General features: G+C 58.9%; 105 protein-coding genes, 1 tRNA gene and 1 riboswitch (2 of these 107 only partly in view). Of the genes, 67 read left to right on the top strand and 39 right to left on the bottom strand.

Annotation, left to right across the window (positions count from 1 at the left end; genetic code table 11):
• The 12 genes from zapE to AC1DUP_RS19070 form a co-directional block, all read left to right on the top strand.
• Positions 1-629, top strand: partial view of a cell division protein ZapE gene (gene zapE / locus AC1DUP_RS19125; protein WP_113308274.1) — the 3' portion only. The gene continues 535 nt to the left of window position 1, outside the view; 629 of the gene's 1,164 nt are visible here — the last part of the coding sequence; its start codon lies off the left edge, out of view; its stop codon occupies positions 627-629.
• A gap of 173 nt (positions 630-802) precedes the next feature.
• A complete protein-coding gene (gene mdh / locus AC1DUP_RS19120) occupies positions 803-1,765 on the top strand; it encodes a malate dehydrogenase (protein ID WP_113299168.1) in 963 nt (320 codons plus the stop codon).
• Between the two features lie 36 nt (positions 1,766-1,801).
• Positions 1,802-2,995 (top strand): ADP-forming succinate--CoA ligase subunit beta, encoded by a 1,194-nt coding sequence (sucC, locus tag AC1DUP_RS19115; RefSeq protein WP_477833796.1) that lies wholly within the window; start codon positions 1,802-1,804, stop codon positions 2,993-2,995.
• 19 nt (positions 2,996-3,014) lie between these two features.
• Positions 3,015-3,917, top strand: a complete 903-nt coding sequence (gene sucD, locus AC1DUP_RS19110) for a succinate--CoA ligase subunit alpha (protein ID WP_003543511.1) — start codon at positions 3,015-3,017, stop codon at positions 3,915-3,917.
• A gap of 167 nt (positions 3,918-4,084) precedes the next feature.
• Positions 4,085-7,069 carry a 2-oxoglutarate dehydrogenase E1 component gene (locus AC1DUP_RS19105; RefSeq protein WP_113299186.1) on the top strand — a complete coding sequence of 995 codons (2,985 nt, stop codon included), beginning with the start codon at positions 4,085-4,087 and terminating at the stop codon, positions 7,067-7,069.
• 18 nt (positions 7,070-7,087) lie between these two features.
• Positions 7,088-7,405 carry a YciI family protein gene (locus AC1DUP_RS19100; RefSeq protein ID WP_115036153.1) on the top strand — a complete coding sequence of 106 codons (318 nt, stop codon included), beginning with the start codon at positions 7,088-7,090 and terminating at the stop codon, positions 7,403-7,405.
• 31 nt (positions 7,406-7,436) lie between these two features.
• Entirely contained in the window at positions 7,437-8,681 is a 1,245-nt protein-coding gene (gene odhB / locus AC1DUP_RS19095; RefSeq protein WP_115036154.1) for a 2-oxoglutarate dehydrogenase complex dihydrolipoyllysine-residue succinyltransferase, read from the top strand.
• 15 nt (positions 8,682-8,696) lie between these two features.
• Positions 8,697-9,440 (top strand): DUF4241 domain-containing protein, encoded by a 744-nt coding sequence (locus AC1DUP_RS19090; protein ID WP_477833792.1) that lies wholly within the window; start codon positions 8,697-8,699, stop codon positions 9,438-9,440.
• A gap of 14 nt (positions 9,441-9,454) precedes the next feature.
• A complete protein-coding gene (locus AC1DUP_RS19085) occupies positions 9,455-9,961 on the top strand; it encodes a hypothetical protein (RefSeq protein ID WP_477833790.1) in 507 nt (168 codons plus the stop codon).
• The gene (locus tag AC1DUP_RS19080) at positions 9,958-10,710 is read left to right on the top strand and encodes an SDR family oxidoreductase (RefSeq protein ID WP_477833788.1); all 753 of its coding nucleotides are present in this window, start codon (positions 9,958-9,960) and stop codon (positions 10,708-10,710) included. Before AC1DUP_RS19085 ends, AC1DUP_RS19080 begins: the two co-directional genes overlap by 4 nt.
• Before the next feature lie 24 nt (positions 10,711-10,734).
• Positions 10,735-12,138: a dihydrolipoyl dehydrogenase gene (lpdA, locus tag AC1DUP_RS19075; protein WP_477833786.1), complete on the top strand. Its 1,404-nt coding sequence runs from the start codon at positions 10,735-10,737 to the stop codon at positions 12,136-12,138.
• A 102-nt stretch (positions 12,139-12,240) separates the two neighbouring features.
• Positions 12,241-12,741 carry a cytochrome b gene (locus AC1DUP_RS19070; RefSeq protein ID WP_477833784.1) on the top strand — a complete coding sequence of 167 codons (501 nt, stop codon included), beginning with the start codon at positions 12,241-12,243 and terminating at the stop codon, positions 12,739-12,741.
• Positions 12,742-12,754: 13 nt separating this feature from the next.
• Here the strand turns inward: AC1DUP_RS19070 and AC1DUP_RS19065 are convergent, their stop codons facing one another.
• A complete protein-coding gene (locus tag AC1DUP_RS19065) occupies positions 12,755-13,831 on the bottom strand; it encodes a TraB/GumN family protein (RefSeq protein WP_477833782.1) in 1,077 nt (358 codons plus the stop codon).
• 87 nt (positions 13,832-13,918) lie between these two features.
• A complete protein-coding gene (locus AC1DUP_RS19060; RefSeq protein ID WP_477833780.1) occupies positions 13,919-14,854 on the bottom strand; it encodes a tyrosine recombinase XerC in 936 nt (311 codons plus the stop codon).
• Positions 14,855-14,997: 143 nt separating this feature from the next.
• On the opposite strand from AC1DUP_RS19060, the gene AC1DUP_RS19055 reads away from it, so the two are divergent.
• The 10 genes from AC1DUP_RS19055 (at position 14,998) to AC1DUP_RS19010 (ending at position 25,224) form a co-directional block, all read left to right on the top strand.
• Complete coding sequence (locus AC1DUP_RS19055) at positions 14,998-15,942, top strand: GNAT family N-acetyltransferase (RefSeq protein ID WP_477833778.1); 945 nt, start codon at positions 14,998-15,000, stop codon at positions 15,940-15,942.
• A 25-nt stretch (positions 15,943-15,967) separates the two neighbouring features.
• Complete coding sequence (locus AC1DUP_RS19050; RefSeq protein WP_477833776.1) at positions 15,968-17,116, top strand: AAA family ATPase; 1,149 nt, start codon at positions 15,968-15,970, stop codon at positions 17,114-17,116.
• Positions 17,117-17,170: 54 nt separating this feature from the next.
• Positions 17,171-19,387, top strand: coding sequence for a primosomal protein N' (locus AC1DUP_RS19045; RefSeq protein WP_477833774.1), 2,217 nt, complete (start codon positions 17,171-17,173; stop codon positions 19,385-19,387).
• 78 nt (positions 19,388-19,465) lie between these two features.
• On the top strand, positions 19,466-19,855 hold the full coding sequence (locus AC1DUP_RS19040; RefSeq protein WP_477833772.1) for an AGROH133_08824 family phage infection protein: 390 nt from the start codon (positions 19,466-19,468) through the stop codon (positions 19,853-19,855).
• Positions 19,856-20,109: 254 nt separating this feature from the next.
• Entirely contained in the window at positions 20,110-20,676 is a 567-nt protein-coding gene (locus tag AC1DUP_RS19035) for a F0F1 ATP synthase subunit delta (protein ID WP_113299153.1), read from the top strand.
• Positions 20,676-22,205 (top strand): F0F1 ATP synthase subunit alpha, encoded by a 1,530-nt coding sequence (atpA, locus tag AC1DUP_RS19030; RefSeq protein WP_113299152.1) that lies wholly within the window; start codon positions 20,676-20,678, stop codon positions 22,203-22,205. The genes AC1DUP_RS19035 and atpA overlap by 1 nt, the downstream gene beginning before the upstream one ends.
• A 28-nt stretch (positions 22,206-22,233) precedes the next feature.
• Positions 22,234-23,118, top strand: a complete 885-nt coding sequence (locus AC1DUP_RS19025; protein WP_113299151.1) for a F0F1 ATP synthase subunit gamma — start codon at positions 22,234-22,236, stop codon at positions 23,116-23,118.
• Between the two features lie 23 nt (positions 23,119-23,141).
• Positions 23,142-24,578, top strand: a complete 1,437-nt coding sequence (atpD, locus tag AC1DUP_RS19020) for a F0F1 ATP synthase subunit beta (RefSeq protein WP_113299150.1) — start codon at positions 23,142-23,144, stop codon at positions 24,576-24,578.
• Positions 24,578-24,817, top strand: coding sequence for a hypothetical protein (locus AC1DUP_RS19015; protein ID WP_113299149.1), 240 nt, complete (start codon positions 24,578-24,580; stop codon positions 24,815-24,817). The genes atpD and AC1DUP_RS19015 overlap by 1 nt, the downstream gene beginning before the upstream one ends.
• Entirely contained in the window at positions 24,817-25,224 is a 408-nt protein-coding gene (locus tag AC1DUP_RS19010) for a F0F1 ATP synthase subunit epsilon (protein ID WP_113299148.1), read from the top strand. Before AC1DUP_RS19015 ends, AC1DUP_RS19010 begins: the two co-directional genes overlap by 1 nt.
• A 276-nt stretch (positions 25,225-25,500) precedes the next feature.
• Here the strand turns inward: AC1DUP_RS19010 and AC1DUP_RS19005 are convergent, their stop codons facing one another.
• From AC1DUP_RS19005 to AC1DUP_RS18975, 7 genes are all read right to left on the bottom strand, one after another.
• Positions 25,501-26,238, bottom strand: coding sequence for a sugar transferase (locus AC1DUP_RS19005; protein ID WP_115036161.1), 738 nt, complete (start codon positions 26,236-26,238; stop codon positions 25,501-25,503).
• A 165-nt stretch (positions 26,239-26,403) separates the two neighbouring features.
• Positions 26,404-27,615: an acyltransferase family protein gene (locus AC1DUP_RS19000; RefSeq protein ID WP_477833768.1), complete on the bottom strand. Its 1,212-nt coding sequence runs from the start codon at positions 27,613-27,615 to the stop codon at positions 26,404-26,406.
• A 64-nt stretch (positions 27,616-27,679) separates the two neighbouring features.
• Positions 27,680-28,687, bottom strand: coding sequence for an ABC transporter substrate-binding protein (locus AC1DUP_RS18995; protein WP_477833952.1), 1,008 nt, complete (start codon positions 28,685-28,687; stop codon positions 27,680-27,682).
• 7 nt (positions 28,688-28,694) lie between these two features.
• Positions 28,695-29,441 (bottom strand): ABC transporter ATP-binding protein, encoded by a 747-nt coding sequence (locus AC1DUP_RS18990; RefSeq protein WP_477833950.1) that lies wholly within the window; start codon positions 29,439-29,441, stop codon positions 28,695-28,697.
• Positions 29,442-29,446: 5 nt separating this feature from the next.
• Positions 29,447-30,238 (bottom strand): ABC transporter permease, encoded by a 792-nt coding sequence (locus AC1DUP_RS18985; RefSeq protein WP_477833766.1) that lies wholly within the window; start codon positions 30,236-30,238, stop codon positions 29,447-29,449.
• A 14-nt stretch (positions 30,239-30,252) separates the two neighbouring features.
• A complete protein-coding gene (locus tag AC1DUP_RS18980) occupies positions 30,253-30,861 on the bottom strand; it encodes a YkoF family thiamine/hydroxymethylpyrimidine-binding protein (protein ID WP_477833764.1) in 609 nt (202 codons plus the stop codon).
• A riboswitch (TPP riboswitch) is annotated at positions 30,852-30,965 on the bottom strand. It overlaps the preceding gene by 10 nt.
• Before the next feature lie 189 nt (positions 30,966-31,154).
• Positions 31,155-31,730 (bottom strand): NADPH-dependent FMN reductase, encoded by a 576-nt coding sequence (locus tag AC1DUP_RS18975; protein WP_477833762.1) that lies wholly within the window; start codon positions 31,728-31,730, stop codon positions 31,155-31,157.
• Positions 31,731-31,811: 81 nt separating this feature from the next.
• On the opposite strand from AC1DUP_RS18975, the gene soxR reads away from it, so the two are divergent.
• The 10 genes from soxR to AC1DUP_RS18925 all read left to right on the top strand — a co-directional run bounded on the left by soxR (position 31,812) and on the right by AC1DUP_RS18925 (position 42,409).
• Positions 31,812-32,276 (top strand): redox-sensitive transcriptional activator SoxR, encoded by a 465-nt coding sequence (gene soxR / locus AC1DUP_RS18970; RefSeq protein WP_113299141.1) that lies wholly within the window; start codon positions 31,812-31,814, stop codon positions 32,274-32,276.
• An 89-nt stretch (positions 32,277-32,365) separates the two neighbouring features.
• On the top strand, positions 32,366-33,136 hold the full coding sequence (locus AC1DUP_RS18965) for an SDR family oxidoreductase (protein WP_113299140.1): 771 nt from the start codon (positions 32,366-32,368) through the stop codon (positions 33,134-33,136).
• A 101-nt stretch (positions 33,137-33,237) separates the two neighbouring features.
• A complete protein-coding gene (locus AC1DUP_RS18960) occupies positions 33,238-33,579 on the top strand; it encodes an ArsR/SmtB family transcription factor (protein ID WP_477833759.1) in 342 nt (113 codons plus the stop codon).
• A gap of 73 nt (positions 33,580-33,652) precedes the next feature.
• Positions 33,653-34,546 carry a LysR family transcriptional regulator gene (locus AC1DUP_RS18955; RefSeq protein WP_113299138.1) on the top strand — a complete coding sequence of 298 codons (894 nt, stop codon included), beginning with the start codon at positions 33,653-33,655 and terminating at the stop codon, positions 34,544-34,546.
• Between the two features lie 134 nt (positions 34,547-34,680).
• Positions 34,681-35,160: a formate dehydrogenase subunit gamma gene (locus AC1DUP_RS18950; RefSeq protein WP_113507532.1), complete on the top strand. Its 480-nt coding sequence runs from the start codon at positions 34,681-34,683 to the stop codon at positions 35,158-35,160.
• On the top strand, positions 35,157-36,713 hold the full coding sequence (locus AC1DUP_RS18945; protein WP_477833757.1) for a formate dehydrogenase beta subunit: 1,557 nt from the start codon (positions 35,157-35,159) through the stop codon (positions 36,711-36,713). The genes AC1DUP_RS18950 and AC1DUP_RS18945 overlap by 4 nt, the downstream gene beginning before the upstream one ends.
• 3 nt (positions 36,714-36,716) lie before the next feature.
• Positions 36,717-39,596: a formate dehydrogenase subunit alpha gene (gene fdhF / locus AC1DUP_RS18940; protein WP_477833755.1), complete on the top strand. Its 2,880-nt coding sequence runs from the start codon at positions 36,717-36,719 to the stop codon at positions 39,594-39,596.
• A complete protein-coding gene (fdhD, locus tag AC1DUP_RS18935; protein ID WP_477833753.1) occupies positions 39,596-40,423 on the top strand; it encodes a formate dehydrogenase accessory sulfurtransferase FdhD in 828 nt (275 codons plus the stop codon). Before fdhF ends, fdhD begins: the two co-directional genes overlap by 1 nt.
• Positions 40,413-40,658: a formate dehydrogenase subunit delta gene (locus AC1DUP_RS18930; protein WP_113299133.1), complete on the top strand. Its 246-nt coding sequence runs from the start codon at positions 40,413-40,415 to the stop codon at positions 40,656-40,658. Before fdhD ends, AC1DUP_RS18930 begins: the two co-directional genes overlap by 11 nt.
• 92 nt (positions 40,659-40,750) lie before the next feature.
• On the top strand, positions 40,751-42,409 hold the full coding sequence (locus AC1DUP_RS18925; protein ID WP_477833750.1) for an OFA family MFS transporter: 1,659 nt from the start codon (positions 40,751-40,753) through the stop codon (positions 42,407-42,409).
• Between the two features lie 237 nt (positions 42,410-42,646).
• On the opposite strand, the gene AC1DUP_RS18920 is transcribed toward AC1DUP_RS18925, so the two are convergent.
• The 5 genes from AC1DUP_RS18920 to rocF form a co-directional block, all read right to left on the bottom strand.
• The gene (locus tag AC1DUP_RS18920) at positions 42,647-44,404 is read right to left on the bottom strand and encodes a methyl-accepting chemotaxis protein (RefSeq protein WP_477833748.1); all 1,758 of its coding nucleotides are present in this window, start codon (positions 44,402-44,404) and stop codon (positions 42,647-42,649) included.
• Positions 44,405-44,718: 314 nt separating this feature from the next.
• A complete protein-coding gene (locus tag AC1DUP_RS18915; RefSeq protein WP_113299130.1) occupies positions 44,719-45,195 on the bottom strand; it encodes a chemotaxis protein CheW in 477 nt (158 codons plus the stop codon).
• Positions 45,195-46,985, bottom strand: a complete 1,791-nt coding sequence (locus tag AC1DUP_RS18910; RefSeq protein WP_477833746.1) for a methyl-accepting chemotaxis protein — start codon at positions 46,983-46,985, stop codon at positions 45,195-45,197. Before AC1DUP_RS18910 ends, AC1DUP_RS18915 begins: the two co-directional genes overlap by 1 nt.
• Positions 46,986-47,339: 354 nt before the next feature.
• Positions 47,340-48,539 carry an ornithine--oxo-acid transaminase gene (gene rocD / locus AC1DUP_RS18905; protein WP_477833744.1) on the bottom strand — a complete coding sequence of 400 codons (1,200 nt, stop codon included), beginning with the start codon at positions 48,537-48,539 and terminating at the stop codon, positions 47,340-47,342.
• 13 nt (positions 48,540-48,552) lie between these two features.
• Complete coding sequence (rocF, locus tag AC1DUP_RS18900; RefSeq protein WP_477833742.1) at positions 48,553-49,488, bottom strand: arginase; 936 nt, start codon at positions 49,486-49,488, stop codon at positions 48,553-48,555.
• Positions 49,489-49,619: 131 nt separating this feature from the next.
• On the opposite strand from rocF, the gene AC1DUP_RS18895 reads away from it, so the two are divergent.
• A complete protein-coding gene (locus tag AC1DUP_RS18895; RefSeq protein ID WP_113308243.1) occupies positions 49,620-50,048 on the top strand; it encodes an Lrp/AsnC family transcriptional regulator in 429 nt (142 codons plus the stop codon).
• Between the two features lie 7 nt (positions 50,049-50,055).
• Here AC1DUP_RS18895 and AC1DUP_RS18890 read toward each other — a convergent pair whose 3' ends face one another.
• The 3 genes from AC1DUP_RS18890 to AC1DUP_RS18880 form a co-directional block, all read right to left on the bottom strand.
• Positions 50,056-56,163 carry a translocation/assembly module TamB domain-containing protein gene (locus AC1DUP_RS18890; RefSeq protein WP_477833948.1) on the bottom strand — a complete coding sequence of 2,036 codons (6,108 nt, stop codon included), beginning with the start codon at positions 56,161-56,163 and terminating at the stop codon, positions 50,056-50,058.
• A 78-nt stretch (positions 56,164-56,241) separates the two neighbouring features.
• On the bottom strand, positions 56,242-58,167 hold the full coding sequence (locus AC1DUP_RS18885) for an autotransporter assembly complex protein TamA (protein ID WP_477833739.1): 1,926 nt from the start codon (positions 58,165-58,167) through the stop codon (positions 56,242-56,244).
• A 173-nt stretch (positions 58,168-58,340) separates the two neighbouring features.
• Positions 58,341-58,595: a YMGG-like glycine zipper-containing protein gene (locus tag AC1DUP_RS18880; RefSeq protein WP_007822262.1), complete on the bottom strand. Its 255-nt coding sequence runs from the start codon at positions 58,593-58,595 to the stop codon at positions 58,341-58,343.
• A 333-nt stretch (positions 58,596-58,928) separates the two neighbouring features.
• Here AC1DUP_RS18880 and hemA point away from each other — a divergent pair, with 333 nt between their 5' ends.
• Entirely contained in the window at positions 58,929-60,143 is a 1,215-nt protein-coding gene (hemA, locus tag AC1DUP_RS18875) for a 5-aminolevulinate synthase (RefSeq protein WP_113299123.1), read from the top strand.
• A 36-nt stretch (positions 60,144-60,179) separates the two neighbouring features.
• Here the strand turns inward: hemA and dxr are convergent, their stop codons facing one another.
• Positions 60,180-61,352: a 1-deoxy-D-xylulose-5-phosphate reductoisomerase gene (dxr, locus tag AC1DUP_RS18870; protein ID WP_477833737.1), complete on the bottom strand. Its 1,173-nt coding sequence runs from the start codon at positions 61,350-61,352 to the stop codon at positions 60,180-60,182.
• A gap of 378 nt (positions 61,353-61,730) precedes the next feature.
• Between dxr and AC1DUP_RS18865 the strand changes: the two genes are divergently transcribed.
• The 3 genes from AC1DUP_RS18865 to AC1DUP_RS18855 all read left to right on the top strand — a co-directional run bounded on the left by AC1DUP_RS18865 (position 61,731) and on the right by AC1DUP_RS18855 (position 63,616).
• Positions 61,731-62,378 (top strand): hypothetical protein, encoded by a 648-nt coding sequence (locus tag AC1DUP_RS18865; protein ID WP_477833735.1) that lies wholly within the window; start codon positions 61,731-61,733, stop codon positions 62,376-62,378.
• A 56-nt stretch (positions 62,379-62,434) separates the two neighbouring features.
• Positions 62,435-62,701, top strand: a complete 267-nt coding sequence (locus AC1DUP_RS18860) for a BON domain-containing protein (RefSeq protein WP_113299120.1) — start codon at positions 62,435-62,437, stop codon at positions 62,699-62,701.
• Between the two features lie 129 nt (positions 62,702-62,830).
• Complete coding sequence (locus AC1DUP_RS18855) at positions 62,831-63,616, top strand: class I SAM-dependent methyltransferase (RefSeq protein WP_477833733.1); 786 nt, start codon at positions 62,831-62,833, stop codon at positions 63,614-63,616.
• Here AC1DUP_RS18855 and AC1DUP_RS18850 read toward each other — a convergent pair whose 3' ends face one another.
• Both AC1DUP_RS18850 and AC1DUP_RS18845 read right to left on the bottom strand, forming a co-directional pair.
• A complete protein-coding gene (locus tag AC1DUP_RS18850; RefSeq protein ID WP_477833731.1) occupies positions 63,617-63,778 on the bottom strand; it encodes a hypothetical protein in 162 nt (53 codons plus the stop codon).
• Between the two features lie 105 nt (positions 63,779-63,883).
• A complete protein-coding gene (locus AC1DUP_RS18845) occupies positions 63,884-64,132 on the bottom strand; it encodes a hypothetical protein (RefSeq protein WP_113507545.1) in 249 nt (82 codons plus the stop codon).
• A gap of 144 nt (positions 64,133-64,276) precedes the next feature.
• Here AC1DUP_RS18845 and AC1DUP_RS18840 point away from each other — a divergent pair, with 144 nt between their 5' ends.
• Positions 64,277-64,786 carry a DUF2937 family protein gene (locus AC1DUP_RS18840; protein ID WP_113507546.1) on the top strand — a complete coding sequence of 170 codons (510 nt, stop codon included), beginning with the start codon at positions 64,277-64,279 and terminating at the stop codon, positions 64,784-64,786.
• A gap of 317 nt (positions 64,787-65,103) precedes the next feature.
• On the opposite strand, the gene AC1DUP_RS18835 is transcribed toward AC1DUP_RS18840, so the two are convergent.
• Positions 65,104-65,580 carry a hypothetical protein gene (locus AC1DUP_RS18835; protein ID WP_477833728.1) on the bottom strand — a complete coding sequence of 159 codons (477 nt, stop codon included), beginning with the start codon at positions 65,578-65,580 and terminating at the stop codon, positions 65,104-65,106.
• A 923-nt stretch (positions 65,581-66,503) separates the two neighbouring features.
• On the opposite strand from AC1DUP_RS18835, the gene AC1DUP_RS18830 reads away from it, so the two are divergent.
• From AC1DUP_RS18830 to AC1DUP_RS18820, 3 genes are read left to right on the top strand one after another with little or no spacing between them, the layout of a single operon-like run.
• The gene (locus tag AC1DUP_RS18830) at positions 66,504-68,030 is read left to right on the top strand and encodes a hypothetical protein (protein WP_477833726.1); all 1,527 of its coding nucleotides are present in this window, start codon (positions 66,504-66,506) and stop codon (positions 68,028-68,030) included.
• On the top strand, positions 68,027-71,026 hold the full coding sequence (locus tag AC1DUP_RS18825) for a VPA1269 family protein (RefSeq protein ID WP_477833724.1): 3,000 nt from the start codon (positions 68,027-68,029) through the stop codon (positions 71,024-71,026). Before AC1DUP_RS18830 ends, AC1DUP_RS18825 begins: the two co-directional genes overlap by 4 nt.
• Positions 71,027-71,710, top strand: a complete 684-nt coding sequence (locus AC1DUP_RS18820) for a hypothetical protein (RefSeq protein ID WP_477833722.1) — start codon at positions 71,027-71,029, stop codon at positions 71,708-71,710.
• Positions 71,711-71,753: 43 nt separating this feature from the next.
• On the opposite strand, the gene AC1DUP_RS18815 is transcribed toward AC1DUP_RS18820, so the two are convergent.
• Positions 71,754-71,838 (bottom strand) — tRNA-Ser (locus AC1DUP_RS18815).
• Positions 71,839-72,115: 277 nt separating this feature from the next.
• Between AC1DUP_RS18815 and AC1DUP_RS18810 the strand changes: the two genes are divergently transcribed.
• The 7 genes from AC1DUP_RS18810 to AC1DUP_RS18780 all read left to right on the top strand — a co-directional run bounded on the left by AC1DUP_RS18810 (position 72,116) and on the right by AC1DUP_RS18780 (position 81,008).
• Positions 72,116-72,676: a hypothetical protein gene (locus tag AC1DUP_RS18810; RefSeq protein WP_477833720.1), complete on the top strand. Its 561-nt coding sequence runs from the start codon at positions 72,116-72,118 to the stop codon at positions 72,674-72,676.
• A 493-nt stretch (positions 72,677-73,169) separates the two neighbouring features.
• Entirely contained in the window at positions 73,170-74,519 is a 1,350-nt protein-coding gene (locus AC1DUP_RS18805) for an SIR2 family NAD-dependent protein deacylase (protein WP_477833718.1), read from the top strand.
• A gap of 226 nt (positions 74,520-74,745) precedes the next feature.
• The gene (locus AC1DUP_RS18800; RefSeq protein ID WP_477833716.1) at positions 74,746-76,143 is read left to right on the top strand and encodes a metallophosphoesterase; all 1,398 of its coding nucleotides are present in this window, start codon (positions 74,746-74,748) and stop codon (positions 76,141-76,143) included.
• Complete coding sequence (locus tag AC1DUP_RS18795; RefSeq protein ID WP_477833714.1) at positions 76,143-77,213, top strand: GTPase-associated system all-helical protein GASH; 1,071 nt, start codon at positions 76,143-76,145, stop codon at positions 77,211-77,213. The genes AC1DUP_RS18800 and AC1DUP_RS18795 overlap by 1 nt, the downstream gene beginning before the upstream one ends.
• A complete protein-coding gene (locus AC1DUP_RS18790; RefSeq protein WP_477833712.1) occupies positions 77,213-78,184 on the top strand; it encodes a TRAFAC clade GTPase domain-containing protein in 972 nt (323 codons plus the stop codon). Before AC1DUP_RS18795 ends, AC1DUP_RS18790 begins: the two co-directional genes overlap by 1 nt.
• Before the next feature lie 2 nt (positions 78,185-78,186).
• Complete coding sequence (locus tag AC1DUP_RS18785; RefSeq protein ID WP_477833710.1) at positions 78,187-79,083, top strand: TRAFAC clade GTPase domain-containing protein; 897 nt, start codon at positions 78,187-78,189, stop codon at positions 79,081-79,083.
• Positions 79,080-81,008: a GAP1-N1 domain-containing protein gene (locus tag AC1DUP_RS18780; RefSeq protein WP_477833708.1), complete on the top strand. Its 1,929-nt coding sequence runs from the start codon at positions 79,080-79,082 to the stop codon at positions 81,006-81,008. The genes AC1DUP_RS18785 and AC1DUP_RS18780 overlap by 4 nt, the downstream gene beginning before the upstream one ends.
• 106 nt (positions 81,009-81,114) lie before the next feature.
• On the opposite strand, the gene AC1DUP_RS18775 is transcribed toward AC1DUP_RS18780, so the two are convergent.
• Positions 81,115-83,121, bottom strand: coding sequence for an AAA family ATPase (locus AC1DUP_RS18775; RefSeq protein ID WP_477833706.1), 2,007 nt, complete (start codon positions 83,119-83,121; stop codon positions 81,115-81,117).
• Between the two features lie 19 nt (positions 83,122-83,140).
• Positions 83,141-83,449, bottom strand: a complete 309-nt coding sequence (locus AC1DUP_RS18770) for a hypothetical protein (protein ID WP_477833704.1) — start codon at positions 83,447-83,449, stop codon at positions 83,141-83,143.
• A gap of 152 nt (positions 83,450-83,601) precedes the next feature.
• Here AC1DUP_RS18770 and AC1DUP_RS18765 point away from each other — a divergent pair, with 152 nt between their 5' ends.
• A complete protein-coding gene (locus tag AC1DUP_RS18765) occupies positions 83,602-84,102 on the top strand; it encodes a helix-turn-helix transcriptional regulator (RefSeq protein ID WP_477833702.1) in 501 nt (166 codons plus the stop codon).
• Between the two features lie 268 nt (positions 84,103-84,370).
• Here AC1DUP_RS18765 and AC1DUP_RS18760 read toward each other — a convergent pair whose 3' ends face one another.
• The gene (locus AC1DUP_RS18760) at positions 84,371-85,534 is read right to left on the bottom strand and encodes a M20 aminoacylase family protein (RefSeq protein ID WP_113299116.1); all 1,164 of its coding nucleotides are present in this window, start codon (positions 85,532-85,534) and stop codon (positions 84,371-84,373) included.
• A 153-nt stretch (positions 85,535-85,687) separates the two neighbouring features.
• On the opposite strand from AC1DUP_RS18760, the gene AC1DUP_RS18755 reads away from it, so the two are divergent.
• Together AC1DUP_RS18755 and AC1DUP_RS18750 are read left to right on the top strand one after the other, a co-directional pair.
• Positions 85,688-86,821, top strand: a complete 1,134-nt coding sequence (locus tag AC1DUP_RS18755; RefSeq protein ID WP_113299115.1) for a D-alanyl-D-alanine carboxypeptidase family protein — start codon at positions 85,688-85,690, stop codon at positions 86,819-86,821.
• A 9-nt stretch (positions 86,822-86,830) separates the two neighbouring features.
• On the top strand, positions 86,831-87,970 hold the full coding sequence (locus AC1DUP_RS18750; protein ID WP_115036182.1) for a CobW family GTP-binding protein: 1,140 nt from the start codon (positions 86,831-86,833) through the stop codon (positions 87,968-87,970).
• A 404-nt stretch (positions 87,971-88,374) separates the two neighbouring features.
• On the opposite strand, the gene AC1DUP_RS18745 is transcribed toward AC1DUP_RS18750, so the two are convergent.
• The 5 genes from AC1DUP_RS18745 to AC1DUP_RS18725 form a co-directional block, all read right to left on the bottom strand.
• A complete protein-coding gene (locus AC1DUP_RS18745) occupies positions 88,375-88,599 on the bottom strand; it encodes a sulfurtransferase TusA family protein (protein ID WP_113299113.1) in 225 nt (74 codons plus the stop codon).
• A 5-nt stretch (positions 88,600-88,604) separates the two neighbouring features.
• Positions 88,605-89,831 (bottom strand): L,D-transpeptidase family protein, encoded by a 1,227-nt coding sequence (locus tag AC1DUP_RS18740; protein WP_477833698.1) that lies wholly within the window; start codon positions 89,829-89,831, stop codon positions 88,605-88,607.
• A 194-nt stretch (positions 89,832-90,025) separates the two neighbouring features.
• Positions 90,026-90,979: an acetyl-CoA carboxylase carboxyltransferase subunit alpha gene (locus AC1DUP_RS18735; RefSeq protein ID WP_113299111.1), complete on the bottom strand. Its 954-nt coding sequence runs from the start codon at positions 90,977-90,979 to the stop codon at positions 90,026-90,028.
• A gap of 62 nt (positions 90,980-91,041) precedes the next feature.
• Positions 91,042-91,995 (bottom strand): site-specific tyrosine recombinase XerD, encoded by a 954-nt coding sequence (xerD, locus tag AC1DUP_RS18730; RefSeq protein ID WP_477833696.1) that lies wholly within the window; start codon positions 91,993-91,995, stop codon positions 91,042-91,044.
• A 4-nt stretch (positions 91,996-91,999) separates the two neighbouring features.
• Entirely contained in the window at positions 92,000-92,176 is a 177-nt protein-coding gene (locus tag AC1DUP_RS18725) for a hypothetical protein (RefSeq protein ID WP_477833694.1), read from the bottom strand.
• 148 nt (positions 92,177-92,324) lie between these two features.
• On the opposite strand from AC1DUP_RS18725, the gene AC1DUP_RS18720 reads away from it, so the two are divergent.
• The 4 genes from AC1DUP_RS18720 to AC1DUP_RS18705 are packed head-to-tail and all read left to right on the top strand — an operon-like array spanning position 92,325 to position 95,892.
• Positions 92,325-92,915: a shikimate kinase gene (locus AC1DUP_RS18720; protein ID WP_113299109.1), complete on the top strand. Its 591-nt coding sequence runs from the start codon at positions 92,325-92,327 to the stop codon at positions 92,913-92,915.
• Positions 92,912-94,042, top strand: a complete 1,131-nt coding sequence (aroB, locus tag AC1DUP_RS18715) for a 3-dehydroquinate synthase (RefSeq protein ID WP_477833692.1) — start codon at positions 92,912-92,914, stop codon at positions 94,040-94,042. The genes AC1DUP_RS18720 and aroB overlap by 4 nt, the downstream gene beginning before the upstream one ends.
• Positions 94,042-95,352 carry an HlyC/CorC family transporter gene (locus tag AC1DUP_RS18710; protein ID WP_477833690.1) on the top strand — a complete coding sequence of 437 codons (1,311 nt, stop codon included), beginning with the start codon at positions 94,042-94,044 and terminating at the stop codon, positions 95,350-95,352. Before aroB ends, AC1DUP_RS18710 begins: the two co-directional genes overlap by 1 nt.
• A gap of 60 nt (positions 95,353-95,412) precedes the next feature.
• Positions 95,413-95,892 (top strand): DUF2938 domain-containing protein, encoded by a 480-nt coding sequence (locus AC1DUP_RS18705; protein WP_477833688.1) that lies wholly within the window; start codon positions 95,413-95,415, stop codon positions 95,890-95,892.
• 54 nt (positions 95,893-95,946) lie between these two features.
• On the opposite strand, the gene AC1DUP_RS18700 is transcribed toward AC1DUP_RS18705, so the two are convergent.
• On the bottom strand, positions 95,947-96,228 hold the full coding sequence (locus tag AC1DUP_RS18700) for a BolA family protein (RefSeq protein ID WP_113299184.1): 282 nt from the start codon (positions 96,226-96,228) through the stop codon (positions 95,947-95,949).
• A gap of 105 nt (positions 96,229-96,333) precedes the next feature.
• Here AC1DUP_RS18700 and AC1DUP_RS18695 point away from each other — a divergent pair, with 105 nt between their 5' ends.
• The 5 genes from AC1DUP_RS18695 (at position 96,334) to AC1DUP_RS18675 (ending at position 101,829) form a co-directional block, all read left to right on the top strand.
• Positions 96,334-96,954: a J domain-containing protein gene (locus AC1DUP_RS18695; RefSeq protein WP_113299105.1), complete on the top strand. Its 621-nt coding sequence runs from the start codon at positions 96,334-96,336 to the stop codon at positions 96,952-96,954.
• A 305-nt stretch (positions 96,955-97,259) separates the two neighbouring features.
• The gene (gene cobS, locus AC1DUP_RS18690) at positions 97,260-98,252 is read left to right on the top strand and encodes a cobaltochelatase subunit CobS (protein ID WP_113299183.1); all 993 of its coding nucleotides are present in this window, start codon (positions 97,260-97,262) and stop codon (positions 98,250-98,252) included.
• A gap of 12 nt (positions 98,253-98,264) precedes the next feature.
• On the top strand, positions 98,265-100,166 hold the full coding sequence (gene cobT, locus AC1DUP_RS18685) for a cobaltochelatase subunit CobT (RefSeq protein WP_477833685.1): 1,902 nt from the start codon (positions 98,265-98,267) through the stop codon (positions 100,164-100,166).
• Between the two features lie 24 nt (positions 100,167-100,190).
• Positions 100,191-101,189 carry an esterase-like activity of phytase family protein gene (locus AC1DUP_RS18680; RefSeq protein ID WP_113299103.1) on the top strand — a complete coding sequence of 333 codons (999 nt, stop codon included), beginning with the start codon at positions 100,191-100,193 and terminating at the stop codon, positions 101,187-101,189.
• A 76-nt stretch (positions 101,190-101,265) separates the two neighbouring features.
• Positions 101,266-101,829, top strand: a complete 564-nt coding sequence (locus tag AC1DUP_RS18675) for an ATP-binding protein (RefSeq protein WP_477833946.1) — start codon at positions 101,266-101,268, stop codon at positions 101,827-101,829.
• Between the two features lie 250 nt (positions 101,830-102,079).
• On the opposite strand, the gene AC1DUP_RS18670 is transcribed toward AC1DUP_RS18675, so the two are convergent.
• Entirely contained in the window at positions 102,080-102,715 is a 636-nt protein-coding gene (locus tag AC1DUP_RS18670; RefSeq protein ID WP_477833682.1) for a VUT family protein, read from the bottom strand.
• Positions 102,716-102,865: 150 nt separating this feature from the next.
• On the bottom strand, positions 102,866-103,168 hold the full coding sequence (gene rpmB, locus AC1DUP_RS18665) for a 50S ribosomal protein L28 (protein ID WP_113299100.1): 303 nt from the start codon (positions 103,166-103,168) through the stop codon (positions 102,866-102,868).
• Between the two features lie 241 nt (positions 103,169-103,409).
• Here rpmB and AC1DUP_RS18660 point away from each other — a divergent pair, with 241 nt between their 5' ends.
• Positions 103,410-104,189 carry a DUF3108 domain-containing protein gene (locus AC1DUP_RS18660; RefSeq protein ID WP_113308223.1) on the top strand — a complete coding sequence of 260 codons (780 nt, stop codon included), beginning with the start codon at positions 103,410-103,412 and terminating at the stop codon, positions 104,187-104,189.
• A gap of 33 nt (positions 104,190-104,222) precedes the next feature.
• Positions 104,223-105,116 (top strand): aromatic amino acid exporter YddG, encoded by an 894-nt coding sequence (yddG, locus tag AC1DUP_RS18655; protein ID WP_113299098.1) that lies wholly within the window; start codon positions 104,223-104,225, stop codon positions 105,114-105,116.
• On the opposite strand, the gene AC1DUP_RS18650 is transcribed toward yddG, so the two are convergent.
• Together AC1DUP_RS18650 and gloB are read right to left on the bottom strand one after the other, a co-directional pair.
• Entirely contained in the window at positions 105,113-105,550 is a 438-nt protein-coding gene (locus AC1DUP_RS18650; RefSeq protein ID WP_477833679.1) for a cupin domain-containing protein, read from the bottom strand. The two genes, yddG and AC1DUP_RS18650, sit on opposite strands and share 4 nt — an antisense overlap.
• Positions 105,551-105,553: 3 nt before the next feature.
• Complete coding sequence (gene gloB / locus AC1DUP_RS18645) at positions 105,554-106,324, bottom strand: hydroxyacylglutathione hydrolase (protein WP_113299096.1); 771 nt, start codon at positions 106,322-106,324, stop codon at positions 105,554-105,556.
• A 54-nt stretch (positions 106,325-106,378) separates the two neighbouring features.
• On the opposite strand from gloB, the gene AC1DUP_RS18640 reads away from it, so the two are divergent.
• From AC1DUP_RS18640 to AC1DUP_RS18625, 4 genes are all read left to right on the top strand, one after another.
• Positions 106,379-107,155 (top strand): class I SAM-dependent methyltransferase, encoded by a 777-nt coding sequence (locus AC1DUP_RS18640; RefSeq protein ID WP_113299095.1) that lies wholly within the window; start codon positions 106,379-106,381, stop codon positions 107,153-107,155.
• Positions 107,156-107,242: 87 nt separating this feature from the next.
• Positions 107,243-108,352 (top strand): histidinol-phosphate transaminase, encoded by a 1,110-nt coding sequence (gene hisC / locus AC1DUP_RS18635; RefSeq protein ID WP_477833676.1) that lies wholly within the window; start codon positions 107,243-107,245, stop codon positions 108,350-108,352.
• Positions 108,349-109,275 (top strand): prephenate/arogenate dehydrogenase family protein, encoded by a 927-nt coding sequence (locus AC1DUP_RS18630; RefSeq protein WP_477833674.1) that lies wholly within the window; start codon positions 108,349-108,351, stop codon positions 109,273-109,275. The genes hisC and AC1DUP_RS18630 overlap by 4 nt, the downstream gene beginning before the upstream one ends.
• Entirely contained in the window at positions 109,232-109,699 is a 468-nt protein-coding gene (locus tag AC1DUP_RS18625) for a GNAT family N-acetyltransferase (protein WP_477833672.1), read from the top strand. The genes AC1DUP_RS18630 and AC1DUP_RS18625 overlap by 44 nt, the downstream gene beginning before the upstream one ends.
• Here the strand turns inward: AC1DUP_RS18625 and AC1DUP_RS18620 are convergent.
• Positions 109,696-110,712 carry a DUF2125 domain-containing protein gene (locus AC1DUP_RS18620; RefSeq protein ID WP_113299091.1) on the bottom strand — a complete coding sequence of 339 codons (1,017 nt, stop codon included), beginning with the start codon at positions 110,710-110,712 and terminating at the stop codon, positions 109,696-109,698. The genes AC1DUP_RS18625 and AC1DUP_RS18620 overlap by 4 nt on opposite strands.
• A gap of 50 nt (positions 110,713-110,762) precedes the next feature.
• Here AC1DUP_RS18620 and AC1DUP_RS18615 point away from each other — a divergent pair, with 50 nt between their 5' ends.
• Complete coding sequence (locus AC1DUP_RS18615; protein ID WP_113308216.1) at positions 110,763-111,296, top strand: gamma-glutamylcyclotransferase; 534 nt, start codon at positions 110,763-110,765, stop codon at positions 111,294-111,296.
• Here AC1DUP_RS18615 and AC1DUP_RS18610 read toward each other — a convergent pair.
• The 3 genes from AC1DUP_RS18610 to AC1DUP_RS18600 form a co-directional block, all read right to left on the bottom strand.
• Positions 111,293-112,090, bottom strand: a complete 798-nt coding sequence (locus AC1DUP_RS18610; RefSeq protein ID WP_113308215.1) for a lysophospholipid acyltransferase family protein — start codon at positions 112,088-112,090, stop codon at positions 111,293-111,295. The two genes, AC1DUP_RS18615 and AC1DUP_RS18610, sit on opposite strands and share 4 nt — an antisense overlap.
• 89 nt (positions 112,091-112,179) lie before the next feature.
• Positions 112,180-112,893, bottom strand: a complete 714-nt coding sequence (locus AC1DUP_RS18605; protein ID WP_477833668.1) for a YdcF family protein — start codon at positions 112,891-112,893, stop codon at positions 112,180-112,182.
• A gap of 67 nt (positions 112,894-112,960) precedes the next feature.
• Positions 112,961-113,782, bottom strand: partial view of a cell division protein FtsX gene (locus AC1DUP_RS18600; protein WP_477833666.1) — the 3' portion only. Its footprint extends 204 nt past the window's final position; only the last 822 of its 1,026 coding nucleotides appear in the window; the start codon falls outside the window, past its right edge; its stop codon occupies positions 112,961-112,963.

Here is a 113,782-nt window from a genome sequence, read left to right as displayed (position 1 = left end):
CGACGTCGAATGTCGAGCCGGACAATCTTTACAAGGACGGTCTCAACCGCGGGCTCTTCCTTCCCTTCGTTGCTCTCCTCAAAAAGCATGTCGAGGTCGTAACTCTCGATTCGCCAACTGATTATCGGATGGAGAAGCTGAACAGCCAGCCGGTCTATCTCATCCCGATTGATGAGCGTACCGACATGGCGATGGATGCGTCGTGGACGCAGGCGCTGCACGGCCGCAAGGCGCAGCCTATGGAAATTCCCATGAAGGGGCGAACGATCCATGTGCCGCTCGCCATCGACCGCATGGCGCGCTTCTCTTTCGCCGATCTCTGCGACAGGCCGCTGGGTGCGGTCGATTTCCTGGCCATCGCCGAGCGCTTCGATACGGTCTTCATCGATCACGTTCCGTTGCTCGGCCCCGAAAAACGGAACCAGATCAAGCGCTTCATCATTTTGATCGATACGCTCTACGATCATGGCACCCGCCTCTACGCTTCCGCTGCCGCCATGCCCGAGGATCTGCTCGTTGAGAGACGAGGCACCGAAGGCTTCGAATTCGACCGGACGGCATCGCGCCTTTTCGAGATGAGAAGCGCGGAATATCTCGCAGCGCATCACGAGAAACGCGCCGCCGAGTAACACTTTGGTGACAATTTATCTTACGTTTACGTAAGAATTTTAATATCTAAACGATTGAAATTGCTGCACCAAAAATAATGCATTGCCATTTTTTGGCTTTAGGTCTATGCGATTGCGACATTGGGCGATGCCCGCGCGTCGCCCGACGAATTTGATCGCAAAGGAAAAGCGAAATGGCGCGTAACAAGATCGCACTTATCGGTTCTGGCATGATTGGTGGCACGCTGGCGCATCTCGCCGGCCTGAAGGAACTGGGCGACATCGTCCTCTTCGACATTGCCGATGGCATTCCCCAGGGCAAGGGTCTCGACATCGCACAGTCCTCCCCCGTCGAAGGCTTCGATGCCAATCTGACTGGCGCCAGCGACTATTCCGCGATCGAAGGCGCCGACGTCTGCATCGTCACCGCCGGCGTTCCGCGCAAGCCGGGCATGAGCCGCGACGACCTTCTCGGCATCAACCTCAAGGTCATGGAGCAGGTCGGCGCCGGCATCAAGAAATATGCCCCGAACGCTTTCGTGATCTGCATCACCAACCCGCTCGACGCCATGGTCTGGGCTCTGCAGAAGTTCTCGGGCCTGCCGGCCAACAAGGTCGTCGGCATGGCCGGCGTTCTCGACTCCTCGCGCTTCCGTCTCTTCCTCGCCAAGGAATTCAACGTTTCCGTTCAGGACGTCACGGCTTTCGTTCTCGGTGGTCACGGCGACACGATGGTGCCGCTCGCTCGTTATTCGACCGTTGGCGGCATTCCGCTGACCGATCTCGTCACCATGGGCTGGGTCACCAAGGAACGCCTCGAAGAAATCATCCAGCGCACCCGTGACGGCGGCGCCGAAATCGTCGGCCTCCTGAAGACCGGTTCTGCCTACTACGCTCCGGCCGCTTCGGCGATCGAAATGGCTGAATCCTACCTCAAGGACAAGAAGCGCGTTCTGCCCTGCGCTGCCTATCTCTCCGGCCAGTATGGCGTGAAGGACATGTATGTCGGCGTGCCCACCGTCATCGGTGCTGGCGGCATCGAGCGCATCATCGAGATCGATCTCAACAAGGCCGAGAAGGAAGCCTTCGACAAGTCCGTCGGCGCCGTTGCCGGTCTCTGCGAAGCCTGCATCAACATCGCGCCTTCCCTCAAGTAATTGGTGCGCTGAAGCAATCGAAATAGGGACAAACCCATGAACATTCATGAATATCAGGCCAAGGCTCTGCTGAAGGGCTATGGCGCGCCGGTCGCGGAGGGCGTGGCTATCCTCAAGGTTGAGGAAGCCGAGGCTGCCGCCAAGTCGCTTCCCGGCCCGCTTTATGTCGTCAAGAGCCAGATCCATGCCGGCGGCCGCGGCAAGGGCAAATTCAAGGAGCTCGGCCCCGATTCCAAGGGCGGCGTTCGTCTCGCCAAGTCGATCGACGAAGTCGTTGCGCATGCCAAGGAAATGCTCGGCAACACGCTGGTGACCGCACAGACCGGCGAAGCCGGCAAGCAGGTTAACCGCCTCTATATCGAAGACGGTGCCGACATCGCTCGCGAGCTCTATTGCTCGCTGCTGGTCGACCGTTCGGTCGGTCGTGTGGCTTTCGTGGTTTCCACCGAAGGCGGCATGGACATTGAAGCTGTCGCCCACGATACGCCTGAGAAGATCCATACGATCGCCATCGATCCGAAAGCCGGCGTGACGGCTGCCGACGTTGCCGCGATCTCCAAGGCACTGCAGCTCGACGGCGCTGCCGCCGAAGACGCCAAGACGCTTTTCCCGGCGCTCTACAAGGCTTTCGGTGAAAAGGACATGGCTCTCCTCGAGGTCAATCCACTGATCGTCATGAAGGATGGCCACCTGCGCGTCCTTGACGCCAAGATGTCTTTCGATGGCAACGCTCTTTTCCGTCACGATGACGTCAAGACGCTTCGCGACGAGACGGAAGAAGATGCCAAGGAAATCGAGGCCTCCAAGTGGGACCTCGCCTATGTGGCGCTCGACGGCAACATCGGCTGCATGGTCAACGGTGCCGGTCTCGCCATGGCGACGATGGACATCATCAAGCTTTACGGCAAGGAGCCGGCAAACTTCTGCGACGTCGGCGGCGGTGCCGGCAAGGAGAAGGTTGCTGCAGCCTTCAAGATCATCACCGCTGACCCCAAGGTCGAAGGCATTCTCGTCAACATCTTCGGCGGCATCATGAAGTGCGATGTCATTGCCGAGGGCGTCATTGCCGCGGTCAAGGAAGTCGGTCTCAAGGTTCCGCTCGTCGTGCGCCTTGAAGGCACCAATGTCGAGCTCGGCAAGAAGATCCTGAACGAGTCGGGTCTGGCCATTACGGCGGCTGACGACCTGGACGATGCGGCCAAGAAGATCGTCGCGGCGATCAACGGCTAATTTTGAAGGATCTGAAAGAATGTCTATTCTCGTCAATAAAGACACCAAGATCCTCGTTCAGGGTCTGACCGGCAAGACCGGCACGTTCCACACCGAACAGGCGCTTGCTTACTACGGCACGCAGATGGTCGGCGGTATCCACCCGAAGAAGGGTGGAGAAACCTGGACCGGCTCGAAGGGCGAAAGCCTGCCGATCTTCGCAACCGTTGCCGAAGGCAAGGAAAAGACCGGCGCCGACGCGTCCGTCATCTATGTTCCGCCGGCAGGTGCAGCTGATGCGATCATCGAAGCGATCGACGCCGAGATCCCGTTCATCACCTGCATTACTGAAGGTATCCCAGTCCTGGACATGGTGCGCGTCAAGGCTCGCCTCGAGCGCTCCAAGTCGCGCCTGCTCGGACCGAACTGCCCGGGCATCATGACGCCGGAAGAATGCAAGATCGGCATCATGCCGGGCTCGATCTTCCGCAAGGGTTCGGTCGGGATCGTTTCCCGTTCGGGCACGCTGACCTACGAAGCCGTTTTCCAGACCTCCAATGAAGGTCTCGGCCAGACGACTGCTGTCGGTATCGGCGGCGACCCGGTCAAGGGCACCGAGTTCATCGACGTGCTCGAAATGTTCCTGGCCGACGAAGCCACGACCTCGATCATCATGATCGGCGAAATCGGCGGCGCGGCTGAAGAAGACGCAGCCCAGTTCCTCAAGGACGAAGCCAAGAAGGGCCGCAAGAAGCCGATGGCCGGCTTCATCGCGGGCCGCACGGCGCCGAAGGGCCGCACCATGGGCCATGCCGGTGCTGTGGTTTCCGGCGGCAAGGGCGACGCCGAATCGAAGATCGCGGCGATGGAATCGGCTGGCATCAAGGTGTCGCCGTCTCCGGCCCGCCTCGGCAAGACGCTGGTTGAAGTCCTCAAGGGCTAAGCCAACTTACATACCCGGACGGAAGAAGGCATTCCGGCTTCCGTCCGGCTCTCCATTTGCGAATACGGATGCGCCGCGGACAGGCGGCAATCGAAATGCGGCGGCCGGCGATGAAGCCGGCAAATTCATCTAAGTCAGGAGGCGGGCGGAAGCGTCCGCGTAACACCATGGCACGGCAAGAAGCCAACGAGCAATTTCAGATCACCTCGTTTCTGGATGGCGCCAACGCTGCCTATATCGAGCAGCTCTACGCCCGTTATGAAGACGATCCCAACTCGGTCGACGATCAGTGGCGGTCCTTCTTCAAGGCGCTGGAAGAGGATCCTGCTGATGTGAAGAAGGCGGCCAAGGGGGCTTCCTGGCGCAAGAAGAACTGGCCGCTTCAGGCAAGCGGCGATCTCGTCTCGGCGCTCGACGGTGACTGGGGCATCGTCGAAAAGGTCATCGAGACCAAGGTAAAGGCGAAGGCCGAAGCCGCTGGTCAGCCGGCAGGCGCAGCCGACGTGCTGCAGGCGACGCGCGATTCCGTCCGCGCCATCATGATGATCCGTGCCTATCGCATGCGCGGCCACCTGCACGCCAAGCTCGATCCGCTCGGCATCGCCGCTCCGGTCGAAGACTATCACGAGCTTTCGCCCGAGAATTACGGCTTCACGGCTGCCGACTACGATCGCAAGATCTTCATCGACAACGTGCTCGGCCTTGAATATGCGACCCTGCGCGAGATGATCGAGATCCTCGAGCGCACCTATTGCTCGACGCTCGGCGTCGAATTCATGCACATCTCCAATCCGGAAGAGAAGGCCTGGATCCAGGAACGTATCGAAGGTCCGGACAAGGGCGTTGCCTTCTCGCCTGAAGGCAAGAAGGCTATCCTCGCCAAGCTCGTCGAAGCCGAAGGCTACGAGCAATTCCTCGACGTCAAGTTCAAGGGCACCAAGCGCTTCGGCCTCGACGGCGGTGAATCGCTGATCCCGGCACTCGAACAGATCCTCAAGCGCGGCGGTCATCTCGGCCTCAAGGAAGCCGTGTTCGGCATGGCCCATCGCGGTCGCCTGAACGTGCTTTCCCAGGTCATGGGCAAGCCGCACCGTGCCATCTTCCACGAGTTCAAGGGCGGCTCCTACGCGCCTGACGAAGTCGAAGGTTCGGGCGACGTGAAATACCATCTCGGTGCTTCCTCGGACCGCGAATTCGACGGCAACAAGGTGCACGTCTCGCTGACGGCGAACCCCTCGCATCTCGAAATCGTCGACCCTGTCGTCATGGGCAAAGTTCGCGCCAAGCAGGACATGAGTGCAGCCGTCTGGGACGGTGACATCATCCCGCTGTCGGAACGCTCCAAGGTTCTGCCGCTTCTGATCCACGGCGACGCGGCCTTTGCCGGCCAGGGTGTCATTGCCGAAATCCTCGGCCTGTCCGGTCTGCGCGGTCATCGCGTTGCCGGCACCATGCATGTCATCATCAACAACCAGATCGGCTTCACCACGAACCCGGCCTTTTCACGCTCGTCGCCCTATCCGTCCGACGTCGCCAAGATGATCGAAGCACCGATCCTGCACGTCAACGGCGACGATCCGGAAGCCGTGGTCTATGCGGCGAAGATCGCGATGGAATTTCGCATGAAGTTCCACAAGCCTGTCGTGCTCGACATGTTCTGCTACCGCCGCTACGGCCATAATGAAGGCGACGAGCCGTCCTTCACGCAGCCGAAGATGTACAAGGTCATTCGTGGTCACAAGACGGTCCTGCAGCTCTATGCTGACCGTCTCGTTCGCGAAAGCCTGCTGACCGACGGCGAAGTCGAAAAGATGAAGGCCGACTGGCGCGCCCATCTCGAGCAGGAGTTCGAGGCTGGCCAGCACTACAAGCCGAACAAGGCCGACTGGCTGGACGGCGAATGGTCCGGCCTGCGCACGGCCGACAATGCCGACGAACAGCGCCGCGGCAAGACCGCCGTACCGATGAAGACGCTCAAGGATATCGGCCGCAAGCTGTCGGAAATTCCTGCGGGCTTCAATGCGCACCGCACGATCCAGCGCTTCATGGAAAACCGCGCCAACATGATCCAGAGCGGCGAAGGCCTCGACTGGGCTATGGCCGAGGCGCTGGCTTTCGGTGCGCTCGTCGTAGAGGGCCACAAGATCCGTCTGTCCGGTCAGGATTGCGAACGCGGCACCTTCTCGCAGCGTCATTCGGTTCTCTACGATCAGGAAACGGAAGAGCGCTACATTCCGCTGGCAAACCTGTCGCCAACGCAGGGCCGTTACGAAGTCATCAATTCGATGCTTTCGGAAGAGGCCGTTCTCGGCTTCGAATACGGCTACTCACTGGCTCGCCCGAATGCGCTGACGCTCTGGGAAGCCCAGTTCGGCGACTTCGCAAACGGTGCGCAGGTCGTTTTCGACCAGTTCATCTCGTCTGGCGAACGCAAGTGGCTGCGCATGTCGGGCCTCGTCTGCCTTTTGCCGCACGGTTATGAAGGCCAGGGTCCGGAACACTCGTCCGCCCGTCTGGAGCGTTATCTCCAGCTTTGCGCGGAAGACAACATGCAGGTCGCCAACGTCACGACGCCGGCGAACTACTTCCACATCCTGCGTCGCCAGCTGAAGCGCGACTTCCGCAAGCCGCTGGTCCTGATGACGCCGAAGTCGCTGCTGCGTCACAAGCGTGCCGTATCGACGCTTGCCGAAATGGCCGGCGAATCCTCCTTCCATCGTCTCCTGTGGGACGATGCGGAGGTCATCAAGGACGGCCCGATCAAGCTGCAGAAGGATGCCAAGATCCGTCGCGTCGTCATCTGCACCGGCAAGGTCTATTACGACCTGCTGGAAGAGCGCGAAAAGCGCGGCATTGACGATATCTATCTACTGCGCATCGAACAGCTCTATCCGTTCCCGGCCAAGGCACTCATCAACGAGCTGTCCCGCTTCCGCAACGCCGAGATGGTCTGGTGCCAGGAAGAGCCGAAGAACATGGGTGCATGGTCGTTCATCGACCCGTATCTGGAATGGGTGCTCGCCCATATCGATGCGAAGTACCAGCGCGTTCGCTACACGGGACGCCCGGCCGCCGCTTCGCCGGCAACGGGCCTGATGTCCAAGCACCTGTCGCAGCTCGCCGCGTTCCTCGAGGATGCGCTGGGCGGCTAACAAAAGGAGGGGAGCGTGATGGCATATTTCTTCATGAGACTTGTGCCGCCGCGCCCCACATTCCCGCATGACGGGACCGGGGAGGAAATGGCGGCGATGAAGCGCCATGCCGAATACTGGCACCAGAACGCTCTTGCAGGATCGGCGATTGCCGTCGGTCCTGTCTTCGAGGGTGAAGGGGCTTTCGGCGTCGCCATCGTCGAGGTTGCGGATCAGGCGGCGGCGAAGGCCCTTGCCGATGCGGACCCGATCGTCACTTCCGACTTCGGTTTCCGTTTCGATGTCTTGCCAATGCCTTCAGTCATTCTCCGGCAGCAGGCCGGGTCCGCCGTCTAACACGATAACAAGCACAATCAGGATTTGAACAATGGCCACAGAAATCCGCGTTCCAACACTCGGTGAATCCGTCAGCGAGGCAACCGTCGGCACCTGGTTCAAGAAGGTCGGCGATGCCGTGAAGGCCGACGAGCCCATTCTCGAGCTTGAAACCGACAAGGTGACCATCGAAGTTCCGGCTCCCGCTTCCGGCACGCTTTCGGAAATCGTTGCCCAGGCTGGTGAGACAGTTGGTCTCGGTGCGCTTCTCGGTCAGATCGCCGAAGGTGCGGCTGCCGCTGCTGCTCCAGCCGCCGCAGCCCCGGCAGCAGCGCCTGCCGTACCTGCTCCTGCAGCACCGGCTGCTACCGCTGCTGCTGCTTCGAGCGCCTCCGTATCCTCCATGCCGCCGGCTCCGGCTGCGGCAAAGATGCTGGCGGAAAACAATCTCTCCGCCGATCAGGTCGATGGCAGCGGCAAGCGTGGCCAGGTCCTGAAGGGCGATGTCATCGCTGCCGTCGCCAAGGCTGCAACGGCTCCGGCCGCCGCACCGGCAGCCCCTGCTGCTCCGCGCGGTCCGTCGACGGTCGAGGATGCCGGCCGCGAAGAGCGCGTGAAGATGACGCGCCTGCGCCAGACGATCGCCAAGCGCCTCAAGGATGCACAGAACACGGCTGCCATGCTGACCACCTACAACGAGGTGGACATGAAGGCCGTCATGGATCTGCGCAACAAGTACAAGGATGTCTTCGAGAAGAAGCATGGCGTTAAGCTCGGCTTCATGGGCTTCTTCACCAAAGCCGTGACGCATGCGCTGAAGGAACTGCCGGCCGTCAACGCCGAGATCGACGGCACTGACCTCATTTACAAGAACTACTGCCATGTCGGCATGGCCGTCGGCACCGACAAGGGCCTCGTCGTTCCCGTCATCCGCGACGCCGACCAGATGTCGATCGCTGAGATCGAGAAGGAACTCGGCCGTCTCGCCAAGGCAGCCCGTGATGGCTCGCTCTCCATGGCCGAGATGCAGGGCGGCACCTTCACCATCACCAACGGTGGTGTCTATGGTTCGCTGATGTCTTCGCCGATCCTGAACGCACCGCAGTCGGGCATTCTCGGCATGCACAAGATCCAGGAGCGTCCCGTCGCCATCGGCGGTCAGGTCGTCATCCGCCCGATGATGTATCTGGCGCTCTCCTACGACCACCGTATCGTCGACGGCAAGGAAGCGGTCACCTTCCTCGTCCGCGTCAAGGAAAGCCTGGAAGATCCGGAACGTCTGGTTCTGGACCTCTAAGCGGAGCGTTCTGCGATGCGAGACCGGATCATGCGAGCGGCGGGCGCAGTATTCTGCGCCACGGTTGCCTTCGTGCCGGTCTCGGCTCTCGCCTTCGATGTGAACAAGGCGAGCAGCAATTTCGACCTCGTCTCGCTCAGCGATGCGGAGCTTTCTGCGCGCGCCATCAAGACTGTCGATATGGGCAATGTCGAGCTCACCTCGGGCCGTATCGTTGCCGCAGATCCACTGGCACAGCCGGATCGGCCGGCATTGGCGAAAACGGTTCCTGTCGGCGAGTATCCGGTGCGGCTCTATGAGGCTTTCGGAAGGGTTGCGGCGGCGAGCATGCGCTTTGCCGAAGGCAAGCCCGATCACTGGGAGCTTGCGACTTTGCCGGGTCAGGATGTGGGAACGCTGAAGGATGACGAGATCTTCGGTTATCCCGTCGATGCCGGCCTTGGCAGCTACATGGATGCCGACACGCTCGTGCTGATCGGACAACGCGAGCAGCAGGTGCAGGCCCAGAAGCCGGGTTCTGACGTCAATTATTACGACGACGTAGTCGCCTCCGAACTCGATGCCAACAAGGGTGTCTATGCCCTGCACCGGCCGATGGAAGGCAAGAAGGGCAATGTGGCAATGTTCTGGAGCGGCTGGGGCGACGGCTTCTATCCGGCGTTCTGGGGCCTGGCCAAGGACGGACGTCCGCTGGTGCTGCTGACGGATTTCCAGGTCGCCGAGAATGCTGACGGCCGCAGAGAGCCGAACCATCAATGAGCGGAGCAGGGCACATGCTGACTAAAGGTATAGTCGCGATGATGATCGCCGTGCTTTCCTGCGCACCGGCTTCGGCTATTGCCGCTGAGTGCAAGCAGGGCAAGGCGATCTACGCCGATCGCGACGGTGCCTATGAGCTGCGCTTTTCACCGATTGCGTCTGAAGCTGTGACGTCAAGCCACCGGTTCAAGCTCAGTGCGCTCAAGACCTCAGTCGTCATGGATGGCTATGTCATGTCCTCCGACGATCCGGAGCGGACCATGGGCATGGTGTTGTTCAACTGCCCGGATGGCGACGTCACGGGTGCCGATCTCGATGCCTGCACGGTCTGGCAGGGCTTCGTCTATCGCGCAACTGCCGATGGCGGGCTCGACAATCTGCAGTCCGGCGACAGCTCGGCAGCGGGAAAGATTGTCTTTCCCGGCCTTGGCCCGGCGATCCGCCAATCTTCTGCCTGGGGTGACGGCAAGGCCAAGGTCGCGCCTTGGGATGTTCTCGATTTCAAGGGATGCGCACAATGACTGACGGTCCCGTTTTGCTCGTTACCGGCGGCAGCCGCGGTATCGGTGCCGCCGCTTGCTTGGTTGCTGCGCGTCAGGGCTGGCGGATTGCGGTGAACTACGCCTCGAACGAGGCGGCGGCAAACGCCGTGGTTTCGGAGATCAAGACGGCCGGCGGAGACGCAATCGCAATCAAGGGCGATGTCGGTAATGCCACGGATATCCTGTCGATGTTCGAAGCGGTCGACCGCCATTTCGGGCGGCTGGACGGACTGGTGAACAATGCCGGTGTCGTCGATTATATCGCGCGCGTCGATGAGATGACCGCCGAGCGCCTTGAGCGAATGATGCGGATCAATGTGACTGGTTCCATCCTCTGCGCCGGTCAGGCGGTGCGGCGCATGTCGACGAAGCATGGTGGCCGGGGTGGCGGGATCGTCAATATCTCCTCCATGGCTGCGGTGATCGGCGGGCCGGCGCAATATGTCGATTATGCCGCGTCCAAGGCTGCCATCGACACCTTCACGATCGGGCTTTCCAAGGAAGTTGCCGATGAGGGCATCAGGGTGAATGCGATCCGGCCCGGCATCATCGAAACGGATATCCATGCTACCGGCGGCCAGCCGGACAAGCCGAAAGAAATGGCTTCATCGATCCCGATGAAGCGAACCGGACAGGTGGAGGAGGTGGCCGATGCGATCGTCTATCTGCTTTCGCCTTCGGCCTCCTACATAACAGGCGCGATCCTCAATGTGAGCGGCGGGCGCTAGTCAATAACGCAAAGGGAAAAAGCAATGTCCTACGATGTGATTGTTATCGGAACCGGCCCTGGCGGCTATGTCGCGGCAATCAAGGCTGCCCAGCTCGGCCTGAAGGTGGCCGTCGTCGAGAAGCGCGCGACCTATGGCGGCACCTGCCTGAATGTCGGCTGCATCCCCTCCAAGGCGCTGCTGCATGCTTCTGAAATGTTCCATGCAACGCATCACATGGAAGAACTCGGCATCGAAGTCGCCGCTCCCAAGCTCAATCTCGAAAAGATGCTGGCGCACAAGGATGCGACGGTAAAGTCCAACGTCGACGGCGTTGCCTTCCTGTTCAAGAAGAACAAGATCGACACCTTCCATGGCACCGGCAAGATCGTCTCCGCCGGCAAGGTCTCTGTGGCTGCCGAGGATGGCACGGTTCAGGAAATCGAAGGCAAGAACATCGTCATCGCCACGGGTTCCGACGTTGCCGGCATTCCGGGCGTCAAGGTCGATATCGACGAAAAGATCATCGTATCCTCCACCGGCGCCATTGCGCTGGAAAAGGTGCCGGAAACCATGATCGTCGTCGGTGGCGGCGTCATCGGCCTCGAACTCGGTTCGGTCTGGTCGCGCCTCGGCGCAAGGGTTACCGTCATCGAATATCTCGACAAGATACTCGGTGCGATGGATGGCGACGTTTCCAAGCAGTTCCAGCGTATGCTGGGCAAGCAGGGTATCGACATCAAACTAAGCTCCAAGGTGACCGGCGTCGAGAAAGGTGACAAGGGCGCCAAGGTGACTTTCGAGCCGGTCGCCGGTGGCGCTGTGCAGACGCTTGAGGCCGATGTTGTCCTGATCTCCACTGGCCGCATTCCCTACACGGCAGGCCTCGGTCTGGAAGAAGCAGGCGTCAAGCTCGACAATCGTGGTCGCGTCGAAATCGACGGTCACTTCAAGACCAATGTCGAGGGCATTTATGCGATCGGTGACGTCGTGCAGGGCCCGATGCTGGCGCATAAGGCCGAAGACGAGGGTGTCGCGCTTGCTGAAATCCTCGCTGGTCAGCATGGCCATGTGAATTACGACGTCATCCCGAGCGTCGTCTACACGCAGCCGGAAGTCGCTTCCGTCGGCAAGACCGAGGAAGAGCTGAAGGCTGCAGGCGTCGCCTACAAGGCCGGCAAATTCCCGTTCTCGGCAAACGGCCGCGCTCGCGCCATGCTGGCGACGGACGGCTTCGTCAAGATCCTCTCCGACAAGGAAACCGACCGCGTGCTCGGCGGCCATATCGTTGGCTTCGGCGCCGGCGAGATGATCCACGAGATCGCCGTGCTGATGGAATTCGGCGGCTCGGCAGAAGACCTCGGCCGTACCTGCCATGCGCACCCGACCATGTCGGAAGCCGTGAAGGAAGCCGCACTCGCTGCCTTCTTCAAGCCAATCCATCTGTAAGATTAAATATCAGCAATCATTCATAATGCCGCTTGCCTTCGGGCAGGCGGCGTTTTTATTTGGTAGGCAAGTTTCGCTAACTATTTGACGAAAGCCAAGAAAATGAATGATCGCGTCGTTGTCGGCTACAGCCTCTCCCAGCGTTTCCTTCACTGGGCGACTGTGCTCCTGGTGCTCTTCAATCTTCTTTTGCCTGACGGCATGAATGCCTGGTATCGGGTTGTCCGCCATGGCGGCACGCCCTCACCGGAACAGATCGCTTCGGCGAATATCCACGCCTATGTCGGTATCGCAATCCTGCTCGTGACGATACTCAGGCTCGGTCTGCGCTTCGTGAAGGGCGTACCGCCTGAATCCACAGACGAGCCGGCAATTTTTCGGCTTGCCGCGCGGCTCGCGCATACAAGCCTTTATCTGCTGCTGCTTGCCCTGCCGGCGTCAGGCATCGCGGCATATTATTTCGGTGCGGAAGCGCTGGGATCGCTGCATGCTGACGTCCTGAAGCTGATCCTCTGGATCGTCATTGCTGCCCATGTCTTCGGCGCGCTGGTTCACCAGTTTTACTGGAAGACCGATGTCTTGCGGCGGATGACAATCGGTTAAAGGCTCTAGCAGGTCAGTTCACCGCTGTGACGGTGAAGCCTTGCTGGCGCAGCAGTTCGATAACCCCGTCCTTGCCCGGCAGATGCAGGGCGCCGACAGCCATGAAGACGTTGCCGTTGGCGAGGATGGGTGCCACGCGTTCGGCCATCACCTTGTTGCGATCAAGAATGACGCGCTGCTCGAAGGCAGCGTAGTCGCTGTCCTCATCGCTGCCTTCGGGCGAGACGGTCTTCAACATCGGCATTGTCATGCCGATATCGCCGGAGAGATAGATGTCGGTCATGGTCTCGACGACGTCGTTCATCTTGGCTCCGAGCTCGAGTGTCTCGATCAGCGACTTCAGATGAAATGCGACCGGCAGCTCGGCCATAGCCTGCAGCTGTTCGGCCAGGGTTTCCAGCCCCTTGACCTGCTTGCCTTCGGCAGCCGCATCGGCGGCGATCTTCTGGTCGAGGAACTGCACGCCCTTCGCCTTGCGGGCGATCTCGCAGGCAGGAAGTGCCACGACGCTTGAAATCATCCAGGGCCGCATGCGGGAAACGGCCGAGAGCGGAATGCCGCGTTGCTTCAACCCGGCTTCGAGGCGGGTGTAATCTTCAGGGGAAAGAAGCTTTTCGATGGTCGTGCCGTCCGTGAACATCATCAGGTCGGGCTTCATCAGAAGGGCTGCGGTCGCCTTCTTCTCGTCGAGGATTTCGTCGGATTCGATCACGATCGTATCGGCGCCGTCATGGGCTTCCTGGGCACGGGGCGGCAGGTTCAACACGCGCGGATCGGTGACATGCATGGTGCCGAGCAGCCATGATGGCTTCAGGCCCGACTTCTCGATCTTCCAGAAAATGCCTTTGCCGTTCGGCGTGGCATCCGCTTCCTTGACGGCTTCGGCATAACGGGCGGGATCGTTCTGCTGCAACTCGGTAAGCAGGTTCTTTCCGGTGCAGCTATCCTCGGCAGCATCGGCTGGCGTCACGGAAAAGATGACTGCGAGCAATGCGGCGGCAAGCAGCATGTGAAACGCGGCGATCAGCCAGAGCAGGATATTGCCCGGCTGCGCGATATGGAAAGTCCGGTGGCCGATGGAGATCGTCATGATGGTAATCCGGTCACATGTGCTTCAAGCCTCATGCTCTACGCCGGGCTTGCGCATATTCCTTTAAGAGACAGCGTTAACGAAGGCTTATGCGCGGGGATGCGCCCTATCATACACCTCCAGAAGCCTTGATGCATCGACGCCGGTATAGACCTGGGTGGTGGAGAGGCTGGCATGGCCGAGCAACTCCTGAATGGTGCGCAGGTCGCCGCCACCGGCAAGGAGATGGGTGGCGAAGGAGTGGCGCAGCGCATGCGGGGTCGCTGTCTCCGGTAAGCCGAAGGCGCTGCGCAGCTTCTGCATGGCGCGCTGAATGATGGCTGCCTGCAGCTTGCCGCCGCGGGCGCCGCGAAACAGCGGCTCGCCTTCGTCAAGATGAAGGGGGCAGAGCTGCCGGTATTTCTCGATTGCTTCGAAAACGATGGGCAACAGCGGCACAAGGCGCGTCTTGTTGCCCTTGCCGGTGATGCGCAACGTGGTGGCGCCGGTTCTGACATCTGTCGGCGTCAGGTCGAGCGCCTCGGAAATACGCAGGCCGCAGCCATAAAGCAGCGTCATGACGGCGGCATCGCGCGCGGCAATCCACGGCTCGTCATGGAGCTGGGCGTCGCTGCTGACAACGTTGATGGCCTGTTTGTCGGAGAGCGGCTTGGGAAGGGATTTCGGCTGCTTCGGTGACCGCACGGCGCCGGCGCCTGCCGCATTCACAAGTCCCTTCTTTTCAAGGTGACGCAGAAAGGAGCGTATGCCGGCGAGATTGCGGGCTACCGAGCGAGCACCGGAGCCCTCCTTGCGGCGGGCGGCCAGAAAGGCGCGGAAGTCTGCCGCGCGCAGCGTTTCGACATCGCGCAGCGTCGTCGGGCCACCGAGATGGCCGGTCATGAAGGTCAGGAACTGGCGTGTGTCGCGCTCATAGGCATCAAGCGTGTGCACAGAGAGACGGCGCTCCCGGGCGAGGTTTTCGAGCCAGGCGCTGCGTTCCGTCATCAGGTGCGGATCGGCAATGATCAGGAGTTCATTCACGGCTTCGGCTCTTGAATTTGCTTTCGATGACGCCAATTTTGAAGCACTGGCGTTATGGAATTGCTAATGCTTGCCAAGCCCTTGTCATGTATCGATCATAATTCATTGAGATAGCTTATAGCTCCCTTAAGACAGGAATTTTCATGGCACGGCGCGATTCCATGACGGCCTTTGGACAACTCGCGGAAGCGATTGCCCTGGTTTCACACGGAAAGCCCGGCCATATCGTCGATACGTTGATTGCCGAGCGCGGACAGAAGATCGTCCGCCATCCTCTTTGGCCACTCATGCGGCCGTTTCTCTACACGCTGCTGCGCTACAATAAGGCGATCGAATTCGCCAATGACGTCGCCCACATGCCGGGCTTCCAGTCGTTCGAATATATGAGCAATCTGCTGAAGCTTGATATCGGCGTTACCAATGCCGAGCGCATTCCGGCATCCGGCGGTTTCATTCTCGTTAGCAATCATCCGACCGGCATTGCCGATGGCGTGGCCGTTTTCGATCTTTTGAAGACGCGCCGCCCGGATATGATGTTCTTCGCCAACCGCGATGCGGTGCGCGTCAATCCGCGCTTTGCGGAAATGATCATACCGGTCGAATGGCGAGAGGAGTTCAAGAGCAAGCTCAAGGCGCGCGAGACGCTGCAGCTCACCAACCATGCGGTGAAGGAGGGCAAGGCGACCGTGCTTTTCCCTTCGGGCCGTATCGCCTATTGGGCGAACGGACGGCTGAACGAGCGGCCGTGGAAAACGTCTGCCGTCGGCCTTGCCCGCAAATACGGCTTGCCGATCCTGCCCGTTCACATGACGGCGCGCAATTCCGGGCTTTTCTACTGGTTTGCCAAATGGTCGACGGAACTGCGCGACATGACTGTCTTCTACGAACTTCTGAACAAGAAGGGCGACCGCTTCGATTTCGTCATCGGCAATCTCATTCCCGCAGAAGAACTCGACGGCGATCTGAACGAGGTGACGAAGGCGCTGGAAAAGCATACGGTCTATGACATGGCGACCGATGGGGACTCACGTTTCGTACCCGTATCCCGGCAACTGTCGCCGGAGCGCGTTGCGGCCCATTCTTTTTAGCGTTGCTTTGCGCTAAAGCGGAAGCATGCGTCTTCGTTCCATGTTTGCCAAGAATTATCGGTCACTGCGCTCGATCCGCATGGATCTGGCGGATACGACGCTGTTTCTCGGCGAGAACGGCGCCGGCAAGTCCAATCTCTATCGTGCCCTACAGCTTGTGCAGGCGGCGGTTCGCGGGCGGCTGGCTTATGAGCTTGCGGCTGAAGGCGGCATGCTCTCGGCCCTCTGGTCCGGCACGCGTCCCAAGTCCGACGGACCTGCGCGCATCCGCCTGGAAGTCGAGATCATCGACGAGGAGCGGGCCGTCACATTCCGATATCATGTCGAGGCCGGGCTGCGCCCGTCGGAGGCGGCTGCGGGTTTCGCGCTGGAACCGCAGATCAAGGCCGAAGAGCTTTCCGTCGAAACCGGCCGCCGCGCGGTGACGATGATGAAGCGCGCCGGCCCCGGCATCTCCGTCCGCGATGGTGTGGGACGGATGCAGGATTATCCGGACGAGGCGCTGACATCGGAAACTGCGATTGCGCTCCTGGGGGATGCCGGCCATTTTCCCGAAGTTGCCGCCTTTCGCCGCATCGTCAACAACTGGCGCTTCTTCCACGGATTTCGCACGGACAGGGCTTCTCCGCTTCGCCATCCATGCCTGGCCGTCACCAGCCCCATGCTGGACGAGGATGGGGCCAATCTCGCCGCCGTCTTTGCGACAATTGCCCATACGCGACAGGATACGGTGGAGCTTGATCGCATCCTGGCATCGGCGCTCGGCGGTGCAAGGCTCGTCGTGCCGGAACCGGGCGAGGCGGCGGAATTCGGTTTGATGCTTCCGGATTTCCCGCCCCGGGTCTTTCATCCGCGCGAACTGTCTGACGGGCAGATTCGCTTCCTCGGCCTTGCCGCTGCACTGCTCTCTTATCGGCTGCCGGCGCTCATTGCCTTGAATGAGCCTGAGGCGAGCCTGCATCCCGATATGCTGGTGCCGCTCGCCGATATGATCGCGGAAGCGTCAAAGAGCAGCCAGGTCTGGATCGTCACCCACTCGGTGCAACTGGCCGATGCCGTGCGCGAACGCTGTGGCGTTCGTCCGCGAAAGGTCATCCGCGAGAATGGCGCCACCTGGATCGAAGGCATGCGACTGACGGGAACGATCGCCGGTGAAGACGATGATGACGCGTAGTCCTCATTGTCGGCGGGTTTCATTTTATGGCCGTTGCGGGCATGGTCTGCCGCAATGAGTACAGATTCGTCCGATCTTTTTGGCGCGCTTTTCGAGGCTCCGCCCGTGAACCGTACGGTTCCGGTGCTGGTGCCGATGCCGGCGCCAAAACCCTATTCCTATTCGGTGCCTGAAGGCATGGCGGTCGAGCCCGGCTCGGTCGTGCAGGTGCCGCTCGGGCCGCGCCAGGTGATCGGCGTCGTCTGGGATGGCGGCGAGGATGGCGTCGATCCTAAGAAGCTCAGGCCCATCACCCACGTTTTCGATTGCCCGCCGCTCAACAAGGAGATGCGGGATTTCATCGACTGGGTGGCGACCTATACGCTTTCTCCGCCGGGACTGGTGGCGCGGATGGCGCTGAGGGCGCCGAATGCTTTCGAGCCGGAGCCGATGGTGGAGGGATTGCGTTTCGTCGGCGGCGAGCCGGAGCGGATGACGCCGGCGCGCGCCCGTGTGCTTGACGCAACATCGGACGGGCTTTCCTGGACGCGTACCGGCCTTGCGCATGCGGCCGGCGTTTCCACCAGTGTTGTCGACGGGCTGATAGCACAGGGCATCTTCGAGACCATCTTCCTGGCGCCGCCGCCCATCGTTGCAAAGCCGGACCCGGACTGTATCGGTTCGCGCCTCGAAGGGCCGCAGAAGGAAGCTGCCGAGGAAATTCTGGACGAGGTGCGCAAGGGCGAATTCGCGGTTTCGCTGATCGACGGCGTGACCGGCTCCGGCAAGACGGAAGTCTATTTCGAGGCGATTGCCGAAACTCTCAGGCGCGGCAAGCAGGTGCTGATACTGCTGCCGGAGATCGCGCTTACCGCAAGTTTCCTCGAACGTTTTCAGGGTCGCTTTGGCGCGAAACCTGCCGAATGGCATTCCGACCTTGCGCCGCGCACCCGTGAAAAGGTCTGGCGGCAGGCGGTGACCGGAGAGGTGCGGGTCGTCGCCGGCGCGCGCTCGGCCCTCTTCCTGCCGTTCGAAGATCTGGGCCTCATCATCGTCGACGAAGAGCACGATCCTGCCTACAAGCAGGAGGACCGGGTCTATTACAATGCGCGCGACATGGCGGTCGTGCGGGCGCGGATCGGCGATTTTCCCGTCGTGCTCGTTTCGGCGACACCTTCGGTCGAAAGCCAGGTGAACGGCCAGAGTGGGCGCTACAGCACGATCCATCTGCCGACGCGTTTTGGCGATGCCGCGCTGCCCGACCTGCATCTCGTCGACATGCGGCGCCATGCGCCGGAGCGCGGCGGTTTCCTGTCGCCGGTGCTGGTTCGGGCGATCGGCAAAACAGTGGAGAAGGGCGAGCAGGCGCTGCTCTTCCTCAATCGCCGCGGTTATGCGCCGCTCACGCTCTGCCGTGTCTGCGGCCATCGTTTCCAGTGCCCGCAATGTTCGAGCTGGCTGGTGGAGCATCGCTTTCGCCGGCAATTGCAATGCCATCAGTGCGGTCATAACGAGCCGACGCCGGAAGCCTGCCCGGAATGCGGGACGCTCGACCATCTCGTTGCTTGCGGGCCGGGCGTGGAGCGCATTGCCGAAGAGGTGGAGCGGCATTTTCCGGATGCGCGTACCATCGTGCTTTCCTCCGACATCTTGGGCGGGGTGAAGCGGCTGCGGCTGGAACTCGATGCTATCGCCAAGGGCGAAGCCGATATCGTCATCGGCACGCAGCTTGTCGCCAAGGGGCACAACTTCCCGCTGATGACGCTGGTCGGCATCGTCGATTCCGATCTTGGCCTGGCGAACGGTGATCCGCGCGCGGCCGAGCGGACCTTCCAGCTACTTTCGCAGGTCACGGGCCGCGCCGGCCGAACGGGCCTGAAGAGCCACGGTCTGCTGCAGACCTACCAGCCGCAGCATCCTGTCATGCAGGCGATCGTCTCCGGCGATGCCCGGGCTTTCTACGAGCGCGAGATCAGCGAGCGCGAGCGTGCCATCCTGCCGCCCTTCGGCAGGCTCGCCTCCATCATCGTTTCAGCCGATACGCGCCATGATGCGGAAAACCATGCGCGCGGCATGCGCAACGCCGCACCGCAGGTGTCAGGCATTTCCGTTCTCGGGCCGGCGGAGGCCCCGCTGGCGCTGGTGCGCGGCCGTCATCGCTTCCGCCTCCTGGTCCATGGCCGCCGGAACTCCGACATGCAGGCCTATCTGCGGGCGATGCTCTTACAATCGCCGAAGGAGCGCGGCTCGGTTCAGGTGCAGCTCGATATCGATCCGCAGAGCTTCCTGTAGATCGTTGCGGCCCGGCGTTTCCGGATGTCGCCGATCATGGCATAAACACAGAATCAGCTGATGATTTGGGGTCGAGGCATGGAGTTCTACTTTCCGACGGAGATGGGCGAGCAGCTTGCTTTCGGCGCGGCGGCTTTCACTGCGGTTGCCGGTTTCATCATGATGTTTGCACCCGGCCTTGCCATGCGTTTCTTCGGCCTTGCTCCGCGCGGCGAGCGGCGCGAAGGTTTCAGTGAAGTGCGGTCGATGGGCGGTTTCTATCTCGGTCTCGGCCTTGCCGCGATCATGCTGGCGCAGGACTGGACTTATCTGGCGCTTGGAGCGGCCTTCGCGATGGCGGCTTTCGCTCGCATCATTTCCATCCTGTCCGACAGGGGGAGCACGACGCTCAATTATTTACTTCTGGTTGTACAGGCCGCCGTTGCGGCTTTGCCACTCCTTCACGTATTTGGCTTCCTGCAGGGCTGATCCAGAGCCGAAAGAGAGCGCTTCACAGGCCGCTTTCGGGCGTTTGCGTGATTTTGCCGATAGAAAATCATGTGAAAGGCTTATTCGGGCGTTACGCGTGTTGCGAGTCCGAACATCCTATGTTAGACGGACCCCGAATTTCGGAAGAAGCAAGAGGCTTCTCTTGCGATTTCTGGGGGAAATCAAAACGAATTCAAAGTCATAGGCTCGGCGCCCGTCGGAAGTCGGATTTTGGATTGAAATCAGGGAAATTTGTGCCCGTGGCAGACACGTCCCAGCTTACTTCTGGTGTTGCCGAGCGCTATGCCTCGTCTCTTTTCGAGTTGGCGCTCGAAGAAGGTGTGGTCGACAGCGTTACCGCCGATCTCGACCGTTTCCAGGCGATGCTGGATGAGAGCAGCGACCTGAAGCGCTTTGTCATGAGCCCGGTTTTCTCCTCCGAGGATCAGGTGAAGGCCATCATCGCTCTCAGCGAGAAGGCTGGCATCTCGGGTTTCTTCGCCAATTTCCTGAAGGTCGTGGCGCGTAACCGTCGCCTGTTTGCCCTGCCGGGCATGATCAAGGCCTTCCGTATCATTGCTGCCAACCATCGCGGCGAAATTTCTGCCGAAGTCACTTCGGCCCATGCGCTGACTGAAGCGCAGGAAACCGAATTGAAGGCGGCACTCAAGGGCGTCACCGGCAAAGACGTGACGATCAACGTCACGGTTGATCCGTCAATTCTTGGTGGTCTGATCGTCAAGGTCGGGTCCCGTCAGATTGATACGTCTCTTCGTACCAAACTCTCTACCCTTAAGCTCGCATTGAAAGAGGTTGGCTGATGGATATCCGCGCCGCGGAAATTTCCGCAATTCTCAAAGACCAGATCAAAAATTTCGGCAAAGAGGCAGAAGTCTCGGAAGTCGGCCAGGTTCTCTCCGTCGGTGACGGTATCGCTCGCGTTTACGGTCTGGACAACGTCCAGGCAGGTGAAATGGTCGAGTTCCCGGGCGGCATCCGCGGCATGGCGCTCAACCTTGAATCCGACAATGTCGGTGTCGTTATTTTCGGCGCCGACCGCGACATCAAGGAAGGCGACACCGTCAAGCGCACTGGCGCGATCGTTGACGTTCCGGTCGGTCCGGAACTGCTCGGCCGTGTTGTCGATGCTCTCGGCAATCCGATCGACGGCAAGGGCCCGATCAACGCGACCCGCCGTTCGCGCGTCGACATCAAGGCTCCGGGCATCATTCCGCGCAAGTCGGTTCATGAGCCGATGTCGACCGGCCTCAAGGCCATCGACGCCCTCATCCCGGTTGGCCGCGGCCAGCGCGAGCTCGTCATCGGCGACCGCCAGACCGGCAAGACCGCGATCCTGCTCGATGCCTTCCTCAACCAGAAGGCCATTCACGAGAACGGTCCGGAAGGTGAGAAGCTTTACTGCGTCTACGTCGCCATCGGTCAGAAGCGTTCGACTGTCGCACAGTTCGTCAAGGTGCTCGAAGAGCGCGGCGCGCTGAAGTATTCGATCATCGTTGCCGCTACCGCTTCCGATCCGGCTCCAATGCAGTATCTGGCACCGTTTGCCGGCTGCGCCATGGGCGAATATTTCCGCGATAACGGCATGCACGCGCTGATCGGTTACGACGACCTGTCCAAGCAGGCCGTTTCCTACCGCCAGATGTCGCTGCTGCTGCGCCGCCCGCCGGGCCGCGAAGCCTATCCGGGCGACGTTTTCTACCTGCACTCGCGTCTCCTTGAGCGCGCTGCGAAGATGAACGACGACCAGGGCGCTGGCTCGCTGACCGCTCTTCCTGTTATCGAAACGCAGGGCAACGACGTGTCGGCCTTCATTCCGACCAACGTGATCTCGATCACCGACGGCCAGATCTTCCTTGAAACCGACCTGTTCTATCAGGGCATCCGCCCGGCCGTGAACGTCGGTCTGTCGGTTTCCCGCGTCGGTTCGGCGGCACAGATCAAGGCGATGAAGCAGGTTGCCGGCTCGATCAAGGGCGAACTTGCCCAGTATCGCGAAATGGCTGCCTTCGCCCAGTTCGGTTCGGACCTTGACGCTGCAACGCAGCGCCTGCTGAACCGCGGTGCGCGCCTGACTGAACTTCTGAAGCAGCCGCAGTTCTCGCCGCTGAAGACGGAAGAGCAGGTTGCGGTGATTTTCGCCGGCGTTAACGGCTATCTCGACAAGCTGCCGGTCGCATCGGTCGGCAAGTTCGAGCAGGGCTTGCTTTCGTACCTGCGTTCGGAAGGCTCCGCCATCCTCGACGCGATCCGCACGGAAAAGGCAATCAGCGACGGCACCAGGAGCCAGCTCACGGCTGCTGTTGACAGCTTCGCCAAGTCTTTCTCGTAATCGGGCCCTAAGTTAGGACGGATAACGGATGCCTTCACTTAAGGATCTGAAGAACCGGATCGCCTCCGTCAAGGCGACGCAGAAGATCACCAAGGCGATGAAAATGGTCGCCGCGGCGAAGCTTCGGCGTGCGCAGGAGGCGGCCGAGGCCGCCAGGCCCTATTCGCAGCGCATGGGTGCGGTTCTGGCGAACATCGCCAAGGCCGTTACCGATGCAGACGGTGCGCCGGCGCTTATGACCGGCACCGGCAAGGACCAGGTCCATCTGCTCGTCGTCTGCACCGCGGAGCGCGGTCTTTGCGGTGGCTTCAACTCGCAGATCGCGCGTTTTGCGCGCGATCACGTCCGCAAGCTGACCGCTGAGGGCAAGACGGTAAAGATCTTCACCGTCGGCAAGAAGGGTTACGACATTCTGCGTCGCGAATACGCTTCGCTGATCATCGAGCGCAAGGAACTGCGCGATGTGAAGCGCGTCGGCTTCGAGAACGCAGACCAGATCGGCAAGCGCATCATCGAGATGTTCGAAGCCGGCGAATTCGACGTCTGCACGTTGTTCTATTCCGAGTTCAAGTCGGTCATCTCGCAGGTTCCGACCGCACAGCAGCTCATTCCGGCCAAGGCCCCTGAGGTTGTCGCCGAGGACGCAGAACATGCTGGCGCTGTCTACGAATACGAGCCGGATCCGGCGTCGATCCTCGACGATCTGATCCCGCGCAATATCTCTGTCCAGATCTTCCGTGCTCTCCTTGAGAACGTCGCGGGTGAAATGGGCGCCAAGATGAGCGCGATGGACAACGCGACGCGCAATGCTGGTGAGATGATCAATAAGCTGACGCTGAGCTACAACCGTCAGCGTCAGGCGCAGATCACCAAGGAACTCATTGAAATCATTTCGGGCGCGGAAGCGCTCTGAGGTTAGGAAAAGAGGGTCAGAAAATGGCTGAGGCAGCTACCCCCAAGACCGGCTCTGTCGGCAGAGTCACACAGGTTATCGGCGCCGTCGTTGACGTTGCTTTCGAAGGCGATCTGCCGAAGATCCTGAACGCGCTGGAAACCAGCAACAACGGCAACCGTCTGGTTCTCGAAGTTGCCCAGCACCTCGGCGAAAACGAAGTTCGTACCATTGCGATGGACTCGTCCGAAGGTCTCGTCCGCGGCCAGGTAGTCACCGATACCGGTGCTCCGATCATGGTTCCGGTGGGTAACGAGACGCTCGGCCGCATCATGAACGTCATCGGCGAGCCGGTCGACGAAGCCGGTCCGCTGGTTACCGCGCACAAGCGTTCCATCCACCAGGACGCACCGGCCTATGTGGAGCAGTCCACGGAAGCACAGATCCTCGTCACCGGCATCAAGGTCGTCGATCTTCTCGCGCCTTACGCACGCGGCGGCAAGATCGGCCTCTTTGGCGGCGCAGGCGTCGGCAAGACCGTTCTGATCATGGAACTGATCAACAACGTCGCCAAGGCGCACGGTGGTTACTCGGTTTTCGCAGGTGTCGGTGAACGTACCCGCGAAGGCAACGACCTCTACCATGAAATGATCGAATCGAACGTCAACAAGCATGGCGGCGGCGAAGGCTCCAAGGCTGCGCTGGTTTATGGCCAGATGAACGAACCGCCGGGCGCCCGCGCTCGCGTCGCTCTGACGGGTCTGACGGTCGCCGAACACTTCCGCGACCAGGGTCAGGACGTTCTGTTCTTCGTCGACAATATCTTCCGCTTCACGCAGGCAGGTTCGGAAGTGTCGGCTCTGCTCGGCCGTATCCCGTCGGCCGTGGGCTATCAGCCGACGCTTGCAACGGACATGGGTCAGATGCAGGAACGCATCACCACGACGACGACCGGCTCGATCACCTCGGTTCAGGCCATTTACGTTCCGGCCGACGACTTGACCGACCCGGCACCGGCAACCTCGTTCGCCCACTTGGACGCAACGACGGTTCTGTCGCGTTCTATCGCTGAAAAGGGCATCTACCCGGCTGTCGACCCGCTCGACTCCACCTCGCGCATGCTCGATCCGCTGGTCGTCGGCGAAGAACATTACGAAATTGCCCGTAAGGTTCAGTCGACCCTCCAGCGCTACAAGGCCCTGCAGGACATCATCGCCATCCTGGGCATGGACGAACTGTCCGAAGAGGACAAGATCGCTGTTGCCCGCGCCCGCAAGATTGAACGCTTCCTGTCGCAGCCGTTCTTCGTTGCCGAAGTCTTCACCGGCTCGCCGGGCAAGCTCGTTGCTCTCGAAGACACGATCAAGGGCTTCAAGGGTCTCGTCAACGGCGAGTATGACCACCTGCCGGAGGCTGCCTTCTACATGGTTGGCTCGATCGATGAAGCTGTCGAGAAAGCCAAGAAGCTCGCAGCTGCCTGATGAGCGATGCTCAGGACGAGATATTCTGCTGCGACTCCCTCAAAGGGGTCGTGGCGGAACTCCCTGAACCTGCAGTGCCGACCATATACCGTGCCGATAACGGCGTGACGATGATGGTGGTGGGGTTGGCGCAGACCGAGGAAGGCCTCGGATATCTCGACCAAGCGATAATGCACTGCCCGTTCTGCGGGACCAAATTGCAAGATGCGAAAGCCATAGCCGAGAAGGTAAGTCACTGATGGCTGACAATTTCAACTTTGAGCTCGTTTCGCCGGAGCGTCTGCTGTTGTCGGAAATGGTGACCGAGGTCGTCATTCCTGCGACCGAAGGCGAGATGACGGTCATGGCCAATCATGCTCCGACGATGACGACCATCAAGCCGGGCATCGTGAGCGTCCGTTCCGCTTCCGGCTCCAAGCAGGACTACGTCGTGTTTGGCGGTTTTGCCGACATCCTGCCGACCGGCTGCACGCTGCTTGCCGAGTCTGCTGTTCCCGTCGAAGAACTCAACAAGGACGAACTGACTCGCCGCATCGAAGCTGCGAAGAAAGAGCTCGAAGATACCGAGCATCACGAGCATAAGTCCAAGCTCGAGCACTTCATCATGGAACTGACCCACCTGCGTGGCGTCGTCCAGCAGGACTGATCGGCTCAGTCAAAGACTGACAGAGTGAGAAAAGCGGCCTTTCAAGGCCGCTTTTTCTTTGGCAAGCCGCACCCTGCGGCAGGCGCAGCGCCGTTCATCATACGTCATCGTTTGCAGGGGTAGCCGCATAGAAGTGCCGAGCGACACCCTGGAAGGCTTCTTTGATGCCAGTCAGGCTTTATTCATCGCTGCGAAGGCTGCGGGTATCATACCGGACATTGAAACGAAAAGAGGTGGCTTTCGCCGCACGTCCTGGAAGTCACTTGACGTGGCTTTTCAGAAGCCGGTGCCACCGCGCAGTTCGGACAGCAGTGTGCCGAACAGGATCTTCATATCCAGCCAGAGGCTGAAATTTCTGATGTAATAGATATCGCTGGCGATGCGGGCGCGTGCCTTTGTCGGGCGCTCGGTCGGGCCGCGCCAGCCACGCGTCTGGGCAAGGCCGGTAATGCCCGGCCGCATCAGATGGCGGTAATGATATTCGGGCACCAGCTCTTCGTAGAGCATGCCGGCTGCGCGCATGTTGATGGCATGGCATCGGGGGCCGACGAGCGACATATCGCCCTTGATAACGTTGAGTAGCTGGGGAAGCTCGTCGATATTGGTCTTGCGCAGGAAGGCGCCGATCCGCGTTACGCGCCGATCGCCCTTGACGGTCTGTTCGATGCCGGTGGGATCGCAGAGGTCCGTCCGCATGGAGCGGAACTTGTAGACGGTGATCTTGCTGCCCTTCAGGCCCCAACGAATCTGCCGGAAAAATATCGGTCCGCCATCATCGATCACGATGAGAAGAGCAATGGTCAGAAGAACCGGAAACAGGACGACTAGGGCGCTGGTTGCCCCGAAAATGTCGAAAGCTCTTTTCAAACCAAGCTGAAGCCGGTTTCGCCCATCCAACGAGACAAAGCTGTCGGGCTGGCGAATATTGGAATTCGCTGCCTCGAGAGCCTTCATCTTCACTGTTTTTGCAGAGAAAACCGTCTCTTGAAACTTGTTTGAAGTAAACACGTTCATTAAGCAACGTCCGTGGGAATACTCGCATATTGCATCGCGCCGGCACAAATACATGGACATGATCGATTTGTCACCCGCTTGTTTAATGTTTTCGTAACCCTAACGGGGCCAAATTTGGGAGTATTTCGAAATATGTCCCGGATATTTTGGCCGGCTTCGAATTAACTATATTGCGTTAATGGCTGAATTCTTGCGCGTTATGCGTGCGGCGCGTCGTATTGCCGGCCGCTCGAGAAGGAAATAGCTGAGGCTTGCTATAAGAAAAATGATCACCGTCGCAAAGGTGCAGCCGATAAACCAATCCCGTAACGGATCGTCTTTGCCGATCCCGAATATGGCCGGAGAGATCGTCTGCATCGAAGTCAGCACGATATCCTGCCAGATATAGATGCCGAAGGAGATGGTTGCCGCAAAACGCATGAAGGCATTGTCCAGCAGTGCCGCAAGCAGCACGGAGCGTGAGAGCGACACAAGGGCGACAGCGATCAGAACCGGAAAAAGCGGAAAGGCATAGGGGATTCCGAGCCATCCATAGGCTTCCCAAGGTCCGCCTGTCGAAAGCGGTAGCTGGAAGCCGGCTGCAACAAGGCAGGCAAATGCAATAATGTCGAACCAGATCCGACGCTTTCGCGACAGCAGGACCTGAATGCCGGCTGCGAGTGAACCGAGTGCAAAAACGGCGAAGAAGCCGATTGGATTGTAGTTAGGCATCCACTCCTTCGCGCCGCCATGCATGCCATACTGCCAGCCACGGTCAATCTCATTGGGAGGGGCGAGCGCACGGAAGGTTTCATGGCCGATCAGTGTTGCGACAATGATGCCGAGCCAGGCAAGGCGCGTCACGAGCGGCGATCGGCGTTTTTCCGGGATGGCGAAAAGCCAGAGGAAGCCAAGCGGCAGTAGCACATAGCTCGTCGCTTCGAAGGATATGGACCAGAGCGGGCCGTTCCCTTCGACAGGAAAGAAGGTGCGCCAGTGCCATTGGCTCATGAAGAAGAGACCGCTGGCATAGCGCATAAGGAGTTCCGGTGTCAGCGCAAATTCAAGCAGCGTGAAGCTCAGGATGAAGCCCGCGGTCAAAGCCACCCAATAGCCGGGTACGATGCGGGTCGCGCGACGCAGTGCATAGATGCGCAGGTCGGGCATGGCACCACCGGCGTCAAGGGCGCGCCAGAACGGCAAGGCCAGCAGGAATCCGCTGAGAATGAAGAAGATGGCGACGCCGAAATTGCCGAAGCGCAAGGCAGTCAGCGTCGGCCGCGATCCTTCGCCGAGTTTGGTGAGGTCGATGCGCAAAATGAGATGATGGATGAGGACGAGCAAGCAGGCGGCTGCGCGCAAGAAATCCGCCCCGGCCACCCGGTTCTGCTGCTGCATGTCACTCCCTCGCTCCTTGCGGGACCTTGCAGCGGAAAGCTGCTGCCCGCAAGGGCGGCTCGCCTCAGCCGAGGAGATCGTTGGTGTAGTAGGCGGAAAAGTCGGGTTTTTCCTTCAGTGCCGTGCCGTTGGCATCGAGCAGGATGCCATGATCGAACAGGAAGGTCCCGATCGCTTCCGCCTTGGCCGGATCTATGGTGCCGATCGCGCCGTTTTCACCCTTAAGGAAATGCCCCTCGACAAGGGCCTTCTGCGATGCCTTGACAAGGTCGGTGTTAAGCAGTGCGCCATTGCTGCTGGCAATCAGGAGATCGCAGGCTTCGTCCGGGTTCTCGACCGAATAGGCGTAACCCTTCAGCGTCGCCTGGACGAATGCGCGGGCGTTTTTCGGATTGGCCGCAAGATAGGCATCGCTCGAAGCGATCGCGGTCGTCTGCTCGTCGGGAATGCCGTAATCGCTATAACGCCAGCGGCCGACCTGCCGGTTCTCGAGTTGGGCGGCAATGCCCTCCCAGGTGTAGATTTCCAGCGTGAAATCCACGGCGCCATTGTCGAGTGCCTCATAGGCCGAGGTGCCGAGGGTAACGTTCTGGATTGTGCCCTTGCCGCCGTCGTTGCGGATCATCGAGGAGACGAGCGCTTCCTCCCATGCGCCGCCGAAGCCGCCATAGGTCTTGCCGTCCAAATCCCTGGGGCTCTTGATGTCGTCGCGGCCGCCCTTGAAGATCAATCTGCCGGTTTCGGTCTGCACCACGGCGTAGACAAGTTTCACATCCGCACCGGCGGCGCGCTGGGTGAAAGTCTCGATCTCTCCGCAGATACCGAAATCGGCGACACCGTTTGCGACCAGCGTGCCGGCGCTGGTATCGGCATAAGGCAGGATTTCGACGTTGAGGCCGGCAGCCTCATAGAAACCCTTCGCCTTGGCGACATAGATGCCGATGTGATTGGTGTTCGGTGTCCAGTCGAGCGCGACGCGCGCTTTGGCGGTGGATTGGGCGAAGGCGGTGCGGCCGGCAAGGCTCGCGGCCATGGCGGCAAAAAGGGTCTGTCGGCGGGTGAGAAGCATCAGGACCTCCTCAGGTTCTTTGCGGATGCAGCAGTGTTTGAAGAATTTCGGTTTCGATCGCTTGAGCAGTAGGGGAACCAAGGTCGGCAAGCGTACGCGGCCTCGCGAGTGGTACCTCGAATTCCCTGACTACCGTTGCGGGGCGAGCGGAAAGCACATAGATGCGGTCGGACAGGAAGACGGCTTCCCGCACATCGTGGGTAATCAGAAGGGCTGTCCAGCGGTGATCCGTCCACATGCCCTGCAGCCATTCCTGCATCTGCGTGCGGGTCAGTGCGTCGAGTGCGCCGAAGGGCTCGTCGAGCAGCAGCATGTCCTGTCGTTGAATGACAGTGCGCAGCAGGGCGGCGCGCTGGCGCATGCCGCCTGAAAGGGCTGAGGGATAGTGGCTTTCGAAGCCGGTAAGGCCGAAGCGTTCGAAGAGGGGGGCGGCGACGGCGCGCGCCTGGCTGCGGCGCATGCCATGTACTTCGAGGCCGAGGATTGCATTATCGATGACGCTTCGCCACGGCATCAACGCATCGCGCTGGGGCATGAAGGCGAAGGCGTGAGCGGCTTGCGCAAGCGGGGTGCCGTCGAAGAAAATGTCACCATTATCGGCTTGAAGCGCCTGCGTCAGCAGCCTGAGGATCGTCGACTTGCCGGAACCCGAGGGGCCGACGATCGAGACGAATTCGCCTCTGGCGATATGGAGAGAAATATCCTTCAGCACTTCCATGCCATCGAAGGACTTGGAGATGTTCTTCAGCTGCAGCATACCGCTCATCGGCGTTTCTCCGCCGAGGATTGCCAAGGCATGACGAGATGCTGGACCGCCAGCGTTAGGCCGAAGAGGCAGAGTGTCAGAAGGGCGCTGACGACAACGGCGGCGAGCACGAGATCGGGGCGGAAATTGTTCTTGGCATTGAGAATGTAGATCCCAAGGCCACGGGCAGCGCCTGCATATTCGGCGAAGATCGCACCGACGACCGCATAGGTGATCGATATGCGAAGGCCGGCAAAGAAGAAGGGCATGGCGGAGGGAAGCCGCGCCAGGCGGAAGATGCGCCAGCGGCTTGCCTTCATGGAACTCAGAAGCTCGGCAATATCCCCGTCTGTCGATTCATAGCCCTGCAACAAGGCGACCAGCAGCGGAAAGAAGGTGACGAGGGCAACGAGCAGAAGTTTCGGCAACAGCCCGAAGCCGAACCACAGCACGACCAAAGGCGCGATTGCCACCAGCGGCAGTGTCTGGCTGACGATGAAGAGCGGCAGCAGCGCGCGGCGCATGAAGGGCACGAAATCCATCAGCACGGACGAGGCGAAGGCGAAGACCAGCGACAGGGCAAAACCGCCGAGTGTTGCGCTGAGCGTCGGCCAGGTATTGTCGAGCAGGGCCTGCCTGTTCACCCAGCCTTGCGTGAGTATGCGCGAAGGCGAGGGAAGGATGGAGGGTTTGATGCCGGAGAAGTCGACATAGAGCTCCCAAACAGCCAGGAAAGCGGCCACAGCAAGAATGGCGGGCAAGGCCCGCCTCAGCGGCGCAAATGTCGAATCCGGTTTCGCTAGGGTCATTGCCGTCAGGCGTCTCAGGCTTTGCTCGGGCTGTTCGCGGAGACCGTGATATCCAGAGTTACATGGCCTTCGGGATCGCCGAAGCGATAGAAAGCTTCATGGATGGTCGCGAAGATCGCGCCGGCATCGCCGCGCAGCTTGGTGCAGAAATTCTTGGAGCGGTCGAATGTGCCTGAGCGCTTCAGGAAATCGATGCAGCCGTAGATCTCGTCCATATGGGTGCCCGTTCCCATAACGTACAGAGAAAATTGGGCGGCCGTTGGCTGGCCGGTTTCTGTGGTGTCCTTGACCGCCGCAATCGCGGCTTCCACTCGCTCGGCGAGCGGCTCGGATCGGCTGGAAGACAGGCCAGCGCCACAGATCGCATCATCCGGTTCGCCGGGGCAGCCCCGCGAGATCGCGGCGGACAATACGCAATGCTCGCCGCTTGCGGCAGCAGAGACGAAGAGGTCGCGCATGGCGGCAAACAGCACGTCGGGCGGGCCGACCATCAGTGTGGAAATATCGTCGGTTTCGATGCGAAGACGATCACGATAGGGATCGAGAGCCTTGATCGCTTCAAGGACGATGCCGACGAAATTGCCGGACATCGGATATAGAGACACTTGTGCGCCGGAAAACATTTGGACCTCGCTCCGCTGGCATTACCCAGATCAGCTTTGAAGGGTCCGGAGGCATGCGCCTCACATCTCAGCCCCGGCAATTCGGAGCTCCCCCGTGAAATTGTGGCGGAAGCTAGCACCGGGCCTGCGATACCGCAACCGTAAAATTCCTATCCGGCTACACGGTCGGAAAGGGCGATGGCAGTTCGGACGCAGCTGTCAAGTGTCAGGGGAGGGGAACACCCGGACGGAGGTCCTGTCCGGGTGCCCAGCCGGTTCCGTACCTGCCAGAAACGGAATCGGATATCGTTGTCTCAGGCGGCGATGCCTGCATAAGGAGTGTCGCTGCGGGCAGCGATCAGCGCCTCAGTCCACCATTGCAACAGGGCCATCATTCGGGAAAGCCGGCGCAACGCATCCTGTGGATCCTGCAGCCGGCCTTCATTGTCGAAACGGCGCCAGGGGGAGCTGAAGCTGACGGCATCGCAGATCGTGACTGCGTGAAGCTCCGCAAAGACGAGGCGGAGCTGTTCGACCGCCCGCAATCCGCCGGAGACACCGCCATAGCAGATGAAAGCGATCGGCTTGCCGTGCCAGGGCTCAGCGAAGAGATCGATGAGGAATTTCAGGGAAGCGGTGAAGCTGTGGTTATATTCCGGCGTGACGAGGATGAACCCATCGGCCTTATGGAGTCTGTCAGCAAGCCGTCTTGCCTCCGGATGATGTGGTACATGCTCTCGCGGCAATGAAAATGCCAGCGGATCGATAATGTCGATCTCGAATTGCGGAAAGCGGGCCAGCTCTCTTTCGAGCCATTTCACCACCCTGTCGCAGATGCGTCCCTCACGCGTGCTGCCGTAGATGACGGCAAGCCTCATGGGTTTCTGCATGCATTGCTCCTTCTCGTGTCGGCTTTACGGCCTCTGGAGCGCAGTCTATAAAACCTCAACTAACATTGAGGTCAATAGGCCATGCAGCAGAATTCGGCATTCTCCCTGAGCAGGCTCCTGACGGTGGGCGAGGTGGCAGAGCGAAGCGGACTTGCTGTCTCTGCCCTGCATTTCTACGAGACGAAGGGGCTGATCTCCAGCATCCGCACCCGCGGCAACCAGCGCCGCTACGGCCGCGACGTTCTTAGGCGTCTCGGCATCATCAAGGTGGCGCAACGCGTCGGCATCCCGCTTGCCGAAATTCAGACTGCCTTCGAAACGCTGCCGCAGAGTCGTACGCCGACAGTCGAGGACTGGCAGCGGCTGTCGGCGCTCTGGAAAGATGATCTCGATGCTCGTATCAAGCGACTGAGCCTGCTGCGTGATCATCTGACGAGTTGCATCGGCTGCGGTTGCCTCTCTATCGACGCCTGTCCGCTGCGCAATCCCTTCGACGTTCTCGGTAAGGAAGGCGCCGGCGCGCGGCTTCTGGACCTGGGTGCTTAGACCTTCGGGCTTTCTTTTGGCTGATGGCCGCATATGTTAGGCCCTGATAGCGCAAGCGGCGGGGCCGGTCCCGCAAGGAGGAGGGCTTCGTGTTTCATCCCAAACTGTTCGAGAACCGCAATGTCGTCGTCACGGGGGCTGGTCGGGGTATCGGCCTGGAAATTGCCCGCCAGTTTCTGGATTGCGGCGCGCGCGTACTCGTCCACACAGGTCGTGATGGAGAACGCGAACTGCCGGATTTTCTTCTGACGGCCGAATCGGAGCGCCGCGCCCTGCTGTTGCCGGCGGATTTCCTGCATCCGGGCGGGGCGGCGAAGTTTGCGGCGGAAGCGCTCGAGTTCTTCGACGCCGTGCATGTGCTGGTCAACAATGCCGGCACCATGCATGGCCGCTTTCCGGCCGGAGAACTCACTGATGCCGATTACGAGACCATTGTGAGACTCAACCAGACGTCGGTGGTGGAGTTGACGCGGGCGCTGCTTCCCGCGTTGCGGGCGGCGCAGGGCGCCGCCATCGTCAATACGGTTTCGATTTCGGCGCTGACGGGCGGAAGTCCCGGTTCTGCAATCTATTCCGCATCGAAGGCTTTCGTTGCGACCTATTCGAAGGCGCTGGCGCGGGAACTCGCGCCTGACGCTATAAGAGTCAATTGCGTCTCACCCGGTACGATCGAAACCGATTTCCATGCACGCTATTCATCTCGCGAAAAACTGGAGCAGGCCCGGAAGTCTATTCCGCTGCAACGGCTCGGAACAGCAGAAGATTGCGCGCCTGCCTATCTCTTCCTGGCTGCCCCGTCGCTCTCCGGCTACATCACCGGTCAAGTTTTGGAGATCAATGGAGGCCAGCTTATTTGCTGATTTGCTTGGACTTTTTTTGGTATTTCGCGACATTTGACCAATTCGCTTCTGCGAATATGATAGCGTACTGATCTACCTTATTACCTCCTTCCGAGAAGCAAATGCCATTGCCTAAACCGAAGCCGGGCATGACCGGCCAGGACTTGCAGAAGCTTGCTGACAAAGCCCATGAGGCAAGCGATCTCCTGAAGGCTTTAGCCCATCAGACCCGACTTCTCATTCTCTGTATCCTGTCGGAAGGGGAAAGGACCGTCGGTGAGATCGAGGATATCCTTGGTATACAGCAGGCTATGGTGTCTCAGCAGCTTGCGCGGCTGAGGCTCGAAGGCCTCGTCAATACGCGGCGCGAAGGGCGGCTCGTCTACTACAGCATGAGCAACGAGAGCATTCTGGCTTTTCTCGAATCACTCTTCAGTCTCTTTCCGGTTGCCGAGAAGGACTGAATCCGCCAGCTCTTGCGAAGCGGCCGGCAAGCCGCAAAGATAGGCCTCATCCCGAATTCGGCAGGGAGGCCGGATGATCGACAAGCTGGAATTCTTCATTGCACTCGCCAACGAGAAACATTTCGGTCGTGCTGCGGAGGAATGCGGCGTTTCCCAACCGACGCTTTCGGCCGCTATCCGCCAGCTCGAGGATCAGCTCGGCGTCATGCTGGTGCAGCGTGGCTCCCGTTTCCAGGGATTGACCCCGGAAGGGCAGCGTGTGCTGGAATGGGCGCGGCGCATCGTCGGCGATACGCGCACCATGCGCGAGGAAATGCGTGCTGCCCGCAAGGGTCTCTCCGGTCATCTGCGTCTCGCCTCAATTCCGACAGCGCTCGCCATGCTGTCGCGAATCACTACGCCCTTTCAGGAACGGCATCCCGACGTCACCTTCTCCATCGTCTCGCGCAACTCGCTGCAGGTCCTGAGCATGCTCGAAAATCTCGAGATCGATGCTGGCATCACCTATCTGGAAAACGAGCCGCTTGGCCGCGTTACCTCGGTGCCGCTTTATGCCGAACGCTACAATCTCATCACTGCCGCTGGTAGTCCGCTCTCGGATCGCGATGATGTGACATGGCGTGAAGTGGGCGATCTTCGACTTTGCCTATTGACGGCGGACATGCAGAACCGGCGCATCATTAACCGACATTTGACGGAAGCCGGCGCGACGGTGCATCCGACGCTCGAATCGAACTCGATGATCGTGCTTTTTTCACATGTGCGGACCGGCCGCTGGGCCAGCATCATGCCGCGCAACGTCGCGAAATCATTTGGTTTTCCTGTGGAGATCCGAATGATCCCCATTATCGAGCCGGAGGCGCACCATCTCGTCGGGCTGGTTGCTCCCTATCGTGAACCCTTTACGCCGCTCGTCTCCGCTTTGTTGCATGAAGCGAGAACACTCGTTGAAGACGCGGAACTTTGATAGAAAAAAACTATCGAACAACGCGACTGCTTTATTGATCGCCGCTTACTTCCCTGAGACAGTTCCCCAGAAATCGCAATGACATGGGGAGGATTTGCGTTTTTTGAACACGCAAGCCGTAGGGAGGGCTGCTGATGAACATTCGTATCGCTGAGCGCGATATAGCCGAGCGCGTCCGCTCGATTGTTGCCGATCTTCGTCCCCTCGAGGGTCCGCTGCTCCCCATTCTGCATGAGGTTCAAACCGAGTTCGGTTACATACCGCAGGAAGCCGTGCCTGTTATCGCCGACGAGCTCAATCTTTCGCGCGCCGAAGTCCACGGCGTCGTAACTTTCTATCACGATTATCGTGATCATCCCGCCGGTCGGCACGTGCTGAAGCTCTGTCGTGCCGAAGCCTGCCAGTCGATGGGCGGGGATGCGCTAGCCGAGCGCGTCAAGCAGATGCTCGGTATCGATTTCCATCAGACGACCCTTGATGGCAGCGTGACGCTGGAACCGGTATACTGTCTCGGCCTCTGCGCCTGCGCACCGGCCGTCATGTTCGATGGCGAAGTGCATGGCCGGGTTGATGACGAACTGGCGGGCGAACTCGTCGAGGAGGCGCGCCGATGACCGTGAAGATTTATGTTCCGCGCGATGCCGCAGCGCTCTCGCTCGGGGCCGAGAAGGTGGCAAAGGCGATTACCCAGGAGATCGAAGCCCGCGGCCTCTATGCGATTGTCGTGCGCAACGGCTCGCGCGGAATGTTCTGGCTGGAACCGCTGGTCGAGATCGAGCTTTCTGGTAAGCGGATCGGCTATGGGCCAGTCAAGGCGAAGGATGTGACCGGCCTGTTCGACGCGGGATTGATGGACGGCGGGGCGCATGCGCTCTGCCTCGGGGATGTCGAGGACCTCCCGTTCCTGAAAGGCCAGACCCGTCTCACTTTTGCTCGCTGCGGCATTACCGATCCGCTTTCTCTTGACGATTATAAAGCCCATGGCGGCTTTGCGGGCCTTCGTCGTGCGGTTTCCATGCAGGCCGCCGATATCGTCAAGGAGGTCACCGATTCCGGTCTTCGCGGTCGCGGCGGCGCGGGCTTTCCGACCGGGATCAAATGGAAGACGGTGCTCGATGCAGCCGGTTCCCGCAAATACATCGTCTGCAATGCAGATGAGGGCGACAGTGGCACCTTCGCCGACCGGATGATCATGGAAGGTGATCCCTTCGTGCTCATCGAAGGCATGGCGATATCGGGCCTTGCGACCGGTGCCACGAAAGGCTTCGTCTATACACGCTCGGAATATCCGCATGCGATCGCCACGATGACGGAGGCGGTGGAAATCGCCCGCAAGGCCGGGATTCTAGGCAGCTCGGTGCTCGGCTCCGGCAAGGTCTTCGACATGGAAATCCGCACGGGTGCGGGCGCCTATGTCTGCGGCGAGGAAACGGCGCTGCTTAACAGCCTCGAAGGCAAGCGCGGCATCGTGCGCGCCAAGCCGCCGCTGCCGGCGCATAAGGGCCTGTTTAACTGTCCGACCGTCATCAACAACGTCATCTCGCTCGCTTCCGTACCCGTCATCATGGACAAGGGAGCTGCCTTCTATCGTGATTTCGGCATGGGCCGTTCGCGTGGCACCATTCCACTTCAGATCGCCGGCAATGTGAAATATGGTGGTCTCTATGAAACTGCATTCGGCCTTTCGCTCGGCGATATCGTCGAAAAGATCGGCGGCGGCACGGCGTCGGGCCGGGCGGTCAAGGCGGTGCAGGTGGGCGGGCCGCTCGGTGCCTATTTCCCGAAGGCGCTATTCGATACGCCGTTCGATTACGAGGCCTTTGCCGCTAGGGACGGGCTGATCGGCCATGCCGGTCTCGTCATCTTCGACGATACGGCCGACATGCTGAAGCAGGCGCGCTTTGCGATGGAATTCTGTGCGGTGGAAAGCTGCGGCAAGTGCACGCCCTGTCGTATCGGCTCGACACGGGGTGTTGAAACGGCCGACAGGATCGCCCAGGGCATCGAACCGGAAAAGAACCGCGAACTGCTCGCCGATCTTTGCAACACCATGAAGTTCGGCTCGCTCTGCGCGCTCGGTGGTTTCACGCCCTATCCTGTCATGAGCGCCATGACGCACTTTCCCGAAGATTTTGCCCCGACTCCTCTCATTGAAGCGGCGGAATAGACAATGTCTCTTGTGCACGAAATCGACTACGGAACACCGGCTTCGAAATCCGAAACGATGGTGACGCTGACCATCGACGGCCGGCAGGTGACGGTTCCCGAGGGAACCTCGATCATGCGCGCCTCTATGGAGGCCGGCATTCAGGTGCCGAAGCTTTGCGCGACCGATATGGTCGATGCCTTCGGCTCCTGCCGCCTCTGTCTCATCGAGATCGACGGCCGAAATGGAACGCCTGCCTCCTGCACCACGCCGGTAGCTTCAGGCATCGTGGTTCATACCCAGACCGAGCGGCTGAAGAATATCCGCCGCGGCGTCATGGAGCTCTATATCTCCGACCACCCGCTCGACTGTCTGACCTGTGCGGCCAATGGCGACTGTGAACTGCAGGACATGGCAGGCGCCGTCGGGTTGCGCGATGTTCGTTACGGTTATGAGGGCGACAACCACGTCAAGGCTCGCAACAATGGCGAGATCAATCTGAAATGGCTGCCGAAAGACGAGTCCAACCCGTACTTCACCTATGATCCATCGAAGTGCATCGTCTGCTCCCGCTGCGTCCGCGCCTGCGAGGAAGTGCAGGGCACGTTTGCGCTGACGATTGAAGGGCGCGGCTTCGGCTCGCGCGTTTCGCCCGGCATGCATGAGCATTTCGTCGATTCCGAATGCGTCTCCTGCGGTGCTTGCGTGCAGGCCTGCCCGACCGCGACACTGACGGAAAAATCGGTCATCCGTATCGGGCAGCCGGAACATTCGGCCGTCACGACCTGCGCCTATTGCGGCGTCGGCTGCTCCTTCAAGGCGGAAATGCGCGGCGAGGAACTGGTACGCATGGTGCCGTGGAAGGATGGCCAGGCAAACCGCGGCCATTCCTGCGTCAAGGGCCGCTTTGCCTATGGGTACTCGACCCACAAGGACCGCATCCTCAATCCGATGATCCGCGAAAAGGTGACGGATCCCTGGCGTGAAGTGACCTGGGATGAGGCCTATGCGCATGTCGCCTCAGAGTTCCGCCGCATCCWGTATCAGTATGGCCGTGAAGCGATCGGCGGCATCACCTCGTCCCGCTGCACGAACGAAGAGACTTATCTCGTCCAGAAGCTGATCCGCGCCGGCTTCGGCAACAACAATGTCGATACCTGCGCACGCGTCTGTCATTCGCCGACGGGTTATGGATTAGGCCAGGCCTTCGGCACCTCGGCCGGCACGCAGGATTTTGACAGCGTCGAGCAATCCGATGTCGTCGTCATCATCGGCGCCAATCCGACCGATGGCCATCCGGTGTTCGGTTCGCGGCTGAAAAAGCGGCTGCGGCAGGGCGCCAAACTCATCGTCATTGATCCGCGTCGCATCGATATCGTCCGCTCGCCGCACGTGGAGGCATCCTTCCATCTGCCGTTGAAGCCCGGTACCAATGTCGCTGTCATGACGGCGCTGGCGCATGTGATTGTGACTGAAGGCCTTTACGACGAGAAGTTCATCCGAGAGCGCTGCGACTGGTCAGAATTCGAGGACTGGGCCGCTTTCGTCGCGGAACCACAGCACAGCCCGGAAGCCGTCGAGAAATTCACCGGCGTGAAGCCTGAAGACGTACGCGGTGCCGCCCGGCTTTTCGCAACGGGCGGTAATGGTGCAATCTATTACGGCCTCGGCGTAACCGAACACAGCCAGGGCTCGACGACCGTGATGGCGATCGCCAATCTTGCCATGGCTACCGGCAATATCGGCCGCCCCGGCGTCGGCGTGAATCCGCTGCGTGGCCAGAACAATGTGCAGGGCTCCTGTGACATGGGCTCCTTCCCGCACGAGCTTCCCGGCTATCGTCACATCTCCGACGATGCGACGCGCGATATCTTCGAAAAGCTCTGGGGTGTGAAGCTTAACAACGAGCCTGGCCTGCGCATTCCGAATATGCTGGATGCCGCCGTCGATGGTTCCTTCAAGGGCCTCTATATCCAGGGCGAGGACATTCTCCAGTCAGATCCGGATACCAAGCATGTGGCTGCCGGTCTTGCCGCCATGGAATGCGTCGTCGTGCAGGATCTCTTCCTGAACGAGACGGCGAACTACGCGCATGTGTTCCTGCCGGGCTCGACCTTCCTGGAAAAGGACGGCACCTTCACCAATGCCGAGCGCCGCATCAACCGCGTGCGCAAGGTTATGACGCCACGCAACGGCTATGGCGACTGGGAAGTGACGCAGAAGCTCGCCCAGGCCATGGGCCTCGACTGGCACTATACGCATCCGTCCGAGATCATGGACGAGATTGCCGCGACGACGCCGAGCTTCGCTTCGGTCTCTTACGATTATCTCGACAAGATGGGCTCCGTTCAGTGGCCTTGCAACGAACAACATCCGCTCGGCTCGCCGATCATGCATGTGGATGGGTTCGTACGCGGCAAAGGCAAGTTCATCCGCACGGAATATGTGGCGACCGACGAGCGCACAGGTCCGCGCTTCCCGCTGCTTCTCACCACCGGCCGCATTCTCAGCCAGTATAATGTCGGGGCGCAGACACGCCGCACCGATAATGTCGTCTGGCACTCCGAAGACCGGCTGGAAATCCATCCGCATGATGCTGAACAGCGCGGTATCCGCGATGGCGACTGGGTAAAGCTCGGCAGCCGCTCCGGCGATACGACACTTCGTGCGTTGATTACCGACCGGGTGGCACCCGGCGTCGTCTACACGACCTTCCATCATCCGGACACGCAGGCGAACGTCATCACCACGGACTTTTCCGACTGGGCGACCAACTGCCCGGAATACAAGGTGACGGCGGTGCAGGTTTCGCCCTCCAACGGCCCGTCCGAGTGGCAGGTCGAGTATGACGAGCAGGCCCGTCAGTCCCGCCGCATCGCCAGCAAGATGGAGGCGGCGGAATAATGACGCAAACGCCGACCCGCATAAGCGTGACGGAGGTCGCCCGGAGGGGCGGCGTCATGACACGGGGCGAGCGTATCGTGCCCGAGGAAGTGCCGATCGCCTTTTCCTATGGCGGTAGTTCGCATGCGGTCATGATGGGCACGCCAGCCGATCTCGAGGATTTCGCTGTCGGTTTTAGCCTTACGGAAGGCATTATCACCGACCGCAGTCAGGTCGCTGGTGTCGAGCTCATCGAGGACGAGAAGGGTATCGACGTCCAGGTGACGCTTCTCGACGACGTCGAGGACGCGCTGAGAAAGCGGCGTCGCAGCATGGCGGGGCCTGTCGGCTGCGGCCTTTGCGGTATCGAGTCGATCGAGCAGGCGGTCCGCACGGTGCCTGACGTTTCCAAGGTTGAGCTGTCGCTTTCGCATGCGGATATCGTCCAGGCGATCGCACTGCTCAATGAATCCCAGCCGTTGCATCGCGAGACGCGGGCGGTTCATGGGGCCGGCTTCTATATCCCGGGAAAGGGGCTGATTGCCGTGCGCGAAGATGTCGGCCGTCACAATGCGCTCGATAAGCTCTGCGGCGCAGTTATCAGAGCCGGTGAGAAGGGCGCTTCGGGTGCTGTCGCCGTCACCAGCCGCCTATCCGTCGAAATGGTCCAGAAGACGGCGATCCTCGGTGCGCCTGTGCTGATCGCCATTTCCGCGCCGACCGCACTTGCCATCCGCACGGCTGAGGACGCCGGCATGACGCTCATTGCCCTCGTGCGCGGCGAGGATTTCGAGATTTTCACCCACCCACACCGCTTGTCGCCCGGAAGCATTGCCGATGTCGCATGATACCAAGACCAAGCTCGTCTACATGGCAAACCAGATCGCAACTTTCTTCAAGACCCAGCCCGAAAGCGAGGCTGCGCAAGGTGTTGCGACTCATATCAATAAATTTTGGGAGCCGCGCATGCGGCGGCAATTATTTGAGATTCTGGAAAAGGAAGATAACGGCCTCGATGCACTCGTGCTGCAGGCCATGCCCCTGATCCGCAAACCGGAGCCGGCAGAACAGCCGCTTCGGTAAATCCACATCGGCGTATGAAAGAGGGGAGGCGGGATCAGCCCGCCTACACATGCGCCCATGACAGCAAAGTCTGAATCAAGGAGGAGTTGTTCATGACTGCAGCGGATACAAGTTCAGGCGGCATCCTGGCGGGCACGGGCCTGCTGGATCGCGAAAGGATTATCGCAAGGCCCGGTTTCAATCGGTGGCTCGTGCCGCCGGCCGCACTTGCCATCCATCTTTGCATCGGCATGGCCTATGGCTTCAGCGTGTTCTGGCTGCCACTCTCGAAATCCCTCGGCATCACGACATCGACCGCCTGCCCGGACCTGACGCTTGTTTCGGCACTGTTTACCACCAGCTGCGACTGGCGTGTTGCCGATCTCGGCTGGATCTATACGCTGTTCTTTGTGCTGCTCGGATCGTCCGCTGCGATCTGGGGTGGGTGGCTGGAGCGGGTGGGCCCGCGCAAGGCCGGTGTCGTTTCGGCGTGCTGCTGGTGCGGCGGCATCGTCATCGCCGCTTTCGGTGTCTTTTCTCATCAGCTCTGGATCATGTGGGTCGGTGCGGGCGTGATCGGCGGAATCGGTCTCGGTCTCGGTTACATCTCGCCGGTGTCGACGCTCATCAAATGGTTCCCGGATCGGCGTGGCATGGCGACCGGCATGGCGATCATGGGCTTCGGTGGCGGTGCAATGATCGGTGCCCCGCTGGCCAACCTCCTGATGAACAGCTTCAAGACGGATACGTCCGTCGGCGTCTGGCAGACCTTCATCGTCATGGCGGCCATCTATTTCGTCTTCATGATCGGCGGTGCCTTCGGCTACCGCATCCCGCCCGCCGGCTGGCGCCCGGAAGGCTGGACGCCGCCTGCCGCCAAAAGCACGATGATCACCACCAAACACGTGCATCTGCGCAATGCACACAAGACGAAGCAGTTCTGGCTCATCTGGGCGGTGCTTTGCCTCAACGTATCGGCCGGTATCGGCGTTATCGGCATGGCTTCGCCGATGCTGCAGGAAATCTTCGCTGGTTCGCTGATCGGCCTGCCGGATGTCGGCTTTGCGCAGCTCGATGCCGGCCAGAAGGCGTCGATCGCGACCATTGCTGCCGGCTTTGCCGGTCTGCTGTCCCTCTTTAACATTGGCGGCCGATTCTTCTGGGCCTCTCTGTCAGACAAGATCGGCCGCAAGAACACCTATTATACGTTCTTCATCCTGGGCATCCTGCTCTATGCTGCCGCTCCGACACTGGCGGATATGGGCAACAAGGCCCTCTTCGTGCTTGCCTTCGGCATCATCCTGTCAATGTATGGCGGCGGCTTCGCCACCATCCCGGCTTATCTTGCGGATATTTTCGGCACGCAGTTTGTCGGGGCCATCCACGGCCGTCTGCTGACGGCATGGGCAACAGCCGGCATCGTCGGCCCTGTCGTCGTCAACTATATCCGCGAAGCGCAGATCGCTGCGGGCGTGGCGCCCGGACCGGCGCTCTATACGGGGACGATGTATATCCTTGCCTGCATGCTGGCGCTCGGTTTGATTGCCAATGCCTTCGTCCGGCCGCTCTCCGACAAATGGTTCATGTCGGATGGGGAAGTCGCCGCGCTTCAGGCGAAGAGCGCTGCGGCCAATGCTGGTCCCACCGGCTCATTCGGCATCGGCACGGGGGGTCTCGACGCCAAGGCGGCGCTTGCCTGGGCGGTGGTCGGCATTCCGTTGCTCTGGGGCGTCTGGGTGACGTTGAAGGCAACATTGGCATTGTTCGGTTAAAAGGATCTCCTTGCGGGAGCGCGGGAGAACTGCAGTCGGATGATATCGGGCGGGAGGCATGCCTCCCGCCCGATTCTTGAAGGATCAATTCACCGCAAGAACCATCTGCAGGGCTGACGAGACTGGCGTCGCCACCGAGCCATCGGCCGAGGCGTTCATGCCGAGGCCAATGGGCTGCGCTATAAAAAGCTCACGCTGCCCTTCCCAGATGGCAAGAGACGGTCGAACAAACCTGGTCTAGAATTCTTCCCAGCTTTCGGCAGCCGGTGCTGCTGCACCGTGAGCCCTGGCGACACGGGAAAGAAGATGCAATGTCGGGGAACTGGCCGGTTTTGCATGGTGCCTGGCTGCGATATTTCCGCCGGGGAGCTTGAATTGTGTGAGCAGGGTGCGAAGTGCATCGGCTTCCACAGCGAGGTTATGACTGGCCGCCGTGCTTTCCTCTACCATGGCAGCGTTTTGCTGCGTCGACTGATCCATGGTGTTGACGGCCTGATTGATCTCCTTGAGACCAGTTGCCTGTTCCTTCGAGCCTTCGACGATGGCTGCGACGTTTGAATTGATGTTGGCGACCTGAACGACGATTTCTTCCAGCGCTTTACCGGTCTGGCCCACCAGCTCGACGCCGTTTTTCACCAGTTCGCTCGATGTATTGATCAGCGCCTTGATCTCTTTTGCAGCGCTTGCCGATCGCTGCGCGAGTTCACGGACCTCCTGGGCGACAACGGCAAAACCCTTGCCGGCTTCACCGGCACGGGCGGCTTCGACACCCGCGTTCAGCGCCAGCAGGTTGGTCTGGAAGGCGATGTCATCGATCACGCCGATGATGTTGGTAATCTCGCGGGAGGACTGCTCGATCTGATCCATGGCCGAGACTGCCTTGCGTACGACGGTGCCGGATTGCTCCGCGCCGTGCTTCGTCTGGGCGACAAGGCGACCGGCCTCGCCGGCGCGTTGGCTGGAATCGTTGACTGTGGTTGTGATCTCCTCAAGCGCTGCTGCGGTCTCCTCGATGGAAGCGGCCTGCTGTTCCGTGCGTTTGGAAAAGGAGTCGGCAGAAGAACCGATCTCGCGAGAACTATCGGCGATCGCAGTGGTGTTCTCGCCAATCGTCTTCAGCGTCTCGGAGAGCCTGTCGATCGTCGTGTTGAAGTCGTGGCGCAATTGCTCCATCGAAGGCACGAATGCCGAGTCCAGGGTCCGTGTCAGATCGCCTTCGGAAAGCTGGCGCAGCGCAGTGCCAAGAAGGGAAATCGCGCTCATGCGCTGTGTCACGTCGGTTGCGAATTTCACGACCTTGTAGATCCGGCCATCCGCATCGGCGATCGGATTGTAGGCGGCCTGGATCCATACCTCCCTGCCGCCCTTGCCGTAGCGGACGAATTCGTTGGCGATGAATTCACCCTTTGCCAGCCGCGGCCAGAATTGCTTGTATTCGTCGCTGCGGGCATAGGCGGGATCGCAGAACATGCTGTGGTGCTTGCCAACGATCTCGGATAACGAGTAACCGAGGCCATTGCAGAAATTCTGATTGGCCGTGAGGATTTCGCCAGTGGGGGTGAACTCGATCACCGCCTGCGAGCGCGAGATGGCATCGAGTTTACCGGCATCCTCGACGGCGCGCCTCTTTGCCTCGGTAATGTCGGAGGCAAATTTCACCACCTTGAAAGGCTTGCCATGCTTGAAGACGGCGTTGTAGGTCGCCTGGATCCAGATTTCGCGGCCGCCCTTCGCAAGGCGCTTATAGGCACCGGCATCATATTCGCCACGGCCCAGGCGGGCCCAGAAATCGCGATAAGCCGAGGTTGCCGTATAGGCTGAATCGCAAAACATGCTGTGATGCTTGCCGGCAATTTCGTTCAGACTGTAACCGAGTGCCCTGCAGAAATTCTCATTCGCGGTCAGTACATTTCCGGTCAGGTCGAATTCGATGATTGCCTGCGATTTGGAAATGGCCTCAAGAATGTATTTCGAATCGGATGCTAAACCAAACATTCCCGTCCCCTCCTAATGGGAGCGCATGGGTTGCGCCCAGCCCCTTGAAACCGAAGACCAAACAGGCACAGGCTTGCGGCGCGAAAAAAGATAGCCGGGCAACGGCTCTAATTTCTCGCCTATCAGAAATCGTGTACGGTTGATGCTTCACAACCAATGATAATCAGGAGACGGTAAATATTAGGTATAAAAGTTTGTGCTAATAAATATGTATTTACGGATGAAAAATTATACCACAGGCATGTACAGGAAGCCCGGGCAATAAAAAACCGCCCTGTAAGGGCGGTTCTTCATTATGCCATTCTATGCGGCGATCAGGCGGCCAGCTCGTCCGTCTCGTTCTCCTTGAACATCTTTGCGAGGTTCAGGAAGCAGATCATGCCGTTTTCGGAAGCGATGATGCCTTCGCAGAAAGCGCGGTCGAAGGAAGCGGTCACTTCCGGAACCGGCTGTACCTGACTGGAAGAGATTGTCAGGATGTCGGAAACGCGGTCGACCAGCATGCCGATGACCATACTGTGCACTTCGGCGACGACGATGGCGCTACGCTCGTTGGCGACGGTGCCCTTCATGCCGAGTTTGTAGGCGAGGTCGATAATCGGGATTACCGAACCGCGCAGGTTCATGACACCGATGACATCTGCCGGAGAGTGGGGGATCGGCGTCGACGGGGCCCAGCCGCGGATTTCGCGGATGGTCGTTGTCTTCACGCAGAATTCCTGATCGTGCAGGCGGAAGGCAATGATTTCGAGCGTGTCGCCGCTGAAGCTAGTAGAGTTGATCGTGGCCATTAGAATTCTTCCCAACTGTCATAAGCCAGGGCAGAAGCGGATGCGCCACCATTGGCGCGGACGAGCTTTGCCTTCACACCACGCGATGGCTTTGCACTTGGCGAAGCATCGTTACGGTTATCGACAACATTAGCGTAAGAGTGTTGCCCAAATCTAAACTGTGAGACGAGATTGCGAAGGTTTTCAGTCTCGGACGAAAGTCGGGCGCTTGCCGCCGTCGTCTCCTCCACCATGGCGGCATTCTGCTGCGTGCCCTGATCCATGATATTGACGGCCTTGTTGATTTCCACAAGCCCGGTCGATTGTTCGCGCGAGGACTCGACGATCGCCGTGACGTTGACGTCGATATTGCCGACCTGGGTGACGATCCGTTCCAGTGCCTGGCCGGTCTGGCCGACAAGGTCGACGCCGCTTTTCACGTGCTCCGAGGAAGCAGTAATGAGCGCCTTGATCTCCTTGGCGGCGCTGGCCGAGCGCTGTGCGAGTTCGCGCACCTCCTGGGCGACGACTGCAAAACCCTTGCCCGCCTCGCCGGCGCGGGCTGCCTCGACGCCGGCGTTCAGCGCCAGCAGGTTGGTCTGGAAGGCGATCTCGTCGATGACGCCAATGATATTGCTGATCTCACGCGAGGATTTCTCGATCTGACCCATGGCGTCGACCGCCTTACGGACGATACTGCCGGAATGTTCCGCGCCGCGCTTCGTTTCCGCGACAAGCCCGCCTGCTTCGGCGGCCCGACCGGCGCTGTCGGCAACGGTCTGGGTGATTTCATCGAGTGCGGCGGCGGTTTCTTCGACGGTTGCGGCCTGCTGTTCGGTGCGTTTGGACAGCACGTCGGCTGCTTCCTTCGTTTCGCGTGCACCGCTGGCGATCGCCTCGGCATTGTGGAGAACCGTGCGCATGGCGCTGCCGAGCCTGTCGATCGCGGCATTGAAGTCGGTGCGGACCTTCTCCAGCGCGGGCGGGAAAGGGTTTTCGACCCGCTTCGTCAGATCGCCCTCGGCGAGCGCGGTCAGGCCGGTTGCCAGATCATCGACAGCACGGACGCGTTCAGTGACGTCGGTCGCGAATTTGACGACCTTGAAGATCCGGCCGCTCATGTCAAAGATAGGGTTATAGGATGCCTGGATCCAGACGACTTTGCCGCCCTTGCCGATGCGCATGAATTCCTCGGCGACGAACTGGCCGGCGGCAAGCTTCTTCCAGAATTGCGCATAGGCTTCGGAGCGCACATAGGCCGGCTCGCAGAATATGCTGTGGTGCTTGCCGCGGATCTCCTCCTGCCGGTAGCCCATGACCGCGAGGAAATTGTCGTTCGCCTGCAGGATCTCACCATCAGGCGTAAATTCGATGACGGCCTGAGCCCGCGAGAGGGCCGCGATCTTGCCTTCGGCATCGGCGGCTTTCAGCTTGGCGGCGGTCACGTCGCTTGCCAGTTTGACGATCTTGTAGGGTTTGCCGCCCGACATCAGCGGGTTATAGCTAGCCTGGATCCAGACCTCGCGTCCGTCCTTGCCGATGCGCTTGTATTCACCGGCGTCGAATTCGCCCCTGCCAAGCTTCTGCCAGAACTCCCGGTAGGCCGGGGAGGCGACATAATCCGGCTCGCAGAAGATGCTGTGATGCTTGCCGACAATGTCGCCGATCTTGTAGCCCAGCGCACGGCAGAAATTCTCGTTTGCGTTCAGGATCTTTCCTTGCAGGTCGAATTCAATCGTCGCCTGCGATTTCATGAGAGCTGTGACGATTGCACGTGAATCCGGCGTCGCACCCAGCGAAAACAATGACATTCCAATCCCCCGATGTGTGATGGCAACCAGCCGATTCTCAGAGAATGGTTCGGATTTCGGGTATGACGGAACCGCAGTAAGACTGCAGTATATCCGACAATACTTGAAATTTCCTCCTGCCTCGCAAACGCGGCGGATCGGCTCAATTCATTCGTAAATCCCGCTCGTTGGCTCCTAAGATGCGGGACTAAGCTCTAATCGCATCAATTAAATATAATTTTATTGATTAAAAATGAGTAACCAAATCCATTTATGATCGGTTTTTGATAGTTTTCCCATGGATTTTGGCAGATAAAATCCGCTTTTACCTGAAAGTAATTAGTACCGGTTGCAACGATAATCGCCAACTTTACTTTAGGTTATTGTTCTTTCAATTTGCGAGATCGCCCAATCGACCTGTTCCCTGGTGATGACCAGCGGCGGCGCGAAGCGAATCGTGTGGTCGTGCGTGTCCTTGGCGAGGAGACCGCGATCCTTCAGTGCATAGCAATATTGCCGGGCGCCACCGGCCTCTGGCTCCAATTCGACAGCCAGCATCAGGCCACGGCCGCGCACGTCCTTGACGATGTTGGAGCGGATGGAGCGCAGACCGTCGAGGAAATAGTCGCCCATCATCTCGGCATTCTCGATCATTCCTTCTTCGGTCAGCACCTTCAGGGCCGCGCGGGCGACCGCACAGGCAAGCGGATTGCCGCCGAAGGTCGAGCCGTGCTGGCCAGGCTTGAGCACGCCCAGCACTTCCGAATTCGAAAGAACGGCGGAGACCGGATAGAAGCCGCCCGAAAGCGCCTTACCGATCAGCGTGACGTCGGCTTCGATGCCCTCATGCTCCTCGGCCAGTAGCTTGCCAGTGCGGCCGAGGCCGGTCTGGATCTCGTCGAGGATGAGCGTGACGTTGTTTGCCGTGCAGAGTTCGCGCACGCGGGTGAAGTAGCCGGCGGGCGGAATGATGACACCGGCTTCGCCCTGGATCGGCTCGATCAGTGCTGCGACCGTATTGGCATTAATCGCTGCCGCGAAGGCTTCGGCATCGCCGAAGGGAATGACACGGAAACCGGGCGTATAGGGCCCAAAGCCAGTGCGGGCGTCAGGATCGGTGGAAAAGCTGATGATGCTCAGCGTACGGCCATGAAAGTTATTGGCACAGACGATGATCTCCGCCTGGCCTTCCGGCACGCCCTTCACCTCGTAACCCCACTTGCGAACCGCCTTGATGGCGGTCTCGACGGCTTCCGCGCCTGAATTCATCGGCAGGATCTTATGGGAGCCGGTCAGCGCCGCCAGTTCCTCGTAGAGATAGGCGAGCTGGTCGTTGCGAAAGGCGCGCGAGGTGAGCGTCAGGCGGCCGGCCTGCTCGACCATGGCGGCAAGGATCTTCGGATGGCAGTGGCCCTGATTGACGGCGGAATAGGCCGAGAGGCAATCGAGGTAGCGCTTGCCATCCGTATCCCAGACATGAACACCTTCCCCTCGCGTCAGCACCACATCCAGCGGTTTGTAGTTATTGGCTCCAAGACGCTGTTCCGTGGCGATGAGGTTCGACGAGGTGTTCATGGCCGGTTCTCCCTTATGCGGCGCGCGTAGGACGATCGAAGATGCGGCGACCGAAGAGGCTTGCCGTCATCTCCACCATGATGCGGGCGCTCTTGCCGCGATCATCAAGGAAAGGATTGAGCTCGACGAGATCGAGCGAGGAGACGAGGCCGCTGTCGGACAGCATCTCCATGATCAGATGAGCTTCCCGGAAGGTCGCGCCACCAGGAACCGTGGTGCCGACGCCCGGCGCAAAATCGGGATCGAGGAAATCGACGTCAAAGCTGACATGCAGCAGGCCGTTTGCCCTTTCGACCGTTTCCAGGATCTGGCGGAGAATCACAGCCACGCCCTGTTCGTCGAGCGAGCGCATGTCGAAGACATTGACGCCATGCTTGCGGATTTCTACTCGCTCCGAGGCATCGACCGAGCGGATGCCCACCTGGAAGATCTTCTTCGGATCGACGAATGAACGCTCTTTAGGCAGGATCTCTGCAAAATCCGCCAGACCGCAGAAGAAGGCGACGGGCATGCCGTGAATATTGCCCGACGGAGAGGTCTCGGGCGTATTGAAATCCGAATGGGCGTCGAGCCACAGCACGAAGAGCGGGCGGCCCTTTTCGGCAGCAAAACGCGCCATGCCTGAAACGCTACCCATGGAAAGGCTGTGGTCTCCGCCAAGGATCAGCGGAAAGTGGCCGGCTTTCGCCGCATCATAGGTGGCTGCTTCGAGCGCGCGCGTATAGGCGCCGACGATGCGGAGATTATGCGCTTTCGGATGATTGGGCAGATCCCTGGCCGGGACAATGCTGAGATCACCCATGTCGACAGCGGTGTGGCCGAGATTGGTCAGCGCCTTGTCGATGCCCGCAATGCGCAATGCAGTCGGACCCATGCCCGCGCCTCTACGACCAGAACCCTCTTCAAGGGGAACACCGATAAGAGCGACAGATCGAGATTGTACTTCCATTCCGAGGGCTCCGTTCTGAGGCCTGTTTTGGCCGATAGTGGGATAAAGTGGCGGCGGCAAATAGATGGAAAAATGTCAGAAATGGATTATGATTGCGCAGATTGATAAAGCTAATTTGACAAAGTGAAACCGTGGACGATCTCGATAACGAGCTTTTGAGCGCGCTTCGGCATAATTCGCGAATCTCCGTCTCCTCGCTTGCGGCGATGACAGGGGCTTCGCGGGCGACAGTTGCCGCACGCATCGACCGGCTGGTCGAAAACGGCACGATTGCCAGCTTCACCATCCGCACCGGTCACGAGACACGTTCGGCCGGCGTTCGGGCCATCGTCATGATCGAGGTGCTCGGCAAGCTGGCCGACAAGGTGGCGGCCCAGCTGCGTGGCCTGCCGCAGGTGCGTGCGCTTCACAGCACCAACGGAAAATGGGATTTCGTCGCGGAGCTCGAAGACCGCGACCTCGTCTCCTTCGACGAGACGCTTCGCCGCATACGCCTCGTCGACGGCATCAACTCGACCGAAACCAACATTCTCCTGAAGACCAGCAAGGCGAGTTTCTAGGCTAGCCTCAATATTCATGCTCATAGACGATGCCGGCTTCACCTGCACCATTGCCGCCGGCGGCACCCCGTAGCTTCACGCCGCGGCCGACATCGAGATTGATGATTGCCTTGGCGCCGGCTTTCCCGCCCTGCTGCAGTTCGAAATAGGTCCGTTCGTTGAGATAGCGGCCAACGCTGACGCTCGTCTGGCCCTTCTCATCCGTGCTGATGTCGAGGTCATCGACACCAAGCTGGTTGCGTAAGCCTTCGAAGAGTGAGGTTGAGCGATTGCCGGCCAGCTGGCTGACGGCGTCGGCCAGCTGGGCGATCTGTACCGGCGACAGGCGCGACATGGACTGGCCGAAGATGAGCTGGGCCAGCACCTCGTCCTGTGGCAGTGCGGGAGAGGACGAAAAAGTGATGGCAGGATCGGTCGCGAGGCCTGCTACATCCACCGTGAGCGTCGTCGTGCCCGTCGTGGAAGTCGCCTCCATATCGAGGGCAGGCGTCAGGTCGCCGGCAAAGGTGATGCGGCTACGATCGGAGAAATCGAGACGGCGGTTGAGGATCGTCAGACGGCCGCGGCGCATCGTGAAGGCGCCTGCGACTTCGGGCGCGGCAGCCGAGCCGCGGATCGTAATGTTACCGCCGACTTCGGCATCGATGCCACGGCCGCGCACGAAGATCTGAGAGGGTGCATCGAGCTGGATATCCAGCATGATGGTCGAAGATTTCTCCCGCGGCTGCTGCTGCCCATTGTTCTTGAGTTGGGCGAGCACGGCAGGTGGCGCATGGATATGGCGGATATCGATCTCACGCAGCGATGTCGGCAGCCTCTCCGGCACGGTGATCGAGGCCTTCTCGATGTCAAGCTTGCCGTTCAGCGTGGGATTGGAAAGCAGCGGCCCCCTGAGGCCGAGCGTGCCGTCCACTGTCGCGACAACCAGCGTGCCGTCGACATAGACCGCATGATCCAGACGGATGGAAAGATCGGCGGGGAAACTGCCGCTGATGCCAACCGAGCCGCTCGCCGAGATCGAGCCGCCGCTTGCCAGTCTGCCGTTCAAGCGGGAAATGACGGCCTGCTGGCCGTTGAAGGTAATGGTCGCGCCGAGGCTCTCGAGGGCGAGGTTCCGGCGCACGTCGATCAGCTTTGCGCCATCCGTCGTGACCGTCCCGTTGATGACAGGCACAGCTGTTGTGCCGCTCACTTCCAGATTCACATTGGCGACGCCTTCGGCAACGAGACCCTGCTGGGCGAGCTGTGCGCCGAGAACGGCGAAAGGAACGCTGCCGTTGAAACGCATCGACATGGCACGGTTGCCTGTCATCGCGAGATTGCCGCCACCCTTCAGCGAAAGTCCGCCGTCTCCGGCGAGACTGGTGTCGACCGTCAGGCGGTTGTCGGCCAGCTTGCCGCTTGCGCCGATAGTGAGCGGGGCAAGGCCGGCGCCCCTCGTATGGCTCGTTTCTGCATTCTTCCAGTCGACCTTGAAATCGACCGAGGGAAGGGGAAGCGATCCCGAGGCAGTGGCGGTTGCCGAGATGGCGCCTGCTGCACCCAGATTCGGGACAAAGCCATTGGCGACGGCCGCCGGCAGATTGGCGACATCGGCCTTGATGTCGACGCCTTTGATGGTCGTGCCCGATATTTCGAGATTGCCCGCCGCCTTCAGCGAGACGCCGCCGTTGCCGTTGAGATCGGCGTCAAAATCCAGCCGGTCTTTGCCGAGTTTGCCCGAAGCGGCGAGCGTCAGGCCGGAGAGGCCGGCGGTCTTGGTGTGTTTCGTTCCGGCGTTTTTCCAGTCGATCTTGAAATCGGCGGAGGGTGCGGTGAGCGAACCTGAGGCAGTGGCCGATGCCGTGATGGTGCCCTCGGCTCCAAGGTCCGGAACGAAACCGTTGGCGACGGCCGCTGGCAGGTTGGTTATATCGGCTTTTGCATCGATGCCCTGGAGTGTGGTGCCGGTGAGCGCAAGATTGCCGGTGGCCTTCAGCGAGACGCCGCCCTTGCCATTCAGATTGGCATCGAAATCCAGTCGGTCACTGACATATTTGCCGGAAGCATCGATTGCCAAGCCCGAGAGGCCGGCGGTCTTAGTATGGCGCGTTGCCGCGTTCATCCAGTCGAGCCTGAAATCGACCACCGGCTCCGTCGGTGTGCCCGAGGTGACGGCGGTGCCCGAGATCGTGCCTTCGGCGCCGAGACCGGGCACGAAGCCGTTGGCAATATTTGCCGGCAGGCCCGCAATGTCGGCATTGACTGCGAGATCGCGAATTGTCGTGCCGTCTATCGTCACGCCGCCATTTGCCTTCAGAAGTGCGCCGTTGTCACTGCCGAGATTAGCATCGAAATCGACCCTGTTATTTTCATATTTGCCGGTGGCCTTGGCGGAGAGGCCGGTGAGCCCGTTGCTCTTCGTCTGGCGTGTTGCGGCATTCGCCCAGGCAAGATCGAAGGTGACTGATGGTGTGGGCAGCGAGCCGGAGGCGGATGCCTTGCCGGAAATCTTGCCCTCGGCGCCGAGATCGGGAACGAAGCCGTTGGCAAGGCCCGCAGGAAGATTGGCGAGCTCGGCATCGACCTTGATATTGCGGACATCAGTGCCCGAGAACTCCACATTACCCGTCGCTTTCAGCGAGAGGGCCTTCGGTCCGGCGAGGTTCGCATCGAAATCGAGTTTCTGTTCAGCAAAATGGCCGTTTGCTGTGAGGTCCAGCCCGGTCAAACCCGCAGTCTTAGTGTGCCGCGTCGTGGCGTCCTGCCAGGTTAGCTTGAAATCTGCAGCTGGTGCTGCCGGCGTGCCAGTTGCGGAGACCGTGCCCGATATCGCTCCGTCGGCGTCGAGATCTTTCACGAAGCCGTTGGCAATGCCAGCAGGCACGTTCGCCAGATCGGCATTCACCTTGATGTTGCCGATTGTGGCGCCTGAAATTGCGACGTTGCCGAGCGCTTTCAGCGATAGCCCGCCCTTGCCGGTGAGCGCCGTATCGAAATCGAGCTTGTTATCCGCAAACCTGCCGGATGCATTAAGGGACAGACCGGTAAGCTTGGCACTCTTTGTCTGGCTCGTCGCGGCATTTTTCCAGTTCAGCTTGAAATCAGCTGATGGTGCAGCCGGCGTGCCCGTCGCGGCGATCGTTCCTGAAACCGTGCCCTCGGCCGCAAGATCGGGGACGAAGCCATTGGCGATCTTTGCCGGCAGGCTGACGATATCGGCTTTCACATTGAGTGTCGGGGCATTCGGCGTCGCCAGACCGACATCACCCGCAGCTTTCAGGGAAAGACCATCGGCACCCGTGATATTGCCATCGAAGTTCAGCTTGTTGTCTGCGAAAGTGCCTGACGTCGCGATGCCGAGAGGTGCGATGCCGGCGCCCTTGGTATGGCTAGTGGCCGCATCCTTCCAGTCGAGCTTGAAGTTGACGGTGGGTACGGCCGGTGTTCCGGTCACGCCGACCGTTCCGGAAATGGTGCCGTCGGCGGAAAGATTGGGCACGAAACTGTTGGCAAGGCTTGCCGGCAAGTCGGTGATGACGGCATCGATCTTCAATGTCTCACCAGCAGAACCGGTGACGGATACCGAGCCGCTGCCGGTTTTGACCGTCAGTCCGTTCAGGCTGGCAACTCCCTTGGTGACGTTGATCTGTGCGGGCGACGCCAGTTCGACTGGAATATCGCGTGGGCGCGCGACGAAGCGGTCGAGGCTGAGATCGATCATGCCGCCTGCGGATTGCACATTGCCGGCCGCCTGCAGGGGATTGCCGTCGTATCCCGCATCGAGGTTGAAGTCGGTGCGGGTCTGCTGCTGGACGAAATCGAGCGCAATGCCGGTGAGCTTGTTGGTCCCGACGCCGAACTCGTCAGCCCGTATGGTGCCATTGGCTGCAAAAGCCTTGATGTCGCTGACGGTCACGTCGATCGTCGGTTTGGTGATCGTCAGCGTATCACGGTGAATACCGCTGCCGTTGGCGACGACCTTGAGCGCGATCTTGCCGTCATTGCCGGTGATATCGACGGAGCCTTTGAGGTCGCCGCCCGCCTTCTGGCCGCCGAGAGCGGCAAGCAGGCTTATATCAGGGAAGTCGAAGGTCAGCGCACCCGCGGGCGTCATGCCTGACGAAAGCGTGAGGTTACCCGCCAGACGATTGCTGCCGACATCGGCTGTCAGCGCGGGGATGGAAATCGTTCCGTTTTCGGATTTGACGTCGCCATTGATGCCGATTGGCTGACCATCTATCGTGCCGGTCGCGGCGATGCGGCCCTGCGGAGCGGCAGGATCGGCCGAGCCTGTCAGATCGATGTTGAGATCGTCGACCTTGCGATCGGCCATCTGCAGGCTGGTGGCTTTCACATTGGCGGTGAGCGCAAGTGCTGGAAGCGTGCCGCTTGCCTTGACGCTGTAATCCGCTTCCCCACTCGTGCCTGACAGCAGCTTGCCGATATCGGGAAGCTTGCCGGCGAGATCTGCCGTCAATACGTCGTCTTCGAGGGCGACATTGCCGCCCGCCTCGATGGTCGGCGATTTGACCGTAATGTTCGACAGCGTCACCTTGGAGGGGATCGTGCCTGCAATCTGGGTTTCGAGATTGATCGGTGCATCGAACTTTTCGGCGACGCCCGGCGGCAAGGCGGCGGGCTGGACAGTAAATTTAGCATTGCCGGTCAGCGTATTGTCGGCCAGGCGATAAGAGCCGTTGAGATCGGCGCCGATATTGGCGCTTTCAACGGTCGTGCCGTTGAAGCCGATGCCGTTGCGCGAAATCTGAAGCGGCGCGACAAGTGTGATCGGACCCCGAACGGCGCGGTTGAGGTTGGGCTCGGTGAAGGTGGCGTCACCTGCAACGAGGCGCAGCTGGATATCGCCGGCACCATTGGCGAGATTGAAGGCATCGCTCTTGGCCGTCAGCTTGACATTGCGGATATCGGCCTGTGGCATCGTGACGGAATCCAGCGATCCGCTGACGTTGATGCGAACGGCCTGGGCCTGCCCCGTCATCGCCAGATTAAGGCCCGAAATCATGGAGCGTGCTTCGCCATCGGCGAGCGGCCAGCGGAAGTCGACCGGACCCGAGGTGCCGAGCACATTGGCGTTCAGGCTGTTGTTGCCGGCAGGATCCAGCGTGCCGGAGGCGGCGATGACGACGCTGCCGGTCGCGAGATTGCCGGTCTGGATATCGATCTTGCCGTGATCGTCGAAGGTCGCGGATACATCGATATTCGTCTGACCTGCAAAGAGCGGCCGGAACGCCATGGGAAGTAGCGAACTCACATCACCGCCGCCCTTGAGATCCAGATGATGCAGGCCGTCCGGCGTAATCGCGTGCTTGCCTTCCAGCGAGGCACGTTGCTGGCCGTCGAGCGCGGCCTGCAGCTTGCCGTTCCAGTCAGAAATCGGGCCTTCGCCGTTGAGTGCGATATCGACAGCGGGGCTCCCGGGTAGGCCGAGGAAGCCGGCAAGCAGACCACCCTGCGGTTCGGAAAGCTGGGCATTCAGCCGTAGCCGGCTGTTTGCCGGGGTAAAGGCGACGTCGGCGGAAAGTTTCGCGTCGGGAACCTGATGGCGGTTGACGTTGATCATCGCTTCGCCGCCGTCGCGGTCGGCTTTCAGGCTGCCCGCAGCGGCAAGCGAGAAGGCGCGACCCGTTAGCGGCTCTGCCAGAGAAATGTCGGGCAGGGCGAGATGTTCGATATCGATCTTCAACGGAAGACGGAAGCCACCCGAACTCTGCTCCTCCGGGGTCGCCGACCTGGAGGGCAGGGTCCGTACCGGCCTGCGGCGCACGTCGATGGACGCGACCGAGACCTGCTTGGCGTGGAAGGTGCCGGTCAACAGCGCCAGAGGATTCCAGTCGATGGCGATGCCGCGGATTTCCGCGAACGTGCCGCGCGTATCCGACAGCGTGATCTCGGCTGCGCGCAGCCCGCCGGTCAGCAAGCCTTCCGGTTCGCGCACCGATATCGTCATATCGCGATTGGAAAGGGCGGAAGCGACGTTTTCGGTGATGATGCGAGCGCCGAAGGAGGTGAAGCCGAAGATCGCCAGCGCAATCACGGCAAGGATGATCGCTGCGCCAAGGCCGTAGCCGATGAGCCGCATCATCCAGTTCACGATTTTCGCCAACATTTGCATAGGAGAGGACATTATCCCGTTTTCATGACAGCCCACAGGTCGGAAAACACTGCGAAATCGGCATTCCTTGTAACTGGCCTAGAATGACTGGCCTATGCCGGCATAAATTCCATAATCCGTCCCACCATCGTACTTGTTCAGCGGTACGGCGAAATCAAGCCGCAGAGGGCCGAAAGGCGTTGCATAGCGGATACCGGCGCCCGCGCCGGCCCTGATATCGGAGAAATCAGGCGTAATGCTGTCCGAAACCGTGCCAATATCGATGAAGGGCACGATGCCGATCGTATCGGTGATCTTGATGCGCGCCTCGAAGGAGCTGGTCACATAGGAGCGGCCGCCGGTCGCATCACCGTTTTCATTATAGGGCGAGATTTCCTGATAGCCGTAGCCACGCACAGAACCGCCGCCGCCGGCAAAGAAGCGCTGGGTGGCGGGAATATCCTGAACGCCATCGCCGCCGATCAGCGTGCCGGCCGCGATCTTGCCGGCGAGGACGATGCCGTCTTCGGCGCCAAGGCCGAGATAGCCGGAAATTGAGCCTTCGAAGGCCGAGTAGACCGTGCCGTTCATGAACTCATAGCCCGGCTTTGCCGAAAGCGTGGCGTGGTAACCCCCTGTCGGATTGAATTTGTCGTCGCGGGCGTCGCGATCATAGGTGATCGGCACCGTAAAGGTCAGATAATTGTTGTTGCCGAAGGCGTCGTCATCATTCTCGAAGCTCACCTCGCCGGCTGCGGAGATGGTGTCCTGATCCGTCAATTCATAGGAGAGGCCGAGCGAGGCGGTAACAAGCTTCGCATTATAAGCATCCGGATTTTCCGTCTTGGCGACGATGCCGGCCTTCAGCGTAGCGGACGGATGGATGAAGCCCGGCTTCGTGAAGAGGATACCGGCGGAATAATCGAGATCGCCGACGTCGGACGCTTCGCCGAGGCGCGAGACGGCGCCTTCTATACGCAGCGATTCTGCCCCGCCGAACAGGTTGCGATGGCCCCAGTATCCGTTGACGCCGAAACCGTCGATCGTCGAATATTGCGCGCCGACGCCGAGATAGCGCCGTTTGCCTTCGGAAACCTCGATCGTCATGGGCAAGGTACCGTCGGAGGCCAGCGCGTCGCCTTCGTGGATCGTCACACTGGAGAACACGCCAAGCGCGCGCAGGCGTTCACCCGCCTTCCTCAGCGCCGCCGGCGAATAAGCTTCGCCCTTCTGCAGGCGGGAATAGCGCTGGATGAATTCCGGCTTGACCCTTTCCTCCCCAGTCACGCCGACGTCGCCGATCGGAGCAACCGGACCACCTTCGGCAGCGAGAACGACATCGACAGTATTCTTGCTGTGGTCGGCGACCACACGGCGTTCGGTCAGTTTGGCAAAGGGCCTGCCCTCGCTCTTCAACTGGTCGACGATCGTATCACCGGCCTTGATGATGGCGAGCGAGCCGGCCCGTTCGCCTGGAGCGAGATCGTAATCGGCAGGGTTACGGTGTGCAGCATCGCCGCCGAACTGCACTTCATTGACAGTGAAGACCGGGCCAGGCGCTATATCCACCTTGACCGGAATGGGCTTCGAGCGATCGAAAGTCGGGTTCGGCGGCAGATCGTCTATGTTGCGGCCGTCGATGGTAATCGTCACCACGCCGCCGTAGCGCGCCTTTTCGTAAAGCGTGGCGATCAGCCTGTCGCGGTCGTCGCGGGCTTTCACGACGACGCCCAGATCGCCTGAAACCGGGCGGTTCTTGTCGCCGACGAGGCGGGAGCTGTTCTCCAGCGCCTCCTTGAGGTCGCTATCGGCTGTCCCGGCTTCGAGGTCGACGTCATAGCGCACAGGATCGGGCACCTGCAGGTTCTCGTCCTCGTCCTTGCCGAATATGGTGATGCCAAAAAGCTTGAATGCGTAGGCATTGCCCACGAGGACTGGTGAAAATGCAGCCGCCGCTGCGACCACCACCATGGCGCCTGCTCGATACGCAATACCAGTTCTCAGGCCCGTCCCTCTAATCCGCATCCGCCGCTTTTGGGTTACATTAAAATGAAGCTCTGCGTTGCCCAGCCGATAACAAGCTTAGCGGCAAAATCACGCCACGTGTACCAATTTAAACTGCAGGCGCACTAATTTAGTACAAAAAAATCCCGGACGAGGGTCCGGGATTTCCATTTTTCCCATTCTGATTGCTGATCTCAGCGGCAATCATCGATGTAGCGGCGACCATACCGGTCGCGGTAGTAGCATTGGCCAGGCTGCTCTGCGACCCTGCCGATAAGCGCGCCCGAAACGCCGCCAATCGCTGCGCCAACTGCCGCGCCGCGCACGTCGCCGGTGACTACGCCGCCGATAACGGCACCAGACGCAGCGCCGATACCGGCACCCTGTTGGGTGGGTGTGCAGCTTGCGATCGAAAGGCCGATCAACGCGAGTACGAGGACTTTTTTCATCTCTTTTCTCCGAGGTTTTTGGCGCCCCAGCGGGCGGATGTCGTCCCTAACCTATTTTTTCTTAGGCTAGCCCGGAAACTATGTCGCAAGAAGGGCTTGTCCACCATCAACAAGCTTTTTTTCGTAAGGCGAGAGTTTCTTTCCACGATTAAAAGCGAATTTGTCGCCGGAATTGACGTCGATCAATTTCCCTGATCGCGACTGGTGTATTTTTTATCTGGAATCATTCAAAAGTCTGCGCCTTTTGCCGCAGTTGATGTTAAATCAGGCACGAAAGGGTTGACGTTCGGTTGCCGTCTCAGCAAGAAACAGCCGTACGAACTGGAGCATATGATGGATTTCGAAGCGTTTTTCAAAAGCGAGCTGGACGGGCTTCACACTGAGGGCCGTTACCGCGTTTTTGCCGATCTGGAGCGCCATCGCGGTAACTTTCCGCGTGCGACCCGCCACACGGCGAATGGCGAACAGGAAGTAACCGTCTGGTGCTCCAACGACTATCTCGGCATGGGCCAGCACCCCAAGGTGATCGAGGCGATGAAGGAAGCCATCGATCACTGTGGCGCGGGTGCGGGAGGCACCCGGAATATCTCTGGTACCAACCACTACCATGTTCTGCTCGAGCAGGAGCTCGCCGATCTGCATGGCAAGGAAGCCGCGCTGACCTTCACATCCGGCTATGTTTCGAACTGGGCAGCACTCGGCACACTCGGCGCCAAAATCCCCGGCCTCATCATCTTCTCCGATGCTTTCAACCATGCCTCGATGATCGAGGGCATCCGCTACGCCAAGTGCGAGAAGGTCATCTGGAAGCACAATGACGTCGCCGATCTTGAGGCCAAGCTCGCTGCTGCCGATCCCAAGGCGCCGAAGCTTATCGCCTTCGAATCCGTCTATTCGATGGATGGTGATATCGCACCGATCAAGGAAATCTGCGATCTCGCTGACAAGTATGGCGCGATGACCTATCTCGACGAAGTGCATGCCGTCGGCATGTATGGGCCGCGCGGCGGCGGCATTGCCGAGCGCGAAGGCCTGATGGACCGCATCACCGTCATCGAAGGCACGCTTGCCAAGGCTTTTGGCGTCATGGGCGGTTATATCGCCGCTTCCGCTGCTCTCTGCGATTTCATCCGCTCATTTGCGTCGGGCTTCATCTTCACGACGTCGCTGCCGCCTGCGCTCGCTGCCGGCTCGGTCGCGTCGATACGGCATCTGAAGGCAAGCCCCTTCGAGCGGGCTCGCCATCAGGACCGTGTGCGAAAGTTGCGCACGCTGCTTGACCAGCAGGGCATTCCGCATATGCCGAACCCCAGCCATATCGTGCCGGTCATGGTTGGCGATGCCGCCAAGTGCAAGTGGATCTCGGATCTGCTGCTCGATAATTTCGGCGTCTATGTGCAGCCGATCAACTATCCGACGGTGCCGAAGAAGACCGAGCGCCTGCGCATCACGCCAACGCCACTGCATTCGGATACCGATATCGAGCATCTGGTCGGCGCGCTGCATTCGCTCTGGTCGCGCTGCGCGCTCGCCCGTCACGTCGCTTGACGTCAAGGCGCCTGATTTTTCAGGAAAATTTCTTTATTAGATCAGCCCGGCAGCCCGCTGCCGGGCTTCCTTGTCTGCGGCAAAGACATCGTCCATCGTTGTCGCCGCCGGCAAGCCGACGAGCTCATCCATCACCCTTTCGGTGATTTCAGCCATAGCGAGGAATGGCAGGCGGCCTTCGATGAAGGCTTCGAGCGCGACTTCCTTGGCGCCGTTCAGCACCGCGCCTTGTACACCGCCGCGCGTCATCGCCAGTCGGGCAAGCCGTAGCGCAGGGAAACGTTTTTCGTCCGGCGCCTCGAAATCGAGCCGCGCGAGTTTGGCGAAATCCAGCCGTTCGATCGGCAGGTTCGCGCGGCGCGGGTGAGACAGGGCGTAGCCGATTGCGGTGCGCATATCGGGCGCGCCGAGCTGCGCCAGCACCGAGCCATCCGTGTAGCCGACCATGGAATGGATGATCGACTGCGGATGGACGATCACCTCCACCTGCTCAGGGCGCAGGTCGAAGAGGTGCTTCGCCTCGATCATCTCCAGCGCCTTGTTGAAGAGCGAGGCGCTGTCGATGGAAATCTTCAAGCCCATCGACCATTTGGGATGGGCGCGTGCGGCTTCGACCGTGACATTGGCCATCTCCTCACGCGAGGATGTGCGGAAGGGGCCGCCCGATGCCGTCAGGATGATGCGTTCCAGGGCATGGCGCTGATTCTCCTCCAGCACCTGGAAGATCGCGTTATGTTCGCTATCGACTGGCAGAAGCTTGCCGCCGCCGTTTTTCACCGCCTCGATGAAAAGATCGCCGGCCGCGACCAGGCATTCCTTGTTGGCAAGCGCGATATCCGCTCCGCGTCGCGCTGCAGCCAGTGTCGGTGCAAGGCCGGCCGTGCCGACGATGGCCGCCATCACCCAATCCGCTTCGCGGTCTGCGGCTTCCATCAGCCCGGATTTGCCGGCGGCGACTGCGATGCCGCTGCCCGAAAGCTCGCTCTTCAGCGATTCGTAATGGCGGTCATTGGCGATGACGGCGAGCCGCGCACCGGCGGATTTCGCCTGCTGGGCCAGCAGTTCCACATTGCCATTGCCGGTCAGGACGGAAATTTCGAAATTTTGTCGACCGCCCAGATGACCGACGACATCAAGCGTATTTTGGCCGACCGAGCCAGTCGAACCGAAAATACTAAGGCGCCGCGGCGCGATTTTGCCCGTCATCATGGTCGATTTCGTAAGAAATTGCACATTTGCCACCGGCTCTACAGGGGATCGGAAGGGGCAGCAAGTGTGCGGTGCAGCAAATTTCAACTCCAGAGGGGTTTACATAGCTGCGCCGTGATGTGATCCTGATAACAGTCCTCATGGGGACGAATATTGCCGCGGCCAGTTACTGGCCGCAAAGGCAATTCCGCTGGGTGCCGAGGCGCCTGACGAGCAACCGGCAATTATGCCACTGGCCATGGGCCAAGCAAAAATCGAAGACCAAGCCGGGATTGCGTGTTTGCGCCATCCTTCATTGCGTTCGACGCGAGCGCTTCCACGTCCGCTCTGCGCCTATCGGCGTGTGACAGGAGTGCGAGTTCAAAACGATCGAAAATCATGTCCAGAATAAAGATCGCATGCTTTGTTTTTACTCTATTTCCACTGGTGAAGCCGGCATTTGCCGATGACCTGCTGATCTGGTCGCCCGTGAAGGTCTCCAGCCGGTCCTACAAGGCAACGGTCGGGTTTCGCCTGCCGATGGAATGGGAGACGAGCGCCGGTGCAGATCTGGCGCTTGCCTCCAACAAAAGCGGGGCGCCGCTGCCGGATTCAGGGCAGGCGATGCTGTGGGGCAGGCTGCAAAAGGTGAGYGCCACGCCTGCCACCCGTGCGCAGCAGGATGTGACGCTGCAAGTCGATACTCTGCGCGGCAGCGGCGCGCTGATGCTCAGCCGTTCACGAAGCTGGATCCTGTCGGATTCGCTCGACATGCAGACGACGCGTTCCGTCAGTCTCGGCTACAACGCTATCGATACGCGGCAGGCGACGATATCTGCTTCGCAGGCGGTCAAGCTGATCTATCCGTGGACCGGCACCTCGATTTCGGCCGGCAGCAGCGTCAGCGATTTCAACGGCGATTTCTCCAGCACTGTCGCCGTCAGCCAGAATATATTGCCCGACCTCGGCTTGACCGCTTCGATATCCGATCCGCTGTCAACGGGACGGACGGGAAATATCAATCTGAACTATCAGCTTCGCTGGTAGGCGAAACCAAGTCCATTGCCGGGCGTTTCTTCCGCATCATTACGGAGGACAGGACAATGGTTTTCAAGGAACCGACATTTCACGGGCGTGAACCGGAAGCGGAGGCGGAATATGCCAATCACGCGACGCTGGAGGCCGCCGTTGCCAATGCGCTGGCAATCGCCGGCGGTATCGACGCCGCCGATGTCGAGGTAACAGCCGAAGGCGATGAGATCGTGTTGAGCGGCAGCGTCGGCACTGTCGGCGAAATCGAGCGGGCGACTTCGGTCGCAAAAACCGTCGAGGGCGTGCATACGGTGCACAACCGTATCCTGCTCGGCTGACCCAAAAGCAAACGCCCGGCGTTAACCTTAACGAAACATTAACGTTACGCAAGTTTACCGGCTTCGGCACCTGACCTACGCTCGGGCCTAGTCCATAGCCCCCGGAAAGTCAGGTTTTCGATGCATCAGATGGAAGTGATCAATCGCCGGACATGGAGCAATCCGCTCTCCCGGCGCGACTATCGTAATAGTAACGGCTTCATCAATGAAGGCGAACGCACGGTGCTGAGCATTGGCCTTGCGAATGCCAAGGGTGGCCGCATCCTCGATATTGGCGTCGGCGGCGGCCGCACGGCGGCGCTCATCGCCAAGGAGGCCGGCGATTATGTCGGCATCGACTACACGCCTGAAATGGTGACGCTTGCACGCTCCAATTATCCGGGCCTTCGTTTCGAACATATGGATGCGCGCGATCTTTCGGCCTTCGAAAGCGGTTCCTTCGATCTGGTGGTGTTCAGCTATAATGGTATCGATTCAGTCGATGCCGATGGTCGGAAATCGGTCCTGCGTGAAGTCTCGCGCGTGCTGAAGGCCGGCGGCACGTTCGCCTTTTCGACCTTCAATCGCAATTGGCATGGTTTTGGCGAAAATCGCGCGCGCTCCTCGATCGTCTGGTCCATCCATCCGGTGAAGCTGAGCTTCCGGCTCCTCAAGCATGCGGTGGGGCTGGTGCGCGAGCGTCGCTTTGCGCCACTGGAGCAGCGGCATGGCGAGCATGCAATCCTGCTGCATCGCGCTCATGATTTCGGCATCATGGTCTACGCCACAACGCCAGGCCAACTGCGTTCGCAACTTTCTGAAAGTGGCTTCGGCGAGCCGCTGCTTTTTTCAGTCGAGGGTCGGCCGCTCGGTGGTGAGACGCTGGCCGACGAGGAATATTTCCATGTCGTGGCGCGCAAGCCTTCGCTCAGCTGATCAGCCGGCAAAACGTTCCGGCAGAAAACCGGCCGGAGCCTTTTCGCCGACAAGGCGATCGGTCTTGGCTGCTGTAGCGGGACCTTGCGGCTGATGGACGATGGCCAGCATCAGGCCACTGACGACGAAACCGATTGCAAGCAGAATCATTCGAATACGCATGGCGGATACTCCTGTTCTGTCGCTTAAACGCAGAGAAAATTCCGAAGTTCCTCATGCTTCAAAAAAGTAAAACCCGGCTGGATATCCAGCCGGGTTTTATCGCCTTTAGCGGCAGACTTGGGTCTTCTTGACTACGACATGCCCGTGACTGTGGATCCGCTCCGTCCGGGTGACGCAGTCATGTGAAACGCGACGTGCCGGCATATGGTGACGGTAGTAATGATGGTCATCCACACGGTGGTAGCCCCGGCCGCCATTGTCGGTGGTAATGGTGACGCTGGCTGCCTGCGAGGGCAGTGCGCCTACTAAAATGGAAGCTGCAGCAAGCGTGGAAGCAATGATAATGTTCTTCATGACAAATCTCTCTTTCTGAGTTGGTCGGCTGATGAACTCGGACGAAGCCCAATCGGTTCAATCACATAGCGTTAACGATTGTGTCAGCGGCAACCTTTGCCCTTTCAAAATCGTTCTGGTGTAGGAACAGCGGGAGGCATCTTCATGGGACCGATCGGAAGGGGCATCACACTGGTCGTCGGGCTTGCCGGCGGCACGCTTTTTTCGCAGGCGCCGGAGTTTGCCCAGCAGTATCGCCAGCGCATCGGCGGGGCGATCGACGAACTCAGGATCATCGTCGACGACTTCACGAAACAGGCCACCGACCACCATCTCGATCGCCAGCAGGCACTTGATGCCTACACGCGTTCACCTGACGATTTCCTGCGCGATCGCGGCATCTCCATGCGCAGCACGCTGGAGCGCTACGAGCGGCTCACTACCCAGCAATCGGATCTCGGCAGTGCCGCTCCGGTCGCAAAGCCTTTCGTGCTGATGCGCAATGCCGATGAGGGGATCCTTGCCAATACATGGCGCGACTTCGTGCCGGGCGTGCCGGTCAGCTTCGCCGGCCTCGTCTGGGCGGCGATCGGCTTCATTGGCGGGTGGATCCTGGTGGCGGTGTCAGGGGCCGGCGCAAAACGCGCAGTTCAGTGGCGGCCCAGATATCGGTGAAAGAATGGTGATCCCGACGCGATTCGAACGCGTGACCCCCAGATTAGGAATCTGGTGCTCTTTTATAAGTTGCCATCATCGTACTCAAGCGTACCGGCCCTCGCGCATCAGTCGTCAAATGGGCAGCATGGCCATATTTGGCCTTGCTGTTCCCAAGCCAACGCTACGAGTGGATGGCCCAGTCAAGGCTTTAAGCGACGGAGGAGCGGGCCTTTACGGGGTCAGCCAGGAGTGGCCGACAAATGAAGTATCCGCCAAAGGCGGATTCCGTTTTCCTACAAATTTGGTCACAGAGTTTCGGTCAGAGGGTGCAATGGTCAGTCGGCCCTTCGTCGGTCTGACGGCATGACACCGTCGGGCAAGGGTAGGTCGCTCGGCCAGTAGCCCTTGTTCGTGGGTACGAACTCATCACTCGCCCAGAGCGTCTTCGCTACAAAATGGAGTGGATTACTGACGTCTGGCGCAAAGCCTGCTTCTGTGATTTTGGAAAGTGCCTCATATCGATCAAGGGGTCTTCCTTCCTTGACCATTATCTCGCGAGCGAGCCGAGCCACTCTGCGATAACCCGGTTCCTTTTTGCGAGTTCGCCGGATGACGGGCCTTGGCGAACTTCCTTTTTCGCGAATCAATTCTTCTAGAGAACGAACTATCTGTTCCTTCTTTGCGGCTTCTTCGGTCAATTGGGCAATCATGATGCGAGTTTTTTTTATGTCGGCTCTTATCGATTTAACTGCCGATAGTAACTCCTGACCATCGCCTTCATCATTCGCTGGTTCAGTTACTAATGGTTCCATCTGTCACCCGAATCGCACCGTTTAACGACATTATAATGCTTTTTTTGGCAATAAGACACTGCGGACTGAAGTTTTCGCGCTTTCTGGGCGCGATCAGCCTGGTAGAAAAGTCCCGTGGCAAAACCTATCTCTGGTTCGTATCTTCCTCCAATTCTTGGTTTTTTGACACAAGGGCGTACCCTTCGATCAGCGTTTTACCAAACGACAATGAGCTTAGGAAGCGCCCCGCAAGGAAATCTCCAATTAAATACCCTTGGAAACTTCAAATATCCATAAATGTTGACATTTTCCGCACCAAAGGAAATCTCCTTTCGACATCACAGACGTCTTTTTAAAAGGAACTCGGTGGTTGTCGTCGGGGCAATGATGTACTAGCGTTTGGTCGAATCGATTTGGATCGATCCAAACTGGTTCAAAAAAGTTGGGCGGCTGCGCTGTAACGCAAACCGCCCGATATCTGTCGCCCACTGCTTCGGGAGAACTGATATGGCTCCATAGTTACCACAATCCAAAAACCTACTCAACGTCAGAGCCACCTCGTCGCAGTGCGCGACGGCTGACGCTTGCCCATTACGGCAAGCGTGTTTGTGGTGTGTCTGATTTTCGTCCCCCCTCTGTGTGAGGGCGCTGGACATCCATAGCATGTGACTAAGGAGCTGGGGAATGTATGAGTTCCGCAACACTCGACCTGATCTGACCCAAAACTACTTGCTAATAAACAGAAGCGTCGATCCGAGCCCTGCTGGTAAGACGCCGGTCAAGCATCGCTGGTGGCTTTCCGAAAGCTGCGCGATACGCTCTCTCTCGGTAAACGTGGAAGACCGCCGCTGCATATTTCCACTGCAGGCTAGAGTGAGCAGCATCGCGGAGTTGCGCTGCCGGGACTGCCGCCACCATATGGCGTTCATCCCGGGGGGCGGGCGATGAGAGCTAAGCCTGGTTCACTTCAACATGTCCCAATGCACCACTCGGTTCGAAGAGAGGATCACCCGCTTTACGGGGGAACAACTTCAGTCCTCTTTCTGAAGCGATCCGACGGTTCGTTTGAAAAATACCAGCCCTTAGAAGATTTCAGCCACGCGCACTCGCTATCTCACGACGCCACTCGACGGAAGGCCGTACGCGGTTTTGGATTGCTGTTCGACTACACCGCTCAGAGCCAGGAACGCTACCTTCGGAGGTTCGGTCCTGAGTGGCTGTCTAACTGGCGGCTGGTCCTTCAGGACTTCTGCAATGGGCTCAGGCACGGCACGATGCTAGACAACCTGACCGATCCCTCAGGGCTATTTTGGCCGCCTATCACGTCCGACAACGTTCGCACAGGATATGGCACCTGGCTTGATAGATTTTTTGACTGGATGTTCGATATGGATCGGGTTGACGAACTCGCGGGAGTTTTGCCGTTCTTCGCCGAGGTCAAACATGGAGTGTTTGGCCATGCAGCCCATTCTCAAAGACCAAATAGATATCGGTTTCTTGCCCATTTGAACCCCAAGTCCCGATCTGATTCAGAGAGATCAGCGTTGGGTGCTGGAATATTTCGGAAACACTCAGAACCTACCAATACTGGCCCCGATCTTACGGCGGTGCCAATTTCGCCAGTGTACTCGTTCCCGAAAGAGCATGTTGTTCCACTGATCGAGCATGGATTCGTCCGACAAGCGTATCGGAACGACGCTCTTGAGCAAGTGGACCATACCGGACGACTGGACGCGTTGATTGCCCTTGGGGGGCTGAGAGGGAGTGAAAGGCTTCACATGTGGGTCAATGACCTGCAAGTCGTAAACGGCAAGGTTAAGGGCTTTCTCCGGCATCCCGAGAGTTTCGTTGAGAGCTGCGGTCGGAGCCGGGAGCAAGTCCTTATGGAGCGTTACAACGGAATGCGCCCCAGGACGAAAGCGTTTGGACGTGGCCATGTTGGCTTCAAGAAACCGAGACTGAATCCGCAGCAATGGGCACCAATCCGTTGGCTGGAAATGGACTATTTCCACGAGTATTTCGCCGAGCAGCTTCGATTCTACGTCGGGGTCTATCGAAAGGCTGTAATGGAGCGTCGGCGGAAGGCCGGTCTCGGCGATCATCCGTTCTTGCTGGTGAGTAGTCGCCACTCGCCAGAGCAGAATCAGTTTGTCGGCGACCCTTTGTCCTCATCAGCGGCAGCCGGTCGTTGGAAGCGTGCAGTCGAGGGTATGGGTCTAGAGCACCGGAAAGAACAGGGCACCACTCGTCATGGCACGAGGCATCTATTTGGCGGAACACTCGAAAGTTTGGGAACGCCCATTCAGGATATTGCGACAGACATGCACCATCGCTCGATACTTAGCACATTAGTGTACCTGTCCAGATCGGATGAAGAAGCTAACCAGGCGTTCGAAGTAAACCGGCTTAATCGACCTGAAGTTCTGGCGTCTTTGGGCACCCTTCGGACAGATGAAGGGGACCACCGTTGACGGTCAGGTTCAACCAGAGTGATGTTCTGGAGATTGAAGATTGTGATATCGACGATCTAGTTGATGCCGCATATCACGAACTTGTTTCAGTAAATAATGTCGAGCGCAGGCGTCTTGGTCGGAAGCCAGATGAGGCGCGGCTGCTTCAAATAAGAAGTCGGACCGCGTTTCTCATCGATGCGAATGTTGAAGGGCTGGTACGGCTACCGATCAATTCGTTCGGACGCGTCAATGAAAACCTGACATCCACTTCGGTCGACTTGATTGTAGTATCATCGCCCCTTGCAGTCTCGTTGAAGGGCATGTTGGCTGAACATGGTGTTCCATCAGCCATCCTCCAGCATCTAACTCCGCGTACGCAGCCGGACTACAAGGCTGAGTTTAACAGAGTCCTTGCTGGCTTCGCAATGTCGGTCACTGGAGCCAAAGATTGGGGTGCGCTTGGCGTTGGCACTATCTTGAAATTGTTGCAAGCATACGCCTGTGACAACACACGCAGTTTCCGCAGAAAGGATTTATGGGGCTCCCGGTTCGACATTGCCGGTCGATTCCTTCGTGAAATCGCTCGCGTATTGGGTGAGGTAATGAGCAGTAGAGAGATCGCCGCGTTTCAACACGCGGATCGATCCAGCTCCACGTTGCCGGTCCAAAACCCACCCGCTCACCTTTCGGCGTGGACGGAGCTGTATGAAGAATGGCGGAGAAGCGTTAAAGCAATTTCCAAGTCGCCTATACTTGCCATGGGTAGATTACTCGCGTGGCTTGATGAGGAATTTAGTGAAGAAGAAACTGTTGATCCTAAAAAATTCCTTACAACGAAAAGAGAAAGGAAGTTTATCGACTTTGTTATGGGCTTAAGAAAACGAGAGGGCAGGGATACCTACAGTTCATCTACCCAAGTTGAACTCGGGGCCATGCTGCGTTTTTCGGAGTTCGCTGCAGAGTATTCCGGTCTGATTGACGCAGGAATGCCGGTTTTCCATTTGCTGACACACGCAGATGTCGACGCTTATGGTGTGGGCGTACACAAAAGTGGCAAGCTTAATAATTCCGGTGAAGGGACCTCCCTTCCGCTCCCCCCAATTCTGTATGCCTTGTTTCAGGAACTTCTTCTTGAGGGCGAGGGGGGGTGGCCAGGCAAACAAGAAGTTTGCAAGTTTTTCGCCGAAGGCGAAACTCGATACTGTCCTATCTTGCCATCGATATTTTTGCTCGCATTCGAACTTCCCGGAAGGTTTGTTCAGCTCACGAGTTTGGACAGTGGCGAAGGAGACAACGACCGATTCGATGGCAGTATGCTCCGGTGGACCAAGAACGACTCGCCACACGCCAGATATTGGACGCGGCAAGGCATCAAAATTCCCCGTGGATATGCTCGTAAGACGCGCAATCTAAACATCACCGGCTTTTTCTTTAATATTAATAAGACTGGGACGCCCTTTGTGGTCCCTTGGCAAAATGCGGCGGCGCATCGCATATGTGATGACGTTCGGCGGTTCGTAGAGAAGTGGGTCCCTATTACCGGACCGGTGTCGCCCCAAGAGTTTCGGCAAGACTTGGTCAGGAGCGATGAACAGTATCTCGACAAGCTTCCGAGTATTTTTCCGCTTTTTCGGATGCCTTCCGTAAGGAGCCAACGGTACGGCCAGCCCATTAGTTCTCGCATAAGACGCGACTTCTGGCTGGATGCAATGCTTGAAGTTCAGAATAGGTACAACGCTACTGTACCCCCAGAAGCTGCGCTTGATTTCGTGACAGTTGACGGCAGCGGAAAGCCGGTGAAGTGCATTTATACCCCGCATGGGATGCGCTCCGCAGGAATAACCAAATTGCTTCGGGAGGGTGTGTCGATCACCGTCGTCAGCAAGCTCCTTGTTGGGCATGCAGGCATCCTGATGACCCAGCGATACAATAAGCCCGACCCTGCCGACATTCACGACGTTTTGGAAGGCAACAGACTTGCTCGGGAGCCCAGACGTGGAAACTTGTCGGAGTCACTTCACCGCATGTCCTTTGAAGAGGCTAGTCGGCGAACCGTAAGTGGCTCGGAAGAGGTTTTGAAGATTGCCTATCACGGGGCACGATCAACTTGGGTTGAGCGCGATGTTGGATTATGTCCGTGGATGGGGCAGCGCTGCGGTGACGGCGGAGAATGCGTACGACGCGACGTTCGGAACGGCGTCGACAAGTCACTCTACAAGAGCCTAGAAGACGGAAACTGCCTTGTTTGCAGGCATCTTATAACCGATCCAAACTACATTGATGGAATATACGCAAAGCTCGAAGTGTTAAGCCGAAGACTTGCAGTCTTAACGCGGCGATACGAGAAGGTATCAGCAACACTCTTCGAGATTGAAAAGCGATATTCTGAAGATGATATCACTTTGGATCAAGCACCCCAGCTTGACCGGGAAAGGAAGAAACTCCAGGTCGATCTTAACGATGTTGTCCAAGCTCAGAATGGGATTTGCGAGAGTATCGCGCATGGGCAGAGATACATCGAACAACTCCGTCTTATCGAGAAATTCGAAGATTTGTCAGACCCGACCGAGCGGAGACTCATTCACCCTGACAACGCATTGAGCGAATGGGACGAAAGCGCCGAGCACGACGAATGGGTGTTTTTGTCCGACTTCGAACACCTGACGCGCATCATGCACAAGTCCACGTTTTTCACCAGCGTCCATGACGCGGAGGCCGAGGCGAGCTTCAGGCTAATGGTAGACAATTTCACCATCGAAGCTGGTTATCGCCCAATCTCATTGAACCGGAGGACTCCGCAGGAACAGCAGGAAGATTACCTTCGAGCTGCACGGCTGGTCCTCAATAAGATCAATCGGCAGGAACTTATGGCGATGCAAGAGGAGAACCTGACACCAAGAGACCTGGGGTTCGATGACTTTTTCCAAGACCTAAAGCTCGAAAGGCTATCAGCGCCCGTCGGCACATTACGGGTTCTCCCTTTAAATTCGGTTGGATCGCTTGCGGGGGCATAAATGGGTAAAAAGCTTAGAAATTCAAACAAAGTCGCCGAGATTATCGCGAATGCAAGAACGTTGTCGAGCTTAGTGGTCGACCAGGAGGCGAAGAGCGACATCTCTCGACGCAACCTTGAGCACATTGTTTCAGTTGCAGAGCTTCTGGTCGCTAACCCCCACCCAACGGAGCCTGGCTATGACAATCTGATCGAGCGCGGGAACATTATCTACCCCAGATTTCCAAAGCGGCAGACGCTGAAAAATCGATACCGAATGTTGATTGCCGTCTGGCGCGGCGCTTATCACAACATTCTCCACCTCCTTGCCGAAGAGACGATGCAGCAAGCGATGAGTCAACCTGTTCCTGCGGGAAAAGGGACGGACGCCGGAATGACCATTCATGTCCTTCGAGAGTACATTATCCGCACTAGGACGGAAAACGACCAACTTAGGCATGAACTCGCGTCTGCCCAGGCCAAGCTTTCTGCAACTGAGACTTTTACTCGATCCAATCAGTCGGGCAAAGGTCCCCTTGATGGGGACATTGTAGGATATCTTCCTGTCAGAAAATGGGTGCTGGATTTGAAAAGTCCCGATTCCTTGTTGGAGGAGGACGCAACAGGGTTGCGTCTCAGCAAGTTCGCGAGGCCAGGCCGTTTGATAATGGATAGCAAGATTCTTGCTGCTCTGAGGGCGCTGTGATGCTGCTGCTCGACCCAATCTCTCCAAATTCCCCGAGGGAAAATGGTGTCCACGAGAGGATTCGAACCTCCGACCCCAGGATTCATACCACTTCGGCTTTGGCCGCCGCCCAATGGGCGTTCGTGGTCTGGACTGTCCCTTCACCATGGGCCGAGGCCTTTAGGTGCTGCCCATCCAGTCTCTACACCTTCACCAGGTTTCCCTGGAGCTTGGCTCGGGATTGGCATGCTGAAATATCAGCGAAGCGTTCCCCGACTTTGAGCAGATCGATTGCGTTGTTTCCAGACGCAACCCCCAATTTCATAGGAATCCTGTGCTCTATCCTGCTGAGCTACGTGGACACACGGCTTTCTTTTAGACGAGAGGCAGAAAACCGCAACCCTTCTAGGCGCGAAAAGGAGCGAAATGGTCACGACAGTGGAAGTCTCAAATTTCGACGGCGTTGTATGGACGGCATCGCAAGTGATCCAAAATCAGCTGGCGGAGCGTCCCGCCGCAGAGTTGAGTAGCCTTCTGCGCCTCTGGTCACAGGCATATAAAGAGCAGGATGCCGCCGAATTATCCTTGGCCATCGAAGGCTTTGTGAATCAGCTTCAGCAAAATTTGGCAGGAGAGCCTTTAGCTGCCGTGGAGCCAGCGGATATGGGATCGGCAGCAGATTTCGTGCCTGTCAAAGCGGCCGCTCAAGTAAGTCTAACGAACGATGACGTTTCCGAGAGGGGGTGGGATACCGACGATGCTTGCGCGGAACTCACCGCGATGGTCGAGCAACTTAGGTCTTACCAGGAATTGAGTAATCTCCTGGTGGACTGGTCAGCTCCCGGCGCAGAGTGGAAGCGATCTCATTCGAACATCGACGATCTAATCGATATCATTTCGCCGATGGGCTTTCTCGACGCTTTGGAAGACTTTTTGGTCAACCTCGCTGATACAAAAGCGAGCTTTGCCAAGTTCCGAACAGCGTAGCGACCGGCTTCTGGCATGAGTGGTTTTTTGCTTGAGCAGGTCAATTCAGGATCAGTTACGAACGGCCAAGACCCGAAAGCGACGACCATCCGTGAAGGCGTCGCTGACGAAGTCCAGGCTCCAACGCTCGGCGCGCGAGGGCAGGGCCAGAGGCCGCCTCGCTCTCATATACGCAGTGAAGATGCCTCGCCAGGCATGTGAGAAAACGCGCCGGAGCTGGAGAATCCCCCATGCGGGTTGCTCGAAGCTGTCTTGGCTGCGACCATTTAGTGTCGGCAAACTAAGCGGCGGACGCCAGCTTCGTCGCCTGGGATTAGATGACGACGTTGCCCGCGAATGCCTTATTACGCATCTCAGACGGGAATTTCGAGGGATCAAGTCCTCGCTGATCGTAAAATATGAAGCATTGGATAACCAGCGCACCGTCGTAACCCGCTCTCATTCTAGTTGACGCTGCCTGAACTTCCAATTCGCCCGGAAATGGATACAACCATTGCTCGATTTGGAATCGATGAACGGGCTGACCAGTGACGAGGTGCAAATGAGCGAATATTTTGAGATTGCGTATGCCGCAGCCGCCAAACGTCTTTGTCTGTTCACCGGGACTGGCTTCTCCAAAGCGCTAAGCTCGAACGGCGCGCCAGGCTGGCAAGAACTTTTAGAATCAATCTGCGACGCGCATATAGGCAAGAAGGACTTTAAGGAGGCACTGTTTCCACCGGGGGCGCAAAATGCTCTTCAGCTCGATGAAGCCGCTCAGGTGATCTCAATTGAGCTTCTGAAAGCGGGTAAAAATGTCCAAGAGGAAATTGCCAATCTTATTTCCGCTGTTGCTTTGTCGGGTAGCTATCCAGAGACACAGAAGTTTTTCCAACAGCGGAGCTTTCGCGTTGTAACAACAAATTACGACAAGTTGGCAGAGCAGCTCGCCGGAGACGACTGCCAAACTCTATCTCCTGGCCGACCAATCCCGCGCTCGACCAGCCGCGTAAAAGTGTATCATGTCCATGGGTCAGTCGACGTCCCAGGGCGCATGGTTGTGACAGCGGACGATTACTTCAGCTTCATGCATTCTGAATCTTATTTCTCACGGAAGCTGAGCACGGTTTTGCATGAAAATACCGTGGTGATATTGGGGTACTCCTTAGGGGACACCAACCTCAAATCAATACTGAGCGACTACAGGGGCTTTGTCAGAAACCACGTTGTCAGCAACAGCGTTTTTCTTGTATCGCGCAAACCGGTAGATCGACGAATTTCCGACTATTATTCAAACTGCTACGGCATACGCGTAATTTCTAGCACAGACGTGGAAGAGTTTTTTGGAAAGTTAAACGCAAACTTCGCCAACGCTGAAGCTTGCATCGAAGGCTCCGTGAGTAACATAAAAAAAGTGCTCTATAACAACCACACATTTACAGAGACTTATTTGCAAGTGGAAAGTTCATTCTACGAGATCGTTTCAGCTATTGGAGCGGTAGGGGAGAGTCTGGACGAACAGGTTGTGGTGAAAACGTTCAAGGACGTTATTTCAAAGAAAATGTCATTGACGGGAGCATCTGGAGCTTGGCCCCAATACGTCCAACTTGCCACTTGGCTTACATATCTGGGGAGCTTAATCGATGTCAGAGGCACCGCAGTCGAGGAAACGTTCCTGAAGGCGGTTAGATTCTCCATGGACAGCATGAGCAAAGCAATGAAGCTCGGCTACTCATGGCATGCTTATAAGGTATGGGATGCTCGCTGGAGCAGCGTAACTGCGGACAACCGCGCGTTAATATCCGCGTACATTTCCAACCAATCGGGCGAGCCAGACGCCCTAGAGATAACATCCAGGGGATGAGTGCTTCAAGCGCCCCCCAGCAACATTTCTCGTTCGTCGGATTCATCATCGCCCTCGCATCTAGCTCCATAGCTCACACTGAGAGGATAATACTTGAGGTGGGCTCCCAAATACCGTGCAATATCGGTGGGACGCACGTTCGAACAAATTTGCGTAGGTTTGGATATCGTTCGCTTTCACGAACGTAGGCCCAAGTTCAGTTTCCTGATGGAAAAGATTGCTACCCGTGGGTCCTCATGCATTACCGTTCGGCAATATCGAAACAATTTGCTTGTTTCATCCGGTGATTGCATTCTATGTTGACATAAAACAGAGTCTTGCCATGCTCATATTGCATCTGTCCGACATCCATTTTAGCAATCGAGACATCGATAAACCTTACGATCAAAACCTTGGTCTCCGAGACGACACAGTCGATGACGTTAAGAAGATGCGGGCGAAAATCGGCCAAGATGTTGATGCCATTCTGATTTCCGGCGACATTGCTTATCACGGGCAACAGACCGAATATGATTTCGCAGCGAAATGGCTGGAAGAGGAACTCTGCCCGGCCGCTGGTTGCAAATTTGAGAACATCGTGGTCATACCAGGCAACCACGACGTTGACCGCCGGGCGGCGGCCGAGCCGATTCATGAGGATGCCCGTAAAGCACTTCGGACAACCGATATCGGGAACTCAAACACCGCGATAAAGCGATATGTTGATAGCAAAGCGTCTTCTGAGATGCTGTTCAAGCCAATTGAGAATTACAATCGGTTTGCAGCGAAGTTCCTTTGCGAGATCGGGTACTACGAAGAGGCGACCGGGCAAACTCCTTACGCGAAGCGTGATTTTGTCCTCAACGACAAGTCAACATTGCGAGTATGGGGCTTCAATTCGGTCCTTGTATGTGACGCCGAAGACGACGTTAATAAGATGTTTGTCGATCCTTCGGCTGCCGAGATCATAAAGCGCGACAATGGTGTCACGCATCTTGTCATGTGCCACCACCCCTTTAACTGGTTGAGGAACAAGGCTGAATTCCAAAACCGGATCGATGCGGTTGCAAAACTTCATCTCTTTGGTCATGAGCATACGATGCGCGTGGATGAATACAGGAGGTTCACCCGCCTTAAAGCTGGAGCCTTACATCCAGAGCGCGATGAAAGAGGATGGCAGCCGGGATACAACTTCATTGATATTTCCGTTGCGGGGCCATCGGACAAACGTGTTCTCCAGATCAAACTATGGGTACGGCAGTTGCTGGGAGCGCGCTATATTGCGGCTCCGGATGAAGAGGAGAACGATCCATGGATATTGAAGCACGATCTTCCCCCGTGGTCAGCGCCGCCCGTGTCAATTGCCACCGCCGCCAACAAGGACGCAATCGACCCATTGGGTGATGGTAAGGAGGCAGTCTTGGTGGAGCCAGCTCTGACAGTTCGCTCGGTGGCAATTAAAATTCTGTCGCTGCGTGAGTTTGACCAACGGAAAATCATCACAGACCTTGATCTGCATCAGGACGGGGATCAACGTCTGGCAGATTATGCCTTCGCCATCGCAGCAGTCCGTCGGGCTGATGCGCGTGGAGAGCTTACTAAGCTGAATGAAGAAATCGAAAAGTATACGGGAGCAAAAAATTAATGGCGTTCGACTTCGTCGCTGAATACCGCAACCTGCAGCCGACGGATGACCGAGAGCTGATCGCCGCTAGGACAGCTTCATTTCAAAAGGCTGCCACAGATGCTCAAAACTCAATAAGCCGCGTCGTCGATCTGGCTTATTTCGCTTATCGACTGCCATTGCCTACTGAAAGCGATGCTGCATCCTGGTTCGGTGGCATACTCACTGCGGATGATCCGACATTTAGAATCGAGATTGACGTTGAGGAAGCTGCCCGCATCGCAACTCTTTTGCTCAAGCAGCGGCTTGCCGAAAATTTCAAGGGAACGCCAGTAATCGTCCATACTGCTGCTTTTGCTGGAAAGCGACAGACTGTCGATAATCATGGGCTGTCTTTTTCTGCTCGTCAAACATTGGCTAATCTCGTTCGTCGTCGCGGTTCGTCGGTGTCCCGATCAGAAGTAGCCTCAGGTAAAGCGACGAATATGATGGACTGGCTCAAAAAGCTTAGTGACGAAAACGACGCGACTGAAGACGTACAGGTTTTCGAAGCCGCCGTCGCCGATTACCGAAACCAAATCAAGCAGGTTATCTCAACGGCCAACAGTGCGATTGAAACCGTCTGGGGTGAGAGCAAGCGGCTCGCTGAGGAGGTCGACCTGTTGTGGTGGCATCTCGGAGGCCAAAGCTTTTGTCTTGATCGTGCCATTGCGGATGTACCAATTGCTGTACGGCCAATTGTGGTTGGCATGGATATCGGTGAAATGGTTAGCGCAGCGCCTGGACCGTACGGAACTTACGGCATCATCAGGAAGGCGCTGGGTGACCTCGCCGAGGAAAAATTCAAGCTCAGCGACGCGGTCAAAGAGCTGTCTGATGAATTCGACGGTCTAATCTCAGAACCCATATCTCGCTATGCAGTGGCACCGATCCATGGTGCGGTCGGAGAAGTTCTCCTTGAAGGCGCGCAGGTGGTCGCAGCCCAGTTTAAGCGTCGCACCGGCCTCCCGTTTGACATAAAGCTCAGTGGCTTCGATTTGGCAGTACAGGCTTATCACGAGCGCATGCTCAGCAAACTTGGCTGGGTCTGATGACTACAATAGGCAATAACCCCGGCGTTGGAGGGGAACTCTACGAAGCCGATGAAGCTGACGACCTCGACACCGGTGATATCGTCGAGCCCACTGAACAAAAATCATCTGAAGATGATGGCGTCGCACTTCGGCCTAATACCTTGATCCCAGAGCACGGCATCTTCAGCTATAGGAATAGGAGCCGGGCGCAGACAGTTGTCCTAATCGGTGAGCAGAAGACAGGAAAGACAACACTACTTGCAGCTCTTTACGGACTTTTTTGTAAAGGCCCCGTTGGCAAATATGAGTTTGTCAGCAGCCAGACTTTGTATTCCTTTGCTGAGCGCAATCATCTTGCGTTGATTCATCCAGACCGAGCGGATCGTACCGTTCCGGCGACTCCGCGCACAAGCATCGGCGACTCTGTCGGCTATTTTCATTTGAAAGTTCGAAAAGAAGAGACCATCTCCGAGATAATTATCTCAGATCGATCCGGAGAAACTTTCGAAACCGCCAGGTCCGACACATCACTGATGAACCGTTTGACGGAGTTGGCTCTTGCGGATCGGGTTTGTTTCCTGCTGGATGCTGCTCGTTTGACCAAGATCGAAACACGTCATGGTTATCGACGGATTTTCAAACAAACGATCCGAGCGCTCATTGACAACAATGCCATTCCGAAAACAGCTGCCATCGAAATCGTTGTTACGAAGATTGACCGGATAGTCCGCGTCGTAGAAGAGCGCGATCTTGCGGCTGAATTGAATGAATATGAGAAAGACCTGGGCAGGGAGTTCGGCAACGCGGGCTACGCCTTCAATATCTACCGAATATGCGCACTACCGCGAGCCGCTGTGAAAATCGGGTTCATCGGAATGCCAGAGCTTGTGGCGCGCTGGGCATCCGAGCCTCGTGATGCGGATATTGCGCCCAGGCCTGTTGACGGTGCGCTTCGCCACATCGACCGTCTGCCAAAAATCTGGAGCTAAGTATGCCTGACGTGTTGCGACATATGGCCGTTGGGCTGCAATCCTCTGGCAAGACCACTTATGCAGCGGCGCTCTGGTATGTCGTTGATGCGGGCGAGTTCCCTAGTGTGCTGTCGAAGGGCTTGCACATCGGCGATCACCGTTATTTGGAGACCTTGGCCACACGATGGGAAGAAGGTTGGGTGGTCCCCCGCACCAAAACACTTCAGCATGAAAATGTGACGATGAACCTGCGAGACCCGCAGACCGGTGCGGATATCGCGTTGCGTTTCGCCGATCTCTCGGGGGAAACCTTTGAACGAGCGTTCGCGACAGGAAGTCTGAATCTAACCGCTGCATCAGCGTTCGAGGGCGTGTCTAACCTGATGCTGTTCGTCAGTGCGAATGACCCGCCGGACGATCTTACGATGATCGATCTGGCGATGCAGCTTGACGAGGACGTCGACGAAGACGCAATTCCCGACGATGGCGCAGAAGAGGTCCCTTTTAATCCCGCTGACACGCCTCGGCAGGTGCAGATCGTCGATTTTCTTGATAGAATTCAGCAACCACCTCTGTCTGTCCGGATAGACCGGATCGCAGTAATCATCTCCGCTTGGGATAAAGGCCCAGAGCATAATGAGCCCCATCGCTGGGTTAAAGACAAAATGGGGTTGCTCGACCAGTACCTTCGTAACAGTGGTATGGAAGTTAGGGTTTACGGCGTTTCAGCTCAGGGCGGTGATCTGCCAGATAAAGACAACCCACCCGCTGCTGATGACCCCAACGGACTGAAGGCGCAAAAGCGCCTCTTGCGGCTTGCAAAAGCAAGCGAAAGAGTGAAAGTCGTCGGTTATGGTGCAGGTCAGCACGACCTGACGCACCCGATAAGATGGCTAAGTGGCCTGGATGGTGAATGAGGAGAAACGAAGTAAATAACGTCGGCCAGGCGGTCTTTGGTTATTCCAACGGCCATCGTCTCCTGACATCCACAATTTCATTGTCTTCTGTCGACGTTTATGAGCTTGCGGCCGCCTCGGACCTAGCTCCGGGTGCGCAAATTACAGGCTCTTCTAGCTATTTGACTGGACTTCTGCTGCCGGATAGCAAGCTTTACGCACTAATTCGTACCTGGCTTGCACCGGAAATGCCGAGGCCGGGATGTGTCTGGAGCCATGTGCTGCTTTTAGACCAGGCCCTGGTTGCAACGCAGATCGATCTGACTGTCTTGATCGAGCTGCACAGACGACCGGATGGTTATGGCTCCGACACCGGCTTTTCGAATCCCATACACATTAATCGTCGCTTACGGGGTAGCAGGTCAGACCCTACTACTACCGAAAAAGCATTGTCTGCCTGTTACGGTGACGTGCCCCTCGATACGAATACCGTAGACCCTCAGACCTTCGAGCAAGCAATTTTCGCAGTTTGGTCTCAGCAATGGCCCCGCTTGAGACGACAGTTCGTTTTCAGATCGATTGGTACGACGTCTGATTTAAAGGGCCAATTCCTGCATCTTAAGCGCGGAACTTCATCGACACCGAATGCCAATTCTTCGCCATGGCTCAAAGAAGCCGTGGCCGATGCGACGTCCCAAAGCGTGACGCCGATGCGTCGCTTTCTGTGGCGATACGGAAAAGATATTCCGTCCGATAGGGAAACACTCCCTGAGCTTGTGGACATTTATCTTACCACTCGATCAGCAAAGCGTTCTTATGATGCAGCGGAGAAGGTCTTTGCCAGATACCCTTTGGGCCAAGCGGATACGTTGAAAAAGGACCTGCTAGGGCTAACACCTGAAAAGCTTTCTCAGGTTTCAAGCATAAGTCCTGTTGACCTAATGCGTCTTCTGGTGAAGCACCAAAAGCTGAGCGTTGATCACGAAACGGAAGAGCTGACATCGATATTCTCCAAAGTCGATGCTGAGCATTTGATCCAACTGACACCTGCATTGATGGCCTCGCGCCACCATCTTGGTGAAATGTTTGGTTCAATTTTTGAAGCTATTTTGCCAGTTGTGAATGCTGAGACGGTTCTGGACCCACAGGTACCGGTGGAATTCGTGCTCATGGCGGTAGCGCGTAAGCCCGTAATCTTCACGTCCGCCTTAATAGAAAGGCTATCGACTGATGAATTGCTCTACGTTTGGTCGCAGGACCTCAAGCCAAAGCAGCGTACGGAAATCGTGCGGGCATTCATGCAGCGTCCATATAACGAGATAGTCGCTGGGCATGCTTTGAGCCAACCGGGCAGAACGCTAAATGACGCAGTTTATCTCATTGGTACGGTAGGATTGCACGAAAGCTGGCATTCATTCTTCAGGCAAACGGTTTCTCATTTTCTCGACAAGATCGCGACAATTTCAGCGGGCGATGATCTGATAACAGCTGCAAACCTCTTTGCGTTTCCACTGGAGCCCAAGGAAGGAATCACGGCTTGGTTTACGGCCTTCAAAACGTGCCGTTCGAGCTTGTCCGAAGAAAATGAAAGTCTGTTCCTGGTCTATCTGCTCGATCTTGCGCTGAAACACGGCATGGAAAACTATCGGGAATTGCTGGTGGCAATCCTTGCTCGTCTGAGACACCGGATACTCCGAAGTGAACTGCCATCGGACTTAGAGAATCGGTTGTCGAAAATCTTGCCATCCGACGATGCCCGTTGGGACATGAACAAGCGCTTGCTTAAATTGTTCCGAAAAGCTTACAGGCGCGGTCAAGAGTTCGACGAGGTTCTCGACACGCTGAACTTGACGGATCAGGAGTATGCGTACGCTACCGACCAAGACCCCGAAAACATGGTTCGCCGGTTTTGGAGTGCTTTAAACCCGTGGACTTACTGGAGCTGAGGATAGGCCCCGACTGGAGAGGCAACAGCTCTACTGTTCACAGTTTGGCCTGGCCGCTTGGCAATTCGGACCCGCGCTGCCCAGGAATTATGATGTTGCAGTCGGCTTAGTACCGTTTTGACCCGGTGTCGGTCGTCGCGTCGTCCGGCTCAGGCAAGTTTCCTGGCCAGAATTTCTCTAGTTGACCGGCGTCAAGCCTTTTGTGCTTTGCGAGTTCACTCGCAAGCATCATCAGATTTGGTAATAAGCCGCTCAGCATATCCCGGGCGCGACTGTATTGAACGCGAAGGATTTCGTTGACCTCCGTCGCCAGTCGTCGGTCACTCCAGAGATCAGTTGGGCTTTTTGGATCAACAGAACCAGGTAAATAATAAGGAAAATCGCCGAACCCAAGGCTTGCAACCATCTCGATTGCCAGAGTCGTGGCCTGGGCGAAATCACTGTGGTCGCTGCCGACAGCCATGGTGGATCGGTCTTTGAAGCAGACCTCTTCCGCCGCCGCGCCAGCGAGGTGCATGGTGATGAGCTTGGTGATTTGCCATCGCGTCCGAAACGGTGGCGTATGGAGCGTGATCTTTGTAAGCCCGTGAGCGTCGAGTTCCGTAGCGAAGCGGTTTTGATTGTCGAAAATCTCAACGGATTCGATGTCCCCGACCTTGAAAGCATGCGCGACAAGGGCATGGCCAGCTTCGTGAATGGCAACGTGGAACTGCAAATCGCTGTCTAGAGCTGGAAGCGGTTCAATACTTCCCTGAAGATCAGCTACCGTGACTTCTCTGTTTCCCTGTCTTGCCCTTCGACGAGCGTGCCTCGCGAGCATCTCAAGATCAGCACCAGATTTGCCAGGCAGCCTCGCTGCGATTTCCTTCAGGCCCGCTTGATCGGCCAGGCTCGGAAGATGGAATTCTAGGATTTCCGCGCGGCCATCAGCGTCTGGTAGTCCAAAGTAAAGGTGTTTCTCAAGGCGGCCGCCACGAACCACCGCGTGATCGATTTTGTCTGGATGATTGCACGCCGCGAGGACAATAACTCCTTCGCGTTGCTCGACCCCATCCAAGGCTTCGAGAAGACCATTGACCACTTGGGTTGAGTAGTCGGCATGTCGTGCTGGAAATTTCCTGCGATCTCCAATTCCGTCTATCTCGTCGATAAAAAGGATGCTTGGCGCGTTTTCCTTCGCGGTAGCAAAACTTTGGAACATGGCTTTGAGCATATCTCCCAATGCCCCATCCTTAAACGACTGCCATTGGGACATTGAGGTGGCTTCCAGATGAACGCCAGCCGACGCCGCCAGCGCCACTGCGAAACGGGTCTTTCCTGTGCCGGGCGGTCCCCAAAGCAGGACCCCCTTGTCCAATTCAGACCAGGGAAGCTTCCCATCTCTCCATGCTCGCAATTCTCGCTGGAATTCCTTCGCCCACTCACCGGCAGCGCCGAAGCCTTTCGAGATATCTAGCTGTTTGGCAGGACCTTGTAGCGACTTTCGTTCTTCTGCAGAGAGCCTTTCAGCCGCGCGTTGAGCAGGCTGTCCCACTCGGAAGATGGCTTCCATCCGTTCGGATGGCTGCTTCGCGATTAGATCAACGGAGCCAGGCAAGATTGACCCGCAGCGACGAAGCGCAGAAACCGCTCTTAGGTGACGTGGCGCGCATACGTCGAGGTCTGCTCGTAAGGTGGCAGCCAGCTCAAAGTCTGGATGCACTTCAGAGTTCTTTAGAACAAACACAAACAAACGTCCGGATGCAAGGAGTTCATCCGGCTCGATTTCCCATCCTCGCTTGTAGTGCTTCGCAGCGGGATGAGCGCAAAACTTCACCTTGTCGTCATTGTTAAAAATCAGGTTGGCGGCCTTTACCACATCCATGAGTTGCCAGTTGGCCGGAACCGATATTAAGGCAACGCAGCCCGGATCGCAGATCGCTGCTAAATTCTGTCGCAAGAGCCGAAAGAGGGCGCAGTGGCTTAAAAACACTGACGCCGATTTCTTGGCAAGCCCGCGCTGAGACCGATTTTCTCGGGGTAGTCCACCAGAGCGATTTTTCTTCCGGTGATCGGCAACGCGTTGCAGCTTGGCGATGTAGCCGTCGAGAACGTTGAAAGCGGTGGCATCCATGGAAATCTCCGTCCGACGGTCAGTAAGGCAGTAGGCCGTCTTCGAACCGGTACCAGCGGCTTAGAGTTCGAGCGATCTGGCGTTTGCGGTCCAAATAGAACAGCTCGCTGGTCAGCCCCGCCCCATCTCGGATCGTTGGATGCCCGGACATCTGGCCGATCAAGCATGGAACGGTACGGTTCGTGAGGATGGAGTTTCGGATTGTCACCGCTTCGCCGATGTCGGCAAAGCCTCCCGGTGCTGAAAGGCGCTCCAAGTCGAACACCAACGATTTAAGGCGCGGAATTATCACGTTCGGCGGTGTGCCGAGCCACTTGTCATCGGGCATGAAGGCTCCTTTGATTCGACGCTGTGATTGTCGAACAAGGAAATAGACTGATTCGTGAGACATGCGCAAAGAAAAAAAGACAAAAGAAACGATTATGAGACATACGCGCAAAATGTTGACATTTTTGGATCAAGTCCTGTTTCTCGGCCTGGATGGAAATCTTGGCAAGCCAGTTACGGGCAGCGCGAGCCCTTCTTGATGAGGATCAAGAGGCTGTTGCGTCGTGGGCGGAATTGGAGCGGCAAGAAGTCAGTGGATACGAGCGCGGTAAATACAAACTGTTCTCATCGGACGCGCAAAAACTCACGGATGCTTTCAGGAAACGCGGTCTCGATTTTTTCCAGGCGGCCGATGGGCAAGAGGCGGGCGTGCGCTGGCGAAAGCCGGGACACGCTGATCGGTACAGGTCCGGGCAGTTTCGCGCGGCAAGGGCGCTGGCAAATTTGTCGATGAGGGAGCTTCAAGAGCTTTCCGGTGTAAACCGAAATTTTGTGTTTCGGCTGGAGAGAGGTACGCTCGGTGCTCTCAACTTAGCGTTCGAAAAGAAACTCGAAAACTTCTTTCGGGCAAAAAATGTTGAGCTGGTTCCCGAAGACATCAACGGCGGTGTTGGCGTAAAATGGATCAGACTTACCACGCCAGAGACGGCATAACTCCGGAAACGCTACCTCATCTGCGTCGGTTGGTGCCGCGCACAATCCGTGAGGATGCCCGAAAGCTCATGCCATCTTGCGAGAGGAAGTATCGGTACGCGTACCGACTACCAATACTCTGATTTATTGGGATAAATCACGTTCGGTACGTCCGGTACGCACATAAAAACGCTCTATCCTGCTGAGCTACGGGACCACTTGGATGCCATGCATACAAAAGGCTTGACGTTTAGCCAAGCCCTTTCAGTGTCTCTCATGTCGTTTCGTCTCAGGCGCCGAGGCGCTGTTCGGCTAGGCGCACCCAATAGGAAATTCCGTGGGCGATCGCTTCGTCGTTGAAGTCGTAGGCAGGGTTATGCAGGCCGGCGGTGTCGCCGTTGCCGATGAAGATGAAGGCGCCGGGGCGGGCGTTCAGCATGTAAGAGAAATCCTCGCCGCCCATCATCGGGTCGACCTCGGGATTGACGTTGGCTTCGCCGGCAATGTCGCTGGCGATGGCAACGGCGTGCTCCGTTTCATCCGCGTGGTTGAAGGTGACGGGGTAGTTGCGGTGGAAGTTGATGTCGGCTGCGGCGCCATGGGCAGCGCAGATGCCTTCCACGACTTCGCGCAGGCGCGCTTCCGCCTGGGCGCGCACCTCATCATCAAGCGTGCGGATCGTGCCGGCGAAGGTCGCGTCATTAGGGATGACGTTGTGGGCGAAGCCGGCATTGAATTTCGTGACGGATACGACGACCGAACGCAGCGGATTGACACTGCGCGAGGCGATCAGCTGCAGGTTCGAAACGATCTGCGCGCCTATTGCGATCGGGTCGATCGTGCTGTGCGGCTGCGCCGCGTGGCCGCCGCGGCCCTTGATGGTGACGGTAAACTCGTCGGTCGCCGCCATGATGGAGCCTTTGCGGGTGGCGAACTGGCCGACGGGCAGGCCCGGCAGGTTGTGCATGCCGTAGACCTCTTCGATGCCGAAGCGCTCCATCATGCCATCCTTGACCATCAGGTTGCCGCCGCCGCCGCCTTCTTCGGCCGGCTGGAAGATCACGGCGACGTTGCCGTTGAAGTTGCGAGTCTCTGCGAGATATTTCGCGGCACCGAGCAGCATGGCGGTGTGGCCGTCATGGCCGCAGGCGTGCATTTTGCCAGGTGTTTTCGAAGCCCAGGGCTTGCCGGTGATTTCGGTGAGCGGCAGGGCGTCCATATCGGCGCGCAGACCGACCGTGCGGGCGCGTTCGCCCTTACCCTTGATGAGCCCCACGACGCCGGTGCGGCCGATGCCGGTAACGATCTCGTCGACGCCAAATTCCTTAAGTTTTTCAGCAACGAAGGCAGCCGTGTTTTCGACTGCGAAGAGAAGTTCCGGCCGCGCATGGATGTGACGGCGCCACTCGGCAACTTCGTCCTGAAGTTCGGCGGCTCTATTCAGAATCGGCATTCTTAGCTTCCTGTGAATGAAATGCTGGGGCCTGTCTGAGCATCACAAGGGCGTGATGCCTTGGAAATAACTTAGTCAATGACCTTTGCCATGTCATAGCCATATAGGGTAAATAGGGGAAGGTTTCGAGATAATTCCCTGAAGGACGAGCACTTGTCGACGCGCCACGATCGTTTGTTCGCCGCTTTGCGGCCCTTTTCTTTTATAGCGACAGCAACAGCGGTTCTTGTCTCGTCCGTTACACTTGCTGAGGCCAATCCGCATATTCTGGTCGACGTGCAGACCGGTCGCGTACTGGAGCATGAGGAAGCCTTCCGCAAATGGTATCCGGCTTCGCTGACCAAGCTGATGACCGTCTATACGGTCTTCGATGCGATCCGCTCCGGCCAGATCAGCCTCGATACGCCCGTCGTCATGAGCAAGCGGGCCGCCGCCGAGCCGCCGGCCAAGATGGGCTTCAAACCGGGCCAGAAGTTCACGCTCGACAGCGCGCTCAAGATCCTGATGGTCAAGTCGGCCAATGACATTGCCGTTGCCGTTGCGGAGGCGGTCAGCGGCACGCAGGAAGCGTTCGTCGTCCGCATGAATGCAGAAGCGGTGAAACTCGGCATGTCGGATTCGCATTTCGTCAATCCGAACGGCCTGCCGGGCAAGGGACAGTACACGACGGCGCGCGATCTCGCGATCCTGTCGGTGGCGCTGCGCCGCGACTTCCCGCAATATGCCGGCTATTTCTCGCTGGAAGGCTTCACGAACGGCAAGCAGAACGTCCCGAACATCAATATGCTGATCGGCCGTTTTGCCGGCGCCGACGGCATGAAGACCGGCTTTATCTGTGCCTCGGGCTTCAACCAGATCGGTTCTGCGACGCGCAGCGGCCGGACGCTGGTGTCCGTCGTGCTCGGCACCGACAGCCTGGCGGCTCGCGCCGATGCTACCGCGAACCTTCTGCAAAAGGGCTTCACCTCGCAGTTTGCGGCAAATGATACGCTGGGCTCGCTGAAGCCTTACGGGCCCGGGCAGGACCAGGTGAACGACATCACGGCCGATATCTGCAGCGCCAAGGGCGCCAAGGTGCGTAGTGAAACGCGCGACGAGGTCGGCCGCATGAAGGTGCAGTCGCCCTATATCCATGAAATGGATCACGAGCCGCAATTCGTATTCGCCGGCCTCATTCCCGGGCAGGATCCGCAGCCGGTCGCGCAGAACGACAAGACCGCCAAGGGCGATGCTGTGGAAGCGCTCGCCAATGTTCCTGTTCCGCTCCCGCGGCCGAAATCCTTCTGAGGAAAAACCATGAGTACGCTTAGCGACAAGATCCCGGTCACCATCCTGACCGGCTTTCTCGGCGCCGGTAAATCGACGCTTCTGAACCGCATCCTCAAAGATCCCGCCATGAAGGATGCGGCCGTCATCATCAACGAATTCGGCGATGTCGGCATCGATCATCTGCTGGTCGAAAGCTCCGGCGATTCCATCATCGAGCTTTCCGACGGCTGCCTCTGCTGCACCGTGCGTGGAGAACTGGTCGATACCCTTGCAAACCTGATTGATGCGGTGCAGACGGGCCGCGTGAAGCCGGTCAAACGCGCGGTCATCGAGACGACCGGCCTTGCCGATCCGGCTCCTGTCATGCAGGCAATCATGGGCAATCCGATCATCGCGCAGAATTTCGAGCTCGACGGTGTCGTCACTGTCGTCGATGCCGTGAATGGCCTGCAGACGCTCGACAATCACGAGGAGGCGCGCAAGCAGGCGGCTGTTGCCGATCGGCTGATTGTCTCGAAAAAGAGCATAGAAGGCGATACGGATGCGCTGATGGCGCGTTTGCGCGGTCTCAATCCGTACGCGGCTTTCATGGATGCCGACAGCGATGAAGCCGGCTCGGCACGCGTGCTCGTGAACGGGCTTTACGACCCCGCGACGAAGATCGCCGATGTCCGCCGCTGGCTGCATGATGAGGATGAGCACGAGGGGCACCATCATGACCACGATCACGATCATCACCACCATCATCATGGCCACGAGCATCAGGACCCGCACGACATCAATCGTCACGATGCGTCGATCCGTTCCTTCTCGATCATCGAGGAAAAGGCGATCGATCCGATGGCGCTCGAAATGTTCATCGATCTCCTGCGTTCGGCGCACGGAGAGAAGCTTCTGCGCATGAAGGCGATCATCGCCACATCAGACCGGCCGGAGCGCCCGCTGGTGCTGCACGGCGTCCAGAGCATCTTCCATCCTCCGGTGCGGCTTGCCGCCTGGCCGGACCCTGAGGACCGGCGCACGCGCATGGTGCTGATCACCAAGGATCTGCCGGAGGCTTTCGTGAAGGATCTCTTCGATGCCTTCCTCGGCAAGCCGCGCATCGATACACCGGATCGCGCCGCGCTCAGCGACAATCCGCTCGCCATTCCGGGCATGCGGATCTGAAAGATCGCGACGCGCTTTGAAGCGTTGCGTCGGCCCGGATCATCAAGAACCGCGCGATTGGATCGCGGAGGGGGCCGGAGGGGGCGGAGGGAGCATTTCCAAGACTCTCCGCAAGCGTCGTGCATACCGCCTGTATCAATGCCGGCATAAGTGGCTTCCGGCATGTTTGAGCAAATCGCTCCCTCCGCCCCCTCCACTTGTTTAAATGCATATATTTCAATTGGTTGAACCGGAGGGTGCGGCACCCTCCATTGAAGGTTCGCCCCCTCCACCGAGAGCACCGAGCGCCCGTTCGGACGCATAAGGGACACTCTCTCTTCCTGAATCTGGGCATTTTGCGGAGGGGGCTCCCTCCGGAGGGGGCTCGATGCGAAGGGGGCACCCTCCACTTCAATAGGGCTGTTCTAGGCCTTACGGATCAGGAAGCGGTGGCCGCGTTCGGTCTTTTCTGTGCTGACGAGCTCGTGGCCGTCTTCATTGCAGAAATGCGGGATATCGATGACGGCAAGCGGATCGCTGGTATCGACGAGGATCAGCGCGCCGCTCGGCATGGCCGTCAGCTTCTTGCGCGTCTTGATGACCGGAAGCGGGCATTTCAGCCCGCGCAGATCGTAGAGAATGGCGTCCAAGCCAATCAGTTCCTGGCCCAGAACTTCCAGAACGGCTTCTTGGTGGCGTCGGCGGTTTCCTGCGGCGCGGGCTCGGGCGCGGCATAGGCCAGCGGGTTCTGCATCGGTACCGGGATGTTTGCCGGCAGTGCTGCGGCAACGGTCGTGGCCTGAGCCTGCGTCGTCGGCGTAGCGGCAGCTGCGGTCTTTGCAGCCACGTTCTTTGCGGCCTGATTGGCCATCATGTCTTCGAGTTCGGCAACCTTGACCATGCGGCCGGCCTCAAGCGACGTGCCGGTCGGCGCATATGCGAGTTCGCGGCCCTTGCGCTGCTTGGCGACCACAGCCTTGCGTTCGGCTTCCGTCGGGTCGTACCAGGCAAGCCCGTCGTATTTCTTCAGCGCCGTCTGATAATCGGCATCATACGTCTTGCCGTAGGAGGCGAGCGCTGCCGTCAGCGCCGGCGGCGTAGACATGGCCGGGCAGGCGCCGGCCGGATTGAAGCTGGCGCCGTTCGTGGCCTGCTGGTTGAAGACGTATTTCTTCTCGCAGACATTCACTTCCGGCGGGCGCTTGGTGACTTCGAAATTGTCGTAGCCGACCTTCAGCATCTTCCAGAAATCGTAATTCGTATCGAGGCGGTGCTTGACCATGTTCTCGGCGGTCATGCGGAAGGGGAAGGCCTGAAGCTGAACGCTGTCCTGGCCGCCCTTGAAGGCGTCACGGGCAAAGGCGTAGATTTCCAGAACCTGCTGGTCGGTCATGGAGTAGCAGCCTGACGACGAGCAGGCGCCATGGATCATCAGATCGCTGCCGGAGCGGCCGTTGACGGCATCATACCGGTTCGGGAAACCGGTGTTGATGGCGAGATAATATTTGGAATTGGGGTTCAGGTTGGCGCGGCTCAGGTTGTAGAAACCTTCCGGCGCCTGCCGGTCGCCGGTCTTGACCTTCGGACCGAGCTTGCCAGACCAGGCGCAGATCTTGTAGCCGGCGATCTTCTCAAACCGATTGTCCGTCTTCGCCTTCCAGACTTCCAGCGCACCTTCTTCCTTGAAGATGCGGATCATGATCGGCGAGTTGCGGTCCATGCCCTTGGCCGACATGTCTGCAAGGATACGGGCGGGAAGCGGCTGCTCCACCTTGTTCTTGACGGTCGAAAGGTCGACGCCCTGGGCCGATTCCAATGCGTCATTGCAGCCGGTCAGAGCCAGCGCCATAAGCGAAACATAGGCAAGATGACGTATGCGCATTCAATCAGCCCATCAACAATGCGACCCAACCCGCTTACCGAAACCGGGCTCAGCGCGGAATCATAGGCGGCTTATACTTGATAAATCCTTACCAGCCTATGACTTGCGCGGACGTGTCCTGCAAGCGCTGATGTTACAGATAACATTATTGTGGCCAAGGTTTGGCCTCAATCGGCTGGAACGGCCTGTGGATTTTACAGATTGCGGCCCATGGCAAGGAACTTCTGGCGGCGATCGTTGCGCAGCTGCTCGCCGGAGCGGGAGGCCATTTCGCCCAGTGCATTTGCGATGACGTCGCCCGTTGCGGCGATAACGCTGTCGGGATCGCGATGGGCACCGCCGAGCGGCTCGGGGATGATGCCGTCGATGACGCCGAGCGACTTCAGGTCCTCGGCGGTGATCTTCATGTTGGTCGCAGCTTCCTTGGCGCGGGTGGAGTCACGCCAGAGGATGGAGGCTGCACCTTCCGGCGAGATGACGCTGTAGATCGAATGCTCGAGCATGTAGACGCGATTGCCGGTGGCAATCGCGATCGCGCCGCCCGAGCCGCCTTCGCCGATGACGATCGAGATCAACGGCACCTTCACGCCGAGACACATCTCCGTCGAACGGGCGATGGCTTCTGCCTGACCGCGTTCTTCGGCGCCGACACCCGGATAGGCGCCTGCGGTATCGACAAGGGTGATGACCGGAAGCTGGAAGCGGTCGGCCATTTCGAGGATGCGGATCGCTTTGCGGTAACCTTCGGGACGGGCGCTGCCGAAATTGTGCTTCAGGCGGCTCTTGGTGTCGTTGCCCTTTTCCTGGCCAATGACGGCGACCGGCTGGCCGCGGAAGCGGGCAAGTCCAGCCTGGATGGCGGCATCCTCGGAAAACTTGCGGTCGCCGGCAAGCGGAGTGAATTCCTGGAAGAGGGTCTTGGCATAGTCGACGAAATGCGGACGCTGCGGGTGGCGCGCGACCTGCGTCTTCTGCCAGGCGTTCAGCTTCGAATAGATCTCGACGATTGCCTCGCGGACGCGGACTTCGAGCCTGCCGACTTCGTCGGAGGTGTCGATGCTTTCGTCTTCCGTCGCCAGCTTCTTAAGCTCGATGATCTTACCTTCGAGGTCGGAGATCGGCTTTTCGAAGTCGAGATAGTTGTGCATGAGGTGCGTTTCCGTTCCTTGTGCGCGGGGCAGTTTCCTGGTTCCGCCCCTTGTCGCCGGTCCTATTCGTGCTTTTTCGCCTGTTTTGCAAGGGGGTGGTGCGTATGGACGAGTTGCTGGAGCCGTTCTTCCAGAACATGCGTATAGATTTGTGTCGTCGAAATGTCTGAATGGCCGAGGAGTTCCTGAACCACGCGCAGGTCGGCGCCATTGGCCAGAAGATGGCTGGCGAAGGCATGCCGCATGACGTGCGGCGAAATCATCGACGGTGTGAGGCCGGCTCGGATTGCCAGATTCTTGAGATCGCGGGCGAAGACCTGTCGTGGCAGGTATCCCTCTTTCGAGGCGGCCGGAAAGAGCCAGGGGCTCTCCTGCGGCTGTTTTGATGCGGCGTTTTCAGACGCCAGCATGCGGCCGTAGGATTTCAGAGCGGCAATGGCCGATTGCGAAAGCGGTACCAGCCGCTCCTTGTTGCCCTTGCCGCGGATCATCAGGAAGCGGCCCTCCTGATCGAGAACGCGGGCGGGCAGCGAGACGAGTTCGCTGACACGCATGCCGGTGGCGTAGAGAAGTTCCAGGAGCGCCAGCATGCGCAGACGATGAAGCTGGCCGGGGTTGAGGTCGGCGGCCTCGGCTTCTGCCTGGGTCAGCAGCTTTGTCACTTCCTCGACGCCCATTGTTTTCGGCAAGGGGCGGCCCTTCTTTGGAGCATCGAGAATACCGGTCGGATCGTCGGTGCGCAGGCCCTCGGCATAGAGGAATTTATAGAACTGGCGCATGGCGGCAAGCCGGCGGGCCTGCGAGGAGGGCTTGAAGCCCTGCGCGGACAGCGAGGCGAGATAGGCGCCAAGATCGCCCGATGCTGCCTCCGTCAGACGGATGCTGCGGCCGTGCAGGAAAGAGCGCAGGTCATCGAGATCGTGCTCGTAGGACTGCAGCGTATTGACCGCGGCACCGCGCTCGGCACTCATCATTTCAAGAAATGATTCTACATGGACGCGGCCGAGATCCTTCATCGCGTCACTTCTTCGTGGTGTTGATCGTGCCCGTCGAGGGCGGGTTCACCCGCTCGGAGGGGATGCGGATCGTCACGTCTCGCTGCTGCGGCTCGACGAAGGTGGCGAGCGCCCACATCGCTCCATAGATCAGTCCGGCGATGACCGCCAGAACGGACAGGAAACGGATCAGGCTCGGCATCCGGCTACTCCCTAGAACTCTGCCTCTGTTATAAGAAGCGTGTTTGCAAGTGCAAGAAGCGGCAGTGAGACCATGATTCCCTTGCCCGCGACTTGACGCTACACCCGCATTTGTCGATACCGTTTGCAAACAAAGTGTGAATGGACCGATGAGTGAGCCCCCAGTTTCCGTTGCAGACAGTCTGAAAGACAGAGCTCGCGCCGCGCTCGGTTCACGCAATCTCATCCTTGTCGGCCTCATGGGCGCCGGAAAATCTTCCGTCGGCCGCCTTGTCGCGCAGCAACTCGGCATCCCTTTCGTCGATAGCGATATCGAGATCGAGCGCGTTTCGCGGATGACGATCACGGAGCTTTTTGCTGCCTATGGAGAAGAAGAGTTCCGGGCGCTCGAAACGCGGGTGATGAAGCGCCTGCTGAAGGGCGGCCCGCGCGTCGTCTCCACCGGCGGCGGCGCTTTCATCAACGACCGCACCCGCAGGCATATCAAGAAGGGCGGCCTCTCGGTCTGGCTCAAGGCCGATCTCGACGTGCTCTGGGACCGGGTCAACAAGCGCGATACACGTCCGTTGCTGAAGTCCGAAAACCCGAAGCAGACGCTCGAAAATCTGATGAATGCCCGATACCCCGTTTATGCCGAGGCCGATCTCACGGTGCTTTCGCGCGACGTGCGAAAGGAAGTCATGGCCGATGAAGTGCTGAGAGCCATGGTCGAGGCCCAGAAAGAAAGCGCATTATCATGAACGCGATCACTCCCGCTTCCGCCGTCCGCAAGGTCCATGTGCCGCTTGGCGAGCGGGCCTATGATATCCTGATCGGGCCGGGACTGATCGCCAGCGCCGGCGGCGAGATCGCTTCGCGGCTCAAGGGCCGTAAGGCGGCCATCATCACCGACGAACATGTGGCGCCGCTTTATCTCGATGCCTTGAAGGCAAGCCTGGATGCCGCGGGCATCGCCTCGGCAGAGGTTGTCTTGCCGGCCGGCGAGAAGACCAAGAGTTTTGAACATCTGATCAATGTCTGCGACAAGGTTCTCGAGGCCCGCGTCGAACGCAATGATTATGTCATCGCCCTCGGCGGTGGCGTCATCGGCGACCTCTCGGGTTTTGCGGCCGGCATCATCAGGCGCGGGGTGCGCTTCGTGCAGGTGCCGACCTCGCTGCTCGCCCAGGTGGATTCCTCCGTCGGCGGCAAGACCGGCATCAACAGCCGCCACGGCAAGAACCTCATCGGCGTTTTCCATCAGCCGGATCTCGTGCTCGCCGATACGGATGTTTTGAATTCTCTGAGCAAGCGCGAATTTCGCGCCGGCTATGCCGAAGTCGCGAAATACGGACTGATCGACAAGCCGGATTTCTTCGCCTGGCTGGAGAACAACTGGCAGGCGGTCTTTGCAGGCGGTTCGGCCCGCATCGAAGCGATTGCAATTAGCTGTCAGGCCAAGGCGGATGTCGTCGTCGCCGACGAGCGGGAAAACGGCCAGCGGGCGCTGCTCAATCTCGGCCATACGTTCGGCCATGCGCTGGAGGCTGCGACCGCCTATGACAGCAGCCGTCTGGTCCATGGCGAAGGCGTTTCGATCGGCATGGTGCTGGCGCATGAATTTTCGGCGCGCATGAACCTTGCAAGCCCCGATGACGCCCGCCGTGTCGAGGCGCATCTGAGGGCGGTCGGCCTGCCGACCCGTGTGTCGGAAATTCCGGGCACTCTGCCGCCGGCGGAGGTGCTGATGGATGCGATCGCGCAGGACAAGAAGGTCAAGGGCGGCAAGCTCACCTTCATTCTGACGCGCGGCATCGGCCAGTCCTTCGTCGCGGACGACGTGCCGGCTTCCGAAGTGATCAGCTTTCTCAAGGAAAAGCATCCCTGATGACAGTCGAAGGCACTCTGGCGTTTTTATCGGTCTACTGGCCGGAGATCGTTTCGATCGTGGCCCTAGTGCTGATGTCTGCCTTCTTTTCGGGGTCCGAAACCGCGCTGACCGCTGTTTCGAGAAGCCGCATCCATACGCTGGAAGCCAATGGCGACGAACGCGCCGGTCTTGTGCGAATCCTCATCGAGCGCCGCGACCGGCTGATCGGTGCGCTGCTGATCGGCAACAATCTCGCCAACATTCTCTCCTCGTCGCTGGCGACAAGCATATTTCTGGGGATCTTCGGCAATTCCGGTGTGGCGCTGGCAACACTTGCCATGACCATCATCCTCGTCATCTTCGCGGAGGTTCTGCCGAAGAGCTGGGCGATCTCCACGCCTGAGCGTTTTGCGCTCAATGTTGCAATACCGACCCGCCTCTTCGTCGCCGTTGTCGGACCGCTTTCCTCCTTCATCAACGCAATCGTACGCCAGATCCTCGGTCTCTTCGGCATCACCCTGTCGCGCGAAGTCTCGATGCTGTCGGCTCATGAGGAACTGCGCGGTGCCGTCGACCTGTTGCATCGCGAAGGCTCGGTGGTGAAGGCCGACCGCGACCGCCTCGGCGGCGTGCTCGATCTCGGCGAGCTCGAGCTTTCCGACATCATGGTTCACCGTACGGCGATGCGGGCGATTAACGCCGACGATCCGCCGGAATCCGTGGTCCGGGCCATCCTCGAAAGCCCTTACACGCGCATGCCGCTCTGGCGCGGTACGATCGACAACATCATCGGCGTCGTACATGCCAAGGACCTGCTGCGGGCGCTCGCCGAGCCGAACATGGAAGCGCAGCAGCTCGACATCGTGAAGATCGCCCAGAAGCCCTGGTTCGTGCCCGACAGCACCAATCTCGAAGATCAGCTCAATGCCTTCCTGCGCCGCAAGCAGCATTTCGCCGTCGTCGTCGATGAATATGGCGAGGTGCAGGGCATCGTGACGCTGGAGGACATTCTGGAGGAGATCGTCGGCGATATCTCCGACGAGCACGATATCGACATGCAAGGTGTGAGGCAGGAGGCCGATGGCTCCATCGTCGTCGATGGCGGCGTGCCGATCCGCGATCTCAACCGCGCACTCGATTGGAACCTGCCCGACGAGGAGGCGACGACGATCGCCGGCCTCGTCATCCATGAATCAATGACCATTCCCGAAGAGCGGCAGGCCTTTACCTTCCACGGCAAGCGCTTCGTCGTCATGAAGCGGGAAAAGAACCGCATCACCAAGCTGCGCATCCGTCCCGCCGGGGAAGACGAGACGAAACCCGCCTGATTATGATCTCCATTGCCGGCATGGAAGTTCCAGATGCCGGCTCATTCCACAGGATCTGACATGTTCGACATCATTTGGCGATCCGTCGCCATCGGCATCGGGGCGACCGTCCTGATGGATATTTGGGCAATCCTGCTCGCAAAGCTCGGTGTGACGCCGTCGCCGAACTGGGCGCCTGCCGGCCGCTGGTTCTGGCATCTCGGCAAGGGCAAGGTCTTTCACGACGATATCGGTGGTGCCGCGCCCTATGCCAACGAGCTGGCGCTCGGCTGGATCGGCCACTATGCGGTCGGCATTCTCTACGGTATCCTGCTGGCGATCTTCGTCGGCCCGGCCTGGTTTGCCGCACCAACCTTTTTGCCGGCCTGGATTCTCGGCATCGTCACGGTCGGCGCAGGCTGGTTTCTGATGCAGCCGGGTCTCGGCCTTGGCTGGGCGGCTTCTAAGACGCCGAATCCCACGAAGGTGCGGGTGCTGAACCTGCTCGCTCACACTGTCTTCGGTTTCGGGCTCTACGCCACGGCGCTGATCATCCGCTAAGAGCAATTCCAGCAAAAGTCTGCAGCGGCTTTGCGTCTGGAAATGCTTTAAGAGTTACCAGCGCGTCGGTTCGCCCGGTGCTGCCGGCTCGACGGCCAGGGCATGAAGTCCTGCGTCCAGCTCGGGCTTCAATAGGTCGGTGATCGCTCTGTGGCGCTGCAGCCGGGACATGCCGGCGAATTTTGCAGAAACAATGCGAACGCGCATATGTGTCTCGCCGGTGCCCGTGATGTCCGGCTGGTGGCCGGCATGCAGATGGCTCTCGTTGATGACGGAGAGACGTTCGGGTGCAAAGGTCGCCTTGAGCTTCTCTTCGATGCTGGTCTGGAGTGTCATCACCGGGTCTTCTGAGTTCGCGAAAAAGGTTCCCACCAAGCCAGCAACATTCCCGTTTGTCAATTCTTGTTGTCATCAGTCAGCAGCCCCATAATTAGCGCCGTCATGAGACTTGATTCCAAATATTTCGATCGCATTCGAACACGCCGCAGACGAGAGCAGGAGCCCGAGCAGGCGCCTCCAAGCTGCCAGTGGGACGGCTGCGACAAAAAAGGCACGCATCGCGCTCCTGTGGGACGCAATGCGGAAGGTCAATTCTTCTTGTTCTGCTTCGAGCACGTCAAGGACTACAACAAGGGCTACAATTATTTCTCCGGCCTGTCGGACGGTGAGATCGCGCGCTACCAGAAGGAGGCGATCACCGGCCATCGCCCCACCTGGACCGTTGGCGTCAACAAGGATGCCAAGAACAGCCCGCTGCATGCCGAGGTTCGCTCCGGCGCCTATTCGCGTGTGCGTGATCCGTTCGGCTTCGTGAAGGAAAGTGGCGGCAAGGGCAGCGGCCCGCGTTTCCCGCAGGCCCGCAAGCTGAAATCGCTGGAAGCCAAGGCTTTCGATACGATGGGACTTGCCGCGAACGCCACCTCCGCGGAGATCAAGAGCAGGTACAAGGAACTGGTCAAGAAGCATCACCCCGATGCGAATGGCGGCGACCGCGGCTCGGAAGAGCGTTTCCGTGCCGTCATCCAGGCCTATCAATTATTGAAGCAGAACGGTTTTTGTTAGTTCCCGTCCTTGCTCTTAAGCTTCAATCGGGTATGGTCCTCATCGGCTGAGGCCGCAGGCAATCGCGGCATATATTTGTGCGTTTTCCCGACATCGCCTCTGCCGACCTTCCGGACGCGGCATTTCTTGTCCGGGACTCTTTCTAGAATGCTCGCCAGCGGTCATCATCCCGCCGAGGTTTCGTTTCAGTCCCGGAGAAGTATCGCCGACGTTCCCACCTGACAGGCGCGGAATATCGCGGCGTCATGGTTGCGAAATGGCTTGAGACAGTATGGCCGGGTGCCATCACCCGCCTTGGAGACATGATGAGCAAGATCGAACTTGATATTTCCGAACTGCCCGATACCACCGTTTCGGTCCGCGAGGCCTTCGGCATCGATTCCGACATCCGCGTTCCCGCCTACAGCAAGGGCGACGCCTATGTGCCGGATCTCGACACCGACTATCTCTTCGACCGCGAGACGACGCTCGCGATCCTCGCCGGCTTCGCCCATAACCGACGCGTGATGATCTCCGGCTACCACGGCACGGGCAAGTCTTCCCATATCGAGCAGGTCGCCGCCCGCCTCAACTGGCCCTGCGTGCGCATCAACCTCGACAGCCATGTCAGCCGTATCGATCTCGTCGGCAAGGATGCGATCGTCGTCAAGGATGGCCTGCAGGTCACCGAATTCAAGGACGGCATCCTGCCCTGGGCCTATCAGCACAATGTCGCGCTCGTCTTCGACGAATATGATGCCGGCCGCCCGGACGTGATGTTCGTCATTCAGCGCGTGCTGGAATCTTCCGGCCGCCTGACGTTGCTCGACCAGAGTCGTGTCATCCGTCCTCACCCGGCCTTCCGCCTGTTTGCGACCGCCAACACCATCGGTCTCGGCGATACGACAGGCCTCTATCACGGTACGCAGCAGATCAACCAGGCGCAGATGGACCGCTGGTCGATCGTCTCGACGCTGAACTATCTGCCGCATGACCATGAAGTGAATATCGTCGCTGCCAAGGTGAAGAGCTTCGGCAAGGACAAGGAAGGCCGTGATACGGTTTCCAAGATGGTCCGCGTTGCCGATCTCACGCGCGCTTCCTTCATGAACGGCGATCTTTCCACCGTCATGAGCCCGCGTACTGTCATCACCTGGGCCGAGAATGCCGAGATCTTCGGTGATCTCGCCTTCGCCTTCCGAGTGACCTTCCTCAACAAGTGCGACGAGCTTGAGCGTCCGCTGGTGGCCGAGCACTATCAGCGCGCCTTTGGTGTGGAGCTGAAGGAAAGCGCTGCCAACATCGTGCTGGGGGCATAAGGCCAGTCGATCATGGCATCTCGTGGTGACAATTCGAAAGCAAAGCCAGGCGCGCCTGTCGATGTCGAGCCGTTGCGGCGTGCGATAACCGGTTGCGTACGCGCAATCGCCGGCGACGATCAGGTCGAGGTGGCTTTCGCCAATGAACGCCCCGGCATGACGGGCGAACGCATCCGCCTGCCGGAGCTTTCCAAGCGTCCGACAGCGCATGAGCTGGCGGTTACGCGCGGCCTTGGCGATTCCATGGCGCTGCGCATCGCCTGTCACGACGAGAAGGTGCATTCGACCATGGCGCCGCAGGGCTCCGACGCGCGGATCATCTTCGACGCCGTCGAGCAGGCGCGCGTCGAATCGATCGGTTCGCTGCGCATGGAGGGCATGGCCGCAAACCTGCGCTCCATGACGGAAGAGAAATATGCCAAGGCAAATTTCACCGGCATCGAACGGCAGGAAGATGCGCCGATCGGCGAAGCCGTCGCCATGATGGTGCGCGAGAAGCTGACCGGCCAGAAGCCGCCGGCTTCTGCCGGCAAGGTACTCGATCTCTGGCGCTCCTTCATCGAGGACAAGGCCGGCAGCGAGCTTAACAATCTCTCCGGCGTCATCAACGACCAGCAGGCTTTCTCGAAGGTCATCCGCAACATGCTCTCGGCCATGGAAATGGCGGAGGAGTATGGCGATGACGACAGTGATCCTGACGCCGATGATCAGTCCAGCGACGACGATCAGCCGACGGGCGACGAGCAGAACGAGGATGAGGTCGACGAGGACGCCGGCAGCGATGCCGCGCCCGTCGAAGACAGCGAAGTCTCCGACGAGCAGATGGAGGACGGCGAAACTGAAGGCGCCGAAATCTCCGACGACGACATGATGGAAGAAGGCGAGGACGATTCCGAGACGCCGGGTGAGACCCGCCGTCCGAACACGCCCTTTGCCGATTTCAACGAAAAGGTCGATTACCACATCTATACGGAAGAGTTCGACGAAATCATCAAGGCCGAGGAGCTGTGTGATGCCGCCGAACTGGAGCGACTGCGCGCCTTCCTCGACAAACAGCTGGCCCATCTCCAGGGCGCAGTCGGGCGGCTTGCGAACCGCCTGCAGCGCAAGCTGATGGCACAGCAGAACCGCTCCTGGGATTTCGATCTCGAGGAAGGGTATCTGGACTCGGCCCGCTTGCAGCGCATCATCATCGATCCGACGCAGGCGCTCTCCTTCAAGATGGAGCGCGACACGCAGTTCCGCGATACGGTTGTGACGCTTCTGATCGACAATTCCGGTTCCATGCGAGGCCGGCCGATCACGGTTGCCGCCACCTGCGCCGATATTCTGGCGCGCACGCTGGAGCGTTGCGGCGTCAAGGTCGAGATTCTCGGCTTCACGACCAAGGCCTGGAAGGGCGGGCAGGCGCGTGAAAGCTGGCTGGCCAATGGCAAGCCGCAGACGCCGGGCCGTCTCAACGACCTGCGACACATCATCTATAAGTCGGCCGATGCTCCCTGGCGCCGCGTACGGCCCAATCTCGGCCTGATGATGCGCGAGGGGCTGCTGAAGGAAAACATCGACGGCGAGGCGCTGATCTGGGCGCATAACCGCCTGCTCGCACGTCGCGAGCAGCGCCGCATCCTGATGATGATTTCGGATGGTGCGCCGGTGGACGATTCCACGCTGTCGGTCAATCCAGGTAATTATCTGGAACGGCATCTGCGTGCGGTAATCGAGCAGATTGAGACGCGCTCGCCCGTCGAGCTTCTCGCAATCGGCATCGGTCATGACGTGACGCGTTACTATCGCCGTGCCGTGACGATCGTCGATGCGGACGAGCTTGCCGGCGCCATGACCGAGCAGCTTGCAGAACTGTTCGAGGATCACGCCGCCCAGCCGCGCGGTGGTCGCCTGCGCCGCGCCGGCTGATGCGATCTCGGGGAAACACTCCGCATGGCGTTTGAAAATCTGTCTCGCGCGGCTCTGGTCGTCCTTGCCCTCGCGACGGGGTTGTCCGGCGCTTATGCGGGCGAGCCTGCGAAGATCATCAGCCGCAAGATTTCTGATTTCCATATCGGTCGCGACGAAACCCGCTTCGGCCCTTTGGAATTTATCGGTGGGCTGGAGATGGTGTCGAGCAATTCCCTCTTCGGCTCGCTTTCCTCCATCCGCATGCGGCCTGACGGCAAGAGTTTCGTCGGCGTTCTCGATACCGGGCACTGGCTGACCGGCAGCATCGAACGCGATGCCAAGGGCAGGCTGTCGGGCCTTTCCGGCGTCGAGATCACGGCGATGAGGAATCGCGTCGGCCGGACCTATGAGGGCAAGGGGCCTATGGATGCCGAAGGCCTCGCACTGGATGGCGACCGGATTCTTGTTTCCTTCGAGCAGGACCATCGCGTCGACATCTATCCGGACCCCGGCTTTCTCGACTCGCGATCCTTATCGACGGTCGGGATCCTCATTCCCCGGGACGAGATGCGGGCAAACCGTGGCATTGAAACCGTTGTCGTAGCCTCCGCCTCGAGCCCATTGAAAGGCGCGCCCGTGATTGTGACGGAGCGCAGCCTTGACGAGGATGGCAACCGGCTTGCGGCTATTCTGGATGGGCCGCTGAAGGGGCAGTTCGCGGTCGAGAAGGATGGCAGCTTCGATGTGACTGACGGCGCCTTCCTGCCGGGCGGAGACCTGCTTCTGTTGGAGCGGCGCTTCAATATGGCCGAAGGTATCGGCATGCGCATTCGCCGCATCAAGGGAGCAGACATCAAGCCCGGCGCCATCGTGAACGGTGAGCTGCTCGTCGAGGGTAACTTCAATTACAATATCGACAATATGGAAGGGATCGATACCTTCCAGGCCGCCGATGGCACGACGCATGTCATCCTGGTGTCTGACGACAATCACTCCATCCTGCAGAGAAATCTGATGCTGGAGTTCCGACTGGTCGATTGAGCGGCCGTCGAACGGCTGTCATAACTCTGCGCTATCCGGTCCATTCCTTCGCGGACATTACCCCTTAAGAGAGCGTATCATGCGTATCCATATCACGGGAGCCTCGGGTTCCGGCACGACCACGCTTGGCCTGGCGCTGGCCGAACAGCTTGATGTCCGTCATCTCGATACCGACCATTTCTTCTGGATGCCGACCGATCCGCCCTTCACGATGCAGCGCGAGGTCGGGGCTCGCGTTGCGATGCTCAGGCAAGAGGCGTTGCCCGATGCCGATTGGGTGCTTTCCGGTTCGGCGATCAAATGGGGCGCGGAATTCGAGCCGCTTTACGACCTTGTGGTGTTCCTGACGATCGATCCCATGGTGCGTATGGAGCGTATCCGCCGGCGCGAGGAGGCCCGCTATGGCGAAAGGATCAGGCCCGGTGGCGACATGGCGGCGCAAAGCCGTGAATTCATGGAATGGGCGGAGAGCTACGATACGGCAGGGGCGGAGCGTCGCAGTCTCGTTGCACATGAGGAGTGGTTGATGACGATGACAAAGCCGGTTTTGCGGCTAGATTCATTGCTACCTGTTGAACAGCTTGTTGCGGAGGTGCTCTGCCATCCCACCATCGTCGCAAAGAGACATCCGGTCTGCTGACGTCGGTATTCGACGCTTCCTTTGTCCGGCGAAGAGAGAGGAAGGACATCCGTCAGGAAGACTGGCTGCAGAGGGGACCGCAGCCAGTCCATCCATCCTTCATGGTCGGAGCGTTTTCCTGGATCGCTTGACCAGAAGTGGCTCTCGCCGAACCGAGCGGCGAGGATACAAAGCATGGATTGGTAAACAGGAGCGATCTGGTGCCGAAGGCCCTGTCGCCGATCCAACGATGAGGGATCGCGGCGCGACGTTACCGCGTTGTGGCCGCCTGCACAGGACGCAGCACGTTCATGAGCGCGCCATAGGGCAGCAGCATCACCAGGCCGACGAGCATCTTCACCGAGAAATCACCAAGCGCCCAGGAGATCCAGCGCGGAGCTTCCGCCGAGAGGACGCCGAAGATCGGCGCGTTTTCCAGCGCAAAGGGCTCGTTCGGACCGAGGAAAACGAAGAAGGCGGCAAAGGACAGCGAGAAGAACATCACCGTATCCAGCGCCGAGCCGATCAGCGAGCCGACGAGCGGGGCGCGCCACCAGGCCTGACGACGCAGGCGGTTGAAGACGGCGATATCGAGAAGCTGGCCGGCAAGATAGGCCGAGCCGGAGGCGATTGCGATACGCGGAACCGAGGTGAAAAAGGAAAGGGCGACACCGACGACAAAGCCGGCGAAGACCATCCTGCGCGCAGCCTGCGGACCGAACTGGCGGTTCGTCAGGTCGGTGATCAGGAAGGCGATCGGATAGGAGAAGGCGCCCCAGGTGAGGATGTCGGCGAGATTGATGCCGGCAACCGTGGCGTTCAGCGGAAACTGAACGAGAAAGTTGGAGGCGACGACGACGAGCGTCATCAGGGCGACATAGATAAGGGTATGGCGGGTCGTCAGCATTTTTTTATCCTGGGTGATGCCACCAGTTCGAGTGAGATTTCAGCCTGGAATTAGAGCCAGGCCGGCAAAGCAAAAGGCTCGTCCGGATATTATCCGTGCAAGCCTTTGAAAGCCTTTGGAAGACTTGGGTAGCGGCTTTGGGGCCGAACCTTAAGCAGCAGCAACTGCCGCTTCTGCGGTCTTCTTGACGATCTGACGACGCAGCAGCCGAGCGCGCATCGAAAGTTCGCCTTCGTTAGCCTTCAGTAGGAAGGCATCGAGGCCGCCACGATGCTCGACGGAACGAAGAGCAGCAGCCGAAACGCGAAGACGGTAACGCTGGCCGAGCGCGTCGGAGATCAGCGTAACCTGGCACAGGTTCGGGAGGAACCGGCGCTTGGTCTTGTTGTTGGCATGGCTGACATTGTTACCAGTCAGGACTGCCTTGCCGGACAATTCGCACACGCGGGACATGGAACACCTATTCTTGTTTTTCTCGGGCCATCGAATGACAATCCGGCAAAAACCGACTGCGCAATCCATCAGGCCATGATTGGAAAGTTGCGGTTCTATAGTCAGGCAGGCCGCGCGCGTCAAGCCAAACCTTGGCCTTTCCCGCAATTCTGTCAAAAAGCTGCTGTTTTCTTCGCAATGCGGCAGGAGTATAGACCGAAGTGCAAGGGCGCAAGCAGCCCGGCAAGACAAGGCGCTCACCATGGCTCATCTGGGCAGACGGATTCTAGTTTCGGCACTTGCGGCTCTTCTGGCCTTGCCGGCCGGTGCGAGCGAAATACAGCACCGTACGGAATACAGGGTGGCCCTTGCCGGCCTGACGATTGCGCGGGCGGCTTTTCTCACCAAGATAGAAGACGATCACAGCTACAAAATCGACGGCGACATCAAATCGGCCGGCCTTGCTGATCTCGTCACCGATATTCTGGCCAAGACCAGCGTTACCGGGGTGGTGCGCGATGACCGGCTGCAGGCTGCAAAATACGTCCTCTATTACAAGACCGGCAAAAAGGTTCGCACCTATGAGGTCAGCTACCGCAACGGCAATATCGTTTCGGCCACGACAACACCGGAGCCGCGCCGGCCAAAGGAATGGATTCCGGTAACAGAGGGCGATATGCGCGCCGTGCTTGACCCGATCTCAGGCCTTATCTTCACGGGCGATACCGACGTCTGCTCACAGAAGCTGCCGATCTTCGATGGCGAGACGCGCATGGACCTCGTGCTTTCGCCGAAGGGCGATGAGAATTTTTCGACCGACGGCTTCAAGGGCAAGGCGACCGTCTGCGGCGTGCGCTTCATTCCGCGCTCCGGCTACAAAAAGGGCCGCAAGGATCTCGTCTACCTCAGCAAGAGCAATCGCATGGAAATCTGGTTTGCCAAGGCGCAGGCGGCAAATGTATATGCTCCGGTCTACGTCCGCATTCCCACGGAATACGGGACGGTGACGATCACGGCTGTGAAATACGGCGGGAACAGCTGACGGAGCCTTCGTAAGTCTCCGCGAGGGGGACGAGTGAAACTTCGGGCGACGTTGATCGGTTTTACGGCCATTCTGATGTGGTCATTCTTGGCGCTTTTTACGGCCGCCTCCGGCAAGATGCCACCGTTCCAGCTTTCGACCATCTGTTTTGCCATCGGCAGTATTCCCGGCATTCTCGTGCTCATCCTCAATCCGTCGCGTATCGCCCTTCTGAAACAGCCGGCAAAGGTCTGGATCACGGGCATTGCCGGTCTGTTCGGCTATCACTTCCTCTATTTCACGGCGCTCAGGAATGCGCCGGCCGTCGAGGCAGGATTGATTGCCTATCTCTGGCCATTGCTGATCGTCGTCGGCTCGGCGCTGCTGCCGGGCGAGAGGCTGCGCTGGTATCACATTGTCGGCGCTCTGGCCGGTCTATGCGGCACCTTCATGATCGTCGGGCGCAACGGCATCGATTTCGATGGCGCCTATGCCGTCGGTTATGGGGCGGCTTTCCTCTGTGCCTTCACCTGGTCCGGCTATTCGCTGCTGACGCGGCGTTTCGACGCCGTCTCGACCGATGTCGTCACCGGCTTCTGCCTTGCGACATCGGTGCTTTCGCTGTTCTGCCATCTGGGGCTTGAGACAACGGTCTGGCCGGAGACAAGCTTCGAATGGCTTGCCGTGATCGGCCTCGGACTTTTTCCTGTTGGGGCCGCCTTCTATGCCTGGGATTATGGCGTCAAGAACGGCGATATCCAGATCCTCGGTGCCGCAAGTTATGCCGCGCCGCTGCTGTCGACGCTGATTCTGACCGTCTTCGGTATTGCCGAGCCCAGTTGGCGTATTGTGCTTGCCTGCCTTCTGATCACCGGCGGCGCGGTGCTGGCAGCGCAAGAAATGTTCCGCCGCAAGCCGCAGGTGCAGCCGGTGGCGGAACAAGCTTAAGCGCCGGGCTTCCAGTCAGGCGGCGCCATCTCGAATTTGGAGAATTCGAAGCCGGGCGCCACCGTGCAGCCGACCAGCGTATAGTCGCCGAGCGTTTCGGCCGATTGCCACCAATTGGCAGGGATGATGGCCTGTGGCCGTTCACCGCCGGCAATATCGGTGCCGAGCTTCAGCGTCTCGCTGTGGCGCCCGTCTCCCGAGCGGTGCAGCACGAGCGGCGCGCCGGCATAGTAGTGCCAGACCTCTGCCGCATCGTGGACACGGTGCCAGTGCGAGCGCTCTCCCCTTGCAAGCAGATAATAGATCGCCGTCGAATGGCCACGTTCGCCGCCATTGGTGTCGCGGAAGGTCTGTGCATACCAACCGCCTTCGGGGTGCGGCTGCATGCTAAGCTGGCGGATGATCTCCTCGGGGGTGAGTTCTTTTCCGGTCATGTCCTAGAAATTGTCCTTGCGCTTGCGGATTTCGGTAAAGACCTCTTCGTTGGTCTTGCCCTCCATCAGCAGGTTGCGGCGGATGGCAGGATCGGCCGCACGCAGGAAGGGATTGGTTTCCTTTTCGAGCGCCAGCGTTGTCGGAATGGTGAACTTGCCTTCGGCGCGCAATGCCTCGATTTCCGCCGCACGGCTTTTCAGGCGCTCATTGCCAGGATCGATGGTGACCGCAAAACGGGCGTTGGAAAGCGTATATTCGTGGCCGAAATAAACGGCGGTTTCGTCCGGCAGGACCGCAAGCTTCTGCAGCGAATGCCACATGTCGGCAGCGGGACGCTCGAACAGACGGCCGCAGCCGAGCGCAAACAGCGTGTCGGCGGCAAAGAGCAGCTTGTCGTCGGCAAAGTGGTAGCAGATATGGCCCGCCGTATGGCCGGGCGTTTCGATGACGTTGATCGTGTGATCGCCGAAGAGGAAGCTGTCGCCATCGCCCATCGTCTTGTCGAGGCCGGGGATTGCCACCGCTTCGTTGACCGGACCGATGATCTCCAGGCCGTACTGTTCCTTCAGCGCCAGATTGCCTTCCACATGGTCGATATGGTGATGGGTCGTGAAGATATGGGTGATGTTCCAGCCGCGGCGCACGGCAGCGGCTTCGACGGCCGCCGCATCGGGCGCATCGATCGAGGCGGTCTGTCCGGTTTCAGGGTCGTGGACGAGAACGCCGAAATTGTCGCTGCGGCAGAGAAAAACTTCTAATTCCAAAGGTTTCATCGTTCAAATAGTCCCTTATCCCTCGAACTGACCGGGAATGTAGAGGTTCCGGCCTTGAAGTCCAACCGGTCACTGATAACATTTGGCATAATGCACGCCGATATCGTCGACCTTCGCCAATTCTATCATTCTGAGCTTGGACACATGGCCGAGCAGTCGATTGCAATGGCGCTGTCGTCGCTCTGGGTGCGCCTGCCGCAGGAGCGGCTTGTGGGCATTGGTTATTCCGTGCCCTTCCTCGACCGGTTCCAGGCCGACACGGAACGCACCTTCGCTTTCATGCCCGCGGGACAAGGGGCCGTGAACTGGCCTGTCGGTTCGCTTTCTTCCACCGCATTGATCTTTGACGAGGAATTGCCGCTGCCGGATTCCTCGATCGACCGGGTGCTGATGGTGCATTCCCTGGAATTTGCCGAAAGCCCACGCGAGACCCTGAAGGAGCTCTGGCGGGTGCTGGCGCCGGGCGGGCGGCTCGTGATCGTCGTGCCGAACCGCCGCGGGGTCTGGGCGCGTATGGAACATACACCTTTCGGTTCGGGTCGACCCTATTCGCGCGGCCAGCTGACCCATCTGCTGCGCGAGACCAACTTCACGCCGGGCGCCACAGCCGAGGCGCTATTCTTCCCGCCGTCGAAACTGCGCGCCGTGCTGCGCCTGCGCCGCGGCTTCGAGCGGATCGGCCGCACGCTCTGGCCGGCTTTTTCGGGCGTCATCATCGTCGAGGCGCAGAAGCGGCTCTATCAGGGCCTGCCGGTCGCCGCACGCGCCTCGCGACGTGTTTTCGTGCCCGTGCTTGCGCCGCACGGGGTGCCGACCACACGCAGCCGCTAAGCGCTGCAGCACTCGACAAAATCGCCATTCCGCTTTAATTGCACTCAAGTCTTTCGCCGGCTTTGCGGCAATTTCCAAGGTCGATCCATGAGCATTGAGAAGAGCAAGCCCGTTCCGCGTCCCGGTATTCTTGAAATCGCTGCCTATGTGCCCGGCAAGGAGCATGCGCCGGGCGTGGCCCGCGTCTACAAGCTCTCCTCCAACGAGACGCCACTCGGTGCGAGCCCCAAAGCGATCGCCGCATTCAAGGCGGCCGCAGACAATCTCGAGCGCTATCCTGATGGACAGGCGCGTGAGCTGCGTGGGGCGATTGCCGCCGTGCATGGCCTCAACCCGGCAAACATCCTTTGCGGCAATGGTTCCGACGAATTGCTCGGCCTGCTCTGCCATGTCTATCTCGGTCCCGGCGACGAGAGCATCGTCACCGAGCACGGCTTCCTCATCTACAAGATCCAGACCATGGCGGCAGGTGCGACGCCTGTTGTGGTCAAGGAAACAAACCATACCGTGGACGTGGATTCGATCCTTGCCGCGGTGACGGAGAAGACGAAGATCGTTTTCATCGCCAATCCCGGCAATCCGACGGGTACCTATATTCCGGTCAGCGAAATCCGCCGCCTGCAGGCCGGGTTGCCGAAGCACGTTATCCTCGTGCTCGATGCGGCCTATGCGGAATATGTCCGCCGCAACGATTACGAGGCCGGTATCGAGGTCGTCTCCTCGAATGCAAACGTCGTCATGACTCGCACCTTCTCGAAGGCCTATGGCCTTGCGGCGCTGCGCATCGGCTGGATGTATGCGCCGGCCGATATCGTCGATGCGCTGCAGCGTGTGCGCGCGCCATTCAACATGAATGCGCCGGCGATCGCTGCGGGCGCCGCAGCGATCCGCGACCAATCCTTCATTCAGGAAGCTGTGTCCTTCAATCAGCTGTGGATAGAGAAGCTGACGGATGCTTTTGAAGCTCTCGGCCTTAAGGTCACGCCGTCGGTCGCCAATTTCGTTCTCATTCATTTCCCCGATGCCGACGGCAAGCGGGCGGCGGATGCCGATGAATTCCTGACGAGCCGCGGCTATATTCTGCGCGCGGTGCGCGCATACGGCTTTCCGAACTCTCTGCGTATGAGCGTCGGTCCTGAAGAGGCCAATCGCGGTGTCATCGAGGCGCTCGGCGAATTCATGGGACGCAAGGCATGACAGTCCAGTTTAATCGCATCACCCTGATCGGCATCGGCCTGATCGGCTCCTCCCTTGCCCATGACATCAGGCGCCTGGGCCTTGCCAATGAAATCGTCGTTGCCACGCGGAGCGCCGAGACCCTGAAGCGCGCCGAAGAGCTCAAGCTCGGTGACCGTTATACGACCTCATCGGCCGAGGCCGTAAAGGACGCTGATCTCGTTATCGTATCGGTGCCGGTCGGCGCTTCCGAAAGCGTGGCGAAGGAGATCGCCAATACCCTCAAGCCTGGCGCGATCGTCACTGACGTCGGTTCCACGAAGGCTTCCGTGATCGCGCAGATGCAGCCGCATATGCCTGACTACGTGCATTTCATTGCCGGCCACCCGATCGCAGGTACGGAAAAGTCCGGCCCGGATGCAGGCTTTCCCGGCCTGTTCGAGGGACGCTGGTGCATCTTGACGCCGCTCGAAGGAACCGATCCGACCGCGCTGAAGACGCTTCGCAGCTTCTGGGAAGCGCTCGGCTCCAAGGTCGATGAGATGGACGCCCAGCACCACGACAAGGTGCTCGCCATCGTCTCCCATCTCCCGCATCTCATAGCCTACAATATTGTCGGCACGGCTGACGATCTTGAGACGGTAACGGAATCGGAAGTCATCAAATATTCCGCCTCCGGCTTCCGCGATTTCACGCGTCTCGCAGCCTCCGATCCGACGATGTGGCGCGATGTCTGCCTGCATAACCGCGATGCGATCCTGGAAATGCTGGCGCGTTTCTCGGAGGACCTTGCCTATCTGCAGCGGGCGATCCGCTGGGGCGAGGGCGACAAGATCTTCGAACTCTTTACCCGCACCCGCGCCATCCGCCGCTCAATCGTCCAGGCGGGCCAGGATGTGGATGCGCCGGACTTCGGTCGTCCGCATCTGCTGGAAAAGAAATAGTCTCGTGGTGGCGATCGCGAAGCCGGGCCGGAAAGACAAGGAATGGCTGTTCCGCGAAGACAGCCATGTCGGCGAGGCCTGGATTTCGCGCTGTATCGATCTCGGCGAATATCTGATCGCCCGCGAGCAAGGCGAAATTGTCGGTTTTCTGCGCTTTTCCCGCTTCTGGGGCAGGATACCCTACATGGAAATGATCCGCGTGCTCGATGGCCATCGCCGGTCCGGCGTCGGGACGGCACTGTTTCTCACCTGGGAGAAGGAAATGCGCGAGAGCGGCGCGCGTCTCCTGATGACGTCGAGCGAATGCGACGAGAGCCGCCCGCAGGACTGGCATCGGCGCAACGGCTTTTCCGAGACAGGATCGATCGAACTGCCCGGCATCCAGACGGTGCCGGAAGTGTTTTTCCTCAAGACGATCGATTAAATCGGCGGGATCTTGCCGAGCGGGATGAAGCCGCTCACCGTTGCGTTGCCGTGATCGACGACGAGATCGACGGAAACCTTGTCGCCACCGCCGGCAAGCGCCTTCAGGAGCTTCGTTGCCGTATCGACGGTCGAAGCCACCTCGGGAAAGGCTTGCTTGATGCTTGTACCCCACGGGCCGAGCTGTTCGATCTCCAGCTTGAACTTGCCGGAAAGGAAGCCCTGTTCGTCGAAGGCGAAGGGGCCGGAGACGGTCATCACCTTGCCGTCGCCGATATCGGCGACGATGCGGCGAAGCTCACCCTGCGAGCCGTGGATACCCTCTTTGTCGGTGCCGTCGATCATACCGGCTTTGCCTGTTAGCGTCAGGTCGGCGCTGGCGGAGAATTTCGGGAAGACCTGGGGCCAGTCCTTGATCGCGGCATTGGAGTTTTCGACCGAGATTGCGCCGTCGAGATCCGCTCCGTTCTGCCGCAGGTGGATTTCGGTGCGGGCGGCATCGAAATTCACGGTCTGTCCGGTGAAGGAGGAGACGGCCACCGCTTTCAATCCATCAATGACGGTCGAGGTGCGGTCGATGCCCTGTGCCTTGGTTGTGAGGCTCGATTGCAGATTGTCCCATTGGGCATTGACCGTCAGGCCCTGCGCGGTGCGGATTTCGGCCGGCGCGTCGAGTTCCCAGACGATATGGCCGGGGGCATAGACCTGGGCAGCGGAACGAAGCGTGCCGAAGGTGGCTGAGATGCCGTTCACATTATCGTCAATATCCACCTTGGAGCAGAAAAGCCCGATGCGGAAGGGGAAGCCGCGGAACTCGATATCAGAGCACTCGCCGGTGACGCCTGCATCGGCGCGGGGCGCGATTGCGGTCAGTACCGTCTGTTTCAGCGCGGAGGCCGCATAGAACCAGCCGCCCGTATAAAGCGCGATCACCAGAAGAATGGCGCCGCCCAGCAACCAGAATTTCCTACCGCTGCGGTATTGGCCGCTGCCGGATTGGCTTGACGCTGCCATGATGTTCTCCAATGGTGAAAACGAAATCTGATTTTGATCTGGCGTGCGATATGGACGAATTTTGGGTATTTGGCTACGGCTCGTTGATGTGGAATCCGGGCTTCGAATTCGTAGAGCGATCGCAAGCCCTGGTTTACGGCTATCGGCGCTCGCTTTGCGTCCGTTCTTTCGTTCATCGCGGCAGCCGTGAAAATCCCGGTCTCGTTCTTGGCCTCGACAGGGGCGGCGCCTGCCGCGGCATGGCTTTTCGCGTCGCACCGGAAAAGTGGGACGAGGTCATCGACTATCTGCGCGCCCGCGAACTCGTCACCAATGTCTACCTGGAAAAGCATTTGCGGCTRCAACTTCCGGAAGGCCGCAGCGCGCAGGCGGTCGCCTATGTCGTCGACCGCGCCCATGAGCAATACGCCGGCGCGCTGGATGCGTTTGCCGCAGCGCGGGTCGTCAATGTGTCGGTCGGCCAGTCAGGGCCGAACGATGCCTATGTCTTCAATACACTTTCCCATCTGAAGGACATGGGTATTCGCGACCAGTGGCTGGAACAGGTGGTCGAGGAAGTCACGCGGCTGCGCGCCGCCGCTTAGGCCGTCGCAGCCTTTGCCTTACGCAGCTGGGCTAGCCGTTCCACCGCCGTCGGTGGCAGCGGCACATGCGGGTTGCGTTCGACCGTGTCGATCAGAAGCTGGTCGCTGGCGCTTTCCGTCACGTCGATCAGATGGGCGAAGAAGGCGTCGGGATCCATGCCGGGCATGATGGGCGGCAGGATCTGCACCTTGAAATGACCGGGATAACGCATGGTGCTGCGGCGGGGCCAGAACAGGCCGGGATGCATGACGATGGGTACGACAGGAAGCTGCAGGTCGCGATACATGCGGGCGATGCCATATTTGTACATTGGCTCGGCGCCCGGCGGGCGGCGCGTGCCCTCGGGATAGATGATGAGCTGGCGGCCGGTCGCAAGTTCTTCCTTGGTCCGCTTCAGCACCTCCACCATCACCTTGCCGCGGGCGCCGCGGTCGACCGGGATCATGCGCTGCCTCTTGGCATACCAGCCGAAAAGCGGGATCCACATCAGCTCGCGCTTGAGGATATAGACCGGGTCCTTGAGGTTGGGCAGCAGCGCATAAGTGTCCCAGAAGGACTGGTGCTTCGGTGAAATGATGTAGCTGCCGTCAGGCAGGTTCTCCAGGCCTTCGATCTCGAACGTGGTGCCGACGATCACTCGCATCAGCCAGTGGTTCGAGCGCGCCCAGTTCTTGGGAACGCTGTAGGCGATCTTGCGCGGCGCGATGAAGTAAAAGGGGGAGAGCACGATCATCCTGATGATGAGGTTGGCGTAGAAGATCGTGTTGAACAGAACGGAACGCAGGGCGATCATGAAACTTTCCCGAGGCACGGTCACGCCGACCGACCTACACGATATTGCCCGCCATAAAAAGCGTCTGATTGCCGGAGCGGGTAAAAGCCTCAGCTCTGGCCGGTCAGGTTGGCAGAACGCAAGCCCGTATGACGCAGGCCGACGATGTTGCGCGCACCTGCCAGCAGCAACTTGGTGTATTCGGCCAGCATGACGCGTAGGGCGTTCGGATCGGTGAACCAATCGCGCGTCTTCAGATCGGAATTGACGACAGGATAGGGGATGAATTGAATGTCGGGATCGACATAGGAGAGCTCGGCGAGGCTGCGCGGCATATGGTAGTTGTTGGTGACGACCAAAATGCTCCTGTAGCCCTTGGCATGAATCCAGTTCGAGGCTTCCTCTGCATTGCCGATCGTATCGAGCGCGTCGTAACCGATGTCGACGCAGCAGGAAAAGAGATCGGCCGAGCCTTGAGTCATCTTGCGGATCTGCGTTGGCGTGGTGGAGGGGTGCGCGCCCGATATCAACAGCCGCTTGCCTGCGCCTTTCTGCAGGAGTTCTACGGCCTGATCGATGCGCTGGTAGCCGCCGGTCAGCACGATGATCGCGTCGGCCCGCGGCTCGGCAGGTGGCTTCAGGGTCGTCACCGAATCTGCAAAGCGCAAAAAGCCGCCGAAGATCAGCGCGGCGATCAACACGCAGGAAAAGCCCAGCCAGCGCAAGACGCGGCGAATCGGGCCACGCCGCGGCGAGACGCTATCGGGGCCATCCAGCTCCGGGTCCGGGCGAATCGGATTGCGTGTCGTATGGCCCATCGTCATGAGTCGTGATTATACGCTGATTGCGGCGCAGAACAGACGCTTTCATGGCAAAACGGCATGGCGGTATCTAATTCGCGATACCGTCCGCACGCGTCGGATCGGAGCGCAATGTATCGATTTCATAGATCGTGCGCATGACGGTGAGCCGTGCGGTCACGGTCGTCAGCAATGCGATTACAATCATAGTCGCGAAGATGCCGAGATAGCCGAGCGCCCCGACCGAAAAGGTGCCGAAAAGAGCTGTCGCCTGATCGGTCTCGGGTGTGGCTATGGTCCTGCTCTGCAGAAAGCCTGCTGCGGCGAAGAAGAGTGCGGCCAGTGCGCTGCCGATTGCCGAGCCTTTGAGGCTGATCTTCAGGAAATGCTTCTGGAATTCCGTTGCGACGAAGGAGCTCTCCGCGCCGACGAAATGCAGCACTTCGATGATGTGGCGGTTGCCGGAGAGTACCCCGCGCGTGGCGAAGACCACCGTCAGCACCATGGCGGTGAAGACGAGCAGCAGGATGCCGGTGCCGATCATGACGGTGGTGCGGGCCATCGCAACCAGGCGGTCAACCCAGGTGCGGTGATCGTCGAGAAAAGCCTGCGGAATGCTCTCTTTCAGAAGATCCCGCATCGCTGCGAAGTCCGGCGGACGGCTCTCGTCGATGGTGATGATGACGAGACGCGGCACGGGCAGTTCCTTGATATCCAGTCCGCTGCCGAGCCAGGGCTCGAGAAGGCGCGCCGTGGCGGCCTCGTCAACGATCTGGCCGCTCTTGGTGCCGACGAAGGTCAGGGCAATATCGCGGGCCTTAATCAGGGCCTTGTCCATATCCAGATTATCGTCAGGTTTGATCTGGATGGTAATCTCCCGGGAAATCTGGCTTTCCCAACTCGCCGCCGTCGA

The organism is Rhizobium sp. 01L419, assembly GCF_056400025.1.
The sequence above is the reverse complement of the archived record's forward strand: the minus strand, read 5'-3'. Positions and strand labels throughout refer to the sequence as shown.

Bases quoted from the DNA above. Each gene is read 5' to 3' on its own strand.
- AC1DUP_RS19055 (WP_477833778.1), top strand. From the start codon at position 14,998: ATGGCACGGCGCGATTCCATGACGGCCTTTGGACAACTCGCGGAAGCG.
- AC1DUP_RS18705 (WP_477833688.1), top strand. From the start codon at position 95,413: ATGTTCGACATCATTTGGCGATCCGTCGCCATCGGCATCGGGGCGACC.
- AC1DUP_RS18845 (WP_113507545.1), bottom strand. From the start codon at position 64,132: ATGAAGAACATTATCATTGCTTCCACGCTTGCTGCAGCTTCCATTTTA.
- AC1DUP_RS19005 (WP_115036161.1), bottom strand. From the start codon at position 26,238: ATGAACGTGTTTACTTCAAACAAGTTTCAAGAGACGGTTTTCTCTGCA.
- AC1DUP_RS18920 (WP_477833748.1), bottom strand. From the start codon at position 44,404: ATGTTTGGTTTAGCATCCGATTCGAAATACATTCTTGAGGCCATTTCC.
- AC1DUP_RS19100 (WP_115036153.1), top strand. From the start codon at position 7,088: ATGGCATATTTCTTCATGAGACTTGTGCCGCCGCGCCCCACATTCCCG.
- dxr (WP_477833737.1), bottom strand. From the start codon at position 61,352: ATGATGACGGGCAAAATCGCGCCGCGGCGCCTTAGTATTTTCGGTTCG.
- AC1DUP_RS18720 (WP_113299109.1), top strand. From the start codon at position 92,325: ATGAGTGAGCCCCCAGTTTCCGTTGCAGACAGTCTGAAAGACAGAGCT.
- hemA (WP_113299123.1), top strand. From the start codon at position 58,929: ATGGATTTCGAAGCGTTTTTCAAAAGCGAGCTGGACGGGCTTCACACT.
- AC1DUP_RS19070 (WP_477833784.1), top strand. From the start codon at position 12,241: ATGAATGATCGCGTCGTTGTCGGCTACAGCCTCTCCCAGCGTTTCCTT.
- AC1DUP_RS18830 (WP_477833726.1), top strand. From the start codon at position 66,504: ATGAGAGCTAAGCCTGGTTCACTTCAACATGTCCCAATGCACCACTCG.
- AC1DUP_RS18955 (WP_113299138.1), top strand. From the start codon at position 33,653: ATGATCGACAAGCTGGAATTCTTCATTGCACTCGCCAACGAGAAACAT.
- AC1DUP_RS19000 (WP_477833768.1), bottom strand. From the start codon at position 27,615: ATGCAGCAGCAGAACCGGGTGGCCGGGGCGGATTTCTTGCGCGCAGCC.
- AC1DUP_RS18740 (WP_477833698.1), bottom strand. From the start codon at position 89,831: ATGCGCATACGTCATCTTGCCTATGTTTCGCTTATGGCGCTGGCTCTG.
- gloB (WP_113299096.1), bottom strand. From the start codon at position 106,324: ATGAAACCTTTGGAATTAGAAGTTTTTCTCTGCCGCAGCGACAATTTC.
- cobT (WP_477833685.1), top strand. From the start codon at position 98,265: ATGGCATCTCGTGGTGACAATTCGAAAGCAAAGCCAGGCGCGCCTGTC.
- AC1DUP_RS18625 (WP_477833672.1), top strand. From the start codon at position 109,232: ATGCGCCGGACTTCGGTCGTCCGCATCTGCTGGAAAAGAAATAGTCTC.
- AC1DUP_RS18785 (WP_477833710.1), top strand. From the start codon at position 78,187: ATGCCTGACGTGTTGCGACATATGGCCGTTGGGCTGCAATCCTCTGGC.
- AC1DUP_RS18975 (WP_477833762.1), bottom strand. From the start codon at position 31,730: ATGCAGAAACCCATGAGGCTTGCCGTCATCTACGGCAGCACGCGTGAG.
- AC1DUP_RS18680 (WP_113299103.1), top strand. From the start codon at position 100,191: ATGGCGTTTGAAAATCTGTCTCGCGCGGCTCTGGTCGTCCTTGCCCTC.
- AC1DUP_RS18890 (WP_477833948.1), bottom strand. From the start codon at position 56,163: ATGCAAATGTTGGCGAAAATCGTGAACTGGATGATGCGGCTCATCGGC.
- AC1DUP_RS18750 (WP_115036182.1), top strand. From the start codon at position 86,831: ATGAGTACGCTTAGCGACAAGATCCCGGTCACCATCCTGACCGGCTTT.
- AC1DUP_RS19010 (WP_113299148.1), top strand. From the start codon at position 24,817: ATGGCTGACAATTTCAACTTTGAGCTCGTTTCGCCGGAGCGTCTGCTG.
- AC1DUP_RS18885 (WP_477833739.1), bottom strand. From the start codon at position 58,167: ATGCGGATTAGAGGGACGGGCCTGAGAACTGGTATTGCGTATCGAGCA.
- AC1DUP_RS18960 (WP_477833759.1), top strand. From the start codon at position 33,238: ATGCCATTGCCTAAACCGAAGCCGGGCATGACCGGCCAGGACTTGCAG.
- hisC (WP_477833676.1), top strand. From the start codon at position 107,243: ATGAGCATTGAGAAGAGCAAGCCCGTTCCGCGTCCCGGTATTCTTGAA.
- AC1DUP_RS18710 (WP_477833690.1), top strand. From the start codon at position 94,042: ATGACAGTCGAAGGCACTCTGGCGTTTTTATCGGTCTACTGGCCGGAG.
- AC1DUP_RS18950 (WP_113507532.1), top strand. From the start codon at position 34,681: ATGAACATTCGTATCGCTGAGCGCGATATAGCCGAGCGCGTCCGCTCG.
- atpD (WP_113299150.1), top strand. From the start codon at position 23,142: ATGGCTGAGGCAGCTACCCCCAAGACCGGCTCTGTCGGCAGAGTCACA.
- AC1DUP_RS18990 (WP_477833950.1), bottom strand. From the start codon at position 29,441: ATGCTGCAGCTGAAGAACATCTCCAAGTCCTTCGATGGCATGGAAGTG.
- AC1DUP_RS19045 (WP_477833774.1), top strand. From the start codon at position 17,171: ATGAGTACAGATTCGTCCGATCTTTTTGGCGCGCTTTTCGAGGCTCCG.
- atpA (WP_113299152.1), top strand. From the start codon at position 20,676: ATGGATATCCGCGCCGCGGAAATTTCCGCAATTCTCAAAGACCAGATC.
- rocF (WP_477833742.1), bottom strand. From the start codon at position 49,488: ATGGAAGTACAATCTCGATCTGTCGCTCTTATCGGTGTTCCCCTTGAA.
- soxR (WP_113299141.1), top strand. From the start codon at position 31,812: ATGCAGCAGAATTCGGCATTCTCCCTGAGCAGGCTCCTGACGGTGGGC.
- AC1DUP_RS18725 (WP_477833694.1), bottom strand. From the start codon at position 92,176: ATGCCGAGCCTGATCCGTTTCCTGTCCGTTCTGGCGGTCATCGCCGGA.
- AC1DUP_RS18765 (WP_477833702.1), top strand. From the start codon at position 83,602: ATGGAAATCTTGGCAAGCCAGTTACGGGCAGCGCGAGCCCTTCTTGAT.
- AC1DUP_RS18735 (WP_113299111.1), bottom strand. From the start codon at position 90,979: ATGCACAACTATCTCGACTTCGAAAAGCCGATCTCCGACCTCGAAGGT.
- fdhD (WP_477833753.1), top strand. From the start codon at position 39,596: ATGACGCAAACGCCGACCCGCATAAGCGTGACGGAGGTCGCCCGGAGG.
- AC1DUP_RS18980 (WP_477833764.1), bottom strand. From the start codon at position 30,861: ATGTTTTCCGGCGCACAAGTGTCTCTATATCCGATGTCCGGCAATTTC.
- xerD (WP_477833696.1), bottom strand. From the start codon at position 91,995: ATGAAGGATCTCGGCCGCGTCCATGTAGAATCATTTCTTGAAATGATG.
- AC1DUP_RS18620 (WP_113299091.1), bottom strand. From the start codon at position 110,712: ATGGCAGCGTCAAGCCAATCCGGCAGCGGCCAATACCGCAGCGGTAGG.
- AC1DUP_RS18985 (WP_477833766.1), bottom strand. From the start codon at position 30,238: ATGACCCTAGCGAAACCGGATTCGACATTTGCGCCGCTGAGGCGGGCC.
- AC1DUP_RS18770 (WP_477833704.1), bottom strand. From the start codon at position 83,449: ATGCCCGATGACAAGTGGCTCGGCACACCGCCGAACGTGATAATTCCG.
- AC1DUP_RS18700 (WP_113299184.1), bottom strand. From the start codon at position 96,228: ATGACACTCCAGACCAGCATCGAAGAGAAGCTCAAGGCGACCTTTGCA.
- AC1DUP_RS18855 (WP_477833733.1), top strand. From the start codon at position 62,831: ATGGAAGTGATCAATCGCCGGACATGGAGCAATCCGCTCTCCCGGCGC.
- AC1DUP_RS18780 (WP_477833708.1), top strand. From the start codon at position 79,080: ATGAGGAGAAACGAAGTAAATAACGTCGGCCAGGCGGTCTTTGGTTAT.
- AC1DUP_RS19105 (WP_113299186.1), top strand. From the start codon at position 4,085: ATGGCACGGCAAGAAGCCAACGAGCAATTTCAGATCACCTCGTTTCTG.
- AC1DUP_RS18850 (WP_477833731.1), bottom strand. From the start codon at position 63,778: ATGCGTATTCGAATGATTCTGCTTGCAATCGGTTTCGTCGTCAGTGGC.
- AC1DUP_RS18650 (WP_477833679.1), bottom strand. From the start codon at position 105,550: ATGACCGGAAAAGAACTCACCCCCGAGGAGATCATCCGCCAGCTTAGC.
- AC1DUP_RS18930 (WP_113299133.1), top strand. From the start codon at position 40,413: ATGTCGCATGATACCAAGACCAAGCTCGTCTACATGGCAAACCAGATC.
- AC1DUP_RS19015 (WP_113299149.1), top strand. From the start codon at position 24,578: ATGAGCGATGCTCAGGACGAGATATTCTGCTGCGACTCCCTCAAAGGG.
- AC1DUP_RS18860 (WP_113299120.1), top strand. From the start codon at position 62,435: ATGGTTTTCAAGGAACCGACATTTCACGGGCGTGAACCGGAAGCGGAG.
- AC1DUP_RS19050 (WP_477833776.1), top strand. From the start codon at position 15,968: ATGCGTCTTCGTTCCATGTTTGCCAAGAATTATCGGTCACTGCGCTCG.
- AC1DUP_RS19085 (WP_477833790.1), top strand. From the start codon at position 9,455: ATGCTGACTAAAGGTATAGTCGCGATGATGATCGCCGTGCTTTCCTGC.
- aroB (WP_477833692.1), top strand. From the start codon at position 92,912: ATGAACGCGATCACTCCCGCTTCCGCCGTCCGCAAGGTCCATGTGCCG.
- AC1DUP_RS18695 (WP_113299105.1), top strand. From the start codon at position 96,334: ATGAGACTTGATTCCAAATATTTCGATCGCATTCGAACACGCCGCAGA.
- mdh (WP_113299168.1), top strand. From the start codon at position 803: ATGGCGCGTAACAAGATCGCACTTATCGGTTCTGGCATGATTGGTGGC.
- AC1DUP_RS18790 (WP_477833712.1), top strand. From the start codon at position 77,213: ATGACTACAATAGGCAATAACCCCGGCGTTGGAGGGGAACTCTACGAA.
- AC1DUP_RS18910 (WP_477833746.1), bottom strand. From the start codon at position 46,985: ATGTCATTGTTTTCGCTGGGTGCGACGCCGGATTCACGTGCAATCGTC.
- AC1DUP_RS18925 (WP_477833750.1), top strand. From the start codon at position 40,751: ATGACTGCAGCGGATACAAGTTCAGGCGGCATCCTGGCGGGCACGGGC.
- AC1DUP_RS18660 (WP_113308223.1), top strand. From the start codon at position 103,410: ATGGCTCATCTGGGCAGACGGATTCTAGTTTCGGCACTTGCGGCTCTT.
- AC1DUP_RS18610 (WP_113308215.1), bottom strand. From the start codon at position 112,090: ATGATCGCCCTGCGTTCCGTTCTGTTCAACACGATCTTCTACGCCAAC.
- AC1DUP_RS19065 (WP_477833782.1), bottom strand. From the start codon at position 13,831: ATGACGATCTCCATCGGCCACCGGACTTTCCATATCGCGCAGCCGGGC.
- lpdA (WP_477833786.1), top strand. From the start codon at position 10,735: ATGTCCTACGATGTGATTGTTATCGGAACCGGCCCTGGCGGCTATGTC.
- AC1DUP_RS18810 (WP_477833720.1), top strand. From the start codon at position 72,116: ATGGTCACGACAGTGGAAGTCTCAAATTTCGACGGCGTTGTATGGACG.
- sucC (WP_477833796.1), top strand. From the start codon at position 1,802: ATGAACATTCATGAATATCAGGCCAAGGCTCTGCTGAAGGGCTATGGC.
- AC1DUP_RS18945 (WP_477833757.1), top strand. From the start codon at position 35,157: ATGACCGTGAAGATTTATGTTCCGCGCGATGCCGCAGCGCTCTCGCTC.
- AC1DUP_RS18915 (WP_113299130.1), bottom strand. From the start codon at position 45,195: ATGGCCACGATCAACTCTACTAGCTTCAGCGGCGACACGCTCGAAATC.
- sucD (WP_003543511.1), top strand. From the start codon at position 3,015: ATGTCTATTCTCGTCAATAAAGACACCAAGATCCTCGTTCAGGGTCTG.
- AC1DUP_RS18760 (WP_113299116.1), bottom strand. From the start codon at position 85,534: ATGCCGATTCTGAATAGAGCCGCCGAACTTCAGGACGAAGTTGCCGAG.
- rpmB (WP_113299100.1), bottom strand. From the start codon at position 103,168: ATGTCCCGCGTGTGCGAATTGTCCGGCAAGGCAGTCCTGACTGGTAAC.
- AC1DUP_RS18670 (WP_477833682.1), bottom strand. From the start codon at position 102,715: ATGCTGACGACCCGCCATACCCTTATCTATGTCGCCCTGATGACGCTC.
- AC1DUP_RS18840 (WP_113507546.1), top strand. From the start codon at position 64,277: ATGGGACCGATCGGAAGGGGCATCACACTGGTCGTCGGGCTTGCCGGC.
- AC1DUP_RS18775 (WP_477833706.1), bottom strand. From the start codon at position 83,121: ATGGATGCCACCGCTTTCAACGTTCTCGACGGCTACATCGCCAAGCTG.
- AC1DUP_RS19080 (WP_477833788.1), top strand. From the start codon at position 9,958: ATGACTGACGGTCCCGTTTTGCTCGTTACCGGCGGCAGCCGCGGTATC.
- odhB (WP_115036154.1), top strand. From the start codon at position 7,437: ATGGCCACAGAAATCCGCGTTCCAACACTCGGTGAATCCGTCAGCGAG.
- AC1DUP_RS18605 (WP_477833668.1), bottom strand. From the start codon at position 112,893: ATGACGATGGGCCATACGACACGCAATCCGATTCGCCCGGACCCGGAG.
- AC1DUP_RS19090 (WP_477833792.1), top strand. From the start codon at position 8,697: ATGCGAGACCGGATCATGCGAGCGGCGGGCGCAGTATTCTGCGCCACG.
- AC1DUP_RS18880 (WP_007822262.1), bottom strand. From the start codon at position 58,595: ATGAAAAAAGTCCTCGTACTCGCGTTGATCGGCCTTTCGATCGCAAGC.
- cobS (WP_113299183.1), top strand. From the start codon at position 97,260: ATGAGCAAGATCGAACTTGATATTTCCGAACTGCCCGATACCACCGTT.
- AC1DUP_RS18795 (WP_477833714.1), top strand. From the start codon at position 76,143: ATGGCGTTCGACTTCGTCGCTGAATACCGCAACCTGCAGCCGACGGAT.
- AC1DUP_RS18820 (WP_477833722.1), top strand. From the start codon at position 71,027: ATGGGTAAAAAGCTTAGAAATTCAAACAAAGTCGCCGAGATTATCGCG.
- AC1DUP_RS19040 (WP_477833772.1), top strand. From the start codon at position 19,466: ATGGAGTTCTACTTTCCGACGGAGATGGGCGAGCAGCTTGCTTTCGGC.
- rocD (WP_477833744.1), bottom strand. From the start codon at position 48,539: ATGAACACCTCGTCGAACCTCATCGCCACGGAACAGCGTCTTGGAGCC.
- AC1DUP_RS18835 (WP_477833728.1), bottom strand. From the start codon at position 65,580: ATGGAACCATTAGTAACTGAACCAGCGAATGATGAAGGCGATGGTCAG.
- AC1DUP_RS19025 (WP_113299151.1), top strand. From the start codon at position 22,234: ATGCCTTCACTTAAGGATCTGAAGAACCGGATCGCCTCCGTCAAGGCG.
- AC1DUP_RS18630 (WP_477833674.1), top strand. From the start codon at position 108,349: ATGACAGTCCAGTTTAATCGCATCACCCTGATCGGCATCGGCCTGATC.